118 protein-coding genes and 1 pseudogene (2 of these 119 running past the window's edge) are annotated in these 110,557 nt (G+C 57.7%); 71 read left to right on the top strand and 48 right to left on the bottom strand.

The genetic code is table 11. From position 1 onward, the window contains the following. A protein-coding gene (locus AC72UB_RS05190) for a DUF3726 domain-containing protein (RefSeq protein WP_505188824.1) crosses the window boundary here: on the top strand, positions 1-484 show its 3' portion. The gene continues 101 nt to the left of window position 1, outside the view; the window shows 484 of its 585 coding nt (coding positions 102-585); the start codon falls outside the window, past its left edge; its stop codon occupies positions 482-484. Between the two features lie 473 nt (positions 485-957). Here the strand turns inward: AC72UB_RS05190 and rbsK are convergent, their stop codons facing one another. The 3 genes from rbsK to AC72UB_RS05175 are packed head-to-tail and all read right to left on the bottom strand — an operon-like array spanning position 958 to position 3,405. Further along, complete coding sequence (gene rbsK, locus AC72UB_RS05185) at positions 958-1,887, bottom strand: ribokinase (protein WP_505188823.1); 930 nt, start codon at positions 1,885-1,887, stop codon at positions 958-960. Between the two features lie 3 nt (positions 1,888-1,890). Then, positions 1,891-2,343 carry an RbsD/FucU family protein gene (locus AC72UB_RS05180; protein ID WP_463288636.1) on the bottom strand — a complete coding sequence of 151 codons (453 nt, stop codon included), beginning with the start codon at positions 2,341-2,343 and terminating at the stop codon, positions 1,891-1,893. A gap of 12 nt (positions 2,344-2,355) precedes the next feature. Then, positions 2,356-3,405: an ABC transporter ATP-binding protein gene (locus AC72UB_RS05175; protein ID WP_505188822.1), complete on the bottom strand. Its 1,050-nt coding sequence runs from the start codon at positions 3,403-3,405 to the stop codon at positions 2,356-2,358. Between the two features lie 289 nt (positions 3,406-3,694). Here AC72UB_RS05175 and AC72UB_RS05170 point away from each other — a divergent pair, with 289 nt between their 5' ends. From AC72UB_RS05170 to AC72UB_RS05155, 4 genes are all read left to right on the top strand, one after another. Then, positions 3,695-5,326, top strand: coding sequence for an extracellular solute-binding protein (locus AC72UB_RS05170; RefSeq protein ID WP_505188821.1), 1,632 nt, complete (start codon positions 3,695-3,697; stop codon positions 5,324-5,326). A gap of 134 nt (positions 5,327-5,460) precedes the next feature. Further along, positions 5,461-6,567 (top strand): carbohydrate ABC transporter permease, encoded by a 1,107-nt coding sequence (locus tag AC72UB_RS05165; RefSeq protein WP_505188820.1) that lies wholly within the window; start codon positions 5,461-5,463, stop codon positions 6,565-6,567. Continuing rightward, positions 6,564-7,484, top strand: a complete 921-nt coding sequence (locus AC72UB_RS05160) for a carbohydrate ABC transporter permease (protein WP_505188819.1) — start codon at positions 6,564-6,566, stop codon at positions 7,482-7,484. The genes AC72UB_RS05165 and AC72UB_RS05160 overlap by 4 nt, the downstream gene beginning before the upstream one ends. Beyond that, entirely contained in the window at positions 7,484-7,939 is a 456-nt protein-coding gene (locus tag AC72UB_RS05155; protein ID WP_463288640.1) for an RbsD/FucU family protein, read from the top strand. Before AC72UB_RS05160 ends, AC72UB_RS05155 begins: the two co-directional genes overlap by 1 nt. On the opposite strand, the gene AC72UB_RS05150 is transcribed toward AC72UB_RS05155, so the two are convergent. From AC72UB_RS05150 to AC72UB_RS05135, 4 genes are read right to left on the bottom strand one after another with little or no spacing between them, the layout of a single operon-like run. Then, positions 7,888-8,685 carry a creatininase family protein gene (locus tag AC72UB_RS05150; RefSeq protein WP_463288641.1) on the bottom strand — a complete coding sequence of 266 codons (798 nt, stop codon included), beginning with the start codon at positions 8,683-8,685 and terminating at the stop codon, positions 7,888-7,890. The two genes, AC72UB_RS05155 and AC72UB_RS05150, sit on opposite strands and share 52 nt — an antisense overlap. Continuing rightward, positions 8,682-10,157 carry an FGGY-family carbohydrate kinase gene (locus AC72UB_RS05145; RefSeq protein ID WP_505188818.1) on the bottom strand — a complete coding sequence of 492 codons (1,476 nt, stop codon included), beginning with the start codon at positions 10,155-10,157 and terminating at the stop codon, positions 8,682-8,684. The genes AC72UB_RS05150 and AC72UB_RS05145 overlap by 4 nt, the downstream gene beginning before the upstream one ends. A gap of 3 nt (positions 10,158-10,160) precedes the next feature. Continuing rightward, positions 10,161-11,249: a M42 family metallopeptidase gene (locus AC72UB_RS05140; RefSeq protein WP_505188817.1), complete on the bottom strand. Its 1,089-nt coding sequence runs from the start codon at positions 11,247-11,249 to the stop codon at positions 10,161-10,163. Beyond that, positions 11,246-12,058, bottom strand: coding sequence for a BtpA/SgcQ family protein (locus tag AC72UB_RS05135; RefSeq protein ID WP_505188816.1), 813 nt, complete (start codon positions 12,056-12,058; stop codon positions 11,246-11,248). Before AC72UB_RS05135 ends, AC72UB_RS05140 begins: the two co-directional genes overlap by 4 nt. 93 nt (positions 12,059-12,151) lie before the next feature. Here AC72UB_RS05135 and AC72UB_RS05130 point away from each other — a divergent pair, with 93 nt between their 5' ends. Continuing rightward, the gene (locus AC72UB_RS05130) at positions 12,152-13,174 is read left to right on the top strand and encodes an aldo/keto reductase (protein ID WP_505188815.1); all 1,023 of its coding nucleotides are present in this window, start codon (positions 12,152-12,154) and stop codon (positions 13,172-13,174) included. On the opposite strand, the gene AC72UB_RS05125 is transcribed toward AC72UB_RS05130, so the two are convergent. Then, entirely contained in the window at positions 13,175-14,140 is a 966-nt protein-coding gene (locus tag AC72UB_RS05125) for a sugar phosphate isomerase/epimerase family protein (RefSeq protein ID WP_505188814.1), read from the bottom strand. Further along, the gene (locus tag AC72UB_RS05120) at positions 14,137-14,877 is read right to left on the bottom strand and encodes a GntR family transcriptional regulator (RefSeq protein ID WP_505188813.1); all 741 of its coding nucleotides are present in this window, start codon (positions 14,875-14,877) and stop codon (positions 14,137-14,139) included. The genes AC72UB_RS05125 and AC72UB_RS05120 overlap by 4 nt, the downstream gene beginning before the upstream one ends. 72 nt (positions 14,878-14,949) lie before the next feature. Between AC72UB_RS05120 and AC72UB_RS05115 the strand changes: the two genes are divergently transcribed. Further along, positions 14,950-16,461 carry a UxaA family hydrolase gene (locus AC72UB_RS05115; protein WP_505188812.1) on the top strand — a complete coding sequence of 504 codons (1,512 nt, stop codon included), beginning with the start codon at positions 14,950-14,952 and terminating at the stop codon, positions 16,459-16,461. Here the strand turns inward: AC72UB_RS05115 and AC72UB_RS05110 are convergent, their stop codons facing one another. Beyond that, a complete protein-coding gene (locus tag AC72UB_RS05110; protein WP_505188811.1) occupies positions 16,462-17,307 on the bottom strand; it encodes an amidohydrolase family protein in 846 nt (281 codons plus the stop codon). A 249-nt stretch (positions 17,308-17,556) separates the two neighbouring features. Here AC72UB_RS05110 and AC72UB_RS05105 point away from each other — a divergent pair, with 249 nt between their 5' ends. Further along, positions 17,557-18,423: a PfkB family carbohydrate kinase gene (locus tag AC72UB_RS05105; protein WP_505188810.1), complete on the top strand. Its 867-nt coding sequence runs from the start codon at positions 17,557-17,559 to the stop codon at positions 18,421-18,423. A gap of 49 nt (positions 18,424-18,472) precedes the next feature. On the opposite strand, the gene AC72UB_RS05100 is transcribed toward AC72UB_RS05105, so the two are convergent. Together AC72UB_RS05100 and AC72UB_RS05095 are read right to left on the bottom strand one after the other, a co-directional pair. Then, positions 18,473-19,321: a fumarylacetoacetate hydrolase family protein gene (locus AC72UB_RS05100; RefSeq protein ID WP_505188809.1), complete on the bottom strand. Its 849-nt coding sequence runs from the start codon at positions 19,319-19,321 to the stop codon at positions 18,473-18,475. A gap of 10 nt (positions 19,322-19,331) precedes the next feature. Further along, positions 19,332-20,072 (bottom strand): SDR family oxidoreductase, encoded by a 741-nt coding sequence (locus tag AC72UB_RS05095; protein WP_463288668.1) that lies wholly within the window; start codon positions 20,070-20,072, stop codon positions 19,332-19,334. 327 nt (positions 20,073-20,399) lie between these two features. Here AC72UB_RS05095 and AC72UB_RS05090 point away from each other — a divergent pair, with 327 nt between their 5' ends. After that, entirely contained in the window at positions 20,400-20,630 is a 231-nt protein-coding gene (locus AC72UB_RS05090; RefSeq protein WP_505188808.1) for a hypothetical protein, read from the top strand. A gap of 182 nt (positions 20,631-20,812) precedes the next feature. On the opposite strand, the gene AC72UB_RS05085 is transcribed toward AC72UB_RS05090, so the two are convergent. Together AC72UB_RS05085 and AC72UB_RS05080 are read right to left on the bottom strand one after the other, a co-directional pair. Next, positions 20,813-21,034, bottom strand: a complete 222-nt coding sequence (locus AC72UB_RS05085) for a hypothetical protein (RefSeq protein WP_505188807.1) — start codon at positions 21,032-21,034, stop codon at positions 20,813-20,815. A 118-nt stretch (positions 21,035-21,152) separates the two neighbouring features. Further along, on the bottom strand, positions 21,153-21,629 hold the full coding sequence (locus AC72UB_RS05080) for a hypothetical protein (protein ID WP_505188806.1): 477 nt from the start codon (positions 21,627-21,629) through the stop codon (positions 21,153-21,155). A 5-nt stretch (positions 21,630-21,634) separates the two neighbouring features. Here AC72UB_RS05080 and AC72UB_RS05075 point away from each other — a divergent pair, with 5 nt between their 5' ends. Further along, a complete protein-coding gene (locus AC72UB_RS05075) occupies positions 21,635-21,904 on the top strand; it encodes a hypothetical protein (protein ID WP_463288654.1) in 270 nt (89 codons plus the stop codon). 16 nt (positions 21,905-21,920) lie between these two features. Here AC72UB_RS05075 and AC72UB_RS05070 read toward each other — a convergent pair whose 3' ends face one another. Together AC72UB_RS05070 and AC72UB_RS05065 are read right to left on the bottom strand one after the other, a co-directional pair. Next, on the bottom strand, positions 21,921-22,409 hold the full coding sequence (locus AC72UB_RS05070) for a hypothetical protein (RefSeq protein WP_463288655.1): 489 nt from the start codon (positions 22,407-22,409) through the stop codon (positions 21,921-21,923). 50 nt (positions 22,410-22,459) lie between these two features. After that, entirely contained in the window at positions 22,460-22,831 is a 372-nt protein-coding gene (locus AC72UB_RS05065; RefSeq protein ID WP_505188805.1) for a flagellar protein FliS, read from the bottom strand. Between the two features lie 709 nt (positions 22,832-23,540). Between AC72UB_RS05065 and AC72UB_RS05060 the strand changes: the two genes are divergently transcribed. From AC72UB_RS05060 to fliG, 4 genes are read left to right on the top strand one after another with little or no spacing between them, the layout of a single operon-like run. Continuing rightward, positions 23,541-24,692 (top strand): sigma 54-interacting transcriptional regulator, encoded by a 1,152-nt coding sequence (locus AC72UB_RS05060; RefSeq protein ID WP_505188804.1) that lies wholly within the window; start codon positions 23,541-23,543, stop codon positions 24,690-24,692. Positions 24,693-24,702: 10 nt separating this feature from the next. After that, positions 24,703-25,032 carry a flagellar hook-basal body complex protein FliE gene (fliE, locus tag AC72UB_RS05055; protein WP_505188803.1) on the top strand — a complete coding sequence of 110 codons (330 nt, stop codon included), beginning with the start codon at positions 24,703-24,705 and terminating at the stop codon, positions 25,030-25,032. A gap of 24 nt (positions 25,033-25,056) precedes the next feature. Continuing rightward, positions 25,057-26,799, top strand: a complete 1,743-nt coding sequence (gene fliF / locus AC72UB_RS05050) for a flagellar basal-body MS-ring/collar protein FliF (protein ID WP_505188802.1) — start codon at positions 25,057-25,059, stop codon at positions 26,797-26,799. A gap of 36 nt (positions 26,800-26,835) precedes the next feature. Next, complete coding sequence (gene fliG / locus AC72UB_RS05045; protein WP_505188801.1) at positions 26,836-27,876, top strand: flagellar motor switch protein FliG; 1,041 nt, start codon at positions 26,836-26,838, stop codon at positions 27,874-27,876. Positions 27,877-28,014: 138 nt separating this feature from the next. Here fliG and AC72UB_RS05040 read toward each other — a convergent pair whose 3' ends face one another. Then, positions 28,015-28,461 (bottom strand): hypothetical protein, encoded by a 447-nt coding sequence (locus tag AC72UB_RS05040; protein WP_505188800.1) that lies wholly within the window; start codon positions 28,459-28,461, stop codon positions 28,015-28,017. Between AC72UB_RS05040 and AC72UB_RS05035 the strand changes: the two genes are divergently transcribed. The 17 genes from AC72UB_RS05035 to AC72UB_RS04955 all read left to right on the top strand — a co-directional run bounded on the left by AC72UB_RS05035 (position 28,453) and on the right by AC72UB_RS04955 (position 40,492). After that, positions 28,453-28,836, top strand: a complete 384-nt coding sequence (locus AC72UB_RS05035; RefSeq protein ID WP_505188799.1) for a FliH/SctL family protein — start codon at positions 28,453-28,455, stop codon at positions 28,834-28,836. The genes AC72UB_RS05040 and AC72UB_RS05035 overlap by 9 nt on opposite strands. Then, complete coding sequence (locus AC72UB_RS05030; protein ID WP_505188798.1) at positions 28,833-30,161, top strand: FliI/YscN family ATPase; 1,329 nt, start codon at positions 28,833-28,835, stop codon at positions 30,159-30,161. The genes AC72UB_RS05035 and AC72UB_RS05030 overlap by 4 nt, the downstream gene beginning before the upstream one ends. 3 nt (positions 30,162-30,164) lie before the next feature. After that, positions 30,165-30,584 carry a hypothetical protein gene (locus AC72UB_RS05025; protein ID WP_505188797.1) on the top strand — a complete coding sequence of 140 codons (420 nt, stop codon included), beginning with the start codon at positions 30,165-30,167 and terminating at the stop codon, positions 30,582-30,584. A gap of 59 nt (positions 30,585-30,643) precedes the next feature. Continuing rightward, positions 30,644-32,338, top strand: a complete 1,695-nt coding sequence (locus AC72UB_RS05020) for a flagellar hook-length control protein FliK (RefSeq protein ID WP_505188796.1) — start codon at positions 30,644-30,646, stop codon at positions 32,336-32,338. Positions 32,339-32,353: 15 nt separating this feature from the next. Continuing rightward, positions 32,354-32,944: a flagellar basal body-associated FliL family protein gene (locus AC72UB_RS05015; RefSeq protein WP_505188795.1), complete on the top strand. Its 591-nt coding sequence runs from the start codon at positions 32,354-32,356 to the stop codon at positions 32,942-32,944. A 9-nt stretch (positions 32,945-32,953) separates the two neighbouring features. Beyond that, positions 32,954-33,940, top strand: coding sequence for a flagellar motor switch protein FliM (gene fliM, locus AC72UB_RS05010; protein WP_505188794.1), 987 nt, complete (start codon positions 32,954-32,956; stop codon positions 33,938-33,940). An 18-nt stretch (positions 33,941-33,958) separates the two neighbouring features. Beyond that, complete coding sequence (fliN, locus tag AC72UB_RS05005) at positions 33,959-34,264, top strand: flagellar motor switch protein FliN (protein WP_505188852.1); 306 nt, start codon at positions 33,959-33,961, stop codon at positions 34,262-34,264. A gap of 125 nt (positions 34,265-34,389) precedes the next feature. Further along, on the top strand, positions 34,390-34,671 hold the full coding sequence (locus AC72UB_RS05000; RefSeq protein WP_505188793.1) for a flagellar biosynthetic protein FliO: 282 nt from the start codon (positions 34,390-34,392) through the stop codon (positions 34,669-34,671). Then, positions 34,656-35,405: a flagellar type III secretion system pore protein FliP gene (gene fliP, locus AC72UB_RS04995; RefSeq protein WP_505188792.1), complete on the top strand. Its 750-nt coding sequence runs from the start codon at positions 34,656-34,658 to the stop codon at positions 35,403-35,405. Before AC72UB_RS05000 ends, fliP begins: the two co-directional genes overlap by 16 nt. An 8-nt stretch (positions 35,406-35,413) precedes the next feature. Further along, positions 35,414-35,680, top strand: coding sequence for a flagellar biosynthesis protein FliQ (gene fliQ / locus AC72UB_RS04990; RefSeq protein WP_505188791.1), 267 nt, complete (start codon positions 35,414-35,416; stop codon positions 35,678-35,680). Further along, positions 35,677-36,498: a flagellar biosynthetic protein FliR gene (gene fliR, locus AC72UB_RS04985; protein WP_505188790.1), complete on the top strand. Its 822-nt coding sequence runs from the start codon at positions 35,677-35,679 to the stop codon at positions 36,496-36,498. Before fliQ ends, fliR begins: the two co-directional genes overlap by 4 nt. Then, positions 36,491-37,645: an EscU/YscU/HrcU family type III secretion system export apparatus switch protein gene (locus tag AC72UB_RS04980; RefSeq protein WP_505188789.1), complete on the top strand. Its 1,155-nt coding sequence runs from the start codon at positions 36,491-36,493 to the stop codon at positions 37,643-37,645. The genes fliR and AC72UB_RS04980 overlap by 8 nt, the downstream gene beginning before the upstream one ends. Before the next feature lies 1 nt (position 37,646). Beyond that, the gene (locus AC72UB_RS04975; protein WP_505188788.1) at positions 37,647-37,868 is read left to right on the top strand and encodes a hypothetical protein; all 222 of its coding nucleotides are present in this window, start codon (positions 37,647-37,649) and stop codon (positions 37,866-37,868) included. A gap of 203 nt (positions 37,869-38,071) precedes the next feature. Beyond that, positions 38,072-38,905, top strand: a complete 834-nt coding sequence (locus AC72UB_RS04970) for a hypothetical protein (protein WP_505188787.1) — start codon at positions 38,072-38,074, stop codon at positions 38,903-38,905. Between the two features lie 12 nt (positions 38,906-38,917). After that, a complete protein-coding gene (locus AC72UB_RS04965) occupies positions 38,918-39,724 on the top strand; it encodes a hypothetical protein (RefSeq protein WP_505188786.1) in 807 nt (268 codons plus the stop codon). Between the two features lie 91 nt (positions 39,725-39,815). Further along, complete coding sequence (locus tag AC72UB_RS04960; protein ID WP_505188785.1) at positions 39,816-40,151, top strand: hypothetical protein; 336 nt, start codon at positions 39,816-39,818, stop codon at positions 40,149-40,151. Then, complete coding sequence (locus tag AC72UB_RS04955) at positions 40,148-40,492, top strand: cyclic nucleotide-binding domain-containing protein (protein ID WP_505188784.1); 345 nt, start codon at positions 40,148-40,150, stop codon at positions 40,490-40,492. Before AC72UB_RS04960 ends, AC72UB_RS04955 begins: the two co-directional genes overlap by 4 nt. On the opposite strand, the gene rpoN is transcribed toward AC72UB_RS04955, so the two are convergent. Continuing rightward, positions 40,489-41,940 carry an RNA polymerase factor sigma-54 gene (rpoN, locus tag AC72UB_RS04950; protein ID WP_505188783.1) on the bottom strand — a complete coding sequence of 484 codons (1,452 nt, stop codon included), beginning with the start codon at positions 41,938-41,940 and terminating at the stop codon, positions 40,489-40,491. The genes AC72UB_RS04955 and rpoN overlap by 4 nt on opposite strands. 341 nt (positions 41,941-42,281) lie before the next feature. Here rpoN and AC72UB_RS04945 point away from each other — a divergent pair, with 341 nt between their 5' ends. Beyond that, positions 42,282-43,142: a flagellin N-terminal helical domain-containing protein gene (locus AC72UB_RS04945; protein ID WP_505188782.1), complete on the top strand. Its 861-nt coding sequence runs from the start codon at positions 42,282-42,284 to the stop codon at positions 43,140-43,142. A 48-nt stretch (positions 43,143-43,190) separates the two neighbouring features. Here the strand turns inward: AC72UB_RS04945 and fliB are convergent, their stop codons facing one another. The 3 genes from fliB to AC72UB_RS04930 all read right to left on the bottom strand — a co-directional run bounded on the left by fliB (position 43,191) and on the right by AC72UB_RS04930 (position 45,483). Next, a complete protein-coding gene (fliB, locus tag AC72UB_RS04940) occupies positions 43,191-44,426 on the bottom strand; it encodes a flagellin lysine-N-methylase (RefSeq protein ID WP_505188781.1) in 1,236 nt (411 codons plus the stop codon). Positions 44,427-44,678: 252 nt separating this feature from the next. Beyond that, the gene (locus AC72UB_RS04935; RefSeq protein ID WP_505188780.1) at positions 44,679-44,867 is read right to left on the bottom strand and encodes a hypothetical protein; all 189 of its coding nucleotides are present in this window, start codon (positions 44,865-44,867) and stop codon (positions 44,679-44,681) included. 49 nt (positions 44,868-44,916) lie between these two features. Next, on the bottom strand, positions 44,917-45,483 hold the full coding sequence (locus tag AC72UB_RS04930; protein ID WP_463288961.1) for a flagellar basal body-associated FliL family protein: 567 nt from the start codon (positions 45,481-45,483) through the stop codon (positions 44,917-44,919). Between the two features lie 91 nt (positions 45,484-45,574). On the opposite strand from AC72UB_RS04930, the gene AC72UB_RS04925 reads away from it, so the two are divergent. Then, positions 45,575-46,432, top strand: coding sequence for a transglycosylase SLT domain-containing protein (locus AC72UB_RS04925; RefSeq protein ID WP_505188779.1), 858 nt, complete (start codon positions 45,575-45,577; stop codon positions 46,430-46,432). A 10-nt stretch (positions 46,433-46,442) separates the two neighbouring features. Here the strand turns inward: AC72UB_RS04925 and flgL are convergent, their stop codons facing one another. The 11 genes from flgL to flgB form a co-directional block, all read right to left on the bottom strand. Next, positions 46,443-47,735 (bottom strand): flagellar hook-associated protein FlgL, encoded by a 1,293-nt coding sequence (flgL, locus tag AC72UB_RS04920; RefSeq protein ID WP_505188778.1) that lies wholly within the window; start codon positions 47,733-47,735, stop codon positions 46,443-46,445. 16 nt (positions 47,736-47,751) lie between these two features. Continuing rightward, positions 47,752-51,942 carry a flagellar hook-associated protein FlgK gene (flgK, locus tag AC72UB_RS04915; RefSeq protein ID WP_505188777.1) on the bottom strand — a complete coding sequence of 1,397 codons (4,191 nt, stop codon included), beginning with the start codon at positions 51,940-51,942 and terminating at the stop codon, positions 47,752-47,754. A gap of 4 nt (positions 51,943-51,946) precedes the next feature. Continuing rightward, on the bottom strand, positions 51,947-52,261 hold the full coding sequence (locus AC72UB_RS04910; protein ID WP_505188776.1) for a rod-binding protein: 315 nt from the start codon (positions 52,259-52,261) through the stop codon (positions 51,947-51,949). A 14-nt stretch (positions 52,262-52,275) separates the two neighbouring features. Continuing rightward, the gene (locus AC72UB_RS04905; RefSeq protein ID WP_505188775.1) at positions 52,276-53,400 is read right to left on the bottom strand and encodes a flagellar basal body P-ring protein FlgI; all 1,125 of its coding nucleotides are present in this window, start codon (positions 53,398-53,400) and stop codon (positions 52,276-52,278) included. Positions 53,401-53,411: 11 nt separating this feature from the next. Further along, on the bottom strand, positions 53,412-54,071 hold the full coding sequence (locus AC72UB_RS04900; RefSeq protein WP_505188774.1) for a flagellar basal body L-ring protein FlgH: 660 nt from the start codon (positions 54,069-54,071) through the stop codon (positions 53,412-53,414). 14 nt (positions 54,072-54,085) lie between these two features. Next, on the bottom strand, positions 54,086-54,874 hold the full coding sequence (gene flgG, locus AC72UB_RS04895) for a flagellar basal-body rod protein FlgG (RefSeq protein WP_505188773.1): 789 nt from the start codon (positions 54,872-54,874) through the stop codon (positions 54,086-54,088). Positions 54,875-54,941: 67 nt separating this feature from the next. Continuing rightward, positions 54,942-55,697 (bottom strand): flagellar basal body rod C-terminal domain-containing protein, encoded by a 756-nt coding sequence (locus tag AC72UB_RS04890; protein WP_505188772.1) that lies wholly within the window; start codon positions 55,695-55,697, stop codon positions 54,942-54,944. A 24-nt stretch (positions 55,698-55,721) separates the two neighbouring features. After that, positions 55,722-59,840 carry a flagellar hook-basal body complex protein gene (locus AC72UB_RS04885; RefSeq protein WP_505188771.1) on the bottom strand — a complete coding sequence of 1,373 codons (4,119 nt, stop codon included), beginning with the start codon at positions 59,838-59,840 and terminating at the stop codon, positions 55,722-55,724. Positions 59,841-59,864: 24 nt separating this feature from the next. Then, the gene (locus AC72UB_RS04880; RefSeq protein ID WP_505188770.1) at positions 59,865-60,569 is read right to left on the bottom strand and encodes a flagellar hook assembly protein FlgD; all 705 of its coding nucleotides are present in this window, start codon (positions 60,567-60,569) and stop codon (positions 59,865-59,867) included. Between the two features lie 20 nt (positions 60,570-60,589). After that, entirely contained in the window at positions 60,590-61,006 is a 417-nt protein-coding gene (gene flgC, locus AC72UB_RS04875) for a flagellar basal body rod protein FlgC (protein ID WP_463288972.1), read from the bottom strand. Positions 61,007-61,009: 3 nt separating this feature from the next. Beyond that, complete coding sequence (flgB, locus tag AC72UB_RS04870) at positions 61,010-61,399, bottom strand: flagellar basal body rod protein FlgB (protein WP_505188769.1); 390 nt, start codon at positions 61,397-61,399, stop codon at positions 61,010-61,012. A 45-nt stretch (positions 61,400-61,444) separates the two neighbouring features. Between flgB and AC72UB_RS04865 the strand changes: the two genes are divergently transcribed. Continuing rightward, positions 61,445-62,158 carry a hypothetical protein gene (locus tag AC72UB_RS04865; RefSeq protein ID WP_505188768.1) on the top strand — a complete coding sequence of 238 codons (714 nt, stop codon included), beginning with the start codon at positions 61,445-61,447 and terminating at the stop codon, positions 62,156-62,158. 189 nt (positions 62,159-62,347) lie between these two features. Beyond that, positions 62,348-63,169: a flagellar hook basal-body protein gene (locus tag AC72UB_RS04860; protein WP_505188767.1), complete on the top strand. Its 822-nt coding sequence runs from the start codon at positions 62,348-62,350 to the stop codon at positions 63,167-63,169. 81 nt (positions 63,170-63,250) lie between these two features. Here the strand turns inward: AC72UB_RS04860 and AC72UB_RS04855 are convergent, their stop codons facing one another. The 5 genes from AC72UB_RS04855 to flhA are packed head-to-tail and all read right to left on the bottom strand — an operon-like array spanning position 63,251 to position 68,784. Continuing rightward, on the bottom strand, positions 63,251-63,691 hold the full coding sequence (locus tag AC72UB_RS04855; RefSeq protein WP_463288976.1) for a hypothetical protein: 441 nt from the start codon (positions 63,689-63,691) through the stop codon (positions 63,251-63,253). Then, a complete protein-coding gene (locus tag AC72UB_RS04850) occupies positions 63,672-64,394 on the bottom strand; it encodes a sigma-70 family RNA polymerase sigma factor (protein WP_505188766.1) in 723 nt (240 codons plus the stop codon). Before AC72UB_RS04850 ends, AC72UB_RS04855 begins: the two co-directional genes overlap by 20 nt. Before the next feature lie 6 nt (positions 64,395-64,400). After that, positions 64,401-65,207: a MinD/ParA family protein gene (locus AC72UB_RS04845; RefSeq protein WP_505188765.1), complete on the bottom strand. Its 807-nt coding sequence runs from the start codon at positions 65,205-65,207 to the stop codon at positions 64,401-64,403. A gap of 8 nt (positions 65,208-65,215) precedes the next feature. Next, a complete protein-coding gene (locus AC72UB_RS04840; RefSeq protein WP_505188764.1) occupies positions 65,216-66,613 on the bottom strand; it encodes a hypothetical protein in 1,398 nt (465 codons plus the stop codon). A 53-nt stretch (positions 66,614-66,666) separates the two neighbouring features. Then, positions 66,667-68,784, bottom strand: a complete 2,118-nt coding sequence (flhA, locus tag AC72UB_RS04835; protein ID WP_505188763.1) for a flagellar biosynthesis protein FlhA — start codon at positions 68,782-68,784, stop codon at positions 66,667-66,669. Between the two features lie 251 nt (positions 68,785-69,035). Between flhA and AC72UB_RS04830 the strand changes: the two genes are divergently transcribed. From AC72UB_RS04830 to AC72UB_RS04810, 5 genes are read left to right on the top strand one after another with little or no spacing between them, the layout of a single operon-like run. Beyond that, positions 69,036-69,545, top strand: a complete 510-nt coding sequence (locus AC72UB_RS04830) for an LPP20 family lipoprotein (protein WP_463288981.1) — start codon at positions 69,036-69,038, stop codon at positions 69,543-69,545. 8 nt (positions 69,546-69,553) lie between these two features. Then, positions 69,554-70,681, top strand: a complete 1,128-nt coding sequence (locus tag AC72UB_RS04825; protein WP_505188762.1) for a flagellar assembly protein T N-terminal domain-containing protein — start codon at positions 69,554-69,556, stop codon at positions 70,679-70,681. Further along, positions 70,678-71,406 carry a flagellar basal body P-ring formation chaperone FlgA gene (flgA, locus tag AC72UB_RS04820; RefSeq protein WP_505188761.1) on the top strand — a complete coding sequence of 243 codons (729 nt, stop codon included), beginning with the start codon at positions 70,678-70,680 and terminating at the stop codon, positions 71,404-71,406. The genes AC72UB_RS04825 and flgA overlap by 4 nt, the downstream gene beginning before the upstream one ends. A gap of 36 nt (positions 71,407-71,442) precedes the next feature. Beyond that, positions 71,443-71,739: a flagellar biosynthesis anti-sigma factor FlgM gene (gene flgM / locus AC72UB_RS04815; protein ID WP_505188760.1), complete on the top strand. Its 297-nt coding sequence runs from the start codon at positions 71,443-71,445 to the stop codon at positions 71,737-71,739. Then, positions 71,739-72,044 (top strand): hypothetical protein, encoded by a 306-nt coding sequence (locus tag AC72UB_RS04810; RefSeq protein ID WP_505188759.1) that lies wholly within the window; start codon positions 71,739-71,741, stop codon positions 72,042-72,044. Before flgM ends, AC72UB_RS04810 begins: the two co-directional genes overlap by 1 nt. Here the strand turns inward: AC72UB_RS04810 and AC72UB_RS04805 are convergent. The 3 genes from AC72UB_RS04805 to AC72UB_RS04795 form a co-directional block, all read right to left on the bottom strand. Further along, positions 72,041-72,655 (bottom strand): SEL1-like repeat protein, encoded by a 615-nt coding sequence (locus AC72UB_RS04805; protein ID WP_505188758.1) that lies wholly within the window; start codon positions 72,653-72,655, stop codon positions 72,041-72,043. The genes AC72UB_RS04810 and AC72UB_RS04805 overlap by 4 nt on opposite strands. Positions 72,656-72,699: 44 nt before the next feature. Then, the gene (locus tag AC72UB_RS04800) at positions 72,700-73,107 is read right to left on the bottom strand and encodes a hypothetical protein (protein ID WP_505188757.1); all 408 of its coding nucleotides are present in this window, start codon (positions 73,105-73,107) and stop codon (positions 72,700-72,702) included. A gap of 97 nt (positions 73,108-73,204) precedes the next feature. After that, complete coding sequence (locus tag AC72UB_RS04795) at positions 73,205-73,684, bottom strand: Lcl C-terminal domain-containing protein (protein WP_505188756.1); 480 nt, start codon at positions 73,682-73,684, stop codon at positions 73,205-73,207. A gap of 256 nt (positions 73,685-73,940) precedes the next feature. Between AC72UB_RS04795 and AC72UB_RS04790 the strand changes: the two genes are divergently transcribed. Genes AC72UB_RS04790 through fliD form a run of 3 tightly spaced genes read left to right on the top strand, consistent with a single transcriptional unit; the run spans position 73,941 to position 77,643 of the window. Further along, on the top strand, positions 73,941-74,708 hold the full coding sequence (locus AC72UB_RS04790) for a motility protein A (RefSeq protein WP_505188755.1): 768 nt from the start codon (positions 73,941-73,943) through the stop codon (positions 74,706-74,708). Positions 74,709-74,737: 29 nt separating this feature from the next. After that, entirely contained in the window at positions 74,738-75,979 is a 1,242-nt protein-coding gene (locus AC72UB_RS04785; protein ID WP_505188754.1) for an OmpA family protein, read from the top strand. A 47-nt stretch (positions 75,980-76,026) separates the two neighbouring features. After that, on the top strand, positions 76,027-77,643 hold the full coding sequence (fliD, locus tag AC72UB_RS04780; protein WP_505188753.1) for a flagellar filament capping protein FliD: 1,617 nt from the start codon (positions 76,027-76,029) through the stop codon (positions 77,641-77,643). A gap of 24 nt (positions 77,644-77,667) precedes the next feature. Here the strand turns inward: fliD and AC72UB_RS04775 are convergent, their stop codons facing one another. Next, positions 77,668-78,765, bottom strand: coding sequence for a sigma-54 interaction domain-containing protein (locus AC72UB_RS04775; protein WP_505188752.1), 1,098 nt, complete (start codon positions 78,763-78,765; stop codon positions 77,668-77,670). Between the two features lie 396 nt (positions 78,766-79,161). Between AC72UB_RS04775 and AC72UB_RS04770 the strand changes: the two are divergent. After that, positions 79,162-79,308: pseudogene (locus tag AC72UB_RS04770) on the top strand (IS481 family transposase); the annotation flags it as partial. A 214-nt stretch (positions 79,309-79,522) separates the two neighbouring features. Here AC72UB_RS04770 and AC72UB_RS04765 read toward each other — a convergent pair. Beyond that, positions 79,523-80,161, bottom strand: coding sequence for a TetR/AcrR family transcriptional regulator (locus tag AC72UB_RS04765; protein ID WP_505188751.1), 639 nt, complete (start codon positions 80,159-80,161; stop codon positions 79,523-79,525). A 123-nt stretch (positions 80,162-80,284) separates the two neighbouring features. On the opposite strand from AC72UB_RS04765, the gene AC72UB_RS04760 reads away from it, so the two are divergent. The 14 genes from AC72UB_RS04760 (at position 80,285) to AC72UB_RS04695 (ending at position 95,025) form a co-directional block, all read left to right on the top strand. After that, entirely contained in the window at positions 80,285-81,427 is a 1,143-nt protein-coding gene (locus tag AC72UB_RS04760) for an aromatic ring-hydroxylating oxygenase subunit alpha (RefSeq protein WP_505188750.1), read from the top strand. Further along, on the top strand, positions 81,424-82,641 hold the full coding sequence (locus AC72UB_RS04755; protein WP_505188749.1) for an aromatic ring-hydroxylating oxygenase subunit alpha: 1,218 nt from the start codon (positions 81,424-81,426) through the stop codon (positions 82,639-82,641). Before AC72UB_RS04760 ends, AC72UB_RS04755 begins: the two co-directional genes overlap by 4 nt. A gap of 43 nt (positions 82,642-82,684) precedes the next feature. Continuing rightward, positions 82,685-83,788 (top strand): extracellular solute-binding protein, encoded by a 1,104-nt coding sequence (locus AC72UB_RS04750; RefSeq protein WP_505188748.1) that lies wholly within the window; start codon positions 82,685-82,687, stop codon positions 83,786-83,788. A 3-nt stretch (positions 83,789-83,791) separates the two neighbouring features. Then, positions 83,792-84,904 (top strand): ABC transporter ATP-binding protein, encoded by a 1,113-nt coding sequence (locus tag AC72UB_RS04745; RefSeq protein ID WP_505188747.1) that lies wholly within the window; start codon positions 83,792-83,794, stop codon positions 84,902-84,904. Positions 84,905-84,906: 2 nt separating this feature from the next. Continuing rightward, positions 84,907-85,821: an ABC transporter permease gene (locus AC72UB_RS04740; protein WP_505188746.1), complete on the top strand. Its 915-nt coding sequence runs from the start codon at positions 84,907-84,909 to the stop codon at positions 85,819-85,821. After that, positions 85,818-86,657, top strand: a complete 840-nt coding sequence (locus tag AC72UB_RS04735; protein ID WP_505188745.1) for an ABC transporter permease subunit — start codon at positions 85,818-85,820, stop codon at positions 86,655-86,657. The genes AC72UB_RS04740 and AC72UB_RS04735 overlap by 4 nt, the downstream gene beginning before the upstream one ends. Further along, complete coding sequence (locus AC72UB_RS04730; RefSeq protein WP_505188744.1) at positions 86,650-86,898, top strand: hypothetical protein; 249 nt, start codon at positions 86,650-86,652, stop codon at positions 86,896-86,898. The genes AC72UB_RS04735 and AC72UB_RS04730 overlap by 8 nt, the downstream gene beginning before the upstream one ends. Next, on the top strand, positions 86,895-88,499 hold the full coding sequence (locus AC72UB_RS04725) for an amidohydrolase (RefSeq protein ID WP_505188743.1): 1,605 nt from the start codon (positions 86,895-86,897) through the stop codon (positions 88,497-88,499). Before AC72UB_RS04730 ends, AC72UB_RS04725 begins: the two co-directional genes overlap by 4 nt. A 142-nt stretch (positions 88,500-88,641) precedes the next feature. Then, the gene (locus tag AC72UB_RS04720; protein ID WP_505188742.1) at positions 88,642-90,378 is read left to right on the top strand and encodes an AMP-binding protein; all 1,737 of its coding nucleotides are present in this window, start codon (positions 88,642-88,644) and stop codon (positions 90,376-90,378) included. An 11-nt stretch (positions 90,379-90,389) separates the two neighbouring features. After that, positions 90,390-91,289, top strand: a complete 900-nt coding sequence (locus tag AC72UB_RS04715; RefSeq protein WP_505188741.1) for a bile acid:sodium symporter family protein — start codon at positions 90,390-90,392, stop codon at positions 91,287-91,289. 214 nt (positions 91,290-91,503) lie between these two features. Then, the gene (locus AC72UB_RS04710; RefSeq protein ID WP_505188740.1) at positions 91,504-92,373 is read left to right on the top strand and encodes a metal ABC transporter substrate-binding protein; all 870 of its coding nucleotides are present in this window, start codon (positions 91,504-91,506) and stop codon (positions 92,371-92,373) included. A gap of 23 nt (positions 92,374-92,396) precedes the next feature. Continuing rightward, complete coding sequence (locus AC72UB_RS04705) at positions 92,397-93,305, top strand: manganese/iron ABC transporter ATP-binding protein (protein WP_505188739.1); 909 nt, start codon at positions 92,397-92,399, stop codon at positions 93,303-93,305. Further along, complete coding sequence (locus tag AC72UB_RS04700; protein WP_505188738.1) at positions 93,302-94,174, top strand: metal ABC transporter permease; 873 nt, start codon at positions 93,302-93,304, stop codon at positions 94,172-94,174. Before AC72UB_RS04705 ends, AC72UB_RS04700 begins: the two co-directional genes overlap by 4 nt. Next, the gene (locus AC72UB_RS04695; RefSeq protein ID WP_505188737.1) at positions 94,174-95,025 is read left to right on the top strand and encodes a metal ABC transporter permease; all 852 of its coding nucleotides are present in this window, start codon (positions 94,174-94,176) and stop codon (positions 95,023-95,025) included. The genes AC72UB_RS04700 and AC72UB_RS04695 overlap by 1 nt, the downstream gene beginning before the upstream one ends. Here AC72UB_RS04695 and AC72UB_RS04690 read toward each other — a convergent pair. Next, positions 95,016-95,897, bottom strand: a complete 882-nt coding sequence (locus AC72UB_RS04690; protein WP_505188736.1) for a LysR substrate-binding domain-containing protein — start codon at positions 95,895-95,897, stop codon at positions 95,016-95,018. The genes AC72UB_RS04695 and AC72UB_RS04690 overlap by 10 nt on opposite strands. Before the next feature lie 197 nt (positions 95,898-96,094). Between AC72UB_RS04690 and AC72UB_RS04685 the strand changes: the two genes are divergently transcribed. Next, positions 96,095-98,509 (top strand): GcvT family protein, encoded by a 2,415-nt coding sequence (locus tag AC72UB_RS04685; RefSeq protein WP_505188851.1) that lies wholly within the window; start codon positions 96,095-96,097, stop codon positions 98,507-98,509. 22 nt (positions 98,510-98,531) lie between these two features. On the opposite strand, the gene AC72UB_RS04680 is transcribed toward AC72UB_RS04685, so the two are convergent. Genes AC72UB_RS04680 through AC72UB_RS04670 form a run of 3 tightly spaced genes read right to left on the bottom strand, consistent with a single transcriptional unit; the run spans position 98,532 to position 100,704 of the window. Then, on the bottom strand, positions 98,532-99,128 hold the full coding sequence (locus AC72UB_RS04680) for an NAD(P)H-dependent oxidoreductase (protein WP_505188735.1): 597 nt from the start codon (positions 99,126-99,128) through the stop codon (positions 98,532-98,534). Continuing rightward, positions 99,128-100,009 (bottom strand): DMT family transporter, encoded by an 882-nt coding sequence (locus AC72UB_RS04675; RefSeq protein WP_505188734.1) that lies wholly within the window; start codon positions 100,007-100,009, stop codon positions 99,128-99,130. Before AC72UB_RS04675 ends, AC72UB_RS04680 begins: the two co-directional genes overlap by 1 nt. Next, positions 100,006-100,704, bottom strand: a complete 699-nt coding sequence (locus AC72UB_RS04670) for a type 1 glutamine amidotransferase (protein ID WP_505188733.1) — start codon at positions 100,702-100,704, stop codon at positions 100,006-100,008. The genes AC72UB_RS04675 and AC72UB_RS04670 overlap by 4 nt, the downstream gene beginning before the upstream one ends. A 198-nt stretch (positions 100,705-100,902) precedes the next feature. Here AC72UB_RS04670 and AC72UB_RS04665 point away from each other — a divergent pair, with 198 nt between their 5' ends. Beyond that, positions 100,903-101,235 (top strand): DMT family transporter, encoded by a 333-nt coding sequence (locus AC72UB_RS04665; protein WP_463289057.1) that lies wholly within the window; start codon positions 100,903-100,905, stop codon positions 101,233-101,235. Positions 101,236-101,412: 177 nt separating this feature from the next. Here the strand turns inward: AC72UB_RS04665 and mdh are convergent, their stop codons facing one another. Further along, on the bottom strand, positions 101,413-102,375 hold the full coding sequence (gene mdh, locus AC72UB_RS04660; RefSeq protein WP_505188732.1) for a malate dehydrogenase: 963 nt from the start codon (positions 102,373-102,375) through the stop codon (positions 101,413-101,415). A gap of 221 nt (positions 102,376-102,596) precedes the next feature. Between mdh and AC72UB_RS04655 the strand changes: the two genes are divergently transcribed. Further along, positions 102,597-103,343: a sulfite exporter TauE/SafE family protein gene (locus tag AC72UB_RS04655; protein WP_505188731.1), complete on the top strand. Its 747-nt coding sequence runs from the start codon at positions 102,597-102,599 to the stop codon at positions 103,341-103,343. Between the two features lie 7 nt (positions 103,344-103,350). Here AC72UB_RS04655 and AC72UB_RS04650 read toward each other — a convergent pair whose 3' ends face one another. After that, on the bottom strand, positions 103,351-103,668 hold the full coding sequence (locus tag AC72UB_RS04650) for a hypothetical protein (RefSeq protein ID WP_505188730.1): 318 nt from the start codon (positions 103,666-103,668) through the stop codon (positions 103,351-103,353). Positions 103,669-103,841: 173 nt separating this feature from the next. On the opposite strand from AC72UB_RS04650, the gene AC72UB_RS04645 reads away from it, so the two are divergent. From AC72UB_RS04645 to AC72UB_RS04600, 10 genes are all read left to right on the top strand, one after another. Further along, positions 103,842-104,705 carry an HpcH/HpaI aldolase/citrate lyase family protein gene (locus tag AC72UB_RS04645; RefSeq protein ID WP_505188729.1) on the top strand — a complete coding sequence of 288 codons (864 nt, stop codon included), beginning with the start codon at positions 103,842-103,844 and terminating at the stop codon, positions 104,703-104,705. A 39-nt stretch (positions 104,706-104,744) separates the two neighbouring features. Next, positions 104,745-105,287, top strand: coding sequence for an NnrU family protein (locus AC72UB_RS04640; protein ID WP_505188728.1), 543 nt, complete (start codon positions 104,745-104,747; stop codon positions 105,285-105,287). A gap of 4 nt (positions 105,288-105,291) precedes the next feature. Further along, a complete protein-coding gene (locus AC72UB_RS04635) occupies positions 105,292-105,495 on the top strand; it encodes a DUF1737 domain-containing protein (RefSeq protein ID WP_505188727.1) in 204 nt (67 codons plus the stop codon). Between the two features lie 41 nt (positions 105,496-105,536). Next, a complete protein-coding gene (locus AC72UB_RS04630) occupies positions 105,537-106,568 on the top strand; it encodes a MaoC family dehydratase (RefSeq protein WP_505188726.1) in 1,032 nt (343 codons plus the stop codon). Then, on the top strand, positions 106,565-107,311 hold the full coding sequence (locus AC72UB_RS04625) for a DUF4344 domain-containing metallopeptidase (protein WP_505188725.1): 747 nt from the start codon (positions 106,565-106,567) through the stop codon (positions 107,309-107,311). Before AC72UB_RS04630 ends, AC72UB_RS04625 begins: the two co-directional genes overlap by 4 nt. A 179-nt stretch (positions 107,312-107,490) precedes the next feature. Further along, positions 107,491-107,877, top strand: coding sequence for a succinate dehydrogenase, cytochrome b556 subunit (sdhC, locus tag AC72UB_RS04620; protein ID WP_505188724.1), 387 nt, complete (start codon positions 107,491-107,493; stop codon positions 107,875-107,877). Between the two features lie 7 nt (positions 107,878-107,884). Next, positions 107,885-108,256 carry a succinate dehydrogenase, hydrophobic membrane anchor protein gene (sdhD, locus tag AC72UB_RS04615; protein WP_463289019.1) on the top strand — a complete coding sequence of 124 codons (372 nt, stop codon included), beginning with the start codon at positions 107,885-107,887 and terminating at the stop codon, positions 108,254-108,256. Positions 108,257-108,266: 10 nt separating this feature from the next. Next, positions 108,267-110,072: a succinate dehydrogenase flavoprotein subunit gene (gene sdhA / locus AC72UB_RS04610; protein ID WP_505188723.1), complete on the top strand. Its 1,806-nt coding sequence runs from the start codon at positions 108,267-108,269 to the stop codon at positions 110,070-110,072. Continuing rightward, positions 110,072-110,389 carry a hypothetical protein gene (locus tag AC72UB_RS04605; protein WP_505188722.1) on the top strand — a complete coding sequence of 106 codons (318 nt, stop codon included), beginning with the start codon at positions 110,072-110,074 and terminating at the stop codon, positions 110,387-110,389. Before sdhA ends, AC72UB_RS04605 begins: the two co-directional genes overlap by 1 nt. A 5-nt stretch (positions 110,390-110,394) precedes the next feature. Beyond that, positions 110,395-110,557: the 5' portion of a hypothetical protein gene (locus AC72UB_RS04600; protein ID WP_505188721.1), read on the top strand. 140 nt of this gene lie beyond the right edge of the window; only the first 163 of its 303 coding nucleotides appear in the window; the start codon lies at positions 110,395-110,397; the stop codon falls past the right edge of the window.

Here is a 110,557-nt window from a genome sequence, read left to right as displayed (position 1 = left end):
TTGGGCGGCCGAGTGGCTGGCGCGCCGGTCCCTGCCCGCTGGGGAATGGGCCGCGATATGGCTGGCTGCTGCGGTCGAAGGTCAACCCGGACCCATCGAATTTGGGGCCGGTCTGGCTGACAGATTGGCCAACGACGCTGGTGATTTGAAGCCAGAGGCGGTGCCGGATCAAATTGCGGCTCCGGGTTACATTCTTCCGTTCTTGCACCTGATTGCGACGCGCCGTGGCACTGTGGCGATCACGGACACTCTCGGAACAGTCGTTCGTGTCGATCAAGACGGTCCAGTGGCGTTCGGCCCTTCATGGTCGGATCGCGCCTGTAACTGGCAGATTACCATGGATGCACCGCTCCGCACCACCTCGCGGGCATATCTGTCATCTTCTTTGGTAGACTGCCTTGAAGGTCTCGCCCTGCGCACGACGGTGCCGCCCTCCGACGTCTCTCGCAGGAACGCCGGGTCCGCGACCTCTGACAACGATTGATTGACTTAGACTTTAACCCAGCCGTGCTGTCTTTGTGGAAAGCACGCTTCAGGATGCGCCGACGGCGTCGAATACCGCCGATTTACGAGATGAGCGATTGCGCCGGCAAAGGGCTCATGGCCATGTATCTACAGGGCAATTGGGCCGCAATCTCCGGGGTAGGGCTTGAACCGATTTTGCCTTCACAACCGTCGTTAACTGCTAAAGTCCGCAGCAACACTACAGGTTTTTGCATGCGAGTCGGTAGTGTCCCAACACAGCATCAAGAAGACACCAAATTGCACGTATCGCTTGAGGGGGCGATATGGACTCCAATACAGTCGAGCTAAGCGGGATTTGGGTCTGCCTAATCTTTAAGTCTGCGTCGAGAACCAAAAGCGGCTTTGTATCCGGCGGACAACGTAGGAACGCGCTGTTGACGGACTTGGTCAAGAGGGGCCTTCGTGGCCCGCGCCAGTCATGCCTTTCGCGGTTCATCGCGCCAGAAGCGCGTCGATCTCGTTGCGGCTTGGCATGGCTGGGGCTGTGCCGGGGCGGGTGACCGAGATGCCGGCCGTGGCGCAGCCAAAGCGCACGGCGTCGATCACGTTGCGCCCTTCAGATAGGGCAACGGCAAAGCCGCCGTTGAAGGCATCGCCTGCACCGGTGGTTTCCACCACAGCACCGGCCGAGATAACTGGCACATGCACCGATTGGGTGGCGTCGTGGTAGAGTGCGCCGTTTTCGCCTAATGTGATGATCACCGCGCCAACCCCTTTGGCCAGCAACGCAGCGGCGGCGATCCGGGCCTCGTCGACCGAGGTCACGGGCAGGCCGGTCAGAGCCTCGGCCTCGGATTCGTTGGGCGTCAGGAAGTCGCACAGTGCCAGCATGCTATCGGGAAGCGTAGCCGCTGGGGCGGGGTTGAGGATTGTGGTCACACCCGCCGCGCGGGCAATCTGCAAGCCGCGCAGCGTGGCCGCAATGGGCTGCTCGAGCTGGGTCACAAAAATCGCGGCGGATTCGATGAGATCGGCCTTCGCCTCAACATCCTCGGTCGAGACCCGGCCAGCTGCACCAGCGGCCACGATGATGGCGTTGTTTCCAGTGGACTGTTCGATAAAGATATAGGCGGCACCGGTGTAGCTTTCAGCATCAACCTTAACCTCGGGCTTGACGCCCGCCTTGGCCCATGTGGCGCGCGCAATGTCGGCAAAGGCATCATTGCCCAGACGGGTGATGATATGCACGTCCCCGCCGGCCATGGCGGCGGCGACAGATTGGTTTGACCCTTTCCCGCCGGGCCCCAGCACAAAGGAATGACCCAAGATCGTTTCGCCCATCTTCGGTTGCCGATCCGCCCGATAGGCGGTGTCGGCGACGAAAATACCAAGAACGACAATCGGTTTTTTGGTCGGCGTCATGGCTTATTCCTCGGGCCCAATCACGCCTTTGCGCAGCATGAAGCAGCCATAGAACCGCCGCTCGCCAGTCTGGATAACCGCATAGGCTTTTCGTGCGATGTCGTAGAAGGCAAAGCGTTCAATCGAAACCATCGGGCGCGCACGGCCTTCGGCGGCATCAATCTCGGCCTGAACTTCGGCCTGAACCGGGGGGATCGATCGGGCATCCCCGACGATTTCCATGCGTCCTGCAAAGTCATCAACAAAGGTATCGAGCGGGAACACCGACAAGACCGCCTGCACCGCTTGGGCGGCTGTCAGGTTTTCCATGCGCAAAAGCTGGCCTGTCACCGTTGCCCGGGCCACGGAATCTGACGGAAAGTTGGTGTCGGCGATGATCAGCACATCGCCATGCCCCATGGCGCGCAAGCAACCCAAGACTTCAGCATTCAGCCGATTGTCTATTCCTTTCAGCATGGTCGTCTCCCCTTAGATCCGTTGGCCCGTGGCCTTGTCGAAAAGGTGCGACGCCGCAGCATCGGGCGCAAGGGTGATCGTGTCACCCGGCACGAAAGCCACGCGATTGCGGAACACCGCCGTCAGGTCCCGCCCGGCAAGCCGCAGGACAACGTGGGTTTCCGACCCGGTGGGTTCTATGACCGAGACAGTGCCGGTCAAACCTTGATCCGCTTGGTGTAGGTGTTCGGGACGGATGCCGTAGATCACCTCACGGCCCTCATCGGCGCTGATGCCCGCCGGCAGCGGCAGACGCGCGCCCGACACCTCGACCATGCCGCCAGAAACACGCCCCTCAATGAGGTTCATCGACGGGCTGCCGATAAAGGCCGCCACAAAGACATTCGCGGGCCGGTCATACAAATCCAAGGGCGCGCCGACCTGTTCGATGCGGCCGCCTTGCATGACCACGATCTTGTCGGCCATGGTCATCGCTTCGATCTGGTCATGGGTGACATAGACGGTGGTGGTTTTCAGCCGCTGGTGAAGCTCCTTGATCTCGGTCCGCATCTGCACGCGAAGCTTGGCGTCAAGGTTCGACAGCGGCTCGTCGAAGAGGAACACCTGAGGATCGCGCACAATGGCCCGGCCCATGGCCACGCGCTGGCGCTGGCCACCCGACAGGGCGCGCGGATAGCGGTCAAGATAGGGTGTCAGGCCCAGAATTCCCGCGGCATGTTCGACCTTGGCGCGGATGGCCTCTTTGTCCATGCCGCGCATCTTCAAGGCAAAGCCCATATTGGCCGCAACGGTCTTGTGCGGGTAAAGTGCATAGTTTTGAAACACCATCGCAATGTCACGCTCGGATGGAGGCAGGTTGTTCACCCGGTTGTCGCCGATCATCACATCGCCGCCCGTCACATCCTCAAGCCCCGCGATCATGCGCAGTAAGGTCGACTTGCCGCAGCCGGACGGGCCAACCAGCACCACAAAGGCACCGTCTGGAATATCGAGATCAAGCCCGTGAATGACCTGCAAACCACCATAGCTTTTGCGCAACGCGCGGATCGTCACTTCGGCCAAACGCTTGCCCCCCCTTGAAGCCTGTTAAGATTTCTAACCGCACAGGACCGGCTCTGTCCATCCGCTGACCATACTAACATGTTAGAATCTTGACAGAGCCTTATTGCCTTGCGAAGCTGACCTAGGGGAAGCTGCTGTGCCGGGGACTAGGAGACCCCGAAACGTTTTTGTCAGCCCAAGACCACGTAACATTTTGGCCGAGGGCTGGCACCGCAAGAAACACCAAAATCAGAAACCAGACCCGAGGCGGAAGTTCCGATCCGGGCATGTTCCAAAGGGAGAAGCTATCTTGAAGGTTGATCTGTACGAGGCCATGTCACGGGCCAAACTCAGCCGTCGCCGCATGCTGCAGGGGTCTGCGGCTTTGGGCGCCATGGCTGCTATGCCGACGGTCATGGGCTATGGTCCGGCCATGGCACAAGATTCGGTGCGCGCCCAGATCCTGGCGATTCCGGGCGTGGGCAATGGCAGCCCGACCGATGCCGATTGGCAAAAGGTTGGTGAGCTGTGCCTTGGCGCCACCAAAGCGAACGTCGCCGAAGGTGAGTTTGCCGGCGTTGAATTGACCTTCATGGGTCTGAACAACCAGAACCTGCACAACCTGTTGTTCCGCGGCTTCCTCAAGCCATGGGAAACCTACACGGGTGCTAAGATCAACTGGATCGACCTTGCACAGGCCGACTATAACCCGCGTCTGCAGCAGGCCATCGCCACCGGAACCGTCGACTTCGACATCATCGAAATGGGCGCCCCCTTCGAAGGGGAGACCGCAGGCAAAGGCTTGCTGGACGAGATGCCGGATTGGGTTAAGACCCAGATCGAAGCCGATGACCTCGTGGGCTACCTCCAGCCCCCCGTCGGCACCTGGGATGGTAAATCCTACCGCATCACCATCGACGGCGACTGCCACACCTTCGCTTACCGCAAGGACTACTTCGGTGAGGGTGCCATTGGCGGAGCCGAGGTTCCCAAGACCTGGCAAGAGGTTAATGCGGTGTCGAAGGCCCTTATCGGCCAGACCGATCCGCTGACCGGCCTGCCCGCGCATGGCTATCTTGACCCGCTGAAGGGCTGGGGTGGCTTTGGTTTCTACTTCCTCGCCAACCGCGCCACGGCCTATGTCAAGCACCCCGACGATCGCGCTTGGCTGTTCGATCCTGACACCATGAAGCCCCGCGTCAACAACGAGGGCTGGGTTCAGGCGATTCAGGACGTGATGGACCTGATCGCAGCAGGGGCCTATCCGGCTGACCAGATCAACGCTGACCCCGGCACCACAGGCTTCTCGCAGTTCCTTGCCGGCACCGGCTCGATGCTGATGTGGTGGGGTGATATCGGGTCTTCGGCACGCACCTCCGACACCTCGGTCGTCGGCGATGTGGTGGGCTTCGGCATCAACCCGGGCTCCAGCCGCCGCTACAACTCGGTCGCGGGCGCATGGGAAGAAACCGCGAACGAAGCGCCGCTCATGGCATACATCGGCTGGGGCATCTATGTCACCAACCGCGTGTCGGGAGACGAGCAGAAGCGCAAGGCAGCATGGTCGGCCGCAGCCCATCTGGGCGGCAAGGACCTGTCGCTGTGGACGGCAGCCTACCCGTCGGGCTTCCAGCCCTATCGCAACAGCCACTTCGACTATGACGAATGGGCCGCTGCGGGCTATGACAAGGACTTCGTTGCCGATTACCTCGGCTCGAACGCCGACAGCTACAACCACCCGAACGCCGCCATTGAACCGCGTATCCCCGGTATCTTCCAGTACTACTCGGTTGCTGAGGATGAACTGGCCAAGGGCTATTCCGGTCAGTACGCTTCGGCGCAGGAAACTGCCGATGCCATCGCAGCGGCTTGGGAGAAGATCACCGACCAGATTGGCCGCGACAGCCAGATTGCGCTGTACAAAGCCAGCTTGGGCATGTGATCGGCACAAGGGTGGTGGGGCAATCCCGCCACCCAACCTGCGATCTGTCGGTGGGGATTTGCCTTATCTCGACGCCATAAAACCAAAAGCTGCGCAGGATATGCGCAGCTTTTCTTCCCAAGCGAGGCAGTCTTGTGAGCAGTTCAGGCGATCTTTTGCACGTTGTCACCAATGACAGCATTTCGGCGGGTCGCAAGACTTTTGGCCGTGTGATGATTTGGGGATCGGGGGCGTTGATGCTGCTGGTCGCGGCGGCGCAATTGCTACAGATGACCGGCTCTGCCGAGTTTGGTTTTGAAAACTGGCGACCCACGCTTTACGCCTACATTACATGGGCAATCTGTCTGTGCTGGGGTCAGGTTTTGCAGCACGGCGAACATGGAAAGCGCACGCTCTTTGTGTTGCCGGCGGCACTGTTTGTCATCTCATTGACGGTCTTTCCGTTGCTTTTTGGCCTGATCATCGCCTTTTCCGATTGGAACTTGTCCAGCCCTGATGGCCGTTCGTTCAATGGTTTGGACAATGTGCGCCAGATGTGGGCTGATCCGTTCTACTGGAACGCCATGCTGAATATGGTTTGGTATGTGCTTGCGATCCTTGTGGAATATGCCATCGCCTTTGCCCTTGCGCTGGCTCTGAATGCCGAGATCCGGGCGCGCAAATTCTTTCGCTTGGCGTTCTTGTTGCCGCTGATGCTGTCGCCGGTGGCGGTCAGCTGGATGATCGGCAAATCCATGCTGGAGCCGCGATTTGGCCCCATCGCCAGTCTGGGACGGGCCTTGGGTTGGGACGATCCGTCGTTCTTCGGCAGCCCATGGATTGCCAAGGCGACCATCATGGTGATGGACGCGTGGACCTTTATCCCGTTCATGATGATCATGATCTTGGCCGGCTTGCAGGCCATTCCCAAAGAACTTCATGAAGCCGCAAAAGTGGATGGTGCCAATGGCTGGCGTGCCTTTTGGGAGGTGACCTTCCCGATGATGCTGCCGGTGTCGATCACGGCGATTCTGATCCGCATCATCTTCAAGCTGAAACTGGCCGATATCGTCATCGCCGTCACCTCGGGCGGACCGGGCGGGGCGACGGATACGGTGACCAGTTTCATCTTCCGCGAATATCGTGACCGCTCGAACGTGGGCTATGGCACGCTCTTGGCCATGGTCTATCTGGTGGTGATCGTCATCGCGATGACATTGCTGATGAAACTCGCGGAACGCATTTCAAGGCCAAGAACATGAGAGACACCCAGATCTTCCATGACAGCCCGGCAGACCGGGCTCATCGGGTAAAGTGGTTCTCGGGACGACTGGCCGTTTATGTCCTGTTGATCCTTTGGGCGATCATCTGTCTTTTCCCGATCTACTGGACGCTGACCACCAGCTTTAAGATGGCCCCTGACGTGATGAAGGGGAACATGGTGCCTTGGGTCGATTTCACGCCGAAATGGCTGGGCTGGAAATCGCTGGGCCTGTCGCCTGATACCTGGGGCAATGAAAGCACGGTGCGGGCCGAGTTTCTCAAGCGCTTTGCCAATTCTGCGATCATTGCGGTGACCTCCTCGGTGCTGGCGGTGGCCTTGGGGTCTTTGGCCGCCTATGGCCTAAGCCGGTTCAGCTACAAATTCGCATGGATGCGGAACAGTGATATCTCGTTCTTCTTCTTGTCGCAGCTGATCTTGCCGCCCGTGGTCTTGGCGCTGCCGATGCTGGTCTTGTACAAAGAGCTGGCGCTGTTGGACACGCGGATCGGGTTGATCTTGCTGTACACGCTGTCGGTGCTGCCCATCGTCATCTGGATTATGCGCGATCAGTTTTCTTCCATTCCGACCGAGCTGGAAGAGGCCGCACTTGTGGATGGTTTGTCAATTTGGGGCGCCTTCGTGACCATCATTCTGCCCATCGCATTGCCGGGGATGGTCGCCGCTTTCATCTTGTCTTTGGTCTTGACGTGGAATGAGTATTTCTTTGCTGCCCTTCTGACCTCGACCCATTCCAACACCTTGCCGGTGATGGTGGCCAGCCAGACCGGCAGTCAGGGGATTTCGTGGTGGTCGATGGCCGCCTTGGCGTGGGCGGCGATATTGCCGTTGATCATCATCGGGGTGGTCTTGGAGCGCTATATCATCAAGGGCATGGCGGCAGGGGCGGTTAAGTAATGCTGAAGGGAATTGACCAACGCCTCAGCGCCGAGATCGTGCATGTGCTGATGCTGATGGGGCATGGCGATGATCTGGTGATCTGCGATGTGAACCATCCGGCGGCGACGATTGCGGCCGAGACGACCTATGGCAAGCTGATCGATATGGCGGGGTGCGATATTCCGACTGGGGCTGCCGCGATCTTGTCGCTGATGCCGCTTGATACTTTTGTGCCCGCTCCGGTGGCGCGGATGCAGGTGGTGGGAAACCCTGACGGAATCGTGCCGATTTTCGCGCGTATGCAGGCGGTGGTGGACCGTGCCGAAGGTCGCGCGGTCACGATTGCGCCTTTGGAGCGGTTTGCCTTCTACGAAGCCGCTAAGAAGTCCTTTGCCATCATCCGCACAGCGGATTCAGGGCCTTATGGCTGCTTCATCCTCAAGAAAGGTGTGGTGGAGTTGCCAGAGCTTTGATTGGGGCTTGGGTCTATCCCTAACACCTGCCGCAGATGGGCAAGCGCAAGTTGCACCCCGGCCTCGCCGAGCCCTGCGGACGCTGCGGCGGCACCTTCGGTATACCAATGCCCGCCGTCATTGACGCGGACGATGTCAACCGTCTCTGGCGCAAGCGCCTGCATCAGCGATGTCTCCCCCTGTCCAGCATGGTAGAATGGTAAGGTTGCGCCCTTGGGAAAGAGGGGATGAATCTGAATCCAATTGAACGGATTGGCTTTTTGGGTTTGGTCGGCGTAATAGTCCTGCATCTTGAAGTCTCCCCACCAGCCTGCGCCGCGTGTGCCTTCAAGGAACTTCATAATCGCATTGCGACCGGCGAGCCGAAAGGCAAGGTCCGTCGGCATGCCCTGATCGAAGGATTCGGTCTGGTGATGGATCACCCCATGAATGTTGCGAAAGCCCGCGCGCAGGAGGGCTGTGAACAACTGCTCGGCCAGTGGCAGAATGGCATTGGCATCAATATGCAGCGTGCCGGTGCCATCGGGACCCGCGACGGCATGGGAGGCGGCTCCATAGGCAAAGGGCGGCAGGGTGATGATCGCATCGTCCAGACGCTCAAGCACCTCGGTCACGGCCAGAAGGTTGACCCCGGCTGGCAAGTGCTGTCCGTGGTATTCCATGACGCCGATCGGCAGGACGACAGGTGTGTTCGCAGCAATCCCGGCCTGCAGTTGATGTGGGCGCAGGCGGGCAAATTGCGTCATGGGAGAGCCTGCATGATATCGCGGGTCTGGGCATAAAGCCGCTTCCACAGGGGGTATTGCACGGCATAGGCTGGAACGGCTTCGGGCTCAACCGTCCGCTCATTGGGGTTCCAACGGGCAATCTCAGCTTGTTTCGCGGCACCGATGGCAACGGCGGCCAAAAAGGCATTGCCATAGCTGGCTCCGACCGTCTTAGCGCAGACCTGTTGCGCGACCCCGCCAAAATCAGAGGTTGCTTGCAGCCAAAGCGCGTTCTTGGTGCCGCCGCCCACCGCCATCACCTGCGCTGGGCTGGCCCCTGCCTCGGCATAGGTTTCCAGAACATGAGCCGTGCCTGCGGCAATGCCTTCGACCACGGCGCGGAACATGTCGGCGCGGGTATGGGTCAGGTTCAGCCCAAAGAAGGCGCCGCGCGCATGGGGGTCATGGATCGGCGTCCGCTCGCCCGAGAAATAGGGCAGGCAGAGCAATCCCTTGGCCCCTTTCGGGCTGTCCTGCGCCTCGGCCACCAAGGAGGGAAAGTCGGTGTCACGCGCCAGTTGGTCACGGAACCAGTGCGTCAGCGTGCCCGAGGTGGCAAGCCCGGCCATCGAAGCATGGGTACCGGGGAACAGCCAGGGCGCATACCACAGGCGGGGATCACGCACGGGATCGGCGGTGACCTGAATGATGAAGATGGTCGATCCATACATCATCATCATCTGGCCGGGGCGCTGCACGCCAACCGACACCGCCTCGGCCGCCGCATCAATGGTGCCGCAGGTCACCGGCGTGCCCATGGCAAGGCCGGTTTCAGCCGCGGCCTCAGCCGTGACATGGCCCGCAATCTCGGTGGACCACATCAGGCGCGGCAGTTTCTCTAGCGGCAGAATGTCGGACGCCAGATCATCGGTCCAATCCTGCCGGGCCACATCATAGAGCGGCGAGAAATTGGCGGCGGTATAGTGATCGATCACATATTCGCCGGTCAGTTTCCACGTCAGATAGCTGGTCGAGGACAGGACCATCGCGGTCTGGGCGTAAAGATCGGGATGGGTTTCCTTCAGCCACAGGATCTTGGGGCCCACCTGCTGGGAAGTCAGGGCATTGCCGCAACGGCGGTGGATGGTGTTCGCGCCGATCTGGGCGTTCAGGGCCGCGATCTGGTCGGTGGCGCGGGTGTCGACCCCATAAAGCACACCGTTCATCAAAGGCGCGCCTTTGGTATCGACGGGCAGCATGCACGGACCAATCGCCGAGGTGGCGACCGCCTTGATCTCGGTCGGGTCCAGCCCGGATTGCGCCAAAAGGGCGCGCGACAGAAAGACGAAATCGCCCCACCAATCCTCATCCGCGCGGTGCTCGGCCCAGCCTGCACGGGGCACGATCATTTTGTGCGGGCGGCTGGCGCTGGCGATGATCTGGCCTTGGGCGTCCACCAGAACGCCCTTGGATTCGAAGGTTCCGATGTCGATGCCAAGGGTGTGTGTCATGTCTTAGCGCGTCAGGATCATGTTGGGGGTGATGGCGGAAAGCGCGGTGTCCAAGAGGCTGACAAGCCCCTCGAGATCGGCCGGATCAACCACTTCTAGCGCCGAATGCGAATAGCGCATCGGAAAGCCGACATCGAGACATGCGACACCTTCGGGACCCATGAACTGAATGTAGCTGAGGTCCGTCAATGCGCCGGTATGGGCCGAGCGTTGCAAGGGAAGGGCGGCGGTTTCGGCTGCCGCTTCCATCAGGCTCACAAGGGCAGGGTGGGGGATGACACCATTCAGGGTACCACGGCCGTGGAAGGAGTAAAGCGAGATGCCCGGCCCGCCGCCCAGCGTGACATCGCCGCGCGCGGTCATGTCGGGGGTGTCGCAAGCGAGCAAGAGGTCAATCTGCAAAGCAATCGCCGGGTTTAGCGCCGTCGCGGCGGGCAAGACGCCGCGCAGGTTGTATTCCTCTTGCACCGACCAGACGAAATGGACAGTGGGGCCGGGTTTCCCCTGCCGCGCCTCAACCAGTTTCAAGAGCGCCGCGCAGCCTGCACGGTCATCGACCGAGGTGCCCGCGATGCGGCCATTGGCCAGCGAAAGGGCACGCGGCAGATAGGTGACCGCGGTGCCAATGCGCACGCCTGCGGCTTCGGCCTCGGCTTTGCTGGCAAAGCCTGCGTCCACGTAAAGATCAGCATAGGGCAGGACCTTGTATTTTTCATCCGGCCCGGTGGCGTGGTGGCTTTTGTTGGCGATCAACGCCGGCAGGTCGCCTTTGTCAGTGCACAAGACCACCGCTTGCGCAGGCAGCGCGCGTTCGGGCACGCCGCCAAGCCGTTCCAGCCGGATGAGGCCGTTCGCCTCGATCTTGCGAACGATGAACCCCAGCTGGTCCATATGGGTAAAGATTATCACCGAGGGCAGCGTAGGGTCGCCGGGCAGGGTGCAAGACAGGTTGCCCAACCGGTCCGAGCGATGGGGCAAACCAAGGGCATCGAGATGGGTCTTGATCGCCGTGGCCACGCGGGTTTCATAGCCCGCAAGGCCGGGGATCAGCATCAATTCAACCGTCAGATCGGCAACCGAAGGCAGGGTCATTTGCCGCCCCGTGCCGCGCGTACACGGGCCATGAAGTCTGCTGCGCGGTCAGGGTCAACGGAGGCCCATGTGTCTCCGCCGTGTTTCAAGGCTGATCCCACGATGCAGCCATCGGCCACCGCCAGCACATCGGCCACAGTGGCATGTTTCACCCCGGTGTTGGCCAGCACGGGCGTGTTGGGCAAGGCGCGTTTGACGCCTTCGAGATCGACCATCGCCGCCGCCTCGCCCGTAATGGCGCCGGACACCAGCACCGCATCGGGGATTGAGGAGAATACCGCGGAGCGGGCGCGATCCGGCAGCGGGCGGCGGTCAAGGCTGTCGGCAAATTCAGCGGACACGTTGTAAAGCCGCGCCACACCGCCCGCACCCAGCCGATTGGCATAGCGCACAGCGGCGCCTGCGTCCGGGGCCCAGATGCCCATGTCCGAGGCATAGGTGCCGGTGAAAATCTCACGCACGAACCGCGCCCCTGTGGCCGCAGCCACGGCAAAGCTGGACTGCGGGTCCCACAGCACATTCACCCCAAAAGGCACGGTGATCTCATCGCGCAGGCGGCCAATCACATAGGCCATGGTCGCCGAGGTGGCCGTGTCGACCTTCAATTCATAAGGGCGGTCGTTTTCGTTGCCAAACATCACCGCATCAAACCCGGCGGCTTGCAGGGCGTGCAGATCGGCGCGGGCGGCGGCCAGAATGCCTTCGACGCCGCGCTCGGCGTCATAGAGCGGTGCGCCGGGCGACGCGCCCAAGTGCACCATAGCAATGACCGGTTTATTGGCCCCGAAAACGTCTTGAAAGCGTGACATCTTTTCCTCCCTGATACATGCCACGCTATCGCGAAAAATATTGGACGGAAAGCAGGATCATACTAGCATGCCAGTGGATTTGGGAGAACGCAGATGCTGGCAACACGACACTGGGACCGACTGGGCAATGGCGGTCTGACGTTTACGAAATTGGGCTTTGGTGCCGCGCCCATCGCCAATCTGTATCGGGCGATTTCGGACGATGCCGCACATGCCGTGTTGACCGCCGCTTGGGACGCCGGTCTGCGCTATTTCGACACCGCGCCCTTGTATGGCTATGGGCTGTCGGAAACCCGGCTGAACCGATTTTTGCGCGACAAACCGCGCGAGGACTATGTGCTCTCCACCAAGATTGGCCGCCTGTTGCGCGTGTCAGATGCGGCGTCGCGCGATGGGGTCGGCAAGTGGTTCGACATTCCCTCTCGGGTGGGGGTCTATGACTACGGCTATGACGCGACAATGCGCTGTCTGGAGATTTCGCTAGAGCGGCTGGGTGTGGACCGGGTCGATATTCTCTATGCCCATGATCTGGATGTGTTCAATCACGGAACGGCTGCGGCGTTGCAGGCGCGTCTAGATGAATTCATGGCGGGCGGCTATCGCGCGCTGTTGGATCTGCGTGATCAGGGGGTCATTCGGGCGTTTGGCGCCGGTGTGAATGAATGGGAACCCTGCCAATGGATGCTGGAGCGGGGGGATTTCGACATTTTCCTGCTGGCTGGGCGCTATACATTGCTGGAACAAGAGGCGCTGCAAAGCTTTCTTCCCATGGCCACCTCGCGGGGTGTTGGGGTTGTGGTGGGCGGGCCCTATAACTCGGGCGTTTTGGCCACCGGGCCAAAGCCCGGCGCGTTTTACAATTATGACCCAGCCCCGGAATGGGTTTTGAAGCGCGCTGGGCAATTGCAAGAGGTCTGCGCGGCCCATGGCGTGCGGCTGGTGGATGCCGCGTTCCAATTCCCGCTGCGCCACCCGGCTGTGGTGTCGGTCATTCCCGGCGGGCAGGGAGTGTCCGAGATGGCCGCCAATGTGGCGGCCGCAACCGCCGTAATCCCTGATGCGCTCTGGCATGACTTGAAGGCGCGGGGCTTGATGCGCGCTGACGCTCCGGTCTGATCAACCGCCGTAAAGGGCGGCCGTCACGATCCGCGTGGCGGCTGCGGCGTCTTGGGTGGCCTGCGCGCGCGCCAGTGCCTCATTGGTCGCAAGGCTTGACGCCAATCGGCGCAGCCGATCTGTCACTGCGATATTGGCCCGCGCCTCGCCCACCGGGTCGGTGCCGCCATGATCGGGGAAGGTATCAAAATAGATCACCCCGTCATAGCCCGCCCGGTCCAGCGCCACGAAGAGTTCAACCGTCTGCACCGGATGGACCGACCCCGCGATCAGCCCGTCATCGCGCTTGCCATAGCCGTCGTTCAGGTGAACCCCCAAAATCCGGCTGTGGCGCGCGGCCAACATGGCGGCGCGCGCGGGCATTTCCCCGGCAAAGAGCATGTGGCAGAAATCCAGCGTGACGCCGGTATTGGCGCGGCCCACCTCGGACAGGGCCAGAAGGGTGGTGGTCATATCGGGCATGACCACATGGGCGCGCGGCTCATTCGGTTTGTATTCAATGGCGATGTCGATGCTGGGGTTATGGTCGGCCACCTCGGCAATTGCGGTAATGCTGTCATCCCACATGCGCGCGTAATCGGCCTGAAAGCTGTAGTCGAAACCGTCTTGCCCCATCCACAGCGTCATCAACCGCCCGCCCATTGCAGCCAGTGCATCCAAACCCCGCTTGGTCACATCAATCGCGGCGCGGCGCACCTTGGGGTCAGGGTTGCTGAAGGCACCCAGCCGAAAGCCGGGGTCGGTGTAATAGCGCATGGCAAGACCGTTCAGCGCCATGCCATGATCTGCCAAAAGCCGCGACAGGTCCGCCGGGGAATGGTGGTCGAAATGGTCGGGAAAGTTCAGATCCGCCGCATCCAGCCCGCCAACGCGCCCCGCGGCCGCAATCATCTGGGCCACCGTATCGCCCTTTTGCTTGAAGGCATTCAGCCGGGTGGCATAGCGCGGACGATTTGGCAGGGTCATGATTGTCCTTGAGTCAAGAAGAGGTCTGGCCGCTCACGCTCAAGCGGTTGCAGATAGGTCAGCAACTGGCGCAGATGATGCTGAACGGCCCGGCGCGCGGCTTGCGGGTTATGCGCCTCGAATGCGGTTAGGATCGCACGGTGTTCTTCTAATGTGGCCTGCAACCGACCCTCAACTGGCAAGATCAACTGGCGCGCCCGGTGCACGTTCAGCCATGCGGTTTGTGAGACATGGGGCAGTCGGGGAAAGCCGGTGTAGGACAAGATCATGTCATGCATCTGCCCATCCAGTTGCATGAACCCCTGCTGATCGCCATCTGACACCAGCGCCTCTTGCATCAGTAGGTTGCGACGAAGCTCGCGCAATTGGTCATCGGTGATCTGTGTGGCCACCAGCTCTGCCGCGGCCATTTCAATGGCCTCGCGGATGAATGAGCCTTCGCGGATGTCGGTCATCGACAATCTGGCCACGAAGGTGCCTGCTTGCGGAACGACATCAACCAAACCATCGGTGGCAAGGCGCGCGACGGCATCGGCGACCGGGCTGCGCGAGACGCCCAGAAAATCACAAATCTCCGGCTTGCGGATGATCTCGCCCGGCCGATAGGCCAGCGTCAAAATGGCATGCTGCAGGCTTTGGTAGACCCGATTGCCCAACGTCCCCTTGAACCGGTCAAGCGGCAGCAGCCGCGACGCTCCATTCAACTCTTGTGATCCGGACTTGGGTTCCTGTAGCATGCTAACATGTTAGGCCTGACGATCCGCCTGTCAAGAAACTGCGCGGGCGGCCGCAAGAATAAGGGTGACGTTATGGCAGACGCTATTATCCGATTGCACGCGATTGACAACCTTGTCATCGCACTGACCGATTTGCCCAAGGGCGCGACACCTGCCGGTTTGGGCGTGACGCTGCCCGGCGCGGTTCCGCGTGGCCACAAGATAGCGGCTTGCGCAATTGCGAAGGGCGAGACGGTTTTGCGCTATGGGCAGTCGATCGGTCAGGCGACTGAGGATATTCCGGCAGGGGGGCATATTCACAGCCATAACCTTGGTATGGGCCCGCACAGCACCGACTATGCCATCGGCCAGCAGGCCACCCCGCTACCACCTTTGGCGGAACGCACGTTCATGGGCTATCACCGCTCTGACGGGCAGGTCGGAACGCGCAATTACATCGGCATCCTGACCTCGGTGAACTGTTCGGGATCGGTGGCGCGGTTCATCGCCGAGGCCGCCGAGAAAGACCCAATCTTGTCGTCGATGCCCAATATTGATGGGTTTGTGCCCATCGTTCATAACTCGGGCTGCGGTATGTCGGGTGTGAATGAGGGCTATGACACCCTGATGCGCACCCTGAAGGGCTATGCGCGCAACGCGAATTTTGGCGGCATTTTGCTGGTCGGTCTGGGATGTGAAGTCTTGCAGGTGCCTGATCTGGTGGGGCAGGGCCGCCTGCGCCCCGATGGCAATTTTCGCTACATGACCATTCAGGGTACCGGCGGCACGCGGGCCACCATTGCCAAAGGGCTGGAGGTGCTGCGCGAGATGGCCGAGGTGGCCGCCAAGGTCGCCCGCGCGCCTGCGCCGGTGTCAAAGCTGACGATTGGCCTGCAATGCGGCGGGTCTGATGGCTATTCGGGGATCACGGCCAATCCGGCTTTGGGTGTGGCCAGTGATCTTCTGGTGCGTATGGGGGGCACGACGATTCTGTCGGAAACGCCCGAGATCTACGGTGCCGAGCACCTGTTGACCCGCCGCGCGGTCAACACAGAGGTGGGCGAAAAGCTGATTGAGCGCATCAAGTGGTGGGAACACTATACCGCCCTCAACGGCGGCGAGATGGACAACAACCCAAGCCCCGGCAACAAGCGCGGCGGGCTGACGACCATTTTGGAAAAATCGCTTGGGGCTGTGGCCAAAGGCGGGACTGCACCTTTGGTCGGGGTCTACAAATTCGCCGAGCCGATCACGACGCCGGGTTTTGTCTATATGGACAGCCCCGGCTATGACCCTTGCTCGGTCACCGGCCAGATCGCCAGCGGGGCCACCATGATCGTGTTCACCACCGGCCGCGGTTCGGTTTCAGGCTACAAGCCCAGCCCCTGCATAAAGCTCGCGACCAACAATGAGATGTATCAGCGGATGGCTGAGGATATGGACATCAACTGCGGGGACATCATCGACGGGGTGAGCATCGAGGCGAAGGGCGCGGAAATCTTGGAAAAGATCATCGCGGTTGCTTCGGGTGAGCAAACCTTGTCCGAGGAACTCGGCTTTGGCGGGGCCGAGTTTGTGCCTTGGCAGTTGGGCGCGGTGATGTAGTCAGGCGAGCCTGTAAAACTGGCGCGCGGTGTTGCGGTATATCTGGCGCTGCTCGTCGGGGCTCAGATCGGCAATCAACTGGTCGACGATTTCCACCCATGCAGGATAGGTGATGGCAAGGGTCGAAACCGGCCAGTCGCCGCCAAACATCAGCCGATTTGGGCCAAAGGCATCAAGCGCCACATCGAGATAAGGGCGCAAGGTTTCTGCCGTCCAATCGGCGGCAGCTTCGGTGGCGACACCTGACAGCTTGCACAGCACATTGTCCCGCTGTGCCATGTCAAACATCTGATCGGCCCAAGGCTGCATCAGGCCCGCCTTGATGCCGGGCTTGGCGATGTGGTCGATAACGATCATGGTCTTTGGGCAGGCATCCGCCAAAGCGATGGAGGCAGGCAACTGCCAGTGCTTGATGCACATGTCGAAAGACAGGCCGTAATCTGGCAACGCTTTAACCCCAGAAATGAAATCTGGCTGCAGGCAGAAATCGGCATCGGGTTCGTCTTGATAGATGCGCCGCGCGCCTTTGACCTTGGCCATCGCGGCGAGGCTTTCAAGATGCGGACGCACAGCGTCGCCCTGTTCCAGCGGCGCATGGCAGACCATCGCGGCAATGCGCGGGTCGGCTTTGGCTTGCTCCAGAACCCAACGCGCCTCATCCAGCGATTGATGGGGCGCGGCTGCACATTCCAGGAACACCATGGACTCAACCTGCACAGGGCCTGTTGCGGATTGAAAGTCGCGGGGCAGGAAGGCTTGATCCAGCGGACCTGACAGCCAAGGGTAGGTCAGGTGCTGGGGGTCCCAAAGGTGCAAATGACTGTCGATGATCGGGAAATTCGGCATGTGCGGTCCTGTCGTCGGCTCTTGTGCCGCCGATGCTACACATTTGGCGCAAAGCGCGATAGCCGCCTGCTCGCGGTGTGCGGTGGCGAAAGCCACCCTCAAAACCGCATCGCAGGGTTGCCTATGGCGCGGATGACCCCGATGATGCCGCCGAGTTGGCCGTCATCGCGATCTTGGCAAACCAACGCTTTACCCCCGATGTCTGGCGCGCCTGCCCTGCGCCGGACAAACCCTTAGCCGAGGCGCGATATGCCCCAAACCACTGTTCTGACCGTTGGCAGCCTGCACTATGACATCATGGTCAAGGCCGACCATTTGCCGCGCAAGGATGAGACCTCTGTCGGGTCGCGCTGGTATCCCAAATTCGGGGGCAAGGGGGGCAATCAGGCGGTCGCGGTGGCCCGCGCGGGCGTTGCCAGCCGCATGTTCGGGGCCGTGGGCGAGGATGACTTTGGCACGTTCCTGCGCCGGGCCTTGCGGGGGGCGGGGGTGGAGGATGGATTTGTCACCACCCTTTCCGGCGTTGGTTCGGGCATGAGTGTGGCGATTATGGACGCCGAGGGCGATTATGCGGCCACCATCGTGTCTGGGGCCAATCTGCAATCTGATCCTGCTGCCTTGGCCGACCCAGCCCTTTGGCATGGCATCGGCCTTTTGATCCTACAAAATGAGGTGCCCGAAGCGCTGAACATCGCCGCGGCCCACCAAGCCAAGTCGCGCGGCATCCACACGATTTTGAACGCCGCCCCAGCGCGCGACTTGTCGGATGACCTGATCGGTTTGATCGACCTTTTGGTGGTCAATGCCGTCGAGGCCGAGATGATGGGGGCGAAGCCCGTGGACAGCCTCTCCAGCGCGGCCGATGCCGCCAAACAGCTTTCCTTACGTTTCCCTGCTGTGATTGTGACGGCGGGTAGCAAAGGTCTGGCGGCAGTGGATGCAGACGGGCAAGGCTTTACCGTGCCTGCCGAGAAGGTCAAACTGGTGTCCAGCCACGGCGCAGGCGACGCGTTTATTGGCGCGCTTTGTGCCGCCTTGGTACAGCCAAAGTCTTTGTACGAGGCTGCCAAAGCCGCTTCACACGCCGCCGCCTTACATGTGAGCACGCAAGACTGAGGGGGATTTCACCCCCTAGATCTCGCCGTGCTTGGCCGGACAGTCAGGTTTACTCTGGGTCGGCGATCACGTCTTGGCGCTGCTGGCCAAGTCCTGCGATGCCAAGTTCGACGACATCCCCGGCCTTCAGGTAGTGCGGCGGCTTTTGGCCCAGCCCCACGCCGGGTGGGGTGCCAGTCGAAATCACATCGCCGGGATGCAGCGTCATGAACTGCGACAGATAGCTGACCAGATGCGCCACGCCATAAACCATCGTTTTGGTCGAGCCGTTCTGATAGGTCTTGCCATTCACTGTCAGCCACATGGGCATGTCTTGCGGATCGGCCACCTCATCGCGCGTCACCAGCCACGGGCCGATCTGGCCAAAGTTGTCGCAGGATTTGCCCTTGGTCCACTGACCAGACCGTTCGATCTGAAAGGCGCGTTCTGACACGTCATTCGTCACGGCATAGCCTGCCACGTGGTTTAGCGCCTGCGCTTCGGACACGTATTTGGCGCGGGTACCGATGATGACGGCCAACTCCACCTCCCAGTCGGTTTTCTCGGAGCCACGCGGGATGATGATGGGGTCATTCGGGCCGCAGATTGCGGATGTGGCCTTCATGAAGATGATCGGCTCGGGTGGCACTGTGGCGCCAGTTTCGGCCGCGTGGTCGGAGTAGTTCAGACCGATGCAGATGAATTTTCCCGTGCCGGCAACGCAAGGGCCAAGCCGGGTTCCGCTTGGCACCACTGGCAGGGTGCTGGCATCAATCCCGCGCAGCATTGCGATGCCTGCATCTGATAGAACATGCCCGCCGATATCGGGGACCAGTCCCGTCAGATCCCGGATTGTGCCGTCTGAGTGCAAGAGGCCGGGTTTTTCCGCGCCCGACAGGCCGTGCCGCAGTAGTTTCATCTCTGTCTCCTCAGGTGTTGGCCCAGCCGCCGTCGATGATATGGGCGACGCCGGTAGTGTAGGTGCTTTCATCGCTGGCCAAATAGACCACAAGCGCCGCAATCTCTTCTGGCAGGCCGATGCGACCAATGGGCTGTCGGGCGATGAACGCCTTGCGAGCAGCCTCATAATCGCCGGTGTCGCGCAGTCGCTGCTCGAGTGAGGGGCTTTCCACTGTGCCGGGGCAGATTGCGTTGCAGCGGATGCCCTTGGTGATGAAATCGGCGGCAATCGCCTTGGTCAGTCCGATCACCCCTGCCTTGGTCGCACCGTAGACAAAGCGGTTGGGGGCCGCGATGACCGAGGAGGCGACTGAGGCCATGTTGATGATTGAGCCGGATCCGGCTGCCAGCATCCCCGGCAGGAAGGCCCGGCACATGCGATACATCGCCGTCATGTTCAGATCGAGCGAGAAGGCCCATTGATCCTCGTCACAGTCAAGGATCGTACCGGCGGCCACGAAGCCCGCGCAGTTGAAAAGCACATCCACAGGGCCAACAGCGGCCACCGCGGCGGCGATCGACGCCGGATCGCGCACGTCCAACACGCGGGTTTGCAGGCCCTCTTTCGCCAACTCTGCCAGCGCAGCCTCGTTCACATCCGTGGCGATGACATGCGCCCCTTCGCGCGCCATGGCCAGTGCAGACGCCCGGCCAATGCCTTGACCTGCCGCCGTAACAAGCGCCGATTTTCCTTGCATACGTCCCATGATCTTTTCGCGCCCTTTGTCAGTTTGTGCTCTTTGGACCTGCAACAAGGTCGAGCCGATGGGTGTTTGGCCTTTCCAGACCGTGTTTCAATGCTGGTCACCGATCACTTCGGATCAAGGTCACCGACGATCATCGCAGCGGATCACGCGATAAGCTCTCACTCCTCCGACCGTTCCAGAATGGTTAGGCCTCCCTAGGACAGGTCAGTCTTGCCGCGCATTTCTTTGCGTCTGTGTGCTCGATTTGCGGGCCGATGACCCTCCTGATGAGAGAGCGACCATACGATACGAATTGGTAGCCACCGAAAAATAGGTTGTAAAGCGCAGACGATGGCCATCCAAGCCTTGGAGGCAGCTTCCGCCAGCCCTGCCGGTTTTCTTCGCTGGCGCGGAAACACCATTCAGGTTTCACGCGGCAACGCGTTCATTTCAGGCCTGTTCAGGGGACTTCTTGTGAGGTTGGTTTCTGCTGCGACGGCCCTCTCCAGCGGCACCATTATTCGCGAGTTGGGCATGAGGCGAGAGGAAGCGACAGAGGATGTTACTTCGCGCCAATTCTAGGCAATTGGGCAGCGTTGGGCGCTATCGAGTAAATGTGGGCTGTCGAGGCCCTTCGCACAGCTTCGCGGGGCTTGTCGCGTTCACGTGTTGCGTCTTCATGGCAGAGTGTTCGCAACCTTTGCCGCCAGTACCTTTCGGTTGGCCTTTGGACTAAGTTCTCTGGCATTCCAGAATAAGACAGATCAAGCCTGTTCTTCTTGGTTCACAACGTAGCGGGCTGCATGGGATTGAGCTTCTCGTTTCTTGTCTGCCAAATGTTGCACGACACGAACCACAAAGCCGATGGTTCCCAAAAACACGATCGCGAGCGCGAAGCTCATGGGCGTTAGGCCCGAGAGCGGGCTGAGTTCTTTGTCGACGAAGAACATGCCAAGAATCAGTGCGAATGCCATCATCAAGAACACTCTGATTCTTTGGCATTGCGCGCAACTCTCGCGGCGCTTTCGAGAACTTTTGGGCGACGTGCGTCTTAGGAACATAGCGCCAACATGTGTTCAATCTCCGTCGCATTCACTGCAGTAACTAGCACGCTCGGTTCAGCGTGTCTTCCAAATGAACGACAGCCTGATGGGCGTAAACAATCGAGGTGTCTCGCAGCGCGTCATCAATCTGGTCCAAGATCGCAAGTAAAACCACCATCAACGGTATGTTATCTGCTGCCAAGGCCAAGCGTTTCAGCGCATTGATCTGATGAAGTGCGGGTGTGACTTCGTGCGGTCCCATCGTGTCTGGAGAAATAATGTCTCCTAGCGCCAGACGAATATGCGCCAACCGCAAAGCCATAGTGGCGACTGGATCAATCGGAAACTCACGCCAAACGGCTCTCTGACCTGACACTTGTGTTTCCATCGGCATTTCCATAGAATTACAGTTACAAAAGACACGGAAAACGCGCCCAGACAATGTTTCCATCGTCCAAACCAGTTTCTCCCATGATGTCCCCGCCCCGTTCTTTGGGGGCATCGGCGCATTCAAGCGCTGTGTCTCAGTCGATTGCATCTTCTATGCCAAGTGCAATCACTTCCGCTGATTACGTGCCGCGCGCCCTGACGCCGGTGGGAAAAGTCGAGTCTTTCAACATTAACGACCCAAGAATGCAGATCTATCATCCAGATCTGGCACCGTCAGCCCAGTCGACCGAAGCAAATCTGCTTGCGCGATCCATGATGCAGCAGTCTTACGCACAAAATGCCGCGGCCACCCGGTTGGCGCAAACCTCAAACGCAATGCGCGATGCACCGCGGTTTTCCCGGACGCTTGACATCATGGCATGATTGCCGCGCGTTGGGTTTAAAGGCTGTCCAGGATTGAAACTTCGATATCCTGTATTCCGCGAAGCCAATCGCCATCCTCGATGTTGTCCCAGGTCCAACCCGCAGGTGCTGCGAGAGCTGGCTTGGCTCGGATCATGTAAACAAAGGGCTTAAACGACTTTACGGCCTGTTCTGCGCTGTATTCGCATTCTTTGCTGCCATCCAATGCGCTGGAGAACAGCCCCTTAAACTTGCGGCTCTCCCCGCTGGGCAAGATCATCAGGCGATTGTAGGCAAACGAGTGGAGGATGACGTCAGCATCCTCAGAATTTGCCTCGATGATGGCGCGCAAGAAACCCTCAGCGGCTGAAAGCAGCATTGTATCCGGGATGGCTACGTACTTTTCAGAGAGAATCTGCGCGTATTTCACGGCGAAGGGTTCGATCGGCAGGCTAGAAGAGATAAAGCGGTTCCCGATAAGCGCACTCACAGCACCAAAAAGCCACTCGGGGCAATATCTCGACATCCGATCCTCCTACACTCTTGTTTCGACGTTCGCCGAACCAGAGGTAAGCATTACTTTATGCGTTTCCAAGCATCAATGAGTTCGTCGAGAAGCTTGATGCAAAGTGCCAAGCCCTGCGGCACATCCCTTCGCTTAGAGTTCACAACTTGAAGTCGGCAATACTCATAGACCTGAAACAAATTTCGCGCGATTTCGCCGCCCTTGTCGATATCAAGGCTGGTCTGAAGAATGTAGATGGCAGTCAATGCCTTAGCCTTTGATTTTGCAAAATATTCTGCATCAATCACGTCTTGAGACAACAGATCAAGACTCTGACGCAGCGTCTGCAGCGTGACTTGAATGAGCTCGTGCGGATGCGTGAGGTTTTCGGCCTCGCGGAAAGTCGCCTCCGTGTAGGCCTTTTGAACAGCGACGAAACTCATGGATGCCTCCGACTTTTTTTCTCTCTGATTCTCTTAACGCCACAAACAGCAAGATGTTTACCCGTTGAGAATACAATTGGCCTCGACAGTCATGGCGCAGTGCTCGATTTCTGACAAGCGCTGAGCCATTGCCGTCTCCAAGCCGCCAAAGCTGTTCGGAGGCATGGGCTGGGCTGAGGCATGGGGGGGGCACCTGCGCAAGAACCTACGGCGATAGGTGTTGCGCCCGAAAGATGTGGCTGTTTTCTGAAACTGGTGCTGAGCTTTGTTGAACAAATATGTGACTTCGACAGTCATTTCAAATTTGCTACGGGCCTCACTGCACGCGTTCCGCTTGCCTCGACGGCGCTTGATTGATCTGCATAACCCTCTTGCAAATCATGTATTGGGATGTGGCCCCCATAGGTTTGACGGATGGCTTTTCTGCAGTTCTATGCGCTCGGGTCATGGGTGTGAGACAGATTTTTGACCATTCTATCGGGGAGTCATTTTATTGACGCTGAGCATCAAATGGAACGTCACTGTAGAACCGAATTCTTCGCTCTGTCTTGTGCGTGGGCGACCCAGATGCCCATGAGCTCTTGATTCCTTGGTGAAATTTGAAAGTCGATACTGATCTTTCGCGTCAGACATAAGAATATTTCAGACTTGGTCCGCTTCTTGCCTTGTTCCAGCAAGACCCTGAGGAGGTGGCCGCATGACAAAGGTTATGATCGAGACAACTGGGCTGTCGATGGCTGTCAAATTGGCGGACCTCATCACCCGGCGCATGCTTCCTGTGACCGTGGAGACCGGGCTTGCAGATAATGCGGAGCCTTCGCGTGGTGCGACACTGGTGTTCTCTCGAGCGTTTGAAACTCAGATCGGTGGGCAACAAGCACTGATTGAGCGCGCACGGAAGTTCTTGCCGCGCCTGATGCTGGTTATTGCCGAGGGTGAGGCCAGATACTCAGTAACCCCGGAATTGGGCGGAAAAATTCTTCGGGTGCAGCTGCCGGCAGGAAAAGATGATGCTCTGCAGTCTGCGCTGATGGTCGCAGATCTGATTTGTGCAGATCTCTCCAATATGATTGCTGCCGATGATACAACCGTTGCGCTTTCGGCATTGGCATCCCGCGTTGCGCGCACCGATGTCACGGTTTTCGTCAATGGCCCGACCGGCACCGGCAAAGAGGTTCTTGCCCGTTTTGTTCACAACCAATCCAGCCGCGCAGCCAAACCCTTCGTCGCCATAAACTGTGCTGCCATTCCTGAGAACTTGCTTGAGGCGGTGCTTTTTGGCCATGAAAAAGGGGCTTTTACGGGAGCGGCTATCTCTAACAAGGGCATTTTTCGAGCTGCGGATGGCGGCACGCTTTTGTTGGATGAAATCTCAGAAATGCCGCTTGGCCTTCAATCAAAACTGCTGAGAGTCTTGCAGGAACGAATTGTGACCCCGCTTGGATCGCAGACGGAGGTTGCGGTCGACGTGCGGGTGATCGCAACATCGAACCGCAACATGTTTGAGCAGGTGCAGGCGCGGACTTTTCGGGAGGACCTTTATTACCGTTTGAATGTGTTTCCGCTTGAAACACGCGCCCTCGCGGATCGGCCTGATGACATCATCCCATTGACCATCGCCCTTATACGACGCCACGCTGAGGATAAGCTTGCCCAGCCTTGGCTTGGAAACGACGCGATTGAGCGGCTGTTGGCGCATGATTGGCCGGGCAATGTCCGTGAACTTGAGAATGTCGTTCAGCGCGCCTTGGTCTTACGAATTGGCGATAAAATCTGCGCGCAGGATATTGTTATTGATCGCCCGGTCCAGAGCAGGGTCGAGACACAGATCAAACACGCTCAAGCTTGGCTGGTGGGGTGAGGTGTAAAAAATGACAGCGATTGGTGGGCTAAAATTCCAAGTTGAGCAGACACATCTGCAGTCCTTGAACCGGGCTCGACAGCAGCTGGATAAAGCAACTGTTGAACCATCGACGACAGAGACGACTTTCTCAGACCGCTTAAGCTCCGGTTTGCGTGATGTTGCTGAGGCTCAGAATGCTGCGAGAGATCTGGCGACGGCGTATGAAACCGGTGCTGAGCAAGACCTGACAAAGGTGATGGTCGCCCAGCAGGTTTCCAGCCTTGGGTTTCAACTGACGTTGAACCTGCGGAACAAGGCCCTCTCGGCCTATAAAGATATCATGAACATGCCGGTTTAACGGTAATAAATCGACGGTGGGGAAATGGCGAATACGAGCGTGGTGACTTCAGACAAGGCGGGCCTAAAAAACGGAGGGGCGTTGACTCCCTCGGCGCGGTCCATGGTTGCCAGCGTGCGGACATTGACCGTGCAACCCAGTTTTCAACGCGCATTTCCATCAATCGTGGCGCTGATGGTGGTTGTGGTCGGGCTGGTTGCTTACTTTCTCCTGCAACAACCCTCGCGAACTACGCTTTTTGCGTCGCTCTCAGAAGCTGACAAATCGCGTGTGGTCGAGACGCTTACCAACGCAGGCGTTGATGTGACGCTGGATCCTGCGACGGGTGAGGTACTTGTTCCGTCGTCCGATTATTACAGCTCGCGCATGACACTGGCCGCGCAAGGCTTGCCAGCCTCTGATCCCTCGGGGATGGATGAGTTGAACAACATGCCCATGGGCACATCGCGTTCCGTTGAGCAGGCGAAATTGAAGCACGCGCAGGAAATGGAATTGGCGCGGTCGATCAATGAGATTGCCTCAGTCGTGACGGCAAGGGTTCACTTGGCATTGCCTGACCGCACGGCCTTTGTGCGCAATCAACTGCCGCCTAAAGCGTCGGTTTTCCTGCAGCTTGGTTCGGGGCGGACATTGGATGAAAGCCAGGTTACGGCGATCATCAATCTGGTGTCGACCTCTGTTTCGGGCATGACCCGTGAAAACGTGACGATTGTTGACCAAAGCGGCCGGTTGCTGTCGCAGCCGTCTGATGATCCGGCTTTGCTGATCGGCGACACCCAGTTGCAGTATCGGATGCGGCTGGAAAACATCTATCGTTCGCGGATTGAAAGCATTGTGACCCCGATCGTTGGGGCTGGGAATGTGACGGCTCAGGTCAATCTTGAAATCGACTTTACCCGCTCTGAGACCACGGAACAAAGCGTTGATCCAGAAAGCACTGCTATTTTGAGTGAGCAGAACACGCTGGATGTTTCGAGCAGCCCGGACGCCAAAGGTATCCCCGGCGCTATTGCAAACACGGCTCCTTCAGAGGCGACTTTGACCACCGAGCAGCCGGGCGCGGCAGAAGGTGCGGCGGCCGAGAAGAACGAAGCGCGTTCTTCGTCCGAGGTGAAGAACTATGAAGTCAGCCGTAAAGTTGAAACAACAACATCGCCGTCGAACCGGATCGCGCGGGTTGATGCGGCGGTTTTGTTGCGCAGCCCAACCGTGATTGATCCGGAAACCGGCGAGCCGGTGGAGCAAGCGCTGCCCGATGAGATTTTGGCCCAGATTGAGAAGCTGGTGGCCGGCACGATCGGTCTGCAGGCCGACCGTGGAGATACGCTGACGCTGTCGTCGCAGCCGTTTATTCTCGCCGTTGAGGGTGGGGTTTCCGTAGATTGGTATCAAACCGATTGGGTCATGGAAGTCGCCAAGCAGGCGGTGACGGTGCTTTTGATGGCGGTTGTTGCATTGGGCGTGGTGCGTCCGCTGTTGCAGCGGGTTCTCGTGCCATCTGGCGGCGCGGTCGTGGCGCAGGGTGGTCTGTCGGACGAAGAGACTGAGGCCCTGGAGTCGATTGAGGTCAGGGAAGGGGAGTCCTTGGAAGAAATCAAGGCGAAGCTTAAACCCAAGAAGTCAAATATCTCGCTCGAAATGCTGGATACGGCGAATACCTATGACGACAAGGTTGCCATTATTCGCATGATTGTTTCGGACGAGGCTGGTCGTGTGTCGAACGTGTTCAAGCAGATGATGAAAAAGGATCTCGACCTGGTTGGCTAATGCCAACAGTTCGAGCGGAATGAGGACATTCTAACCATGCCTGAGCCCGTTGCACAAAACGTAGAAACCGTCCGGATTTTTGACACCCTTACGGGCACACAGAAGTCTGCGATCTTGATGATGCTGCTCGGTGAAGATGAAGCGGCTGAGATCCTAAAAAACCTGTCGCCGCGCGAAGTCCAACATTTGGGTGCGGCGATGTATTCGGTGCAGGGTGTCAATCAAGAGACGGTCAATGATGTGCTGGATGAGTTTCTGACCATCATCAAACAACAAACCTCGATTGGCCTTGGTGCTGGAAACTACATTCGCAACGTGCTGACAAAGGCTTTGGGGGGTGACAAAGCACAATCAGTGCTGTCTCGGATCACGCCAGCCGCATCAGAACGTCCAATCGAAATTCTGGACTGGATGGACGCCAGATCGATTTCTGAGCTGATCTTGGATGAGCATCCTCAGATTGTGGCGCTTATCATCTCGTATCTTGATTATGGCCTTGCCGCCGACGTTCTCACGCTTTTGCCGCAAGAGATGCAGCCTGAAATTGTTCGCCGGATTGCAACGCTTGAAACGGTTCAGCCCGAGGCCGTTCGCGAGCTGGAGCGGGTGATGCAGCGCAAGTTCAAGCAGAACACCACGCTGCGTGCCTCGCAAATTGGCGGCGTTAAGGCGGCGGCGAAGATCATGAACTTCACCAAGACGGCGATGGAAGGCCGGATTATGAAGTCCATTGCGAAAGACAACAAAACGCTGATGACCGCCATTCAGGACAATATGTTCGTGTTCGACAATCTGATCTTGTCGGACGACCGGTCGCTGCAAACTCTGCTGCGGTCCTTGCCGCAAGAGGCCATGGTCCTGGCGCTGAAGGGGGCCGACGAGGCGCTGCGCGAAAAGCTTTTCGGCTGTATGTCGACCCGTGCAGCCGCCAATTTGAAGGATGAGATGGAAGCACTGGGACCAGTGCGCCTGACCGAAGTGCAAGAAGCGCAAAAGCAAATCATCAACATCGCCCGCAAGCTCTCCGACGACGGCACCATCGTTCTGGCCGGTCGCGGTGGCGACGAAATGGTCTGAGGCTGAGGGAGAATATCTATGCCGGCAACACCTGAACAGGCCTCAAAGCCTCTGGATGCTGCAGAAATCTCGCGCATGTTCGACGCGATGCGCAGTGGCACCTTCAAGGCAGCGCCTGAAGCAACGCGGCCGGCGAGTTCAGCCTTTATGGCGAAGAGCCTGTTTGACATTGCCCGGGCCGCCAGCCGTGATGATCGCGCCCCAGTCACGCCCAAGACAAAGCCGTCGCTGAGCGATATTGAAGATGCCGAAGTCCTGAGTGACGAGCCCGTTCTGGGCGCTGATGCCACGGGGCTTGAAGATCCGGCTCTGGACAATGCCGAAATGGGCGCGGAGCACGCTGGCCTTGAAGGTTTGATTGATCAGGGCCAGCTTGAGGCGGAAGCTTCCGCCACCTTGCCACGCGACACGGGCCCAAGACCTGCTAATCTGGATGAACTCAAAGCCGAATGGGGCCGCGGGTTTGCGGCGGGCGAGGCGCGTGCCCTTGCCGATATGTCGGCCACAGTGGAAGAGCGGGTGGCTGTTTTGGATGCGGCGATTGCCGCCTTTCGCAGCGCTGACGGTGTGGCCAGTTTGCGCCATGAAATTCTTGAGGCCGTCAAGAAATTGGCATCCGTTCGCGCCGGTGCGCAGATTGACGAAATGCCGGAAGCTTATCTTACAAAGATCGAAGATCTGGTTGACCGAATTCGCAATGATCTTGCGAAGCCGCGCTTGCGGATGAACCCGGACGATATCGCGGCGATCAAGCCATATATTGCAACATCTGAGACGCTCGGCTCGATCATCATCAGCCCAGATGCCGATCTTGCGCGGGGGGATATCGAGCTGTCGACTGACAATCTGCGTTATGCAGATAGATTGATGCCCAAGACTGCGCCTTCCCCCAAACCGCGCCGGAGTGCGACTGCCCTTGGCGATGATGGCGCCGAAAATGATAGCGGCACACCGGAATGACCGCGAATATTGCCCGCATTACAGATGATTTGCGCGCATTGCCCGACAAAAGCTTTGTCAAGGCAAGCGGTCGCGTAAACCGGTTTGATGGCCAAGTTCTGGAATGCGGCGGCTTTCCTGTCTCGGTCGGGTCGATTTGCGGGGTGTCGACCGCATCGGGGCAGGTGGCGATGGCGGAAGTGATCGGCTTTCGCGACGGTCGCAACATGCTGTTTCTTTATGATCTTGATGCCCGCATTGAGCTTGGGGCGCAGGTCACGATTCTGGATTCAGGAAATGAGATTGAGGTCGGGCCCGAAATCCTTGGCCGCGTGATCGACGCATTGGGGGCCCCGCTTGATGAGCGCGGGCCATTGAAGCTCCCAGATCGTTGGCCTTTGATGGGCCGCCCTTTGAACCCCTTGGCGCGCAAGGCGGTTTCAAGACCTCTTGATGTTGGTGTGCGGGTGGTCAATGGCCTTTTGACAGTTGGCTCAGGCCAAAGGCTTGGCATCATAGCGGGATCTGGTGTTGGGAAATCTGTTCTGTTGTCGATGATGACGCGGTTTTCGCAGGCGGATGTCATCATCGTCGGGCTGATTGGAGAGCGTGGCCGCGAGGTTGGCCATTTTGTCGAGCAGGTCATGCCGGGTGATGTGCGCAAGAAGGTGTGCGTTGTCGCTGTCCCGGCCGACAGGTCCGCTCTTTTGCGGATCAAAGGGGCGAACCGTGCCACGGCAATTGCCGAATACTTCCGGGCGCAGGGCAAAGAAGTTTTGCTTATCATGGACAGCATGACCCGGGTCGCCCATGCGCGACGCGAAATCGGTTTGGCCTTGGGCGAACAGCCCACCGCAAAAGGTTATCCGCCATCGGTTGTTTCAATGATCCCGGCTTTGATTGAACGGTCGGGCGCTGGTGAGGCGGGACAAGGGGCAATTACGGCCTTCTACACCGTCTTGGCGGATGGTGATGATGTGACCAATGACCCAGTGGTCGACACTGCGCGCGCGATCTTGGATGGGCATATCGTGCTGTCGCGTCGTCAAACGCAACTTGGCATCTATCCCGCCGTCGATGTCACAGCATCGGTCAGTCGCGTCATGTCTGACATCACACCATCGCGCCACCAAAAGGCCGCGGTGCGCTTTCGTCGACTCGTTTCGCTGTATTTGGAAAATCGCGATCTTATGTTGATGGGGGGATATAGCCCCGGGCAAGATCCTGAGCTTGATTTGGCCGTCTCGCTTTGGCCAAAGATCACCGAATACATTCGACAAGGTGCAAACGAAGCTTGCCGCTTTTCCGACAGTCAACAAGACCTCATTCGGTTGATGGGGGAATAAGCGATGACGCGGAAAGAACATCTGCTAAAGCTTCTTCAAAAGAAAGAGCAGCTTAAGATGCAACGGCAGGCAAGCGCAGTCGGATCTTTGGCGCAACAGGTGGATGAGTCGCAGTCTTTGCTCGATCGTTTAACCAATCTGCAGGCTGAGAATCGTGAAATTGGCGGGCTGATCACCCCGCATAACTTGCGATCGCGATCTTGGTACGGCCGCTATATGGCCGAGCAGCAGGAGCTGGCGCAAAATCGACTGGAGTTTCTGGCCGAAGAATTGAACGGGGCGCGCAAGCAATTGGCCAAATCAAACAATCGCAATAACATTCTGGATGATCGACGCCTTGATGCTCGAATTGAAGGTCAGGAAGCGGCTGAGAAAAAGGAAGATGATCTGATGTCCCCACGGCAAGGACAGCGCCGAGTGTGATGCTGGCACCGATCTTGCAGTATTCTTTTGCGGCAGTCTGAAACGTAGGTAAGTGGCACATGGCGGCGATCGAGGCGATCACCAAGGGCAGTTTGGGGGCAGGGCAGGCGACGGGTAAACCGAACGCCGCCCCGGTCACTGGCTTTGGCCTGCTGTTCGCTGTTTCAAGTGAAACGCCTACTCCGGCTGAAGGACCCGCTTTTGCGTCGGGCCAGGCCTTGCCGACAGCAGAGCCTCCGGTCACTGAGGTGGATGCGATGCTGGGTGAGGGTGTTGACCCACTCATGCAGGCGCAACCAGATCCTGAATGGAGCTTTGCGTCGATTGCTGCAGACGCCGAAACGGTCAACGATCTGACGGTCGGCCTTGACGAGATAGCGGGTGTGACCATGCCCTCACCCCTGCCGGGCGCGGAGGGCGAAGCGGTGTGGGTCGCGCTGGGCATGATCCCGTCGTTGCCGCTTGATTCAGAGGACGCCGAGAAGGATGTGATGTTGCTTGACGAGGTGGACGATCTGGACCCCACCCTCGTTTTGGCCACACCCTTTGCCGCTCTGCTTCCAGATCCGGCGCTTTCGGACGTGAACACTGAAACCAACTCTGAGGATGCTCCGTTGCAATCCTTGGATTTTGAACCTTCGTTGTCCTTGCAAAACCGCGAGAGCGCGCCGAATGGCCTGGACCAAGTCTTGGCGCCGGCTGGGCCAAACGTGAACACGCAAGCAGATACCAAGGCTGGGGCACTTCAATCTTTTGTGCATGATGCCTCTGCACCCTTGCAGGGGGCAGATGGACCATCGTCTTCGCTTATCGAGCAGTCGGCGGCTCTGCTCGACACTGAATCTCGAGGCAAGGCCGGACCGACAGCTGCCCTTTCACGTGCGGTGTCGTCGTCAAGGCTGGATCCAATGACCGCCGATGCTCTGCCTGTGGAACCGTCGCCTGTGTCTGATGGCCCACAAGGCCATGAAGGAAGCCTGCTTTCGCCAAGCACGCCACCGGTAAAGCCAACTGTGGCCCGGATGACCATCAATCCGACCGCAGCTTCGACAGCAGCGCCATTCGCCGTTACAGAGCCTGAGGTGGCGCTTGAAGAGCCTGTTAAGGTGCGGATGTCTGCGGATACCTCGCAGATTACGGCCGAGAAGGTCGATCCGTTCGCATCTGGTTCGAAAGCTCAACCTGCACCGGGCACTTCGGCGCCTAACCTTGCGACCATTTTGCCTGAGAACGTAAGCGAGTTGCCTACTCCCAGTGCGGCCGGGCCAATGATGACACAGCTGCGTCAAACACTTGACACCCGGGATGCGGCGTGGCGCGAGCGGCTGGTGACCCAAGTCGTTGGCGATGCACGGGATGGGGCGCATAGCGTTAAAATAACGCTGCGTCCGAAATCCTTAGGTGACATACAGCTTAACATCGAAATCAGCAGATCTGAAACGACCGTGCGCATTATCACTGAAACAGCATCTGCGGCCCGACTGCTTTTGGCAAATGAAGATCTATTGTCGCATCTTATGGATCAGTCGGGCGTACGCTTAACAAGCATGACGGCGCAGGCTGCGGCACCAACAGGTTGGCTTGGGCAGGCTAACGGCCAATCAACATCACAAAACTCGGGCGGTCAGTCGGGACGCGATGGCGCTGGAGGGCGTAAAGATCGCGCCCGCGGGGCCGAGGCTGCGCGCGCTGAACCGGCAGCAACATTGAAACTGGGCGATAGTTCCCAGCTCAGCATCAATTTGATGGCCTGAGAAGCGGAGGTCAACATGCCAGATAAGTCCACAGACGAAGCACCAAAGAAAAAGGGCAAGATTGGGAAGATTCTGATCTTTGTGATTGGTGGACTTTCACTCGTAGGCGTGGGCCTTGGTGTTGGATATGTGTTGTTTGGCCTGTCAGCGCCGACGCCTTCGGAAGAGATTGACATTATCATCGAGCGTAAGCTGCAAGAGTCAGGTCAATTGCCCGCACCCGAGGATGCTACAGCTGAAGATGCCGAACCGGCGCGGCAAACCAAACCTGTTGAGGCAGAGCCCACATTCATCACCAGCTATTATGAGTTTCCGACTGAGTTCACGACCAACCTCAACGGATCTAGAAAGTTCCTTCAGATTGGCGTGGGCGTGTCCACCCAATATGACGCGACCGTGGTCACAAATGTCGAAACACATCAGCTCGCGTTGCGCTCAGAGATCTTGGGCACCATCTCGGAATTCACTGAAGAGGACATTGCTGGCAAAGACGGGCGTGATCGGCTGGCCGTCGCAATCCGCGAGGCCATCAACGCTCGGCTGACGGTTCTTGAGAATTTTGGCGGTGTTGAAGATGTCTATTTCACATCCTTTGTTCTGCAATAGGGTGTGGTGATGGCAGCAACACGAAAGTTAACGCCGGAAGAGGTCGAGGCACTGATCGAGGGCCTTGGCGCAGGATCGGGTTCAACCAGTGGGCTTTTGAATGGGTCGGACGCTGAGGTTCGTCCATTCATGTTCGGTTCGGATGACTTATCGCTTCTGGGCGATTATCATGCCTTGCGGATGATCAATGAGCGGTTCTGCCGGATGGCGCGCTCAGTGTTCTTGCCGTTTCTGCGGATCCAGCCACGCATCTCCTCCTTCCCGCCTGAGGTTAAAACCTTTGATCTTTATGTTCAGGAAAGTGACACATTCGTATCGCTCACCACTTCGCGAATGGAAGAGCTTCGCGGAAGTCAGCTCATGGTCATTCAGCCAAGCTTTATCTCGCTTCTGACCGACAGCTATTATGGTGGCACCACTGTTCAGGCGTTGAAGCGTTATCAAGGTGAGTTCACCGCAACAGAACAACGCGTCATTGAGATCGTCACCGAGGGTTTGATCCAATCGTTGCAAACTGCATGGCGTGATCTGCTGACCGTTACAATTGGTGTTCAGGGACGCGAAGAAAACATCCAGTTCGCGAGCTTTGTTGATGGTTCGGACACCGTGATTGTCTGCTCGTTTGTGGTGCAACTTCCCCGAGGCGAACCAGCCCAGTTTGACGTGATTTATCCGTTGCAGACACTAAAGCCGATTGCTTCGCAACTGCGCAGCAGGGTGCAGTCTGACTTCGTTCAAGATGACATGAGTTGGCGCCAGAAGTTGGAGCAAGCCATTCTCAATATCCCGCTTCAACTGACTGCAGAGATCGCCCAACCCACGACGTCGCTTCGCAATCTTATTCATCTGCAAGAGGGTGATGTTTACCCCATGCAATTGCATGATGGAATTCGAGTGAAGGTAGAAGATCGCGCAATCTTCGAGGCCCAGTTGGGCCAAGTTGGCGCGCAAACCGCACTCAATCTGACACGTCGTATCCGCAAAGAAGAGAGCTAAGGAAGTTCCATGGCCGAAATTGATGACACCGCCGAAAGAGATGTTCCCAAACCAGACCGTGCTGGGATTGAAAATCTCCGTGTTCTTGAAAATATCGAAGTTCAAATGACCGTGGAGGTTGGGCGAGCAAAGATCACAATCAGGGACCTTCTGAGACTCAATGAAGGCTCCGTGATCGAATTGGATCGCCTCGCCGGTGATCCTCTCGACATCCTCATTAATGGCACCATGATCGCCAAAGGCGAGGTCGTGATGGTCGGTGAACGTTTTGGAATTCGCTTCGGCGAAATCGTAGAACCGGAGAAGAGGATGCAGAGCCTTTAACGTCAGTTTTCTGACACAGTGGGCATCTCTGGATTAATTGTATTTTAAAACAGTAACTTAAGTAATACTTTATAGAGCTGGCACGCGAATTGCTTCTATGCCGTGAGGCAATAGTGGGGGCGCGTATGCAGCAGTTTGAACTTGGCCAGGTTCTAGTCGTTCTAGGGTTCCTGGGCGTGTTGCTGTGCGTCCAGCTTTACGTGCGAAAGAACCGCGAAGGTCTCCGCATGCGTCTTGCGGCAAAAAGCCGGCTGCAGGTGATAGAAAGCCTCGCCATCGGCGCTGGAGAGCGCATCCTGCTTGTTTCCGTAGACGGCAAAGATTGCCTTGTTCACTCCGCGCGGAGTGGGTCTGCTTTGGTCGTTCTCAAAGAACGCGCGGAGGAAACCCAATGCGTAGAGCGCTAATCCTCGCCATTTCTCTGATCTTTATTGCCGCACCCAGCCTTGCAAATGATCCGCTCAGCCTCTCTGCTCTGACGTCGAGCACAAATGAGACCGGCGAAACGACATATTCTCTTTCGCTGCAGATTCTTGTGTTGATGTCCGTCATCACAGTGCTGCCCTCAATCGTTTTAGGCATGACGGCCTTCACCCGCATCATCATTGTGCTGTCCATCCTGCGACAAGCACTCGGAACGCAACAGACGCCACCCAATCAGGTGCTGATTGCCATCGCGCTTTTCCTCACTGCAACCGTCATGACGCCAACGCTTACAAAGGTATATGATGAGGCGCTGACGCCCTACCTCGAAGAGAACATGACTGCAGAGGACGCAATTCTAGTGGGTGGGGCAATCATAAAGGAATTCATGGTTCTCAACACGCGAGAGGATGCTCTGGTCGTATTCTCAGACTTAAACAACAGCGGACCTTACGCAACGAATGCGGATATCCCCTACTCGGTTATTCTCCCCGCCTTCATCACTTCGGAACTCAAGACCGCATTTCAAATCGGTTTCCTGATCTTCCTCCCGTTCTTGGTCATCGACATGGTGATCTCCTCCATTCTAATGTCATTGGGCATGATGATGCTGTCGCCCATGCTCATCTCACTCCCATTCAAGCTGCTTTTGTTTGTGCTCGTTGATGGATGGTCAATGACCGCCGCATCGCTCGTCGCCACCTTCGTGTCACCGTAGGTGTGGAGATGGAGTTTGATAACAACGTTGAATATCTTCGAATGGCCTTCTGGCAGATCATTATGGCGGCTGGGCCTGTCCTTGGTGCAGCGCTGGCCGTTGGCTTGGTGATTGGCGTGATTCAAGCGGCAACATCAATTAACGAGCAGACTTTGTCCTTTGTCCCGAAACTTGTTATTGTTCTGGGCGTTTTCGCCTTGTTGTCTGGCTATGTCCTCTCAGGTTTAGCCGACTACTTCGCCTACATTTTTGAAGAAATTCGGTACATCCAATGACCTTGCTTGGTGCTATGTCAGAAGGTGGTCTTCCGGGCGTGAACATTCAGGGTCTGTATGACCTGGCTCTGCAGTTCATGATCCTGTCACTTCGGATTGGGGCATTTCTACTTTCGGCACCGTTTTTTGGCGCTCGAAGTGTGGTGGTTACAGTGCGGATTGTTGCGACTTGCGCGATCACCTTCTCGTTGATGGGTCGCGTGGCGGCACCTCAACTTAGCGAGATGAACGATCTGTCGATCGTATCGCTTATCATGCAAGAGATCTTGATTGGGCTGTGCGCCGGAATGACCATGACAGTTCTTTTTTCATCTGTCGTGCTCGCAGGCGAGCAGATATCTGCGACTTCGGGCCTCTCATTCGCCACCCAAGTCGATCCGAATTCAGGCGGCGCTACGCCCGTCATTTCTCAGATCCTTTCAATGTTTCTGACCGCCGTCTTCCTATCGGTGAATGGTCATCTGGTCGCGTTGGTCGCGATTATCCAAAGCTATGAGGCGCTGCCAATCGGCGCGGATGTGAATCTGGCTGCGTTGTTCGATGCAGGAAGTTGGGCAATGCGTGACATGCTGATATCGGCAACAAAGATCATGCTCCCAATTGTTTCGCTGATGACGCTCCTAAACATCGCTATTGGTATCATCACAAGATCGGCTCCTACGTTGAATCTATTCTCGTTTGGCTTTCCCATAACGCTCGTTTCGGTGTTCCTGATCCTGTTCCTATCAGTGCCCCATTTGGGGGCTGCATTCGTAGATCTGGCGGAGCAAATTTTGCTTGGATTAAGTGTCTTGCTGCAGGAGGCTAAGGGTGGCTGAGGACGATAGCCAAGAAAAGACAGAGGAACCGTCTCAGCGGCGCATTGAAAAGGCGCTCGAAGATGGACAAGTCCTATCTTCCAAAGAGATGTTTGTTTTCACCTCACTGATAACTGGCCTCATTTTTGTGCTCGGGCTTGGAGCCGTGATGCCAAGCCTGCTTGATATCTGGCGTGGCTACTTCATGCTTTCGTCCGCAGAAGACCTGCAGGATCAGATACTTCAGAACATAACGTCCGCGCTCTCCGACTTCCTAATCCTCTCTCTGGTTGTTGCGGTTCCAATTTTGGTGGTGACATTCGCCACGCAAACAGCCGTTGGTGGCCTTCACTTCGTTCCTAAAAATCTGGAGTTCAAGGCCAGTCGAATTGACCCCTTCGCAGGACTCAAGCGGATGTTCTCAGTTCATGGGCTGGTTGAGCTTGTCAAAGCAGTCTTGAAAGTTGGCGCATTGGGGGGCGCAAGTGCGTTCTTGATTTGGCAAGTCTTGCCCAAGACGCTGGATTTGGTTCACGCCTCACTCGACTGGACGATCCTGCAGATCACGGGTGACTTGGTCCTTTTGGTGAGCTCACTTCTTGTGGTTCTGGCATGCATCGCCGCGCTTGACTATGCCTACTCCCATTACACACACATCAATAAACTTCGCATGAGTATTCAGGATCTTAAGGATGAAAACAAAGACTCTGAAGGCTCGCCGGAGGTGAAGGCTCGAATTCGACGCATTCAGATTGAGGCCAGCAGACGAACAGCAAAGGCAGCCGCTGCACTGAATGACATTGACCAAGCGACCGCGATTATCACCAACCCAACTCACTTTGCTGTCGCGCTACGGTATGCACCAGGTGACAAGGGTGCACCAAAAATCATTGCTATGGGGCGTGGAAGGCTTGCAGAGAAGATTATCGAGAAGGGTCAGCAAGCCGGCATTACCGTCTTCCGTAGCCCGTTGCTTGCACGAGCAATTTATTTTACCGGTGATATTGGCCAAGAGATTAATGATCGGCTCTACAGCGCAGTTGCGACGGTGCTTGCTTACATTTATCGACTAGATCGCGGTGAGGCTGTTTCGGAGCCGGATGTAGATGTTCCCGTGGATTTGATGTTTACCGAAGATGGACGTCCAGCAGCTCAGGCGGAGCGATAACATGGCAAAACACTCGGCCAAACGTTCAACGGGCGATATGATCTCGTCGGTTGTGTTCTTCTGCTTCGGGCTTTGGCTTGTCTTCCAAGCGCTGGGAGATCAGAGCTCCGAATTTAGCTTTCGCACATTTGGACTCTCTGCATCTGGAGCGCTGTGCATCATTGCCGCGTTTCGGTTTGTGATTGCAGATATTCTCGCCAACCTTCTTCGAAAGAAGCTGTGACGATTGCCAACCAAAGCTGCTGAGAGTGTCGAACACAGTTCGGATGATGCCGCGCCTTGTTTAGGCAATGCTCTGTAGGAATATGGATTGGGAATGTTTGTAAGTTTTAGTTCACTCACGATTGTTGGCACGAATTGTGCTGCATATCGTCAGCATGTGCCCTTGAAAAAACAAGTTCCCTCTCGGGCACCCGGAGCCAGAACATGAGTGAGATGACCACAAATGTGGAAGACAGCATCAAGATTGCGCTTGATGCCGCTGACATGGCGACCAGCGCCGCAAGCGAGTTCGATCGGATCAGGGTCGAGAATGGTGTCGTCAGGGAAGATATGAAGCGGGTCTATCGGAAAGTCACCATTGTCTTCGCGAGCGCGTTAGCGGGTGCGGTGGTGTCCTTGTTGGGGGCATCGGTCATTTATTACAAGACACTCTCTGGCATGGAAACGGCCAACAACACTTCACTGGAAGCCTTGGTAATATTTGCTGAGAATGTTGATAAGCTGACAGCGGCTTTATCCTCTGTTGAGGATATGACCGGCAAGCTTGGCGAGATATCTGCTACTGCTGGTTCAACCGCTCAAGCGGTTACAGGGCTTGATGAGAAGGTCTCTGGCAATCAGTCTGATCTCAATGCGAAATTGGCCGCATTAGAGGAGCAGCTTGTAAATTCGGTATCGCAATTCAGTCGATCTGTTGTTGACGAGGTGAATACCGGTATCGCAACGCAGACCAAGGCTGGCGATCAGATGCTGACAGACCTGACCCAGACTTCGGCTCAGATCCTCTCTCTCATGGGCGGTACTGCGGGGTCAGGCGCTGCCGATGCTGCGGCGCCGGTTCCAGGCCTAAAGCAAGCGCAGGTTGAGGAAATCATTGCGTCACTTCAGAAGATTTTGCTAACGCAGGCTGAGATCACCGCAAAAATCAACGGCATGAAACCGCAGAAGCAACCTTCTAGCGCGGCTGCAACTAAGCCCAAGCAAAAAGCGAACTCCGCTCCCGCCAATCCCACTGATGACATGATCAAATTTCCATGATGCATGACTGCAATGGATGATGCACAGCCACAAGACGAGGACCTGCAGGCCAGAACGATGCCGCAGTTCCTAAAACTGCAAAAGACCGGCCTTGGCCGTCAGGCCCGTGCGTTTCGATTGAAGCAGGGTGATGTACTCGTCGCTGTGGACGGAAACATGTTCGCTGGTGATGCAACTCAGCTGCGGACCGTTTTTTCTGGTGAGGATCAGGTCGATGAAAGCTCGGAGGAGGACGAGTATAACGAGAGAGTCTCGTCTTTCCTCCTTACATTCTGGCGTGAAGGAACCTTTTTTAACCTGATGTTTGATCAGCCCTTGGTTGCTCGCTATGACTTTTCATCGGCGGACGAGAGCTTGAAGATAGTTGATGAATTTCAGTCACTGAACTTTGAGCCGAAGGAAACATATCTGAACTTCGAAGTTTTCAAAGATATCTACCGCAACGCTGGTTTGCATCAGCTCAAGGAAGATCCGTTAGCGAGTATCGCGCCATTGCTGTGGATGCTGAACCATCGGCTTGTTTATCCGATGATTGGTGTCATCTTGATCTACTCAATCACGTTACTGACCCACTGGCTTCTCTTTATCGCTGTTTACATTTTGGTGTGCGTGTACACGAAGCAGGCTCAGTTCAACTTGCTTCGATCGTACCAACTGTTTGAAGAGAAATACTTTTGGATGGTTCTCGCGGCAACGTCGGAGATGGACGCACGGGCGATCGCCCGCCAGTTTGATGCTGATTTGCGTTTCTCAGGAGAGAAAGTCAGGCGTCGGAAGAAGAAGCTCCAGTCTGATGCGGCAGTAACGCGGAAAACGTAGTTCTTCGGCTAAAGGTTTTCTTGCTTCCGTCGTTTTGACTGGGAGAGAGGGAGGGCCTGCGTTGTTTTTTGACCTAGTTAACAGCCTCCCATTGGACGTCTATCTGCAACAAGACTATCGCCCAGGTCAGATTGTGCTGTCTCGCGAAGTGGCGACGGATCGATTGTTAATCGTCTTGCATGGTCGTGTTTATGACCCGATCTGCCGACGCACCTATGCCCGCGGAAGCATCCTCCAACCGATAGAATTCTTCGCCGCTGATCAATATCAAGATCTGATCGTCGCGAAGTTGCCCTCTCGGGTTTTGGTGATACCTCGAGAAGACTTCCGCGATCACCTTACGAGTCAGTCTTCCTTGACATGGCTATTGGCCCGAACCATCTCGATCGAGAGACTGGCGGCGCGCGTTGCGGATGGCCGATCATGACCAAGGCTTTGCGCCACGATGCGATCATTCATCTGGATCAGTTAGCGCTTGTTCACGGCGAGGTTTTGTTCCTGCCTGGTTCGCCAATCAGTTCGATCTTCCTGATTGAGAAGGGGAACATTTTGACCTTCTCGCCATTCGGCCAGCGAAGCTCACGATCTATGGTGAGTGGGCAATTGATCGGAATGGACGACTTACTCTCACATGGCCAATGGTCCAGTCTGGGGGTCGCACATGGCCCGACGCGATTGCGCGTGTTCTGTGCCGAACAATTGCGCGCCTGCATTGATCGTTCGCCAATGGCACACCAAACCTTGCTGCGTGAACTGGCGTGCGGTTAAAGCATTCCGGACAGGGTCGCTTGGCGTTTGCGTTCAAAAGAGGACGGGATGTTCAGCTTCTCGCGGTATTTCGCGACGGTTCGACGTGCAATTCGTATCCCCGTTCCGCCGAGCATTTTAACCAGAGTGTCGTCGGATAGCGGATTTCCGATAGCCTCGCTGTCGATCAACTTCTTCAGCTTGTGCCGGATTGCGGTCGCAGCTTCTCCATCTTCATTCCCATCTGCTGTGATCGCGGCAGAGAAGAAGTCCTTGAGACGGAAGGTGCCCTGAGGAGTTGCCATCATGAGATTGGCTGTAACCCGGCTAATTGTAGATTCGTGCATAGCAATTGCGTCAGCGACATCTCTCAGAACCAGTGGTTTCAGGAATGCCACGCCACGTTCAAAGAAGTCTTGTTGCTGCTGCACGATTGCGGCGCCGACGCGGAGCGTTGTGTCATTGCGTTGTGCAATGGCACGGTCCAGCCAGCGCGCACTTGCAATTCGCTCTGTGATGAAATTTGCAGACGGCAGATCGCGTCTGCCGGTTTGCATCATCTGTTTTGCATAGCCCTTGTGCACGCGGATCGCCGGTAGTGTTGAGTGATTGAGTTCAACCTTCCAACCGTCGGGTGCGCGTGTCACAATCAAGTCAGGGGGTTGGATCGGATCTGAGCGCCCGGCAAATCGTGTTCCGGGTTTTGGGTCAAGCGCGCGCAGTTGCCGCAGCATTTCTGACATACGCTCAGGCGTGACATTGGCAAGCTTGCGAAGGCGTTTAAGATCGCCATCGGCCAAAAGCGATAGATTGTCGAGCAGCACAATGAAGTCGGGTTTTAACATGCCGCGATCTCGTGCCTGCAGGCGCAGACAATCACGCAGGTCGCGCGCGAACAGGCCCGCCGGCTCAATCTCTTGCAACTGCGCGAGAACTCGCTCGACGTGGTCCACTGCAACCATAAGAATTGCCGCGATGTCCGCAACTTTCTGGCCAAGCCAGCCTGACAGCTCGACAGCTTCGATCAAGCGTTGCGCGATTAGCCTGTCTTCTGCGGAAAAACCGATTTTCAACATCTCGGCGGTCAGGTGGGCGTACAGCGAGGGGTCTTCGGTGGCTTGCAGACTAAGCGGATCAAAACCGTCATCATCCCGTGGGCCGAGTTTGGTTCCGCGGCCAACCTCAATCACACCGGTTTCAAACTGATTGTCATAGTCGCTATCGCGGATAGGGCCATCGGCTGCGGTTTCGCCTTTTGTCATATCGACCGCTTCGACAGCCGCTGGCAGTTCGGCGGTTGTCTCAACTGCGGGGTCGCAATCCAGAAACGGGTTCTCTTCTGCTTGGCTCTCGAGATAGGCGCTCAGTTCAATATTTGTCATCGTCAGCAGGCTGATCGCTTGCTGCAGCTGAGCTGTAATCACGACAGATTGCTTCTGCCGAAGTTGATGTGCCCCCGCTAATTTCATGCAAACCCCCGTGTGCTGCAGGCAGTTTGGCAGCGAAAGCGCCCTTTTCCTAATTTTCTGTTTGACAGGTGTGCGTCAGGTAATTGACGGTTTAAGGCCTTGTTAAATATTTGGAATCGTCAGAAATCAGAGATCCAAACCGTTCTGTCAGAAACCCGTCATGCAGCCTGGTTGCAGGTGGCAAGATTCTCGCTGGCAGTCTCGTTTTCGCCTTTCTCAAGATTATCACCCCATAGGATTAAACTTTTCCAGAATGCGCCGTTTACCTTGATGAGCGTCTGGTGGGGCGCGATGAGAGAAACCGGAACGGGTGAACCCCAGATCTGTGAAAGGGCTGAAAAATGGCACTGCAAATCAACACCAACATTGGCGCGCTGATGGCGTCTGCTGCTGCGTCTGGCGTGAACAAGTCGATGGAAACGTCGATGGAGCGACTGTCGACTGGCAAGCGCATCAACACTGCTGCGGACGATGCGGCTGGCGTGGCGATCGCGTCGCGTATGACGTCGGAAATTCGTGGCACCAACCAAGCGATCCGCAATGCTGCGGACGCCCAGGCGATGATCGACACCGCCGAAGGCGCGCATGACGAAGTTGTGAACATCTTGCAGCGCATGCGGGAGCTGTCTGTTCAAGCAGCGAACGATACCAACCTGGCTGCTGATAGGACCGCCATCCAGGATGAACTTACTGCGCTAACAGCTGAAATTGACCGCATTGGCGCTGTCACAACTTGGGCAAACACGCAGTTGCTTGATGAGACAGGTGGCACCACAGGCAAGTTCAAGTTCCACATTGGTGCTGGCGACACGGCGGCATCTGACCAGATTGAAGTCACGATCAAGAAAATCAGCAGCACCGCTCTTGGCGCTGATGCGGTGAAGGTTGATGCCGCTACTATCAAGGTTGGTACTGCGGCACAAAGCCTCGCATCTATCACAGCACTTGATACTGCGATTGCATCTGTCAACAAACAACGTAGTCAGCTTGGTGCAGTGTCAAATCGCCTCGACCACACAATCAACAATCTGACAAATATCTCGGTCAACCTTGAGGCAGGTCGCTCTCGTATCGAAGATGCAGATTTCGCGGCTGAAAGTACAAACATGGCCAAGTCGCAAATCCTACAACAGGCATCAACAGCGATGCTAGCTCAAGCGAATGCGTCGAAGCAGGGTGTGCTGTCTCTACTCCAACGGTAATCCGGCATACAGCGCTGTGTCAAAGGTCCCGAGAAATCGGGGCCTTTTTCATTCTAACTGCGGTACAATTAGGCCAAGAACGGCGACGGACTTATCTTCAATCTGGTCCAAGTAGTTTGTGATCTCAGACATCAGCAAGGAATTGTGCTCGAACACGCGCGCCGTACTCGAAACAATCAATGGCAGTCGTTCTTGAATATCGCAATCTTCGACAGATAGCTTTGCGCCAACCAACTGAATGACAAAAATTGACAACCTTACTATGACTGCCTGTAGGCCCTGCAGTGCAGCGCTTGGCGACCTTGTGTAGAGAGCAGAGTTGTTCACTAAATCGTTCAAGATGTAGTTTCTTAACGCTGAATGGAGAAGTTTGCGTTCTGATGAAGAGAGATCCTTTATGGTTTTTCTATACCGGTCGACTGCCCCATCAATATCGTTGGGATCCGGCAAAATTCCATTCAACGCATCAAGGAAGCTCTTCTGAAACCTCAGGTTTCTTAGCCCATTTCGTGAGTGCCGAACAAGAATTGGCAATACTTTTGCCAGTTGGAACTGTGTGGCGGCTCGGGTTCTTGCGGCACTCTCATGCGTATTGCCGAGACTTGTGCGAATGAGCTTGATGATTTCCTGCATTTCATCGAACCGGCGCTCCTCACTAAACGCCGTCTCGGGCCTCTTTCGTAGAATGTTCAATGTCGATCCGTAGACGAGCACGAACTCCATGAACGAGACACGTTCATCCTCAAGCATCTCCAATGCTGTCTGGTGTAAGTATGAAAGTGAGCTGAAGTGTTCTGGGATTTCAGATAGAGATAGCATGTTGATCGAGGAAAGTTTGCCCTTGCCGATCTTCATGGCCTCTGTATCGAGCAGGCAAAGTCGTGCTGCTTCAGGACAGGATAAAGTTGCAACTTCAACTGTGCGCCCGGAAACGCTGCCTGCATGACGCGGGTAAGTGGTACAAGTCTTAGAAAGTGACTTTTCTCCCATTTTCCCTTGGACCATGCACAACTTATCGGTCTGTAGAAATGGACATGCGCCGGTTTGCGGGTTCATCTGAATGAATGAATGGTTTTGAGATGACCGATCTGTTTTGATCTTCTTGATCGACTTTATTGCGATTTCGCGGATCTCTGGATCTTTTGCATTCAGGTATGTTTGCGTCGTCCGCTTATCAAAAACGACACGCCACCCCGCGCAGCAACTGTCTTCGCATGCACCGCCAATGCAGCGAAACTTGTCCATATAGTTAGGTCGGGTAATCGCGGTCGCGGAGCTATCCATGCTATTCCTCCAAGGGTTCTTGGAGTAGAGCAATTTCTGTGCCGAGCTGCTGTGAAGCCCTAATAACAACGATTCTGGCTCAGCAGGGATTGCCGTCGATGCAGCTGCTGCAGGGCTAAGACTGACCGTCAGAAAACCGAAAAGGCCGCCCGAGTGGCGGCCTTTTTGTTGACAGTTGCTAGGCCAAGTAGCCTGTTCGCGGATCGAAGGGCAGGGCCGTGGATCGCGGCCAAAGCGGCAAGTTTTGCCGTGTTATTTCAGCCAGCGGCCCAAAGACACGCTGTATTCCAGGGGTGAGCTTTGGTCGGCAAAGAGCGCCAGAGGCAAGGTCACATGCGCTTCGGGGCGGTCGGCCGTGTCGAAGAACTGAATCTCGACCGCGTAATCCGCCAATGCGGTGTTGGTGAAGCCTGCCATGCCGTCACAATTGTCTTGGGCCATCTCGCACTCCTTTTGGCGGTTGGGATTGGGATGCAAGAGCAATGCCAATTTAGGTGAGAGCCAGATCGGTAATGACAATGTCCTCCACGACAGCGCCAAGTTCCAGCTTGATGAGTTCTTCATTGACCACGATTAGAAGTCGGCCCAACAATTCCTTACGGTTTTCGCTGCTGCTGAGCATCTCATCTGTCAGCCCGATCAATTCAGTCACAATCACAGGCCGAATTTGCGGCTCCAGCTCCTGCAACTTTGTAATGATGCCATCAGACTCCATGCGCGATTGATGAATGGAAAATGCCACCTGCATTTTGTAAAGCCTTTCCGAGTCAGCGAAATTTCCGGTGAATGGCATGACCATTTCAAAATATCGGTATGTTGGCAGCAGGAGGGCCGGATCAATGGGTTGGCCGTTGGCATCCAGTTTGACTTCTGCTTCTTCCGTTTCTTCGGGCACAGGGGCGTCCGCAGGATCAGGAATTTTCCCGGTTTCAATCAGATGCCCCACCAAACGATCACGTTCGGCGGGATAAAGAAGGTGGCCTGCTGAAAAACCGCCGATAACCAAGATGGCCGGTATCAGGTAGAGGGCTGCGAAGGTAAGCGCCTTTTTGATCATGACATGCGTCCTTTGGTTCGGCCAATTCGGGGTGTAAGCGACTGGAACCGTGCAAAGTCACATGATGGCCCGGCTTTTGCAAAATAAGAGCATGAGACATGCCAAGTACATCATCCTGGTGATTTTTTGTGGCCTTGGCCCGTTTTGGGCCACGCCGCTGCGCGCAATGGGAACCCCTGACTGCGAGGCAATGGCCGCGCAATTGGGCGCTCAGGCGGGTTTGCCCGAGGGCCTGCTGCCTGCCATCGCGCGCATTGAGTCTGGCTTGGCCCTAGAAGGTGGGACAAGAGCTTGGCCTTGGACGCTGAATACAGCGGGGCAGGGGCATTATTTTAAGACCAGTGCTGATGCGATGACCTATTTGCAGGCGGTGTTGGAAAATGGGCAACGCAATGTCGATATTGGCTGCATGCAGATCAACTATCGCTGGCATGGCGAGAACTTCCCGTCGCTCGCGGCGATGATGGATCCGGTTCAAAACATCACCTATGCCATCGAGTTTTTGAAATCATTGCACGCGGAATCTGGCAGTTGGAGTGCCGCTGTTCAACGCTATCATTCAAATGATCCGAACCGAGGCAACGCCTATCACACACGTTTTCTGGCAGCGTTGGACCGGGTTCAAAACGGCGAGGCCGGCCAAACCCAGTTCGCGGCGGATGTGGCCAGCTCTGCGGTGATGTCGTCGGATGTTGAGGGCTTGTATGCAACCTATTTGGGGGGGGCAGACGGCCCGCTTGTGCCCGGCATCAACTCGCTTGGCAGTGCTGGCAAGGAAGACGCCTACGAACGCTTGCTCGCGGTCCTTGCCGCTGCGGATGCAGAGGCGTTGCCGCCGGTGACAGCGCCTGTTGTCTTGGTCAAGCGGACTGAGCGCGGCGAGATTGGCCGCCGTTGGGAAGATGTAGAAGGCTTTCGCAGCTTCTTTCGTGCTCAGCCTGCTGGCTGAAACTGCGAGCTTAGCGCAGGAAGTCAAACAGAGATTGCTGGCTGATCTTGGCAAAAGCCTGTTGCGTGGCGTCCCGGTTCAGCAACAAAGTTTGCAGTTTTGTAATGAGTTCAGCCATGTCCGCATCGGCGATTTCCGACTTGGTCTTTTGAACAAACAGCGACTGCTCTTCCAAGTTTGACTTTTGCACCTGCGCGGCGTTTGCGTAGGCGCCAACCTTGGCGCGCTGGATCGAAACGTGACCGCTCGCGGTCGACAGAAGACCGATCGAGCTTGCGATCGATTGATCGGCATCCGCCAGCGTTTGCGAAGGCCCCGCGTCACGGCCAGTGGCGTCCAAAGGGGTCAAGGTCAACGCACCGCGCAGCTGAGCCTCGGCTGTTTTCTGACCCGTAACCTCATAATCTTTGATGGAAATGGTGCCATTTTTCTCATCGGTCAAGACGAGGCTACCGTTGGCTGCGTTCACGGTGGCGGTGATCCCTGTCTTTGCAGTTAGTTTGTTTATGGCATCCTTCAGGGCAACGGGGGAACCATCGATGATCTGCGCTGAAATCCGGGCGCTGCCCCCACTTCCAGAAAGTGTGAAGGCTTGCGGCATCGGGGTGCGTCCCGCCTGGGCAGACAGTCTTACCCCGCCCGGGGCCTCGAATGCGGCCGATGTTTTCAGACTGCTGGCGCTCTCCAGCGCTTGGGACAGGCCGCGCAAAACCTCAAAAACAGAAATCGGTCCTTCGTCGCTCTCGATCCGCATAAAGGCAGTCAACCCATCGACACCTGTCGAAAGCTGGGTGCTGTCTGAGACTTCAACTTTGTGCTGGCCCAGATCGCCTTGATAGGTCACGCGCCCGTCCAAGCCTTCGCTGAAGGCCGGACCTTGTGTGTGAAATCCGCCAAACAAAGGTTGGCCTGCCGCATCCTTGGTATTGGCCAACGAGAGAAGGTTTTCGGAAATCTGATCCACTTCGATGCGCATCGCCATGCGGTCGGTTGACGAGTAGGTATCGTTGGCACCTTGGATGGCCAGTTCGTTGGCGCGCGTAATGAGTGTCTGGACTTGCGCCAGCACATTATCCGCAAGGTTCAGCCGGCTTTCGGCGCTGTTCACATTCAGCTTATAGCGCTGGATCCGCGCGTCGATTTCCTCAGCGGCTGAGAGCCGGGCAGTTTCCACCGGCGCGACTGAAGGAGAGATTTCCTTTTTGCCCGTCGCGATCTGCTTTTGATAGCCGACAGCCATTTCATTCATCTGACCCAAAAGCCGCACCGTTTGCTGATTGAAGTGTTTGGTGCTGATTGCCATGTGAGGCCCCCATGAATTACGAAATTGCGTCGAGCAGCGATTGCAGCAACTCGGTTGATGTGCGCAGAACGCGTGCCAAAGCTTGGTAGGCTTGTTGCTGTTCCAGAAGTTTTGCCGCTTCAGTATCCAAGTTCACACCCGAAAACTCTGCGTCCTGCTGCACAGCTGCATCCTGGCGTGCTTGCGCTTCGCTGGCGCTTGTCTTCGTTGCGCGGGTCTTGGCGCCCACCTCGGTCACAATCGCGCCAAAGCGCTCACGAAAGCCGCCTTCGCCTGTCTGTGCGTTTCTGGCTTGAAGCCCCATCAGCGCGGTGATGTTGGTCGCGTCACCGGTGCCCTTAAGGTTTGCAGCAACGTTGAACTGGTCGCCCGTGATAAGTGCGCCGTTCAGTCGGAACGTGTGACCCGCAACGGAAAAAGTGCCGTCTTCGCCCAGGTAGCGTGTGGCCATGGCGCTGCCGGTCGATTGATCGAAAATCTCAACACGACCACTCGTGGCGTCCATCACCCGAAAGGACAGGTTGGGTGCAGCTTGCTCTTGTTGGGTGTTTGCCGGGCTTAACGCGCTGGCGATCATGCGGGCGCCAGTGCCGGTTACAAGGACAATCAAGTCTTCATTCGGCACACCGGACAAGCGCAAACGACTGCCGTTCTGAGCGCTGCTTGCGCCTAACAAGGCGATCGGGTTGCCGTCAACAGAGTCAAATCGCAAGCCATCATCCGTCAAGGTGACTTGGGCGCCTGCGGTGACCAAACGTAAGTTTGCCGCACCTGCACTTGCCAGAAACCCTAATGTGGTTTGGTCATTGCCCGCAGCCACAAGCTGGACCCGCGCTGCGCTGGTCCCCTCTGCCAAGGCTCTAAAGGTTACCCCTGTTGGCAGTCCAGTCGCCGTAAAGCTGTCGGCGGTTCGATTGTAAAGGACTGTCACATTCGTGACGGATTCCCCATAGGCGAGTTTCAGCGCGAAGCTGGTATCGCCCAAGGGTTTGCTAAACACTTGTCCGGTGATCTGACGCGAGGCCTCTGACGTTAGGCCAAAAGCGGCTGCCATATTCGTGGGCGTGTCCGCAGACAGCGCGAGCGCCTGACCCGAAAGGCTGCCACCTGTCGCGGATATCTGCAGTCGATTTGCGCTGTCGAAATAGGCTGTGATGCGATTGGCCTCTGGCCCGAGGACACGTACCTCGTTATCCACCATTTCAAGCTGATAGGTTTCGCGTCCAAGTGTGACCCCGATGACGCTGCCATTTGCTGGCAAACCAGAAAGCGGCAGCGGCGCCCCTGTCATCGAGGGAACGCTGCCCAAGCCGCGCAGAGCATTTGCCATGGCTTGGGCCACGGTGGCAGACTTCAAATCTGGCAGCGTGCTGGCCTTCACGCTGACCGACAGGCCCCCAAGGTTCAGCGAGAGCGTGGTCGCCCCAACCGCAGCCGAAAGGCCATCCGCACTGGACTCATTGCCATCCAGGCCTTCGGTCAGGTTGAAACCTACCTCTTGCCAACCGCCAGCAGAGTCACGCGTGCGGCTCATCAGGCCCTGCGTGAACGCATCTGTTTGGCTTTGCACCGCGGCTGCGCCATTGAAGCTTACCGAAAAGTCCGATGCCGAGGTAAGTGTGACTGTGCCGCCGACTCGAACGGCCGAGTTGCCGCTCACCCCGCCAAGGGTCAGCGCAGTGGCATATAGCTCACCATCTTCATCGACCGCACCAATGGTGAACTCGCCACCGCTTGCTGTGACCTGTGCCAAAGCAAGATCATCACCAAGGTCGCTGGAAAGAACCAACCGCGTGCCATCTGCACCGAGAAGGGCGGAGAAGCCAGTAAAGGCGCGTTGTGCATTGATCGCGGTCGCTAGTTCGCTGAGCGAGCCGTTTGCTACACCCGAATTGATGGTGATCGGGGTCGTGTTCGCGCCGGTGATCTGGAATGAGATCGTGCCATCCTTGATGTCGCTCAGGGCAACCCGTGTGCTTGCACGAGCCGCAAGGCCGGTGTCGGCAGATTGCCCTTGCACGAGGGACGCAATGTAGCCTGCCATGGTCCCTTGCGGCAGGGCGATGGTGCTTGCTTCTCCTTCAAGCCTCAGCGTCAAGCTGCCCGCTTCGCTGGATCGAAGCGGTAAACTGCTGCCAGCTTTCTGGAACGGCGCAAAGCCCGCGCCTGAAATCGTCAATGTCGCGCCGCCCGTAGGACTGACGCGGTCCACCGTCATGCCACGATAAGAGGTGTTCAAGTAGTCTGCGCGATATTCCGCGTCGGGCAAGAAACCATTGGCCGCAGTCAAGTAGCGGATGACATCGGCCTGACTGAGCGCGGTTCCGGCAATCTGCACGCCTTCGCGCGTAAAGATCTGAATGTCACTGGCCGCGGAAATGCGAGGGGTTACAAGGCCACTGGCTCCACCAAGGCTTCCGCCGGAGAAACTGGCGGTTTCTGCGGCAAGGGTCAAATTCGTACCGGACCCGGCAGCGTGCAAACCCAGATCCGCCAGACTAAAAGCGCCTGCCTTCAAGGCCCCTGTGTTCAAAGCCTGTGCAATGCGTTCGATTGTCTTGGCATCGCCTGCCAATGCGGAATTGTCAGGCCAAGCGAAAGTATGGGTGCCTGCAAAGGCACCTCCAGCTAAGGTCACCGTCAAGCTCGCCGCTGCAGTTGTTTGAGCACTGCTAAGCGTAAAGCTGATTTGCTCTTGCCGGGTCAGTGAGGCGAGATCAGCCCGAACCGTGCCAGCCGGAATGATCCCCAACACGCCGTTTTCGCGCAGCCTTGCCCCTGCAAGAGAGGACAGGTCATTGCCCGTCACGTCCGAAAGCAGCGGAAGATCCGTCGGGGTGATCGGATTGCCGCCGACCACGCCAAGCGACGCACTGCCTAGATTGGACGCGTTTGCGCTCGCCATTATCATCGAGGCCGCCGCCAGTTCTTCGGGACGTGTCAGCAAGAAGCGCAGGTTTGCAGCCTTGCCGATCGATGGTGCCAAGGTGAAGCTGTCTCCATTCGCCGGCTGCCCGGAGATATTGACGCTCACCCCGTCTAAGGTGATCTTGGACTTCGGCGTCTGAAGGACGCTGCCATCGGGCTTTGTGCCTACCCAACCAGATTTGGCGGCATCATAGGTGAAGGTCACAGGCTGGGCGTCGGCGGGTGTGATCTGTGCGGCAGTTATACTGGTCGAAAAATCCCCCAGATTGGTTGGCGCGCGCGCAATCGCCCAGCTGTCAGCGCTGAACATCAGCCCGCCGGGCTTGCCATCCAGCGATAAGCCCTGTGCATGTACAGCGTTAAAATCCTGAGCCAGTTGCTTGGCAAGGGCGTCCAGCTTGTTCAAGGTCAGTGAAACCGTGTCATAAGCGGCAATCAGCCCGGCAAGCCGGCCGGATGTGACCTCTTGCGTTTCGGCTATGTTTCCATTTTGCCCTGCCAACACAAACAATCGATCATCTGTGCGTTGCAGCGCCACGGAACCTGCTTCGGTGGCTGTCCCGAGGATCGGCCCATTTCCAGATGCGCCCAGCCGCACGCGTGCAGCGCCGTTTGACAGGGTGTCAACCGTCAAGCCCACATATTGCGACAGATCTGCCAGTGCCTGGTCGCGCGAATCCAGAATGGAATTGGCACCTGAACCGGCGGCACTGGCGACCACCTGTCGCTGTGTATTTCGAAGCCCTGTCAGCAAGGAGTTCATCTCGCCCACAGTGATTTCGGCTTGGGCGAAGATTTGATCTTTGAGGTCAGACAGTGCTGAGGAAGTTCGGGAAAATGCGCCTGCCAAAGCAGTGCCTTGGCTGATCGCGACCACGCGACCTGACAGGTCTGCGGGGGATTGAGTGATTGAGTTCAGGCCGTCAAAGAACTCTTTTAGGAAAAAGTTAATGTCATAGTCATCCGGCAAGATCGTCGATTCAAGTGCCTCATGGCTGACCCGGCTTGCGTCTGCCTCTGCAAAGTCCGACGTTGCGCTGCGGCTTCTGGCCGCCAGAAAGACGTCAAACGCGCGGCCGATATCGCTGACTTGAACGCCTAAGCCAGTCTGATCGGAAATCGTCGTAATGTCATTCTGGCCCGCAGAGACTTCGCGCATATTGACTTCGCGCCGCCGGTAACCCTCGGTGTCAATATTGGCAATGTTTTGCCCGGTGACCGAGAGCGCCTTGCGATAGGCTTGGATCCCACTGGAAGCAATGTCGAGCAGGCTGGCCACGCGATCACTCCTTCACTTTCGGCAAAGCCCCAGAAAACTGCGCGTAAAGCGCGCTGGCAATGCCAAGATCGGCCTGACCGGCAACGGACTCTGCGTATTCGGCATCCAACATCGATTGGAAGGAGTCGTCTTTTTTGCTGTCAAATAGGCCGTCGGCCAATTGGGTCTGATGGCCTTGCGCCAAGATCATCCGAACGAACATCGATTCAAACGCTTCGGCGGCCTGACGCAACTCCTCTGGGCCAGCGTTCTTGGCCGAGATCGCAGGTCGACCAAAGGCGCTGTCGGTGCCAAGAGAAGCCTGGGGAAGGGGGGGCATCTTGTCCATTGGGCTCAGATCACGATGAGTTCAGCGTGCAAGGCACCTGCTTCGTGCAGAGCGTCCAAGATTGCCACAAGATCAGACGCCGAGGCTCCAACCGCGTTGATCGCATCCACCAAAGAGGACAGAGAAACGCCCGCATCAAACACAAAGGCACGCGCTGTCTCTTCGTCGACGGCAATCTCGCTGTCTGGTGTCACCGTGGGGGCAGCCGGGGTAATGACGGTTTGATTGTCGTTCATCGCCACGTTGGAATTGGGTGTCACACTGGGGTCTTCGTTGACCTTCACGGTCAATGACCCATGCGTGACCGCTGCGGGCGTCACACGCACATTGCCGCCAATGACAATGGTTCCGGTGCGCGAGTTTACGATGACAGTCGCGGGAGGTTCCGCCTCTTTGACGTCGATGTTCTCAAGCAAGGACACAAACGAAACACGCTGTGCCGCATCTTGCGGTGCGCGCACCCTGACCGAGCTTGAATCCAACGGCACTGCGACGCCTGCGCCAAAGAGCTCGTTGATGGCCTCTGCCATGTTGTGCGACGCGGTGAAATCGCCGCGGTTCAGGTTCAGGATCAAATGGTCTGCTTCCAAAAAGCCCGTCTCGACCATCTTTTCAACCGTCGCCCCGCCCAAGACCCGGCCCGTCGTCGGAATGTTCACCACCAAGGACGATTGATCTGCGCCCTCGACTCCTAGGCCTCCAACCACCAGATTGCCCTGCGCAATCGCATAGGTTTCGCCATCTGCACCAAGAAGCGGCGTCATCAGCAAAGTGCCACCCCGCAGCGACTTTGCCCCGCCGACCGTGGACACCGTGACATCCATTTTTTGGCCGGGCTTGATGAACGGCGGCAGTTCCGATGTCACCATCACGGCAGCTGCGTTCTTCGCATTCAAACCTGCCGTGTCTGTCACAATCCCAAACCGCGACACCATCGCTTGCATGGACTGCAAGGTAAGCCCGTTGCCACCATCACCGGTTCCTGCCAAGCCCACGACAATCCCGTAACCAACCAACTGGTTTCCGCGCACACCGGCGATCGACGCCACGTCCTTTATCCGCTCTGCCACAGCAGCGCTTGGAACCAGCAGAACCAAGGTAGCGAACGCAAGACGCAGAAAACGTTTCATGATTGCGTCCTTTAGAACGGATTGACGGCAGTTAAGGTTCGGCCCAGCCAACCTTGTTTGCCGGTGTCCGCCAGTTCACCCGCGCCGATATACTTGATGTCGGCGTTCGCAATACGGTCTGATTGAACGACGTTGTCGGACGAAATATCCTCCGGTCGCACGATACCTTGGACGCGAATGTACTCATCGCCGTTGTTCAACGTGAGGCGCTTTTGGCCAAGGATTTCAAGGTTCCCGCCCGGCAAAACACGTATCACGTGGACAGAAACTTGGCCCGTCAAGGAGTTGGACTGTGCCGCCGACCCAGATCCCGTGAAATTCTGACCGCCGCCTGTCGCAAGCTCACCGCTTGCGGATGTGGCCAACAACGGCAGTGTCAAGTTTGTGCTGCTGGTCTTGGTGGACGCCGCATTTTGTGACTTCGTTGCCGAGAAGCTTTCGGTAAAAGCAATGGTCAAGATGTCCCCGACACGCGCGGCGCGTCTGTCCGTAGCAAAGAGACCGACCTGCGCGCTTGAGTAAATCGCGCCACTCGGCATTGCCGAGGGATCAATCTCCTCTGGCATGTTATAGATCGGCTGGTAGTCTTCGCTTGCCCGCTCCTCAACGACCTCGGAGCAGGCTGTGAGTGCCAAGAAGATCAGCCCAAGCTTGAAACTAGATGTCGTCATCACGCGACCTCCGATCAAAGATTGTTCGAGACGTAGCGCATCATCTCATCAACTGCGGTGATCGATTTCGAGCTCACTTCATAGGCGCGTTGGGTTTCGATCATGTCGACGAGTTGCTGAACGACATTGACGTTCGACCCCTCAAGGAAGCCCTGGGTAATCTTCCCAAAGCCACCTTCAAACGGGTTGCCTTCAATTGGGCCACCCGAAGCAGGCGTCTCCACTGCAAAGCTCTCGCCAATCGGCTGCAGACCGCGTGGGTTGATGAAATCCACAAGCGTCAGTTGCCCCACTTCTTGAGGTTCTGCCTGCCCGCCGACCAATACGGACACGACGCCGTTTGCACCCACGTTGATCTCCGTCGCGCCCTCGGGAATCTGAATTTCGGGTTGAACAACATACCCTGACGCCGTGGTCAAAGTGCCTTCCGCATCCCGGGAGAATGCACCATTCCGCGTGTAACCCATGCGCCCATCAGGCAATAGAACTTGAAAGAAACCCTGGCCATCAACGGCCAAATCCATCGAGTTCTCTGTGCTGATCAAATTGCCCTGAGTGTAGAGCTTGTCGGTTGAAACCAACCGTACCCCAGTGCCGATGGTCGCGGACGATGTCAGCATTGTTCCGTCGGAAGTTTGCGCCCCACCTGATCGCATGACCTGATAAAGCAGGCTTTCAAAGTTGGCGCGATCTCGCTTAAAGCCGTTTGTATTTACGTTTGCCAGATTGTTGGCAATGACCTGCATCTTGATCTGCTGAGCGTTGAGACCCGTGGTCGCAACATGCATAGCGCTTGAAGACATGGCTCAAGTCCTTTTGAAACTGCTATGTCTTCTGTTGCAAACACCGTGCCATAGTCTCAGAAATTTGTTATTCGTTGGGCAGCCGCAAAAGTTGCGCGCCGCCTTCATCCAAATCTTTTGCAGCCGAAATGAGCTTCATATTGATTTCAAACTGCCGTTGCATCTCCATCGAGAAAACAAGTTCTTCAACGGGATTGACGTTCGACGCTTCAAGCGCATTCTGCATGATCTTGCCAGATTGATCCGGTGTGATCGCTGTTCCGTCTGAATATCGAATGTGCCCGTCAAGATCTTTAGCCATCTTGGAGACTGGAGCAGTGGTCGAAATGAACCCTACAGAGACGAACTGTCCAACCTCTGCTTGAAGGGGGTTCACCAAGACCTCGCCGATCTGGGTGATCTGAATCTCTCGAAATGCCGGAATCTCAATTGGCTGCATTGCGCTCGACATCATGACACTGCCAGCGCCGTCAATCAACTGACCCTCAGAGTTGGTTTTGAGATCTCCGCGACGGGAAAGCGCAAAGTTTCCCGCGCCAGGATCTACAATGAAGTATGAGTCATTGACCAATGCGATGTCCGTCGCGAGATCGGACGGCGCGATCGCGCCTTGTTCCTCGGAGAACTGATTGGCTCCCATTTCCAATGCGAATGCACGCGGGCTAAGCTGGCCGTCTTCCAGCATAAAACCGCTACCCCCCTCGTTCTGCATTTCACGACGGAATCCCGGAACCGCCATATTGGCTAAGTTCTGGGATGTCGTGAACCGAATGTCATAGAGGTTTCGTATTGAGTTCAGTGCAGTATGGATCATGCGGTCCATTTCAACGACCCCTCTCTAGTGATATTACATTCGGATGTTGATGATGGTCTGCGTCAAGGTCGTCGTCGTTTCGATCGCCTTCGCTGCAGCTTGGAAGTTGCGCTGCGCAGTAATCAGGTTCACCAATTCTTCTGTGATATCCACGTTCGAACGCTCCAGCGAACCCGACTGAACACTACCAAAGCCCTCGGAGCCAGCCTCGCCCACTTGCGGTGAACCAGATACCGCTGTCTCCACATAAGTGGCGTTACCGACCTGTTTTAGACCGTTCTGGTTGTTGAACGAGGCGACTACAATCTTTCCCAACGGGTTGTTTTGCCCATTGGTGTAGTTGGCCCGGATCGTCCCCGCGCTATCAATTTCCAAGCCATCAAGACGACCAGACGTAAAACCGTCTTGCTCGACCGAGAGAACCGAGAAGGGTTGTGCATATTGGGTAGATGCAGAGAAATCCACCGCCAGAGAAATCGAGAAACCATCGCCTTGTTGCTCGAAACTCACCATATTCTTTGGGCTGACCAGTTTACCCGTCTTGTCAAAGGTCAACTCGCCTTCATCAATATAGAGGGGGTAGTATCCTGACACCATGTTCTCTGGCGGAGTGGTGACCACATTGCCGTCTGGATCCACATAGAGTGCAACGCCATCGGCGTTTTTGGCTTGCACAAGATTATAGATCTTCGGGATCGCACCGACGCCCAAAGGCACATCGTCAAGCCCAAGCCGGGAAGTGCCTTTGACTTTGATTGTTGAGGCATCACCGGTCGTGCCAGTTATAAAGGTGAAGCTGTTCGTTGCCGCCGAATAGCGCACCGTCACGCCGCCCACACCTTCGCCAGTCACGGGGTCGGAAATCTGGTTGATTCTCTCCTCAAGCGCGGTGGCGAGGGTTGTACCCACATAGTTCCCCGCTGGAATTTCAATCACGCCAGAAATCCCGTTCACCGAAATGTTGAAGATGTTCTCGCCACCGTTTCCGGTCAGTCGGAATACATTGGTCAGATCACCTTGCGCTGCCCTGCCCGTTGCGATTGCAGACTGTGCTGCCAAGCCTCGCCCGGCGTTGAAGAGATAGTCAGACTTTGTAACGCCAAATCCAAGAACAGAATTCTCACCACCACCGATGATCCGATTCTCAAGATTTATGACTTCGCTCGCATCAACCGTTCCATCACTGTTTAGCGTCCTGCGACCGATTTGAATATTTGAAGCTTTTTGGGAATTGGAAACACCAATGGCGCCATTCTCGGCGATATTCTCGCCGGTGGTACCAGAGTTGATTACAAAGGACTTTGTGTCAGACTTATATCCGACCGTGACTCCGTAGCGTTTGTCGTTCAACTGGATTTCTTCGCCGTCTGCGACAAAGCTCTCAGCCGACAAGATCTCCCCACCACGGATTAGCACCTGGGTCGCATTTCCGCTGTCAGGGATGCCGAGGTTGTTTGTATCTTGAGCGTCTGACGATCCGTAAACTGTGAACGAATTGAAGTTGGACCCAGTTCCGGTCCCAAGAATCGTACGATCGACGGAGAACTGGAGCCTTTGGTTAACGCCATCATAAGACACTTTGATGGCGGGGTTGGTCTCGTCCACCCAGTTTAGTTTATTAACCAAGTTGATTCTTGTTTCTGAGTTCGCAATGGTCGTTGTGCTGGTGCCATCATAAACAAAATTTGTTAGACCTAGCGAACTGACGGCGGACTGTTTCGTTCCAGAAGACGGATTGAACAGCAGACTGATGGCGGCGTCGTTGTTGCCAAATACAAAGGCGGTTGCAGGCAAATTCAGGCCCGAAGCGTCGATCTTGATCTGCGTATAATCTACTGCAGGGGTAACGGACGAGTCGGTCACAGTCACACCGTTAGAGTTGATCAGCTGTAATGTGCGCCCATTGAGCGAGGTCCCGAATTGCCCGTTGGTGGGACCCCGCAACTGAACGGTTGCAGATTCAGGATTATAGCTGGCCTTCGGGACCAGAAGGGTAATCTCCTTTTTAAGCGGATCGTAGGAAAGCTTGTTCGCGTTGACCGGTGCCGCCAATGCGACGCGCTGATCGAAGTTCGAAATCACGAAGGCATGCTCATAGGACGTATCGGATGTTTTTCTGTTGGCATCAGTGCCGATCTCACGCAGCACAATCTTGGAACTGTTAAAGGTTGTGACGACCCCCTCAGTCCCATTCTTGGCACCTTCAAAAAACGCTTCAACGTCTGATGATGGGTTAAAGAGCAGATTGATTGCTCCGTCGCTTGAACCATATGAAAATCCAGTCTCTGACAGTGCCAATCCGGAAGCATCAATCTGAATCTTTGTGTAGATGCCCTCGGTAACGCCTGCTGAGTCAATCAGGCGCAACGTTCGGCCATTCAACAGCGCCCCAAACTGGCCAGTGGTCGGACCTTGCAGCTGAATTGTGGCTGACTTTGGATCATAGTCTGCCGACTTTACGTACAACGTGATTTTGTTTTGCGTCGGGTCATATGTAAGCGTGTTAGTACCATTGGCAGTCGTCAGGGGTATGCTGCCATCAAAGACCGACAAAGAAGGCTTATTGCCAAAGTTGGAGTATGCGAGAAATTTGGTTTCACTTGCGGCGGTGATACCTGCCGTCCCAACATTGTGATCAAGCTGAATGATTGCAGGCGCGCTCGGGGGTGTCGAGATTTTTTCTCCCACTGCGCGTGTGAACAGTCGTCCATCCAGACCCAGGGTCGCTGCACCATTGTTCCCAGTTGGATCGATATAATCATTCAGGGTTGCATTGATGCGTTGTTGGACATGCACCAGAAATTCATCTTTTGTGAAGTCAGGGGAGGCGCCGTCGATGGCAATGCCCGCGAGTTCCGAAACAGACGTCTCCTTCAGAAGATCAACGGTAATTCTGTTCTCACCAAGGGAGACCGGACTTCCGTCGGTTCCAAGTTTAAAAAGATCGATTGTCAACTCGTCGTCCACGTTCTGAACAATCTGAAACTTCTTATCATCGCCATAGGCTTCATTAATCGCGCGCTCAACTTCTGCCGCAAGCTGGGTTGCGTTGTACTTTCCCGGTCTTAAATTAATAGACACTGGGGCGTCACTGTCATCAACGTTGACCAGCAAGAAGTCCTTGCCCCAGAAAACGCCGGAATTCGTGTTGCCACCCTCTTCCGTGGCGGGGAACATGAGTGGATCCGTCACAATCTCAATGAGCTTGTCGCCTTCTTCGCCAAAGTCAAAGCCAGCTTGTTCACCCTGAATGGACGCTGGCTGTGAGTTCACCTTTGTGCGAAGATCGTCGAGCTTATAAAGAGGTGCGCCCTTTCCTTCCAGGAAGTAGTTGTCATCAGGAACCTGCGTGGTCTGATTTCCGAAACGGTCTACGAAAATCTGCTTACCGTTATCATTCACAGCGGCGACCAGATTTGGATCGATCACTGTGTCATCAATAACAAGCCGAGTGTCGTATTTGTTCGTCGGATCCGACGCAGAAGCATTTTGCGTCTTGATGAAATAGATTGTCGCAATGGTCGGGTTTCCAAGGTCGTCAAAGATGGTGATCGACGTGGAGTTGGTATAGCTTTCGGCGTCACTCGGATCAAAAACATAGCCGTTTGCGAATTTTGGAAGATTCGTGACAACCGGTGCATCAGCGGGCACGTTGACGCCAAGGCGAATATTTGAGGTTGCGTTCGGGTCGCCGGACGTCACTGGGAGTTTTAGCGGCACGGCGCTGTCGAGGTCTTTGGCCGTGACAGATCCGTCGGTGTTCACCGGGTAAGTCAGCAAATACTGTCCCGAGCTATCGACAACATATCGGTCATTGTCCACGTTAAACGACCCATTGCGGGTGTAAACGGTCTGGGACGAAGTGAGCGAGGGCTTTAGCGCAAAGAAGCCCTGACCAGAGATCGCGAGGTCCAGTGCGTTCAGTGATGAAGCAATGTTGCCTTGGGTGAATTGCTGCTTAATGCCCTTTAGGATAGCACCCGAGCCAATTGACGAAGATGAGTTCTGCAATGGAGACGTCGCGAAGATGTCGCCAAATTCGGCACGGCTTCTTTTGAAACCGGTCGTTCCGACGTTGGCGATGTTGTTGGACGTGGCCGAGATATCTGATTGCGCGCCGTTAAGTCCGGTCAGTGCTGTGTAGAATGACATGAGTTTTGCCTTTCGGTGCGAGGATCAGCGGAACTTGGTGATGTTGCTTGTGGCGATCTCGCCGTAATCTTGAACGTCGAGCATGATGTCATTGGTTCTGTCTGCGACAGCTGAAGTCGCCAGAACCTTCGCAAAAACAGAGGGTTGCAAGACTTGCTGTCCACCGCCTGTGTTGGCCGTTACTTCCAGTTGAATGGGGTTGCCTTTAGCAAGTACTTCGGGCGGAATTGTCGCCCAACTGAACCCAACAAGGCCGGATGGCTGGCTCCCAAGATCGACTTCGTGCAGCAACTCGCCAGTCACTTTGTCAGAGAAAGATATGCGTGTTGTGCTCGAGGCAGCGGGTAGATCGATCACACCATGGATCTCACCTTTGTCATCCGGACGTGCCGTTGTGCCGGGCACCAGTACTGAATGACCAAGAAGATTAGACGCTGTCGCAACCCGCATCTTCTTCATTTCATCTGCGAGCGCGGTAATTCCGGTAGATATCTCGCGGATCCCGGTCACGCTTGAGAACTGTGCCATTTGAGCGATAAAATCGCCGTTCTCCATAGGCGCAAATGGATCTTGGTTCTGGAGCTGCGTGGTCATCAATTTCAGAAACTCGTCCTGACCGAGATTTCGGTTTCCAAGCTTTGCGTTCGGTTTGCTGCCCGATGTCGTGGAAATCCCCAGTTTTTCGAACAGTGCCTGTTGCGCTGCGTTGTTGGAGTCAATTGTCGCCATAGTAGTGGATCCTTTTCGGATTAGCGGCCCATGCTGATCGTGCGCATCATCAGCGTACGTAGCGTCGACAGGACTTCGAGATTGTTTTGATAATGGCGGGATGCTTCGAGCATCTCGACCATCTCTTCATCGGTATCTACCGCGGCGCGATAGATGTAACCTTGTTCATCGGCTTTTGGATGGTCAGGCGCGTATGTTTTGCCGGGCTCGCGATCGAGCGCGACAATGCCTTCAATTCCAACGGTCGCAAGGCCTGACTTGTTGACCTTTTCCGAGAACTGCGCCGCAAATACGGGGCGAAGGGCTTTGTAGGCCTCAGCGGACGATGAGGCGACGGTGTTAGCATTCGCTAGGTTCGAAGCGATGGTATTTAGGCGCGTCATCTGCGCCGACATTGCCCGGGATGCTACGTCAAAGACCGAATTGACCTTATCCAATTTTTACTCTCCCTTGATAGCGGATTCTAGGCCGCTGATCCTACGGTTCAGAAAACCGAGAGATGTTTGGTACCGAATAACGTTCTCCGAGAACTGCACCTGCTCGACAGCCAGTTCGACAGTATTGCCATCCAGCGAAGGCTCGGTCGGAACACGAAATTTAAGATCAGTTGCCCCAGCCCCGCCGACCTGGGGAATGTGGCGCGCATCAGTTGTGCGAAGTGGATCACCACTAGCCATTCGCTTGTCCAGCTCTTGCGCGAAGTTGAAGTCACGAGCTTTAAAATGCGGCGTTGCCGCGTTTGCGATGTTCGACGCCAGAATCTCATTTCGCTTATTGCGAAGCCCGAGGGCTTGCGCATGAACGTTCAAAGAGGCGGAGATGCTGTCCATGTTTGTCTTCTATCGGGTTGCGCTTGATGATGTTCTGCGGTCGAGTTGGATCGGAATTTGCAAGCGCAGTGCCAACTTGATGACAAGGAGCGAAAAAAGATGTTACCCACTTCCAAGGGCCGCGAAACCGCGCGCCGCGCAACCGGATCGCCCGCTGATCCAAAGCTTAGCCCTAAGTTGGAACGCGCGCGCGAAAAGACATTATCTGCGTTGGGGCGACTGTCCCTTTCAGATGCGCTTGTGCAATTGAAGACAGTTTTTGAAACCCAGAAAACGGAAGAGGGACGGCTTGCAAATTTGTCCGCTCAAACATGGATTCTGCGTCGGCGCCTTGAAGCCTTGCGCAAGGGGCAGCCAGGCCCTGACGTGCAGAGTTTTATGCAGACGAACCCGGAAGGGTCCCAGAAGCTCAAGCTGCTGGCCTTGAGGTCAGTGCAGCCCGTCGCGGATCCAAGCGCGCCAGCTAAAGATGACTCTGTCGCTGTGGAGTCGCTCGATGTGGAGCAAAAATCTTGGCAAAGAGTGCGAATTGTGGTCGAGGCAGAAGTCAATGGGATGGTGTTTTTTGAAGGCTCGATGATTGCTGTGAAAGTGGAAGACGCGGGGCGGCTGGTGGCTGCGGGCAAGGCAGAGATTGTTGAGGAGCCAAGCACACATGAGCTACCCCCACCTATTTCTGCAGTTGGCGCCAAGAAACCGCGCAGCGAACAAAAACCTGGCGGCACTGCGAATGAAAAGAAGGCGCGCCCTCAGAAGTAACCTTGCACCGACCGATCGTGCCAAGAGTATCGGTGAAGCGCTGTCCAGATAATCTCTTGGTTATGGCTCGGTTCAAATGGTGTTCTGATTTGAAATAGAACCTCTTTTCTTCCCGCATTGCCGTGCTCGTGAACGTTGGCACGCTTCTTGCGGATAGCCATCAAATCCATTGGTCCAAGGAGCCAACACATGTACGGAACCATTCGATCAGGCATGGCGACCGCAATGCACGAACTGGCGGTAATATCGAACAACATTGCGAACGCTGGATCCACGGCCTTCCAGCGCAGCAACGTCAGTTTTTCGGATCTCTATGGATCGGCGTCAGCAGAGTCAGTTCAGCGCCTTTCAACGGGGCTTGGTAGTGCCGTGGAATCCACCCGACGTAGCATGTCCCAAGGCAACCTTGTGAACCGTGATGGGGTCCTGAATCTCGCTTTGTCAGGCAGCGGTCTTTTCGTCACTGCGCCGCCGACCACGGACGGAGCCATAAGTGATCGCCGGACGTTCACGCGGAATGGCGAGTTCTCCCTGGACGCGGATGGCGATCTTCGCTCGACAGATGGATCCTATGTGATGGGGTTCCCTGCTGATTTGGGCGAAGGAGCAGCCCTAACACCTGCAGCTCTGACCAAGCTTAATGTGAAGTTTGAAGATGAAGGGTCGAAACTGTCAGCCCTTGAGATCAACAAAGATGGTTCCATTTACGGGACCTATGGCCAAACTGTGAAGCGGCTTGGGCAAATTGGTCTTGCAAACTTTGCCAATCCATTAGCCATGAGACCGATGGGCCTCGCACGGTTTGAGCCCACTGTTAACTCGGGCGATCCGGCCTATGGAATTGGCGGGGCTGATGGCTACGGTCAGGTGCAAAGCGGGGCACTTGAAACATCTAACGTTGATATGACGGTTGAGATGACAGGAATGATCCGTGCCCAACAGCAATTCTCCGGCGCAGCCCGTATTCTTCAGACCAACTCCGATATGATTGAAAAGCTCACACAGCGTTGATCTTAGACGGTGGTCTATAAGGGAGCTGACGGCGGTTTCGCAGAAGGGTCACAATCTTAGGATTGTGGCCCTTTCGCTTGTTCAGGCCAATGGGAGAATTATGGATAAATCGATCACAGTCAGTTGTGTCGTCGTTTCCAGCCAAAGATCACCAAGAGTGGTTACGGCGATTTCTTCTTTCAATGCCAAAACGATGCTGGCCGGCCGACTGGCTGTGTGACGCAACTCTGAATGCATCAGATCAAAGACATGCTGAGTAATCAGGAGATCCCCATTCATCACGGGTCGATTAATGGGAACCTGAATGTGCCCCAGAACATGCTTTGGTGCGATGTCAACGGCGCGAAGCGACAGGTTACACGTCCCGCGCGCAATGTTTGACAGTTGACATGAGACTTCCAAAGAGACCCGCGGTGATACGCCCACAATACGAAGTTCAGCGCTCTGCACGAACATCTGCAGGTGCGAGATCTTCTCGAGTGCGGGTCTATCTTTCTTGCCGTCAGTCACGATGGTCGTCACCGGTCAGATTTGCCAGACGGTCTCTCAACCGCATTATGGCGCCCTTCTTGATCTGCGACACTCGGCCCGTTGTAACATTCAGAATTTCAGCAATCTCATAGACGTTCAATTCTTCGACATAATAGAGCTGGACGACCAGGGCTTCCTTCTGGCTCAGGTCATTCAAAGCTAGTCTGAGTGCCGCCTTTATCTCAACCTTTGCCAGGTGGGCTTCGGGATTGTCATCAGAGGAATGAAACCAGATCGAGAAGTCGTCCATCACTTCATCGATCGAGTTGTGTGTGTTTGCCTGAAAGGCAACGCGCCACTCTTCGTATTCGCCCACACTTATGCCAGCTTCGTCCGCGATCTCCATAGAACTGGGTGCTCGCTGAAGCTTCTGTTCCAGTTTATCCGCGACCCGCTTCACTTTCTGTCGCATCGCAATCGTCGTGCGGCATAGATTTGACGCCCGCCTCAAATGGTCAACGATGGCGCCCCGAATGCGAATGCCCGCATATGCCGCGAAAGTGACGCCGTCTTTCTGAACGTATCGTTGGGCCGCATCAATGAGACCAAGATTGCCCACTTGAATGAGATCGTCGACTTCGATGACGCCACTGACGCGCCCGTGGTAGAAGTGGGCAATGCGGCGAACTTGACCAAGCTCAGCCTCAATCAGGCTGCGTGGAGAAGGTCTGACTTCGCTATAATGCGTGTTCATAGTGTTTCATTCCTTTCTCTCAGTGCTTGGAGCACCTCCAAAGAATCGAATTCCCCCGCTTTTGTTCATTGGAGCAGCCAGAAGTCTCTGCGATATGTCGTGAAACGCCATGAATTCTGATGACTGTCGATTGGTCGTCGAGAGAAGAACAGGTTTGCGTTCAGAAACAGCGCGACGCATCCTTTGGGAATTTGGAACATGACCTAGGAACGTCAGTTCTACGTCCAAGAAGCGCATTGCAATGTCTCGAAACTTCTCGAAATGTTTCTGCGCTTCCATTGCGATGGTCTCCATGTTCACCACGATTGAGAAGCGATGCAACTCTCGTTCCAAATGAGCTGCTTTGATAAGCGCGTAAGCATCCAGGAAAGATGTTGGTTCCGCGACGATGACGACGACAACGCGATCCGAAGCCGCGATGAAATCAAGTGTGTTGTCGCCCGCGCCAGCGGGGGCATCTATCACAAGAAAATCAGTACTCGCTGCCAGCGCATCTGTTTTGCGGATCAATTCCAGACGGTCGTTTTGTGAAATGTTGAGGAGGTCGATCGTGCCACTGCCACCTGCCAACAGCCGCAATCCATTCGGGCCATCTTCAAGTGTCTCTTCTATGGATTTCCCATGGTTGATGACATCACTCAGAGACTTGGTCGCGTTGACGCCCAGCATAATATGGGCGTTTGCGAGGCCAAAATCGACATCCATCAGCGTTGTTCGATTTCCAAGACTTTGCAGCATCAGGGCTAAATTTACTGCAATTGAGGTTTTGCCGACCCCACCTTTTCCGCTCGCTATCGTTATGGTTTGTGGCATTGGTTGTCCTATTCTGCTGCCATCGGCACTGTCACCTCAGTCACCTCAGTCACTTCCGGTTCCCCAAGCATTTCGATGATGTAGTCTCGAAACACTTCGACACTTGCCTCTTTCAGTGTGCCCTCAATGTCTTGTGTGCCAGAGAGCCAACCAACCGGTAAAGGGGAGGCCGCATAGGCACAAAGCTCTGCAGCATCGCATTCGTATTCATCAAGTTTGGTCAAGACAATTTGTGACGCGATTGTCTGGTAATGCGCAAGTGTTTGTCGAATTCTTCCGGCGCTTTGGCCCGCGGGCATGGCGACGATCATCGGCAGTGGCTCATGATTGTGGTGTTCAAATTTCAACTGGCTAAGGGTCTCGCGTGGGAGATTGATGTCGAACACCAGACGGACATCGGGGCCGAACTTGGACAGATCTGAGAGATCCTCAACCTCCAAATAGGAGTGTTCAATGCCAATTTGCCGGGCGAGGCTGGATAGGGTTATGTTCTCGAACTGATAAGGCACTGAAACCAGTTTGACGCGTTGATCTGGAAACTTCGCTTGCATAAGGGCTGCAAACTTCGCGGCCAAATGACTTTTTCCGGAGCCACTGGGACCCACGACCACCAAACCACTGCCTTGCACGATATCAGACAGTTGGGACTGAGCCGCAACAATTTCGCGCGCGAGGCCAGATGCAAAATCAAGATGCCGATTGCCAGACTCGGCAGCCGTCAATCGTCCGACAAGATCGGCGCTAAATCCGATTGCCAAAAGCGCATCTTCTTCTGAGGCCCGGCGGTTTTCTTGCTGCGCTGCAACCAGCGCCGCTTTCATCTCTTGCAGGTCTGCCTTTTGTTTGTCGCGGACAGCCTCCAAAGCCCTTGCTTCGGCTTCTGCAAAATCCGCTGCGGCACGGGCCGCGTCCACGCCCGAGACCGCGCGTTCCAGCCGACGGCGCAAATCACTGTTTCGCGCTTCGCGCACTGAATCAAATTCCCGAATTCTGTCAAAGAGGCTTTCCAAGAATTCCAAGCTGGAAACATCTGCATGTGTCTCAGAGATTGCTGGTGCGTCTGGATCCGGCTTCCGCGCGTCGTCTTCGCCCGCAGGAAAGCTTGCGGCATGCGTGTCAGAAAGGTCATTGTGCGCACCCGCTTGGGCGTTCGGCACTGCGACGAGTGGTTTTCTTGTTGCAACAGGCTGCGATGAGTTCTCACGCGCACGGTTCAGGACGAAGTGTTCCTCAGGATTCCCAACTTTGGAAAACAACTCACCAAAGGTTGGTTTTTCGGCCTTCTCAGCTTTTTCGGCTTTTGCCGGAATGGGGTCATTCGTGGCGCGAATGATGATCTGTCCATCTTGGCTTCTGGTTGAAAGGATGAAGGCCCCGTCACCAAGGCGGCGCATGATTTCATCCATCGCAAGAGCGCTATCTGGTGCAGTGACAGTAATCGTTGGCATTTGTGTTTACCTCACACTTTCTGCGGCGTTGGTGAGACGAGACCTTCGGTTGACCCGATCGATGCAACCACTTCGACATGCCTGTTTTCTGGCAATTCGGTGAAACCCAAGATGATCAGCTGTGGTACATGGGGTTTCACAAAGTTGGAAAATGCCCTTCGAATTTGGGGCGCTACAACGCAGATCGCTGGACGTCCTTGGGCTGCAAGCTGTTCGGAAGTCTCGTTGATCGTGCGGATCAATGTTTCAGCAAGTTTGTTGTCCAGCATCAGCCCGTCGTCACCAGCTTGCCGCAAGGTCCGCAGCATAAGCTGCTCCAACTCTGGGGCCAGTGTGATGACGGGCATCGTTTGGCCAAGTGCTGTAACCTTTTGAATCAGCAGCGGTGCAAGGGCAGGGCGCAACGCTTCTGCCATGTCGGCAGGCGACTTCCCGCGGCCGGCCGAGCCACCCAATCCCTCCAAGATCCGACGCATGTCAGAAATGGGAACCCCATCTGACAATAGGGTGCGCAAAATCTCGGTCATCACGGGCAAGGAGATGATCTTTGGCAGCACTGATTGAACCAGTTGCGGGAAAGATTTGGCCAGATTGTCCAAGATGAATTGAACGTCATCTTGACCAACAAGGTCTGCCGCGTGTTTCAGCAGTATCTGGCTGAGATGCGTCGCAATTACGCTGGTGGGTTCAATGACCACATAATGCAGCGCCTCGGCCTGTGCTTGTTGGTTCGGGCGGATCCAGACAGCGTCAACACCAAAGGACGGATCCTTTGCCTCGATGCCGTCAATCTTTACGACGGATTTGCTGTCTGGAATGGCCAGTTTGCGATCCGGATACACCTCGTCGTCCCCAACGATGGTTTGGCCAATGCGAATGCGATACTGATTGGGTCGCAGCGCAAGATCATCGCGGATCCGCACGCCGGGCACCACAAAGCCCATGGAGCGTGAGATATCGCGGCGAATTGAGGTGATGCGCTTTGTCAGCTGGCCACCCCGGTCTTCGTCGACCAAGGGAATAAGCCCATAGCCCAATTGCACAGAGATTGGGGAATAGTCCGTGACGTCCTCAAGTGTGATAACGTCGGGATTGTTGCGGGCTTCTGGTTCCGGTTCTTGCTCAGAGTCTTCGGTCGCCTCTTGTTCCTTACGATACAAGAAATAGGCGATGGCAGCGGCGCCTCCGGCGAACAGCACGAACAGCCCGTTCGGCATGCCGGGGACAAGGCCGATGATCAGCACAACAGCTGCTGTCGGGATCCAAGCCCGCGACAAGCCGACTTGGTCACCAATGTGCCCAGCCATGTCTTTGGCCGAGGAAACACGCGTCACGATGATGGCGGTTGCGATCGACAGCAAGAGCGAGGGGATTTGTGCAACAAGACCGTCGCCGATCGCCAGGAGGATGTAGATCTCTGCAGCGTCAGCAATAGACAGGTCGTGTTGGAGCGTGCCAATAATCAGGCCACCAATCACGTTGATAACAAGGATCAGAATGCCGGCGATCGCGTCGCCCTTGACGAACTTCGAGGCCCCGTCCATCGATCCATAGAATTCGGCCTCTTCGCCGATCTCTCTGCGCCGGGCGGTCGCTTCTTCTGGTGTCAAGATTCCGGCGTTCAAGTCGGCATCAATTGCCATCTGCTTGCCGGGCATCGCATCGAGCGTGAAGCGCGCCGACACTTCGGACACACGTCCTGAACCTTTGGTAATCACGACAAGATTGATAATCACCAAGATGATAAAGACAAAAACACCCACGACATAATTGCCCGACACGACAAAATCGCCAAAAGCCTTGATGATATGCCCTGCGGCGTCTGGACCGTTGTGGCCCTCGGCCAAGATGATCCGGGTCGATGCCACGTTAAGCGCCAGTCGAAGGATCGTGGCGAGGAGAAGAAGGTTGGGAAAGGACGAGAAATCAAGCGGCCGCTTCGCATTCATCGCCACCATCAAGATCAACAGTGACAGTAGGATATTGAACACAAAAAAAGTGTCGATCAAAAGCGACGGCAGCGGCATGACCATCATGGCGATCAACGCCAGGATGCCAATAGGCAATGCAAAGCTCTGCAATGAGCCTCGCAGATCACCAATCCGATTCAGAAGCCCCGTCAATTCCATGACACCCCCAGGCTGTCAATTTTCAAACTCTTGAAGCTTTCACGACGTCAGTTTAGCGTTCCGTTCCATCGTTGGCTTGAAACGCAGGCTTTTTTGACGCCGTTGAAATGCGACTGCGGTATATGAAGCAAGAAACATGCCAAGCGTGATTCAGCGCGCGGATCGGCGATCTGGCACAAATCCTGCAATGACAGAGCGAGGAATTTGGGTGGCATCTGTCCCACAGCCCCCAGAATACAGGAGTTGATCCTTTGACCAAAAAGCGTCTGATTGCTGTGGCTGTTGGCCTGATGCTCATGTCTGGGTGCGTGGCACCTTCCGCCTCGACCTCAGGGTCGGCGTCTCCTACCGCGGCCCAGCAATTGGCTGCGACCAAGACGGCGCTGGATAAGATGAACCCGCCGTCTTCGGCCGCCGCGTCCAAGGCGCCGCCTCTGCAGGGCATCGGTTATGCGGTGGTTTCGGTGCAACCAGGCCGCAATACTGCGCACAAGAGCCTCATGGCAATCCGCGCCGCCCGCATGGATGCAATGCGCGCTTTGGCGGAACAGATCCATGGTTTGCAGGTCGACAGCCGGACGACCATGGCAGAGGCCGTCGTTCAGTCTGACACCTTGCGGGCCACAGTTTCAGGCGTCATCCGGGGGGCCCGTACGATCCGCATCGAGCCACAATCCTCTGACGTCTACGAGGTTGTCCTAGAGGTCGACCACGCGATGATCGCCCATATGCTGCGCATCGCGCGGCGGTCGGGGATCTGACCTGTGTCATGAGGGTATGGTCTCTGTTTCTTGTCTGGTCGGTCGTCTTTGCCGCTGCCTTGCCAGCGCAATCAGACGTGCGCCGCGTGCAGGCCACTGGGCAGGCAGTCGAGACAGGTCTAGGGGCCGACGTCACGCGACGCCGTGCCCTACAAGAAGCGTTGATCGAGGCCGCGCTGACGGCCGGCGTAGACGTGAATGGCTTCGCCGCCAGCGCAAGCTCGATCCTGACCGCTGACCAGCTGGTCGTGCGCCCGTCATCTCGGATCCTGGGCTATTCGATCCTGTCGGAAGGCAAGAGCGGGGATTACTATAGGGTCAAGGTTGAGGCCTTCGTAGGAGAGCCGGTTGCGACCGATCTTTGCGCCAAGCGGTCCGCGATCATGGCCACGTTGTATCGCCCAGTTGTTTCGGTCGACATTGGCGCACCTGTCTGGCTACAAGATTTCGGCGCGGATTTGGCAGATGGCGTGCAGGATGCGCTTGCGCGGTCCCGCAATGCCAAACTGACCCAATCCAAGGACACAGGTCCTGCGGTCGGCGCGCTGTCGACGGTGGCGCTGGATATGAATTACGCAGCCTTGACGCAGCGTCGGACGAGGGTCGCCGCCCCAAACATAGCCGTTGGTCTGTCGATCACCTCAGAGCTTTCCCTTACCATGGTTGGTGGGGATCATGCGGGCAAAAGTGTGGTGATGGCACTTTCTGTGCGCTTGATGGATGCGGCCTCGCTGCAGGTAAAGGCCCAAACGCGCATCGAAAGGCGCGTGCCAATCGGCACCGCCCTGCCGATCAGGGCACTCAATCAGATGCTCCGAAAAGACCGCCATAAGTTGGCCGCGGCGCTTTTGGAAGGCGTGGCGGCTGAGCTTGACGGTTTGCTCGGCGCCTATCGGTGTGAGCCGCTGGCAGCGACATTGGACTATGCCGTTGGCAAGCTGAGCATTCCGATTGGCTCGCAAGACGGGCTCACCAAAAACATGTTGGCCTATACCGATCGTGGCGATCAGGCCTATCTGCTGTTCAGCATCACAGAACTGCAGGGCAATCGCGCCATCTTGGCCACAATTGACCCTCTGGCCAATCCGCGCCATCTGCAAGGCGTGCCGGTGCGCTTCATGGAGGGCGTGCCATGAGGCAGGGCTTGGGCAAAGCGATCAGTCTGCTGCTCTGTGTGTCGTCGCCAAGCTTGGTCGGGGCGACTGGTCCGGCTTTGACGGGCGCGGATGTGGCCAAGCAAGTTGAGAAGGCCTTAAATGAGGCAGGCGTTGCCGCATCACTGCTCATCACCGAGGAGCGGCGATATTATCCATGCGACACGGAGTTGCGCGTTAGCCCGCGCATTGCCGATCGCTGGGATACGCTTGAGGTAAGCTGCTCGGCCCCAACCCCGTGGTCTATCATCCTGCGCACCCAAGGACAGGTGTGGACGGATACCGCTGGATCGGGAGAAGACTCCTCCCCCGGTGACATGACGCAGGCCGTCGTCTTGCGCCAGTCAGCCCGCAAAGGTCAGCTGATCACAGCAGATATGCTGGAACTTGCCCAATTCGACCGAGCGCCAGCTCATGGCTATTTTTCGGATCCCGCCGCGCTTGTTGGGCGCAGGTTGACATCAAATGTTGGCAACGGGGTTCCGGTGCGCGACCGCCATTTGCAACCTGATTGGGCTATCGAGGAAGGTCAGCGGATCGCAATCGAAACCGATCTTGGAAGCATTACGGTCGCATCTTCTGGAATTGCGCTTGAAAATGGTGCGATCGGTGATATCATCTCGGTCAGAAATGCGAGTTCGAACAAGCTATTACAGGGTCTTGTCTCGGGCGAAAATAAAATCTCCGTCATAGCTAACATGAACTGATACTGCGTCGTTAGGTGTAGTAAGAAGGAGGTTGCCATGGTTGATGTTATCAAGACCTCAGTGCAGCAAAGCCTAAGCCAAACGTCTTTGGACGCGCGTGCTCAAGCCAAGCGGAAGACCATTGATGCTCCCGTCACACAACAGGTGTCGGGGTCGTCAGACGTAAGTATCTTGTCCTCGAAGGCGCAAGTGAAGGATATGGCCGAGAAGCCCCCGCTCGATATCGAGGCGGTGGGGCGTATCAAAGAAGCCATCGCCAACGGCACCTATCCGATCGACTTGGATCAGATCTCGGATAAGTTATTCGAGAATTACCTCGAGATGCGTAAGTAATGACATCGGGCGAGACAGAGAACTCCCTGCCGTTGGTAGAGGTTCTCTCAAAGCTTTCTGCCGCTATTTCGCGTCTCGATGGTAACCTTTCTGACGTCACAACGCTGATGAGCGTTGAGGACGATATTCGCCTTTTGTTATCGTCAGTTGCACAGGCGCCTTCATCGCAAGCCATTGATCCAGAAATTGCTAAAGCAGTCACCCAGTTGATCTCTCAACATGATAAGGCGATTGCGGATCTTGATCTGCGTCTGACTACGATGGTCGAATTTGGTGCCTATCTGAAGGCCAAACTAGAGGCCTAGGGCTTCGCAAAAGCCGAAGTTGCAAAAACTTCTGCTGCCTTGGCCTGAACCTTCACAATTGTCTCGGGCGGCATGTCTTCCATGGCGCGGGCCATGCCGTCTTCACAGTCGGGCTTTCCAAGCGCATGACAAATGGAAAACCAGATAAAGGAACTTTCCATATCTGGCTTGACTGCGAAGTCTGCATAGAGACGCGCCAGTTTCTCGGGCGCGCTGTCATCGCCCTTCTCAATCTGCTGGGTCAGGCGCTCCTGCAAATTCTTTACAACAACCTCACGCTCCTTATCGGGCAGGAGTCCTTGTAAATCATCCACCAGATCGACAGCCCGTTCTTCACCGCCAAGCGCCGACAGCGAAGCCCAAAAATAAGCATCACCATAGTTTTGTGGGCGACCAAGACCAAGATGAAGAAGGTAGGCCAGATTGAACTGCGCATCGCTTGCACCGCTTTCGGCGAGTGGCAGGAAAAGATCCACCGCATGCCGAAATTGTTTGTCACGAACCGCCTGTACAGCCACTTTAAAGGCAGCGTCATCGCCATCTTCTGAAAGCTCGGCTTCCGACGCCATCAAGGGTTCCGCAGGCACCGAGACTTCGTCCTGCGCTGCCAAGTCTGACGCAACGAAGACCCCACAGATCGCGAGCCAGCCAAGCCTCATTTGCCCGCCATCATTACAAGTTGCAGATAGAACACCCGCAGTTTGAACTTTGATCCTGGCTGCTGCTCAAACACTATGATTTTCGGCCGATCTTGTGCACCTTTCGAAAACTCGATTGACACATTGTCAGGCAAGAACACACCGGCCGCCTCAAGGCAGTCTTTTGGGTTTCTCGAAAAATGCTCGGAAAAGGGTGTGTCGATCCACACCCGGGCAAGGGCCCGCCCCAAAATGTCGGGCAGAAAATTACGAACTTCTTCCCGGTCGTGCAGCCGAAGGGTTTCAGGGACCAGTTTCAAAGGGTCCCCGTGCCCGGTCGCACGCTTGACCAGCCCAAGATCCCCAGATTTTACCGGCACCAACTCCCCCTTGGGAACGGGAACCAGATCACGGGACCCGGTCATGGCATTTCCTCAATCATTGGCCAAGCCCTGCATCGCCGCATGATGATCTATCGCGCTCCATGGTCAAGCATCACATTCAAAAGGTCTGCGACAGAGATCAATCTTTAATCGCTTCAGCAGCGGTTCTGTCACGCACCAGCCGCACCATTTGCTGTTGGTACGGAAAGAATCGACCATACCTAAAGCCAGTTCTGAAGTTTACACTCCAATAGTTCTTTCGGGAGTTGAAGTTCTTTTCGCCCGTCCAGTAAGGCATTGCTTCGGTTTGTGGGAAGAGTTCGGGATCTATCTTGGGTGGCCCGCATTCGTCGCAAAGCAAAGACTCGAGTTCCTCAGTATTTGGCAAACGCCATCCCGGGCCAAGTTGCTCGTTCGCTTGAGGAATGACTTGCGCAATCTCGTCGTGGTTCAATTGCAACGCCTTACCAGTGCAAGTCTCGCTCTCCAAAGACCAGCGTTGCCCAACCGAACAACGCATCCACTCCAGACCGCGCGAAAGGTCCTGTACAAAGTTATCTCGCGCGTAGAAAGTAGACTGTGACATCGCCGGTTGCGAAGCTGAAGCAAGTGTTGCCACAACGGCTAAGATAGCTCGGGGTGATGTCATTTCGCCTCTTCTCTAAGGTTCATCTTTGCAGCAGCGGTTGATGACGTCAATAAATCCTGATCTGCCGTACATACAGCCGCCATGCTTAAAGCGATGGCGAGAAATCTCCAACATTGTCTAAATGCAAGACTTTTGCCAGCTTGCTACATTTCTTTTCTATTGAAGATGGGTAAGATGGCCCGGAAATTGAAAGCTAACCGTACACAAAGCCAAAGGGTGACGCAGAATGGATCTGGCCTCGATTCTCGGATTATTGGGCGCGATTACGATGATTATCTGGTCCCTGTTCGCGGGCGGCGGCTCTCTAGGGCCATTTATCGACATGCCCTCCGTTTACATCGTCATCGGCGGCACGTTCTTCGCGGTGATGTACACCGCACCACTGCCAACCTTCTTGGGTAGTTTTAGCGCGATGGGAAAGGCGTTCTTTCCCCCCGTCAAGAAGATGGACGTTCTCATCGAGCGTATGGTCGAACTCGCGGCCGTTGCCCGTAAAGATGGGATGATGGCGCTTGAAGGTCAGGCCGTGCCCGACAAGTTCTTTGAAAAGGGTTTGCAGATGTTGGTGGACGGTGCTGATGAGGGCAAACTTGTGCGCCAATTGACCATGGAGATTAAGGCGATGAAGTCCCGTCACGAGGCCAAACAAGGCTGCGTGAAAGCTTGGATTGATATCGCTCCTGCTATGGGGATGATCGGTACGCTGATCGGGTTGGTCCTGATGCTTGGTAATATGGGTGACCCCAAGTCTATCGGCCCGGCGATGGCTGTGGCACTGTTGACCACCCTTTACGGCGCCTTTTTGGCGAACGTGCTGTTCATGCCGATGCTCGTTAAGTTGGAAAACTACACGGCCTATGAAGTGACATATCGAGAAATGGTTATCGAAGGGCTGCGCGGGATTGCTCGCACCGAAAGTCCTCGGAACATTCAAGATCAGATGGCCGCAAACTTGCCGCCCAAGCTGCAAGCTAAACTGAACGCTGCGGCCTAATCAGCGCATCTAAAGACAGGAGCGCTATCATGGCTGCCACGGTTGAAGTCGAAGAAGAAGACGACGACGAAGATTGTCCGAAGTGTCCACCGGTTGGTGCGCCGGCGTGGATGGCGACGTTTGCCGATATGGCAACGCTGTTGATGGCATTCTTCGTGCTTATTCTCTCCTTTGCAGAGTTCAACACTCCAAAGTTCAAACAGATCTCGGGATCTTTGAATAACGCCTTTGGCGTCCAAAGAATTGTTCCGGTTGTCGAACAACCAAAGGGCACCACAGTGATTTCGATGGAGTTCAGCCCATCACCCAGCCCGTCCGTGTCAAACGAACTGACGCAACAGACGACAGAGCAGGAATTGCCGGAGGTTGAGGTCAAGACCAAGGACCAAGACGCCACTGCAGGCGATGAGAAATCAACTGATGGCCAGTCTGAGGGGCAGGGCGGCGAAAAGGCCGAGTCTGGTGACCAAGCGACGGCTGGTCAGGCGATGTCTGGCGATGAATTGGCCAGTGCTTTGCAGGACGCTATCCAATCAGGCGAAGTGCAGGTCGAAATGGCGGGGGAAAATGTTGTCATTAACTTCCCGTCGGAAGACACCACTCAAACCGATCTGCCAAGCCTTATAGACGAAACTCTGACCGCTCTTGCGGAGGCGCGTCAGGCCTCAGGCCAAGCGGACCAAGAAGTGCTCTTTGGTGGGTTAGAGCAAGAGCTTGCGAAGTTGGCGACCGCGGCCAAAGAGGCTGCTGAAAACCAAGGCCAAGCGGACACCGCCGCTGCAGCCGAGCAAGCCAACGCGCAGGCAGCTGCAGAAGCGGCGGGCGTGGCTGAAAATCAGCTGCAAGCCGCGTTGCAAAGCGAATTGCAGCAAGGTCTGGTCGAAGTGGAGCGACGCGACGGCAAAGTGGTGGTGACGGTCGGCGCCGGTGGGGCGTTTTCTTCCGGCAAGGCCGAGATTACCGATCAAGCGCGCGAGATTATGAACAGGATTTCGGTTGTTTCAATGGGGGCGGAGTCGACAATTACCGTCTCTGGTCACACCGACGATGTTCCGATTTCAAACACCGCTTATCGCGACAATTGGGACCTTGCGGCTGCCAGAGCGTCCTCGGTGGTTCAAGCGATGCAAGATACGGGCATGGTCAGCGCTGGGCGGATGAAGGCGGTGAGCTACGGTGAAACGCAACCTGTGGCCTCCAACGCAACGCCCGAAGGGCGTGAAGAGAATCGACGGATCGTCATTGAGATCGACTTCGCTGAAGGCAACTAACACTCGGCCAAGCTCGGACGTTAAGATAAGCACGCAAGGATGAAATCATGGCTGTCGACTATCTAAGTGCGATCAACAGCAAGGGTTCGGGTATGAACATTACCCAGCTTGTGGACGCATTGGTCACGGCCGAAATTGCCCCAAAGCGCAATTTGATTTCAGATAAGCAGGAAGCCACTGAGCTGTCGATCTCAGAGCTTGCAAAGCTGCGCTCGTCCTTCGACGAGTTTCAGACAACGCTGAAGACCCCCAATGCAGGTGTGGCGTCTGACGTGTTTTCCAGCTCAACGGCCGTGTCAGTGAAGGTCGACAACTACGCCAAGCTGCAAGTCGCCAGTGACTCCATTTCGGTAAGTCAATTGGCGCGAGGGCAGGTTCTGGAGTTCACTGGCTTCACCTCTGCCAATGCGAGTGTCGCGGGCGGTAATCTTAGCCTTCAATTTGGGACCTGGTCGGGATCGACTTTTTCGGAAGCCGACAGTAGCAACGCACAGAGCATTTCTTTGCCTGACTCAGGAGCAACACTGGGTAGCTTGGCGGCAAAGCTGAATGAAGTGTCGGGAGTATCTGCTCGTGTTGTTCAGAAGGGTACTGACGACTACTCGCTTGTGATCATGTCAGACCTTGGTTCAGACAACGCCATTAGGATCACGGCTGATGTTGCCGAACTCAGCACATTCGATAACAGTACCAATAACAGTCAGCAGATCCTCTCCGCCCAGAACGCCATTATGTCTTATAATGGCATCAGCCTTGAACGGTCCTCAAATACGATTTCTGATCTGATACCCGGTGTAACGCTCGACTTGAATGCGACCACGACGTCTTCGGTCACGGTTGGCGTTGTCGAGGACGCAGGCTTTGCAGAGGCTGAACTCACCACCTACTTGGAAAAACTAAACGGCCTCATCGACACGATGAAGGCGGCGACAAAGCGTGGCATGAACGGCGAGGGTGCCGGGCCACTGTCCGGCGATGTCACGATTGGCGCAATTTTGCGTCAACTGAGCAGTCTCACAACAACGCCCATGCTTGGGTTTGGACCTACGCCGCTCTATTTGACGTCCTTTGGCGTTCAAACTGAGCGGGATGGGACGTTCTCAATCGACAGCGAGAAGTTTTCGGCGGCCTTTGCAGCCAATCCCGCTGGCTACCGGGCCATCTTTGCGAACTTGGCTCAAAGCAGCGATGTCGGGATGACCGTCTCTGCATCGGCCTCTGCAAATCCCCCAACGGGCGAGCATACTTTCCAGTATACGAATTCGACAACTGCCACCCTAGGCGGCACATCCCTCATTCCTCGCACTGTGGATGGGCGGCAAACCTTTTATGCAATCACCGGCACATTCGCGGGTGTTTCTATTGATGTTGAAGATGCAGCGCTTGGCAACTCCTCAATCTATTTTGGACAGTCTGCTCTTGATCGCATGAGCGATTACATCTCGGTGATTATGTCGAAGGTTGGCGACTTTAGCCGAGTTGAGAATGGCTATAATGACAGGGCGAGCGAACAGTCGGATGCGTTGATTTCGCTTTCCGAGAAGGAAGATCTCCTTGCGCAACTCTATCGAACCAAGTTCACGGTGATGGAGCAGCAGATTACACGTCTCAAATCAACGGGGACCTATCTGACCAATATGGTTGAGTCTTGGAAAGTTAAGTAAGTTGCAATGGTTGGTAAGCCGACCCTACTTTACCTCGTAACGCTCAATCCCAAACTTCTTCATTTTCTCGATCAATGTTGTGCGCCGCAGACCAAGCGCGTCTGAAGCTCGGCTGACCAGCATATCATTGGCCTCGAGTGCCGATTCAATGAAGACCACCTCTATATCCCTCAGATAGCGGCGCAGATCGACCGACTCAAAATGCTTGAACCACACACGAAACGTATCCGGATCCGGAGGCAGCCCGTACTCGGCTGACTCTTGCTCGAGGCTGCTGTTTTTTAGGTCGGCCGTTTCATTCCACAAGACATCTCGATCATCGATCAGTAGACTGTCAGGTATGCGCAGTCGAAGCAGATTATCCTTTACATGCTCTGCCATTACTTCCTGCCCCGCGAACATGACGAAGGCACGTTCAATAACATTACGAAGCTCACGAATGTTACCGGGCCACTCGTGCTTTTTCAGAATGGCGAGCGCCGTATCGCTGAATACAGGGGCGGCCATTTTTGGATTGCGTGCACCATATTCTTCGGCAAAGGTTTTCAAGAGAATGGGAACATCATCTAACCGTTCTGATAAAGACGGCACGCTGATCGGGAAGACGGCCAATCTATAGAACAGGTCTGCTCTAAATTCACCGCTCTCCACCATTTTCGACAGATCTTTGTGAGTCGCGCATACAATGCGCAAGTCCAAGAAGATGTCTTTGTTGCCGCCCAGACGTCTGACTGTTTGCTCTTCAATTGCGCGTAGCAACTTAGCCTGCAGTGCCAGTGGCATGTCGCCAATTTCATCGAGGAAAAGCGTCCCACCTGATGACTGCTCAAATCGACCAACGCGCATTTTGTCCGCACCTGTGAACGCACCCCGTTCGAAGCCGAACAGTTCACTTTCGAGCAACTCACTGGGGATGGCAGCGCAGTTCAATGCAATCATTTCGCCTTTTCGAGCGCTCAGGCGGTGTATCTCTTGTGCGACGAGTTCCTTGCCTGCACCAGTTTGGCCCATAATGAGGACGGATGAGTTTGACTGGGCGACCAACTCGATGGTCATTCTAAGGCGTTTTGCAGCTAATGACTCACCGATTATCGGAGAATGAAGACTTTGCACTCGTTGCATATTCGACCCTATAGCTCCTGAAAACATACGATTCTCTTACGCGATCGCGCCGTGGACCTTCTATGAGCCCGCCAAAAGAAAAGCCGTACCTACTTATTGCATGTGCAGCATTGTACCCGGTGCTGTAGGCCAGTTCGCATATCAATATGGAGTCTTGGATGTATCTTAATGATGCCGGCTTCTCGTCGAACGATTTTCGTCCGAGCCAGACAGTTACGGGAGCAGCGTTCTAGGCTGGTCTTGAGTGTGACTCATTTGGTTGAGCGATGACTGCTCTGAAATTCCTTCAGGTTGCAGAATGTCTTTGTGGTATTCATCGCACAATTCGACGCAGCCCGTTTAAGTTTGAGATTTGAGTTGGCGTCCTGCAATGGTGACCCATTCGAAGGAATCTAAGTGTTTGATCCGACGAAGGGACCGACCAAGCCCCGGTCCACCGTGTTTTCTGAGGCCAGGGAGGCGGTTGTTGTGGCGTTCCGGTGCCAAAAACTTCTGCCGCTCTACGACTGCCTCTATGCCTCACAGCCCTTGATTCCGCATCTGAAATGACCAGCCTTCCATCAGCGTTTGCATCCGCCGGATCGCCGCAACGCCCCCCGTCCTTTTGCGCCGCAAGCTCGATCAGCCGGAACAGGTGAAGGCGAATTGACACCAGCATTTCAGTTTCTCGACAGCGCGCTGCCTGATGCTGCCACCTTGGGGTGATTAAGGCTCCCCGTTCATCGCTCTGGCGCCCGCCTGACTGAGGTGCCTGCGGTCAGATATGCCGTGGATACAGCGCGCGCGCGCCCAGCATAACGGTCTCAATGGCCTCTTCCACGGAGTAGGATCCCTCCAGCGACATCAGGTCCAGCCAGACCCCTTCCGTCATGATGCGCAGCAATCGAGCCGCACGGTCGGGGTTATGGTCATACCCATATAAGGCGTTCATCTGGCTGCAAATTCCAACCAAAGTCGCATCATGAAGCGCGTCGTTGGCCCCGCAGCGCGATTGGTAAAGCGGGCGGCTTTGGCTTTCACCCCAATAGGCGCACCAAGCCGCAAGACGGGCAGGGGTGCAGATCGCGGGCGCGAAATCGGCCTTGAGCATGGCGATGATCTGCGCTTCGGGCGCATCACTGGCGGTCGCCAAGGTCTCTTGCCAGTTCGATTGATACTCGTCGGCCAGAAAATCAAGGACCTCTGCCAGAAGGTTGTCCTTCGACTGGAAATGAAACAGCACCAGCCCGTGGCTGATGCCCGCACGACGGGCAACGTCGGTGACGGTGGTCCGGGAAAACCCGCGTTCGGCCAGACATTCGATTGTCGCTTCGATCACCTGACTGCGCCGGGTGCTGCGATCGAGCGTGCGGGGCGCAAGCGGTTCGGTATCGGGATCTTTGACTGACAATGGCATCTTCACCTCATGATCAGCCATATAATGCTGCACATAAGTGAAAACCACTGGCAAGATCTGATTGACAGTCCAGTCAGTGGCGTGACAGCGTGACGCGAAACCGCAACCATGACCGAGTGTCTGATGTCGCATGCTGATCGTCACCCCGCCTCGCCGCGGCTGAGCCAGTGTCCCGAGGGGCTGCCCAAGGCCGCTTACTTCGAAGCAGGCTGGTACGGGCGCGAGATGGCGACGATCTTCGCCCGCCAATGGGTGATGGTGGGCCGGGCGGCTGACTTTTCTGCGGGCCGGATGCGGCGTGTCAGCGTCGGGTCAGCCTCGCTCATCGTGGTGCGCGATGCGGAGGGCGCGTTGGCCGCCTATCACAACTCTTGCCCGCATCGGGGGTCTGAGCTTTGCGTGGCCGACGAGGAAGAGGTCGGCAAGCTGATCCGCTGCCCCTATCATGCCTTTGCCTATGCGGCGCGCGACGGGCGGCTTGTGTCCACCGCCCATGCCGTGCCCACCCCGGATTTCGACCCTGCCGCCCATGGGCTGCGGCCGGTCTCGCTGCGGGTCTGGAATGGCTTTTTGTTCTTGAGCCTTTCGGCAGAGCACCGTGACATTTGGGCCGATGTCGGTCTTGTCACCTTGGACAACTGGCCGATGGACGGTCTTGTGACCGCCCATCACTGGGAAAGCGAGATCGCCTGCAATTGGAAAGCGTTTTGGGAGAATTACTCGGAATGTCTGCATTGCCCGGGCATTCACCCTGAACTGTGCGACATGGTTCCGATCTACAGCAAAGGGGTGATGGGCGCCTCCGAGGCCTTGGGCTGGAGGCCCGATGACCCGGTGCGCCCCAATTTGCGACCCGGCGCTGAAAGCTGGACGCTGGATGGTGCGCCCTGCGGGCCTGTATTCCCCGGCCTGACGCCCGCCGAAAGGGCGGCAGGCTATAGCTTTGTCACCCTCTGGCCCTCAGCCTATGTCGTGGCGCATGTCGATTATGTCCGTTCGGTGCGGATCGTGCCGCTGGGGCCTGAACGCACGCGTCTGGTGGCCGAATGGCACTTTGCCCCGGAAACCCTTGCCCAGCCCGGGTTTGACGCGGCCAAGGTCGCGGATTTTGCCAAAATCGTCATGCAACAAGATGGCGCTGCGTCCGAGATGAACCATCGCGGCATGGCGTCGCCCTCCTTCACCACGGCGCGCTTGATGCCCGAGGAATATGAGATCCACCGCCTTCACCAATGGGTCTTGTCCGAAATGGAGCCTGCCCGATGACCAAACTTCCCTATCCTGCCCTGCCCATTCCAAACGATTGGGACCGGAAAGGTTTGCCGGCTTGGACCTATCATTCTCCAGCCCTCTTTGCGCTAGAGCGTGAAAAGGTCTTTCTGACCCATTGGCAGGTGGTGGGGCATGAATGTGACCTGCCCGCGCCGGGTGATTGGCTGGCCTTTGACCTTTTGGGCGAACGCGCTGTGGTCATGCGCGGTCAAGACGGGGTTGTGCGGGCCTTTCACAATCTGTGCCGCCATCGCGGCGCGCGGGTGGTGGATGGGGCGACGGGCCATTGCAAAGGGTCCATCGTCTGCCCGTTCCACGGCTGGGTCTACAATCTGGACGGCAGCCTGCGCGGGGCGGCGCAGCCAACCAGCTTTGGCACCCTTGCGCGCGAAGACTTCGGGCTGAAGCCGATCGAGATGGAAATCTTCCACGGCTTCATCTTCCTGCGCTTTGCGCCGGGTCCGCAGGCGTCGGTGGCGCAGTTGCTTCAACCGTTTGAAGCCGATTTTGCCGCCTACGGTACGCGCGATATCTTGCCCGTGACCGTGCCAGATTGGAGCATGGATCTGCCGGTGAACTGGAAATCGGTCCGAGATGTCGACAATGAGGGCTATCACGTCCCCTTGGCCCATCCCGGTCTGCAAGATCTGTACGGCAGAACCTACCGCGACATGCATCTGGACAACGGCTTGTCGATGTCGATCGGCTGGTTCGGCGATGTGCCGGGCAAGCTGTGGTCGGTGCGCCATTACGCCCGCATCTCGCCACCGCGCCCGGAATTGCCGCAGCACCTGCAAGGGGCATGGACCTACTATGGGCTGTTTCCCAATCAGGTCATTGCCATGACGCCAGATGGTCTGCAGTTCTACCACGAACTGCCGCTCAACGAAGGCCAGACGCGCCTGACCGGGCGGCTTTATCGCTGGCCGAATGAAACCCGCGAACGCCGCTTGGCGCGCTATCTGGCTATGCGGATTGACCGCGACACCTCGACCGAGGATCAGCAGCTTTCGATCTGGTCGAACGAGTCGATGCGCTCAACGGCCTTTGAGGGGTTTCATTTGTCTGATCTGGAATACGGGCTGCGCCGCCACCATGACGGGCTGCGTCAGCTAATGCCGGTGATGCGGCTGCAGACCGCCCCGGCCGAAGATCAAATCGCGACGCTCAACACGGAAATGTCTTGCCAGACCTTGGGGCAGGAATAAGCTGACTGACAAAACAACCAACAAATTGTTCGGGGAGACTGCCATGAGATTGAACCGCCGTCAGGCGCTGATCGGTGCATCTGCAAGTTTGGCGTTGCCTTGGGCGCGCCCGTCCTATGCCTCGCCGGGCAGCGTCAATGTCTACAACTGGGCTGACTATATCGGCGAGACCACGATTGAAGATTTCGCCAGTGAGACCGGGATCGACATCGTCTATGACCTGTACGCCAGTGCCGAGGAAATGGAGGCCAAGGTGTTGGCCGGGTCCTCGGGCTATGATGTCGTCTTGCAATCGGGCCTTGGCCTGCACCGTCTGGTGGCGGCCAATCTCTATCAAAAGATCGACCGGGCGCGCCTGCAGGGTTGGGACACCTTGAACCCCGAAATCTTGAAAATTCTGCAAGGGTTTGACCCGGAAAACTCCCATGGGGTGCCCTACACCTGGGGCACAGTTGGCTTTACCTTTAACGTGCCACTGGTGCGCGAACGGCTGCCTGACGTTGATCTTACCACGTTGGATGCGGTCTTCCTGCCCGAGAATGCCGCCAAGCTGGCCGACTGTGGCATCTCGCTCTTGGACAGTCCGACGGACATTGGCTTTATGGTCATGCGCTGGTTGGGCCTCGACGCCGACGCGGGGACGCCCGAAACCTACGCCCAAATGGCCGAGGCTTTCGCCCGGATCCGCGAGCATGTCACAACCTTTGACAACACCAATTTCCTGACCAGCCTGCCCAATCAGGAAATCTGTGTCGCCAACACATGGTCGGGTGATTACGCTGTGGCAAAAGCCCGGGCGGCCGAAGCGGGGATTGAGGTGGATCTGGTCTACCACGTGCCTAAGACCGGCGCTCCGGCTTGGTTCGATCTTTGGGCCATTCCGGCCGATGCGGCGAATGTCGATAACGCCTACACCTTCCTCAACTATATGCTTCGCCCAGAGGTTCTGGCCGCCTGCACCAATTACACAGGCTATGCCAACTCCAGCACCGCCGCGAGCGCGCTGGTGGATCCCACAATTGCCAGCGATCCGGCAATCTATCCTGATGCCGAAACCCTGTCCCGGCTTTACACGCCCAAACCGCAAACGGCCGAACAGGACGCCGCCATCACGCGGATCTGGACGGATATCAAGGCAGGCGGCTGACCCATGGCCGAGGGCGCGGCGCAGGACGCGTTTCTGCGTATCGAGGGGGTTTCGAAGAGCTTTGGCAGCTTTCAGGCCGTCCGCGATGTCAGCTTGACCGTCGGCAAGGGCGAGATCTTCTCGCTCTTGGGCGGGTCTGGCTGCGGCAAGACCACGCTCTTGCGGATGCTGGCAGGATTTGAGGAACCCAGCGCCGGGCGCATCTTTCTGGACGGGCGCGACATGGCGGGCGTGCCGCCTTGGGAGCGGCCCGTCCACATGATGTTCCAATCCTATGCCATCTTCCCCCATATGACGGTCGAAGAAAATGTCGGCTACGGGCTGAAGCATGACAAGGGCCTGTCCAAGGCCCACCGGGCCAACCGGGTGGCCGAAATGCTGGAGCTGGTGCAACTGACGCCCTTTGCCAAGCGCAAACCGCATCAGATTTCGGGTGGCCAGCGCCAGCGTGTGGCGCTCGCCCGCGCCTTGGCCCGCCAGCCGAAGCTTTTGCTCTTGGATGAACCCTTGGCCGCGCTGGACAAAAAGCTGCGTGAACATACCCAGTTCGAGCTGATGTCCATTCAGGCCCGCACTGGGGTGACCTTCATCGTCGTGACCCATGATCAGGAAGAGGCGATGACCCTGTCCGACCGCATCGCGGTGATGGACAAGGGAGAAGTGCGGCAAGTGGGCAGCCCGACCGAGGTTTATGAATTTCCCAACAGCCGGTTTGTGGCGGGCTTTATCGGCTCGATCAACACCTTCGAGGCGACCGTGATCGCCCGCGAAAGCCCGTATCTGCGCCTGTCGGTGCCCGCACTTGGCGCCGAGGTTCTGGCCCGCGATGTGGCGGCGGTCGCCGTCGGGCAGGCGGTGACGCTGGCCATCCGTCCCGAAAAGTTGCGTATCTCGCGTGAGCGGCCCGAAGGGGCCAATGCGCTGGCCGGAACCGTGCGCGATCTGGCCTATTTCGGCAAAGACAGCCTCTACCGGATCGACCTTGCCGGGGGCGGCATGGTGCAGGCCCATGCGGTCAATGCCCGGCGTGGCGATGAAGGTGCGCGCGTGGCGGACTGGGATGATGCGGTCTTTGTCGGGTTTGATCCCGCCGCGGCGCTTGTGCTGGTGGCGTGAGGATGACACGGGCCACCCTTCAGCGCTGGTTCGATGACAAGGGCTGGCCCGCCCTTCTGATCGGGCTGCCTTACCTGTGGCTCATCGTCTTCTTCCTGTTGCCATTCCTCGTCGTGGTCGTGATGAGTGTGGCCACCAAGACCCCGACCGCGCCGCCCTTTTCGCTGGGTGGCGAGCATCCTTGGATCAGTCTGGACACCTACGCCCGCATCCTGACCGATGGGCTTTACCTGCGCGCCTTTCTGACCTCGCTGGTCAATGCCGCAATCGCGACCTTCTTCTGCCTGCTGATTGGCTATCCCATGGCGCTCGGGCTGACGCGCGTCTCGCACTCGTGGCGCAACATCTTGTTGATGCTGGTGATCTTGCCGTTCTGGACCTCGTTCCTGCTGCGGGTCTATGCATGGATGGGGCTGATGGGCAAAAGCTCTTGGTTCAACGTCATGCTGACGGATGCATGGAATTTTCTGGTGCCGATCGATTGGGCCGTCAGATCCATCCCGATGATGCATTCCAATTTCGCTGTCATTTTGGTGATGGTCTACACTTACCTGCCCTTCATGATCTTGCCGCTTTACGCCAGCCTTGAACGGCTGGATCCAACGCTGGACGAGGCGGCAATGGATCTGGGCAGCCGTCCAGCCCGGGTGTTTTTGGATGTCACACTGCCCCAATCCATTCCCGGCATCATCGCAGGTGGCATGCTGGTGTTCATCCCCGCCGCCGGAGAACTGGTGATCCCCACGCTGGTGGGCGACGCCGGATCGCCCATGATCGGGCGGCTGATCTCGGATGAGTTCAGCCAGGCAAGAGACTGGCCCATGGCGGCGGCCATCGCGGTTGCGCTCTTGGTGCTTATGGTGGTGCCGACGATGATCTACAGCCGCTATCAGGCCAAGGCGGAGGGCAGCACATGAAGCGCCGACCGACCTTCCTGATCTCTGTCATGATCTTTGGTTTTGCCTTTTTCTACATCCCGATCCTGTCGATGATCGTCTACAGCTTCAACGCCTCGCGGCTGGCGACGGTCTGGGGCGGGTTTTCGACCAAGTGGTATGTGGCGCTCTTTACAAACGACAAGGTCATTGATGCGCTGATCCTGTCGCTGAAAATCGCGCTGGTCTCGGCCACGATCGCCACGATCCTTGGCACCATGAGCGGCATTGTGCTGGCGCGTTACACCAAGTTCCGGGGCCGCACGCTGTTTTCGGGTCTTGTCACAGCCCCGCTCATCATGCCCGAGGTGATCACCGGCATCTCGCTGTTGATCTTCTTCATTCTTCTGGGCGACTGGATCGGCTGGCCCGCCTCGCGCGGGTTCACCACCATCACCCTGGCGCACATCACCTTTTCGGCGGTCTTTGTGACCACCATCGTCCATGCCCGGATGCTGCAGGCCGACCGCGCGATTGAAGAGGCGGCAATGGATCTCGGCTCGCGGCCTTGGCAGGTGATGTTTGACATCACCCTGCCGGTGATCTCGCCCGCCATCCTGTCGGGCTGGCTTTTGGCCTTTACGATCAGCCTTGACGATGTGGTGATCACCGCCTTCACCACCGGGCCTGGCTCCACCACGCTGCCCTTGCTCATCTGGTCCAAGGTCAAGCTGGGGGTGACACCTGACATCAACGCCTTGGCCACGCTTATGGTGGTGACGGTGGGCCTTGGGGTTGTCGTCGCCGGGATCATCATGAACCGCGCCGAAAAGCGTCGGCAGGCCGAGGAAAGGCTGGCGTTTCAACGCAATGACTGATCCGGTGCGCTTTCTCGATGCCCCTTTGGGCCAGCCCGGATCGGGCCGGGTGCGCTATGGCGCGGCGATGGAACTCTATGCCCAAGGTCAGATTAGCGCCGAGGTGCTTGAGGTTTACCGCATCGCCTCGGCCCATGATGGGCGGGACCCGGCCGTGATGCTGCGCGAGATGGGGCTGCCTGTGCCGAAATTCAGCGCCATCCCGCAGCCTTTGGCCGCGCCTGAACAGGATAAACCATGACCGAAACCCTTGTGCACAACGCCCGCATCCGCACGATGGACCCCACCGCGCCTTATGCCGAATGGCTGTTGATCCGCGATGGCCGGATTGCCGCGCTGGGCCAGGGTGCGGCGCCGGACGCTCCGCACCAGATCGACGCGGGGGGCAGGCTGGTGCTGCCCGGCTTTCAGGATGCGCATATCCACCTTCTGTCCGGTGGGGTTGATCTGGCCACCGCCGCATCGCTTTATGAAGCCGCAAGTGAAAGCGAACTGATCACCACCCTGCGCGCCCATGCAGCAGCCAAACCCGGCCTGCCCATTGTGCTGGGCTCGGGCTGGCAGGCGGGGGTCTTTGGCGATCACAATCTGACGGCGGCGGTGCTGGACCGGGCGATCAGCGACCGACCCGTGCTGGTCTACGACAGCTCGTTCCACAATGCCTGCCTGAACAGCCGCGCGCTGCAGATGGCGGGGGTGCAAGACATGCCCGATCCGCCGAATGGCCATATTGTCCGCGACGGCCAAGGCCGGGTGACCGGGATGTTACATGAAGAGGCGATCCCGCTGGTCGCCGCCCGCCTTCCCGGTCTGACCGAGGCGGACTGGCTGCAAGGTCTGCGCGAAGGCCAGGCCCATGCCAATCGTCACGGGCTGACTGGTGTTCTGGACGCCCGCATCACCGAACAGGAACGCCGCATCTACGCCCGGGGGGAGGCCGAGGGCCTTTTGACCCTGCGCGTGGCCGGAACCGCCCTTGTGACAGAAGCTGACACGCCTGAAACCGCCGTGGCGCGGCTGTCGGCTTGGCGCGCAGCCCATTGTGGCCCCGATTTCCACATCCATTCCGCCAAGTTCTTCATGGACGGGGTCTATGAAAACCGCACGGCGGCCAATCTGGCCCCCTATGCCGATACGCCCGGCGGCAACGCGCCTTGCATGTTCAGCGCCGAGCAGACCCGCGCGATGATGACCGCGCTGGATGCGGCGCGCTTTGCCATCCATGTCCATGTCATCGGCGACGCCGCCGTGCGCCGCGCCATCGAAGGGCTGGAGGCCGCCCGCGCCGCCAATGGCTTTTGGCCCGCGCAGCACCAGCTGGCCCATCTGCAACTGATGGACCCGGCCGATTATGCCCGCCTGCAAGGTCTTGCCACCGCCAATATCCAACCCCTCTGGGCGCGGCTGGAGCCGCCCTATTCCGATCCCTCGCTGGGGATGATCGGCCCCGACCGCTGGGCCGATGTCTATGCCTTCCGCAAGATGCTGGATGCCGGGTCGGATTGGTGCCTGTCGTCGGATTGGTCGGTGTCGACGCTCAACCCGTTTGAGATCATCGAGACGGCGATCACCCGGCAAAAGCGGCGTGATAATGATCCGCTGGAACCGTTCTTCGCCGATCAAGCGCTGACCATTGAGGAATGCGTTCAAGGCTATACCGTCAATGCCGCCCGCGCGTGCTGGCGCGACCATTTCACCGGTATGCTGCGGGTGGGCTATTCGGCGGACCTGATCGTTCTTGACCGCGACATCTTTGCGATCCCGCCACAAGACATCTCGCAAACCCGCGTCCTTTGCACCCTGTTCAAGGGCCGCGAGGTCTGGAGCGATACGGCTTGGTAGGGCAGGGCCTCCAAAATCCCCTCACCTTGTGACGTTACGACAGCGGCACAGACGCCCTTGTCAAAGCTGTTTGCAAAGCGCGGGTGTTTCGCTAGCGTCAGTATAAGGGAAAAAGCGCCGGAACAGGCGCAGGGGAGGATACATGACCGACGGGTATACCCCGCCACGCCCGTGGCTGGCGTCTTATGGCAGAACCATCCCGCAGGATTTGCCGCCGCCAAGCTATGCAAGTCTTGCCGATCTGGTCGACCGCGCCTGTGCGACCTATGCCAAACGGCGGGCCTTCACCTGCGTGGTGCCCAACGGCATGAATGGCACCCTGTCCTACGCCCAGGTCGGCGCGATGTCCGATGCCTTTGCCGCCTATCTGCGGCAGGATTGTGGGCTCCAGCCCGGCGACCGGGTGGCGGTGCAGTTGCCCAACGGGCTGCACTATCCGGTGGTGGCCTTTGGTGTGTTCAAGGCGGGCTGCGTCTTGGTCAACACCAACCCGATGTATACCCCTTCGGAGATGATCCACCAAATCAACGATTCCGGGGCCAAGGTTCTGGTCATCGTCGACATGTTCGCCGACAAGCTGGCCGAGGTGGTTCCCCAGACGGATCTTCAAGCGGTCGTGCTGGCCGGAGTGCCCGAGTTCTTCCCCAAGCTGCCCGAAACCATCGTGCGCGGCGTGCAAAAAGTCTGGAGCCGCACCTTGCCGCCGGTGCCAAAGCTGGCTGTTCCTGTTCTGCGCCTGCGCGCCGCCCTTGCCAAAGGGCGCGCCCATGGCGCGGATGTGCGGGCCTATTGGACAGGGACCAAGTCCGAGGATCTGGCGTTTTTGCAATACACCGGCGGCACCACCGGGGTGGCCAAAGGGGCCATGCTGACCCACGGCAACATGCTGGCCAATCTGGCGCAGGTGCAGTCGGTCTCGGGCGGGCTGATGGCCACCGATGACTGCGTGCTGACGGCATTGCCGCTTTATCATATCTTTGCCTTCACCGCGAATTTGCTAACCTTTTTCGAAATCGGGGCCCGCAATATCCTCATCCCGTCGCCTCGCCCGGTGCAGAACCTGCAACGCGCGATCGAGAATTACCCGATCACTTGGATCACCGGGGTTAACACGCTGTTCAACGGGCTGATGAACGAGGAATGGTTCGCAGCCTATCCGCCCAAGAAACTGCGTGCCGCCATTGCGGGCGGCACCGCGCTGCACGAGGCGGTGGCGACGCGCTGGCGTGCGATGACCGGCACGCCCTTGGCCGAAGGCTATGGGCTGACCGAAACCGCGCCCTTGGTCAGCTTTAACCCGCTCGATGACCGCGCCAAGCCCGGCAGCATCGGCATCCCGGTGCCGGGCTGCGATGTGGTCTTGGTGGATGACGACGGCAAACCAGTGCCCACAGGCACCCCCGGCGAGGTGATGGTGCGCGGCCCACAGGTGATGTCAGGCTATTGGCATCGGCCTGAGGAAACCGCAAAGACCCTGCAAAAGGGTTGGCTCTTCACCGGCGACGTGGCGGTGATGGACGCGGACGGCTTCTTGCGCATTGTCGACCGCAAGAAAGACCTTGTGCTGGTGTCGGGCTTCAACGTCTACCCCAACGAGGTCGAGGACGCGCTGGCCAAGATGGAGGCCGTTCTCGAGGCTGCCGTCGTGCCGATCCCCGACGCCAAGACCGGCGAAGCGGTGCGGGCCTATATCGTCAAGAACCCCGATTACGAGGGCGACCTCGCAACCGAGGATATCTTGCGCCACTGCAAGGCGCTGTTGACCGATTACAAAGTGCCCAAATCCATCATCATTCGCGACGAATTGCCCAAATCGCCCATCGGAAAGATCCTGCGCAAGGATCTTAAGGCCGAAGTGCGTGCGGAATTCGGGCTGTAAAGGGGGCGACCATGCTGACCGAACTGGAAACCACGCTTCTGGGCGTCATGATGATGGTAATCATGCTGGGCATGGGATCCTCCATGACCTACCGCGATTTCCTGATCGCCTTTCGCAGGCCCAAGGGCATTCTTGTGGGCCTCTTGTCGCAATATCTGATCATGCCGTTTCTTGGCTATGCGCTGGCGCTGCTCCTTGGGCTGCCGCCTGCCATGGCCGCGGGTCTGATCCTGATCGCCTGTATGCCCGGCGGCACAACCAGCAATGTGTTCACCTATTTCTCAAAAGGTGTCTTGGCGCTTTCGATCATGATGACCACGGTCTCGACGCTGGTTGCGGTGGTCACGGTGCCACTCCTGCTCAGTTTCTATGGCGGCCTTGCGGGGTTGAGTGGCGACTATGTCATTCCGGCAGGCAACGTGGCGCAGGTGCTGGTGGTCTTGTTGGTGCCCACCGTCATCGGCATGGGCCTGCGCAAGCTGAACGCCAATATCGGCGCGACGGTTGAGCTGATAGGCTCGATGCTGGGCGTGGCGGTGATCTTGTTCCTGATCGGGTCATGGGTGCCGCGCAATTACCAGATGCTGCTGGACACCGGCTTTCCGGTCTACGTGGCGACCATCGGGATTGGCCTGATGGGCATGCTTTTGGGCTATTGGCTGGCGCGGGGCCTCGGTCAAGACAGCAACCGCTCTCGCACGATCAGTCTGGAAACCGGCATCCAGAACGGGCCTCTGGCGGTTTTGATCATCACGCTGACCTTCAGCGGCACGATGCAGCAAGAGGTTCTGTTCATTCCGATCCTTTACAGCCTGTTCATCGTGATCACCTCGTCGCTGATCACCATCTGGTATCGTGGCCATGCGACAGCCGAGGCGCAGGCCCGCGACGCGGCCAAGATTCGCCGCTAAGCACCGCATCGGTTACCGCATCGCAGGGCCCTGCCGCGGCAGGGCCCTTTGCATGTGCATGCCTGACGAAAACGTGATCCTTAATGATAATCATTCGCAACTAGATTGACACTGCGACCCGCTTCGCCCAACAGTTTGGCTTAGAGACAGGAGTGACCCTGAAATGCCCAAAGTGGCTTGCCTTCCGTCCAAAATCACTGGTGCGGCCTGCCTGATGGCGCTGACCCTTGCCTATGCCTCAGCCGCCTTTGCTCAAGACCGCATGAAGGTGGTAACCACCTTCACCGTTCTGGCCGACATGGCCGCCAATGTGGCGGGCGACGCGGCCGATGTGGTGTCGATCACCAAACCGGGGGCTGAGATTCACGGCTATGAACCGACGCCCGGCGATATCGTAGCCGCGTCAGATGCCGATTTGGTCTTGTGGAACGGCTTGAACCTTGAGCTTTGGTTTGAACAGTTCGTCGCCAATCTTGGCGACATCCCCTCGGTCACGGTCAGCGAGGGGATCACCCCGATTCCAATCTCGTCGGGGTCCTATGAGGGCAAACCGAACCCCCACGCTTGGATGGGTCTGGAAAACGCGCTCATCTACATCGACAACATCGAAGCCGCCTTTGCCGCACAGGACCCAGCCAATGCCGAGACCTACCGCGCCAATGGCGAGGCCTACAAAACCCGCCTGCGCGCCACGCTCGAACCATTGCGTGCCAAGATCGCCGAGGTGCCGCAAGATCAACGCTGGCTTGTGACCTGCGAAGGGGCCTTTAGCTATCTCGCCCGTGATCTGGGGCTGCAAGAACTGTATCTTTGGCCTATGAATGCCGACCAGATGGGCACCCCCCAACAGGTGCGCGCCGTGATCGACGGGGTGCGCGACAATGACATCCCGGTGGTGTTCTGCGAAAGCACCGTCAACACCGCCCCCGCCGAACAGGTGGCGCGCGAAACCGGGGCGGCTTATGGCGGCGTCCTTTATGTCGACAGCCTGTCACTTTCCGACGGGCCAGTGCCGACCTATCTTGATCTCTTGCGGGTCACCTCGACCACCGTGGCCGAGGGGCTTACCGCCGTGCGCGACTGACCCGCGCCCCAAAAGGACTGCCGATGCCCGATACGCTTGCGTCTAAACCCTTGGCCAACCCACCGTCGCCCCATGCGGCGGATGGCGAAGGCATATCGGCCCGCGATGTGACGGTCACCTATCGCAACGGTCACACCGCGCTGTGGAACGCCAGTTTCACCATTCCACGTGGCACGGTGACGGCGCTTGTCGGGGTCAATGGTGCTGGGAAATCCACGCTTTTCAAGGCGATCATGGGCTTTGTGCAGGCGGCCAAAGGCGACATCCGAATTCTGGGCCGCCCCGTGGCCGAAGCGCTGCGTCAGAACCTTCTGGCCTATGTGCCCCAAGCCGAAGAGGTCGATTGGACCTTCCCGGTGCTGGTCGAAGATGTGGTGATGATGGGGCGCTATGGCCACATGGGCTTTTTGCGCCGCCCCTCGGCTGCGGACCGCGCGGCTGTTGATCAGGCGCTGGCGCGCGTCAATATGCAAGACTACCGCCACCGCCAGATTGGCGAGCTCTCGGGTGGCCAGCGCAAGCGGGTGTTTCTGGCCCGCGCCTTGGCCCAAGATGGGCAGGTGATCTTGCTGGATGAACCCTTTACCGGCGTTGATGTGCAGACCGAAGACCAGATCACCGCGCTTCTGCGCGACCTTCGCGCTGAGGGGCGGGTGATGCTGGTGTCCACCCACAACCTTGGCTCGGTGCCCGAGTTTTGCGATCGGGTGATCTTGGTCAAGGGCACCGTTCTGGCCCATGGCCCTACCGAGACCACCTTTACCCATGCCAACCTGGAACGCACCTTTGGCGGCGTCCTGCGCCGCTTTACCTTGGGCGGCGACACGCTGCACGACGATGCCGACGCCCGCGCTGTCACCATCCTGACCGATGACGAACGCCCCTTCGTGCATTACGGCGACAAGCTGCAAAAAGCCGAGCGTCTGGAATGACCGCGCTTTTGTTGGAACCCTTCAGCTATGGCTACATGACCAACGCGATGTGGGTCTCCGCACTTGTCGGCGGGGTCTGCGCTTTTCTGTCCTGCTTTTTGATGCTGAAAGGCTGGTCCCTGATTGGGGACGCGCTGTCGCATTCCGTGGTGCCGGGTGTGGCGGGGGCCTATATGCTGGGCCTGCCCTTCGCGCTGGGCGCGTTCTTGTCGGGGGGGCTCGCGGCGGCGGCGATGCTGTTGCTGACCGAACGCTCGGGGCTGAAACCCGATGTCATTATCGGGCTGATCTTCACCTCGTTCTTTGGCTTGGGCCTGTTCATGGTTTCGGTCAGCCCGGTGCCTGTCGATATCATGACGATCACCATGGGCAATATTCTGGCCATCACGCCGGAAGACACGCTGCAACTGGCGCTCATCGGCTTTGTGTCGCTGGCTGTGCTTTTGGTGATCTGGAAAGACCTTGTAGTGGTGTTTTTTGACGAAACCCATGCCCGCACGGTGGGCCTGCATCCGCGACTGTTGAAAGGCGTGTTCTTCATGCTGTTGTCCGCCTCGGTCGTGGCGGCAATGCAGACGGTGGGGGCGTTTTTGGTAATTGCCATGGTGGTGACGCCGGGGGCGACGGCCTATCTTCTGTGCGACCGCTTTGAGCGGCTGATCGTCACCTCGGTCAGTATCGGCACGCTCACCAGCTTTGTCGGCGCCTATGCCAGCTATTTCCTAGATGGGGCCACAGGCGGGGTTATCGTCTGCCTGCAAACGGTGATCTTCCTGATCGTCTTTGTGCTGGCCCCCAAGCACGGCCTTCTGGCGGCCCGACGCAAGGCAGCGGCAGCGCTGCGCCGCGGCCCGGCGGAGGCCGCGTGATGGAGTTTGATCTGGCCACCGCGCTGATGCCTTTCCGCTTTGGCTTCATGCAGAATGCCTTTGCCATCTCAATCATCGTCTCGGTTCCCACAGCCCTGTTGTCCTGCTTTCTGGTGCTGAAAGGCTGGGCCTTAATGGGCGATGCGATCAGCCACGCCATCCTGCCCGGTATTGTGTTGGCCCATCTGATCGGCGCGCCCTTGATCCTTGGGGCCTTTGCCGCCGGCATGTTCACCGCCGTGGCCACCGGGTTCTTGGCGGGCAACAGCCGGATCAAGCAAGACACGGTCATGGGCGTGGTGTTTTCCGGCATGTTCGGCTTGGGCATCGTGCTCTTTGTCGCGGTCGACAGTGGGGTGCATCTTGACCACATCCTTTTTGGCAACATGCTGGGGGTCAGCGCCACCGAGTTGTGGCAATCAGGGCTGATCGCAGGCGGGGTTGTGCTGATCCTTGTGCTGAAATGGAAAGACTGGCTTTTGCACAGCTTTGACCCGGCGCAGGCAAAGGCGGTCGGCCTCTGGGTCAACACCCTGCACTACGGTCTTTTGGCGCTGATCTCGCTGACCATTGTGGCAACGCTTTCTGCGGCCGGGCTGATCTTGGCGATTGCCCTTTTGATCGCGCCGGGGGCGATTGCTTTTCTCTTAGTGCGCCGGTTTTCCACCATGCTGTGGGTGTCGGTGCTGCTGTGCATGGGGTCGATGGTGGTTGGCACTTATGCCAGCTTTTTCCTCGACAGCGCGCCCGCGCCCACCATCGTTCTGGTGCAAACCGGGCTTTTCATCGTTGCCCTTTTGCGCCGCCAGATCCTGAATCGCCGCGCCAGTCTGCGCGCGGTTCAGTCCTGAACGGGCGCCTCTGCCAGCAAGAAGGCACGTAGCTTTTCGCTGGCCCGTGTCGGGCTTACCTCACCCGAATGCAGATCATAGCCCCAGCCCGAAGGGATTTTGTCTGGGAAGGGGGCCACCAAAAGCCCACGCCTCAGATGCACCTCGGCCAAGGAGGCCAGCGTGATCGCGCAGCCCAAGCCTACGACGGCCATCTCCAGCGCCACGTTGGAACTGTCGGTCTTCAGCCCCTCGGACAAGGGTAGGTCGGTCAGCCCATGGTGGCGGGCAAAGGCCTGCCAATGCTCCTGGCGGCCCAACACATGGATCAGGCCGCGATGGCGAATGTCGCGGGGTTCCTGCAGGGCGTTCGGCCCGGTCAGAAACCCGGGCGCGCAGACCATCACCAAGGCTTCATCGCCGAGGGATTGGCCCTGCATCGGCTGGCTGGCGTGGCGCGGTGTGATGCGCAGATCGGCGATCAGGTCGCTGGTCTCTGACCAGATCGTGGCCAACACGGTCACTTCCACCTCGGGATGGACTTGGCCAAAGGCGTGCAGGCGCGGCGGCAGCCAATTGGTCGCAAGACTGGCGGGGCAGGCCAGCGTGACCTCTTGGCGGTGCGGCACGGTCAGGATCTGCCCTGTCGCCACATCAATCTGCGCCAAGGCCTGCCGCAGCGTCGGCAGATACGAGGCCGCCACTTCGGTCAGACCAAGACTGCGTGGCGCGCGGTGAAACAGGGGTCGGCCAATATACTGCTCCAACGCCCGCACGTGCCCTGAAACGGCGGCTTGGGTCATGCCCAATTCTTCCGCCGCGCGGGTAAAGCTCAGGTGCCGGGCCGAGGCCTCGAAAGACCGGATATAGTTCAGCGGCGGCAGGTTTTTCATCGGTGCACTCCTTGGCGGCAAAGCTAGCGCAAACGGGCGGCCAAGGCCAAGGGTACCATGCCCTAGAATTCTTGCGGGTCAGGCCCCCGTTTCCCTTGCGTGAACGGGCAGTGTGTTGTCCCTAAGGTGAACACGACGCCACTTGAACAAAGAGATCGACCATGCCCCCTGCCGACCCCCAGACCGACGCCCCCCGGCTGAAATCCCATGCGCAAGCGGTGGTCATCGGGGGTGGGCTGGTCGGCTGTTCGATCCTTTATCACCTGACCAAGCTGGGCTGGACCGATGTGGTTCTGTTGGAGCGGTCGGAACTGACCAGCGGCTCCACATGGCACGCGGCGGCCAATATCCACGGGCTGCATGACAGCACCAACATCAGCCGTTTGCAGCACTATACCATGGGGCTTTACAAGGAGTTAGAGGCTGAAACCGGCCAAGGCTGCGGCATCTTCCAGCCCGGTTCGCTCTATCTTGCGCAAACGCAGGCGCGCGAGCATCAGCTGCGCCTGCAGGCGGCCAAGGCGAAATATTACGGGATGGACTTCTACGAGGTCAGCCGGGATGAAGCCGAACGGCTGCATCCTTTGGTGAACTTCGACGGCATCCGCTGCATCATGTACGAACCCCAAGGCGGCAATGTCGACCCTTCGGGCGTGACCATGGCCTATGCTGCCGGCGCACGGGCGCGCGGCGCGCAAATCCACCGCAATTGCCCGGTGACCGCGACGCGGGCGCAAGCTGATGGGTCTTGGATCGTGGAAACCCCGATGGGGGAAGTCCGCGCCGGCTGGGTCGTAAACGCCGCCGGGCTCTGGGGCCGCGAGGTTGCGGCGCTGGCGGGGATTGAACTGCCCCTGATGCCCACTGAGCACCAGTATTTTGTCACCGAAACGATTGCCGAAATCGCCGCGATGGACCGCCGCCTGCCTTCGGTCGCGGATCGCGACGGTGAGTATTACCTGCGCCAAGAGGGCAAGGGTCTTTTGGTGGGTGCCTATGAGCGGGACATGAAATTCTGGGCCGAAAACGGCACGCCGCAGGGCTTTGGCCATGAGCTCTTCGCCGATGATCTGGACCGGATCGAGCCGAATATGCTGCGCGCCATCGACCGGGTTCCGGTGGTGGGATCGGCGGGCATCAAGCGGGTCATCAACGGCCCGATGATCTGGTCGCCAGACTCCAGCGCCCTGTTCGGCCCGGTGCCGGAACTGCGCAACTATTTCTGCTGCAACGGCATCATCCCCGGCTTTTCGCAATCCGGCGGGCTGGGGCTGTTGTCGGCACAGTGGATCATCGAGGGCGAGCCAAAGCTCGACATGTTTGGCTGGGACCTCGCGCGCTTTGGCGCTTGGGCGGGCAAGGATTTCACCAAGGCCCGTGTGCGCGATCAATACGCCAACCGCTTCAAGATCCACTTCCCGAATGAGGAACGCACCGCAGGCCGCCCTCTTCGCACCCGCCCGATCTATCAGGTGCAAAAGGCGATGGGCGCGGTCTTTGGTCTGAACTATGGCTGGGAACACCCGCTTTGGTTCTCTGCCGAGGGCGAACCAACCGAAGAAACCATCGGCTTTGACCGCCAGAACTGGTGGGCCCCGGTGGGCCGTGAGGCGCGGATGTTGCGCGACCGGGCGGGGATCATCGACATCTCGAACTTTGCCCGCTACCGGATCACGGGGCCCGGCGCGCGCGACTGGCTCGATGCGCTTTTGGCCAACCGGATGCCCACGACGCCGGGCCGGTCCTGCCTTGCCCCCTTGATTGGCAAACGTGGCGGGATCGCGGGCGATTTCACCGTTACCTGTCTGGGGCAGGGCGATTACTTCATGGTCGGCTCGGGCATGGCGGAACGCTATCACAAGCGGTTCGTTGATGCCGTGCCTTTGCCCACGGGCACAAGCTGGCACAGCGTCACCGACACAATGGCAGGCTTCAACGTGGCCGGTCCCTTGGCGCGCGATCTTTTGGCACGGTTGACCAATGCTGACCTGTCGAATGCAGCCTTTCCCTTCACGCGGTCTGCCCAGATTGACGTCGCCGGCGTCCCCTGCATCGCTCTGCGCGTCAGTTTTACAGGCGATCTGGGCTGGGAGCTTCATTGCGCGGAGTCTGACCAAGCGAGGCTTTATACAGCGCTCTTAGATGCGGGCAAAGCGCTGGAGGTCGGTCCCGTCGGCAGCCGTGCCCTGATGAGTCTGCGGGTGGAAAAGGGCTATGGCAGCTGGGGCCGGGACTATTCTCCCGAATATTGGCCGCAAGAAACTGGCCTTGCCGGCCTCATCAAGATGGACAAGGATTTCCTGAACAAAGCTGCCTATGCCGCCCTCGCCGATACCCCCCCACGCGAAGTTCTGCGCACGCTGGTGATTGAGGTGACCACGGCCGATGCCACCGGCAACGAGCCGATCTTTGATCTTGCCGGAAAGCCTGCGGGCAAGGTGTCGTCCGGGGCTTACGGCTATCACGTCGGGCAGTCGCTGGCCTTGGCCTATCTGCGCCCCGACATCGCGGCAGGGTCAGAGCTTTCAGTCATGGTGCTTGGCCAACCCCACCGGGCGCGGGTGCTGGAAGGGGCCGCCTTTGACCCCGAGGGCAAGCGGCTTCGCCAGTAACGCGTGCCAAGCCCGCACGCGCCTAGACCGCAATCCGCCTGATCCGCGCCGCAACCCGCGCGACAAAGGCATTGCGGCGCGGGGCATTGCAGGTGTCCATCTCATGCAGGCCCAGCCAAAAGGTTTTCGTCCGCTTGGCGGTGCAAAGGCGCAAACCCCGCAAGATCATCCGCCGCCCCGGCGCGCCCATCACAAAGGTCCAAAGCCACCACGGCGCGCCAAAGGTGGTGATGACACCGATCAGTCGGACATTGGTCAACGCCGGGCGCATCGGTGCGCCGGGGCTTGGCACGGTAAAGGTGACACCGGGCCGCCAGACCCGGTCCATCCAGCCTTTCAGCATCGCAGGCTGTGCATACCACCATGTCGGATAAACAAAGATCAGCCCCTCGGCCCATTGCAGGGCCGCGATATGCGGGGCGATATCGGGCGGGGGCGGGCCGTCGTCATGGTAGGCGCGGCGTTCCTCGGCGGACATCACTGGGTTGAAGCCCTCGGCGTAAAGGTCGATCAGCCGCACCTCATGGCCCTGCGCCCGGGCGGTATCGACCGCCACTTTGCACAGGGCAGCGTTAAAGCTTTCGGGCACCGGATGGGCGTGGATCACCAAAAGGCGCATCAACTGGCCCCTTGTGGCTGCGAGATCCGCCGCAGCGTGTGCAGCGCGACCGTGACCACGATCACCGCACCGCCGATCAGCGACATCTGGCCCGGGTTCTCGCCAATCACCGCCCAGACCAGCAATGGCCCAAGGATCACCTCCAAAAGCGTGATCATCGACACCTCGGGCGCTGGCAAATAGCGCGGGCCCAGCATCAACAGCCCCGCCGCACCCGGCAGGATGACAGCACCAGACAGAAAGATCAAAAACGCTGTGCCGCCATCGACTGGGACAAACTCGGCAAAGGGAAGGGCCAAAAGCCCGCCCAAAATCGCCCCCAGCGCCAGATGCGGCAGCATGTTGCGCCGCCCCGTGGTGCGCAGCGTGACGTAATAGGCGGCAATTGCGGTGGCATTGACGAGCGCAAAGGCGTCTCCCAAAAGCCGCCCATGCCCCATACTGCCCGAGCCGATGATCAGCACACCGGCAAACACCAGCCCAATCGCCAGCGCCGTGGCGCGGTCAATGGTCTCGCGCAAGGTCAGCCACGACAAAAGTGCGGCAATAAAGGGCGCAGTTGCCAGCACCAAGAGCGCATTGGCGGCCGAGGTGTATTGCATCGCCGAACACCAAGTGATGCCCCCAACTGCATTAAGCCCGATCACCAAAAGCCCTTTGCGGTCAAACCATTCGCCCTTGCCCGGCATGGTCTGTCGGGCAAAGATCACGTTGGCGGCTAGAAAAATCCCACCCGCCAAAATCCCCCGCCAAAAGGCCAAAGCCAGCATATCCCCGCCGATCAACCGCATCACCAAGGCATCGGGCACAAAGATCATCACCCCGGCCAAGGTGACCAGAACGCCGTAGGCTTGCGGATTGCGCTGGGATAGGTCGGTCATTCCGCGCGACCGAAAAGCTTGTCCAGAAATCCGTAGAACCACGCAGCCTGTTTGGCATCCGCCTCCATCATCACCGCGTCCTGTTCGGCCCGCGTTTGCACGCCGGGCTTGCCATAGGCCGCCCAAGGGGCGGATTGCCAGCGGCGAAAGCCCTCGATCGTGCATTCGGGGTGGAACTGAAAGCCATAAACCTTATGGCCAATCCGGAAGGCCTGATTGGGATACATCGGGCTTGTGGCCAGATGCACCGCACCTTCGGGGATGGCAAAGGTGTGGAAATGCGCCTGCGTCATCGGAATGGTCTCAGGCAGGAAGTCGCGCCCCTCGGCCGTGGGTGAGATTGGGTAATAGCCAAACTCATGCAGACCACTGGGCGGCGGGCCAACCTCGGCCCCCATCACCCGCGCGATCTGCTGGGCGCCCTGACAGATGCCCAAAAGCGGGATGTCTTGCGCCATGCAGGCCCGGATCCAAGCCGCTTCGTCATGCAAGAACGAATGCTTATCCTCGTCAAACACATTGAACGGGCCACCATAGACCACCGATCCGGCCACATCCGCGCCCGGCACTGGCAGGAGGTCTCCCGCAAAGGGACGCAAGATTACCGGATCAAACCCCGCCTGCACGGCAAAGCTCACCACCCGGTCATCGGGCGGGTCGTCACCGTGGCGGATCAAAACCAGTTTGCGGGCCATGTCGGTCTCCTGTCGCGCTTTGGCGGCAGGATAGGCCAAAGCATGGGGGGAATGGCAAAAGGAAAACGGGGGTGTGACGGATAAATTTCTTGCGCTGCGCCAAGTTGGGGCAAAAGCGGGACAGCCTTGCCAATCGTCGGGCTGGCTTGTGTCATTCGGCCTGCCATGACACGAAGGGGGAGTGGAGGGCCCGTGATGCTGAAAACCTATCTCTTTCTCTTGGCGGCCATCGTGCTTGAAGTGGTGGCAACCACCGCCTTGGCCCGCTCGGCCAGCTTTACGCGCCTCGTTCCCAGTCTGATTGCGATCTTCGGCTATGCCGGGGCATTTTGGCTTTTGTCGGTTCCCTTGCGGGTCATGCCGACCGGGGTGGTCTATGCCCTTTGGTCTGGGCTTGGGATCGTGCTGATCACAGCGGTGGCTTGGGTCTGGCAAAAGCAGGTGCTAGACGGAGCGGCGCTGTTGGGGTTGGGGCTGATCATGGCTGGGGTCTTGGTCATTCACCTCTTCTCCAGCGCGGTCAATCACTAAGGGCGGCCGTTGGCCGATCCTGCCCCAATCCTGAAGTGGTTGGAGCGTTCTGGCGCAATTGTATTCGCCAGCACCTGTGCGCGCGCTGGACAGGCAGGGCGGGGCCAAGGCAAAACGCGCGGCCCGTTGGGACCGCGCGCTTGTAAGAACACAATCAGGACGAACCCTGCGGCCAGATCAGGCCAGCGACGGATCAATCGCCTTGCAAGCGGCGACAAGGCCCTTCACCGCGTCGATGGATTTGTCCATCATCGCTTGCTCATCCGCGTTGAGTTTGATGTCCACCACACGCTCCACGCCTCCGGCGCCAAGGATCGTCGGCACGCCGACATACATGCCCTTCAGGCCGTATGCGCCGTCCACATAGGCCGCGCAGGGCAGCAGGCGCTTTTGGTCCTTCAGATAGGCTTCGGCCATTTCAATCGCCGAAGCGGCAGGCGCGTAGAAGGCCGAGCCGGTCTTCAAAAGGCCCACGATTTCCGCGCCACCGTCACGGGTGCGCTGCACGATGCCGTCGAGCTTTTCCTGCGTGGTCCAGCCCATTTTCACCAGATCGGGCAGCGGAATGCCGGCGACAGTGGAATACCGAACCAACGGCACCATGGTGTCGCCATGGCCGCCCAGAACAAAGGCTGTGACATCCTTCATCGAGACGTTGAATTCCACCGACAGGAAGTGACGGAAACGGCCCGCGTCCAGAACGCCTGCCATACCGACCACCTTGTTGTGCGGCAGGCCCGAAAACTCGCGCAGCGCCCAGACCATCGCGTCCAAGGGGTTGGTGATGCAGATCACAAAGGCATTGGGCGCATGGGCCTTGATGCCTTCGCCGACCGATTTCATCACCTTGAGGTTAATGCCCAAAAGGTCATCGCGGCTCATCCCCGGCTTGCGCGGCACGCCGGCGGTGACGATGCAGACATCTGCACCCGCGATATCCTCGTAGGAATTCGCGCCCTTCAGCGACGCGTCAAAGCCCTCAACCGGGCCAGATTGCGCGATGTCCAGCGCCTTGCCCTGCGGCGTGCCCTCGGCGATGTCAAAAAGGACGATGTCCCCCAGTTCCTTGAGGGCGGCGAGGTGGGCAAGGGTGCCGCCGATCTGGCCTGCGCCGATAAGGGCGATTTTGGGTCGTGCCATGGGTTCGGTCTCCGAGTGCTTGGCTGCAAGATTGTATACTGTGGTATGCTAAATCAGGGCGATCCAGAATGCAAGTCTGCCGCGCTGCAGCAAGGTCATGGGCTGGCCCCGGCCGCGGGATTGCGGTAACGGGACTTTCATGGACCTTGGTGCAGGTGACGGCCGCACCGGTTCGGCATTGCGCGGCATCATGGGGGATTCGCGCGGCAGGGGGAAGAGGCATGGAGGGGTTTGCCTTTTGGGCGCTGGCGGTGCTGGCAGCAGTGCTGGTTGGCATGGGTAAAGGTGGCTTGCCCGTTGTCGCTATGCTCAGCGTGCCGGTGCTGTCGCTGGCCGTCTCGCCCGTCACGGCGGCAGGGCTTTTGCTGCCCGTCTATGTGCTGTCCGATATGTTCGGGCTTTATGCCTATCGCCATGCCTTTGACCGCCGGGTGCTAGCAATTTTGACGGCTGGGGTCACCATAGGGGTGGGCCTTGGATGGGCCACTGCGAAGATCACGCCGGAATGGGCCGTAACCGCGCTGGTCGGGGTCATTGGGGCGGTCTTTGCGCTTCGACTCTTGTTCCAGCGCGGGACCATGCAGCCGCGCAAGGCCAAGGTCGCACCCGGCGTATTTTGGGGCACGCTGACCGGCTTCACCAGTTTCGTCAATCATTCTGGCGGGCCGCCGTTTCAGATCTATGTCCTGCCCCTTGGCCAGCCAAAGCTGGTATATGCTGCGACCAGCACTATTCTTTTTGCCTATCTCAACATGATAAAGTTGGTGCCTTATTGGGCCTTGGGTCAGTTCCACCCTAGTAATCTGAAAGTGGCCGCCCTGTTGATGCCAGTGGCGGCCATCGCGGTCTTTGTCGGCGTGAAGCTGGTCAAAATCATCCCCGAGCGGCTGTTCTTCCAGATCGTCACTTGGGCGCTTTTGGCGATTTCGCTCAAGCTGATATGGGACGGGCTGTCCGCCGCCGCCTAAAGGGCGCTTACGCCGGTTCCCCCTTGGCAGCCAGTTCCTCGGCGATGTCCTCCCAAGCCTGACCCGAGGCGACAAGGCAGGTCTGGCCATCGGGCCGGGTGACGACAATCGTCCAGCTGCCTGAGGCTGAGGTGAAAATCTCAACCACTTGGGCGCGCGCATCCGGTCCGGCGGTCAGGCCTGCGCCCCGGCGCACCTCATCAAATCCGGTGGCCAACCCGGCCACCACCTGCTCGCGCGGCGCGCATTGCGCGGCGATGGCCGCCTGTGTGGCGAAGATCAGCCCGGCAAAGCCCAGCGAAAGCGCAAACAGCATCTTGTCCATGAAAACCCCCAAAGTGATTGGCCGTGCACTCAGGCTGCGCCCCATGGGTAAGCGGCGGGTTAATGCCCCGTTCCGGCGGACGATCTGGTTTTTCTGCGATGCAGCAAAATCGGGCTTGCTGAAAATGCCCAATCGGTGTCTTTTTCCGCAAGATTGTTTCGGTGGAGAGAATCATGTCGGCACGGCCCTATCGCTCGGTCCTGTACATCCCCGGCTCGAAAGAGCGGGCGGTGGAAAAGGCTATGGGGCTGGCGGCGGATGCGATCATCTTCGATCTGGAAGATGCGGTCTCGCCCGACGAAAAATCCGCCGCGCGAGATCTTGTGGCGCGGGTGCTGACAGATTGGGATTTCGGCAACCGGGCGCGGATCGTGCGGATCAATGGCTTTGACAGTGCTTGGGGCCGCGATGACGCCAATGCGATGGACGCGGCGATTGCGCGCGGCGCCAAGATTGACGCCATCCTGATCCCGAAAGTGAACCGTGCGGCTGACCTCGACGCGGTGGCCGAGGCTGTGCCCGGCGCTGACCTTTGGGCCATGATGGAGACGGCGCTGGGCATGCTGAACGCCGCCGAGATTGCCGCCCATCCGCGCCTGAAGGGCATGGTGATGGGCACCAATGATCTGGCCAAAGAGTTGAACAGCCGCTTTCGCCCTGACCGTCTGGCGATGCAAGCGGGACTTGGCTTGTGCCTTCTGGCCGCCCGCGCCCATGGCAAGGTGATCGTGGACGGGGTGTTCAACGCCTTCAAGGATGAGGCGGGACTGCGCGCCGAATGTGAGCAGGGCCGCGATATGGGATTTGACGGCAAGACCGTGATCCACCCGGCGCAGTTGGAGATTGCCAACGCGGCCTTCGCACCCAGCGCCGACGAGTTGGACCTTGCCCGCCGCCAGATTGCCGCTTTCTCGGCCGCGAAAGCGGCGGGGCAGGGGGTCGCCGTGGTCGATGGCAAGATCGTAGAGAACCTGCACGTCGTGACGGCGACCGCAACGCTGGCCAAGGCCGAGGCGATTGCAGCCATGGCCGAATGATGCAACTGTGATGTCCCTATTCATCACCGGAGCGTGCAGATGACCCTTCTTATTCTTGGCCTTGCCCTGTGGATTGTGCCGCATTGGATGAAACGCCTTGCGCCCGAGATGCGCGCGGGTTGGGGAGACAAGGCCAAGGGGCCGTTGTCACTGGCCATGGTGCTGGGGATCGTGCTGATGGTCGTGGGCTATCGCGCCGCGGAGGGCGCGTTTTTCTGGGGCCGCTCGCCCGCGATGGTGGGGATCAACAACCTTCTGATGCTGGGCTCGGTGTATCTGTTTGCCGCCTCTGGCATGAAAACCGCCATTGCCCGCAAGATCCGCCACCCGATGCTGTGGGCGACCGTGCTTTGGGCGCTGTCGCATGTGCTGGTCAATGGCGATACGCCGTCCTTTGTTCTCTTCGGGGGCCTTGGCCTCTGGGCGCTGATCTCGATGGTGCTGATCAACCGTGCCGGTCCTTGGGTGCCGCCTGCCGCAAAACCCGCCAAGTTTGAAGCGATGGCCATTGCTGGAAGCCTGATCTTCTACGGCGTTCTGGTGGGTGTGCATTACGCACTTGGCTATCCAACCTTCGGCTAAGATCATGAAACTCTACCGTTTTCTCAGCGACGACGACACATCGGCCTTTTGTCACAAAGTGACGGCGGCCCTGAACAAAGGGTGGGAGCTGCAGGGCAGCCCCACCTATGCCTTTGACGCAAGCCGGGGCGTCATGCGCTGCGGGCAGGCGGTGGTGAAAGAGGTGCCGGGCACCTATTCGCCCGAGATCAAACTCGGCGAGCAATGAAGCGGGTGGGGGCGACCCCACTACCCAAAGGACCAAGACGGATGAAGACCAACCCGGGCCGTTTCTTTGAAGATTACCGCATTGGTGAGGTGATCATCCATGCCGTGCCGCGCACGGTGTCGGGGGGCGAGCGGGCGATGTATCATGCGCTTTATCCTGCACGCGGGGCGCTTTACTCCTCGGATGAGTTTGCCCGCGCCAGCGGCCTGCCAGCGGCGCCGATGGATGATCTGGTGTCCTTCCATGTGGTCTTTGGCAAGACGGTTCCCGACATCAGCCTGAACGCGGTGGCCAATCTGGGTTATGCCGAGGGGCGCTGGCTCGCCCCGGTCTGGCCCGGTGACACCTTGCGCTCGGAATCCACCGTGATCGGGTTGAAGGAAAACTCGAACGGCAAGTCGGGCAATGTCTATGTCCGCACCAAGGGGATCAACCAGCACGGGCAGGTGGTGCTGGAATATGTGCGCTGGGTGATGGTGCGCAAAAACCGCATGGACGCCCCCGCGCCCGAGCCGGTTGTGCCCGATCTGCAAAAGGTGGTGCCCGCGGCGGATCTGGTGATCCCCAAAGGGTTGGATTTCTCGAACTACGATTTCAGCTTGGCCGGTGAGCCGCACCGCTGGGGTGACTATGCGGTGGGCGAGAAGATTGACCATGTCGATGGTGTGACGGTCGAAGAGGCCGAACATATGATCGCCACGCGTCTTTGGCAGAACACCGCCAAGGTCCATTTCGACGCCACCTTCCGCGAGGATGGCAAGCGGTTGATCTATGGCGGCCATGTGATTTCCATGGCGCGTGCCTTGTCGTTCAATGGGCTGGCCAATGCACAAATGATCGGGGCTTTGAATGCGGGGGCCCACGCAAACCCCTGCCACTCTGGCGACACGATCAAGGCTTGGTCCGAGGTCTTGGACCGTGCCGATACCACCGCGCCCGGGGTGGGCGCGATCCGCCTGCGGCTGGTGGCGGTCAAACAAGGGGCAGAGCCCTTTGCGCTGAAGGGCGCGGATGGCAAATATCTGCCCGAAGTGCTGTTGGATCTCGATTACTGGGCGTTGATGCCAAAATGAAAACACTTCACGCACTTGGCCTGAGCCTAACCCTTGCGACCACGCCAGCCTTTGGCTTTGACATGCCCGAGGATGAATCGACCGCGCAATTTGTTACCTCGAATATCATCGCGACGTTTTACCATGAACTGGGTCACGCGCTGATCGATGTGCTGGCCCTGCCGGTTCTGGGGAAAGAAGAAGACGCGGCGGATGGGCTTGCGTCTGTGCTCACCCACTACATCTGGGACGAAGAAACGGCGACGCAGATCACCTATGACACGGCAAACGGCTTTGCCCTCTGGGCGGCGGAGCCCGAGGGCTGGGATTCAGCCTATGCCGATACCCATTCATTGGACCAGCAGCGCTATTACGCGACGGTCTGCCTGTTTTACGGTGCCAATCCCGAAGCGCGCGAGGCGGTTGCGGTCGATCTGGAACTGCCTGAAGAACGGGCGGCTCTGTGCCCCGATGAGTTTGCCCAAGTCGATGCCAGCTGGTCTGCGATGCTAGAGGGGTTGGAGCCGGGGTGGGATACCTTTGGCTTGGTCCTTGTGAGCACCGATGAAGATGATCCGATCAGCCAGATCCTGGCCGAAGAGATTGCCGATCTGAACGGAAGATACGGATTGCCACAAGAGGTTCTGGTCAGCGTTGAGCCCTGCGGCGAAGCGAACGCCTTCTACTTCCCAGGTGAATACCTCATCATCATGTGCACCGAATATGCCGAAGCCATGGCCCAGTTGTGGGAGCAGGCGGAGTGATCGTGATCACACGGAAAAATTGTGTGATCACAAATAACAGAATCTTGGACTGATAGCGGCACCAGTCCGCTTTTCCTGTAGGCTTGTAGGTGACAGCGCAAAAATTCGCGCTAGTAAGGACACAAAGACAGCTTTGGGGCGGGCCTTCACCCGCACCCTGCCAGCGACAAGGACATGCCATGGCGAACGTCAAACGGGTTGAACGCCCCCTTTCTCCCCATCTGCAGATTTATCGCCCGCAATTGACGTCGATCGTCTCGATCCTGACGCGGATCACCGGTAATGCGCTGATCGTGGGCGTCATCTTGGCGGTGTGGTGGCTGTTGGCGGCGGCGACCTCGCCCGAATACTTCGCCACCGCCAACGCGGTTGCGACCAGCTGGTTCGGCGATCTGGTGTTCACCGGGTCGGCTTGGGCGGTGTGGTATCATTATCTGGCCGGGCTGCGGCATCTATACTTCGACGCGGGCAAGGGCTTGGACATTCCCACCGCCGAGAAGCTGGGCTGGGGCATCATCATCGGGTCGGTCGTTCTGACCGCCCTCACCGTCATTTTGGTTCAGTGAGGGCATCATGCGTTATCTGACCGCCCGTAAGCGCGCCGAGGGCAAAGGCGCATCGCACACCGGAACTGAACACCACTGGAGCATGACACTGTCGTCGGTCGCCTTGGCCTTCATGGTGCCGACCTGGCTTTACATCTTCGGCTCGGCCCTCGGGGCCGCGCAAGACGAGGTGGTCGCCACCTTCGCCCGGCCTTTCCCAGCCATTCTGACCGCGCTCGTCCTTGTAGTCGGCATGCGTCATTTTGCCATGGGGGCCACGATGATGATTGAGGATTATGCCCGTGGCACGGCGCGTAAACTGTTCATCATCTTCGCCTATTCCCTGTCTGCTGTGATCGTTGCAAGTGGGCTGTTCGCCCTGATCAAGATCGCGCTCTGAGGTTCAAGACATGACCAAAGCCTATCCGTATGAAGTGCATGACTATGACGTGGTTGTCGTGGGGGCTGGCGGTGCCGGTCTGCGCGCCACGCTGGGCATGGCCGAGCAGGGTCTGCGCACCGCCTGTGTGACCAAGGTTTTCCCAACGCGTTCGCACACCGTGGCGGCCCAAGGCGGCATCGCCGCGTCCTTGGGCAATATGGGCCCCGATAGCTGGCAGTGGCACATGTATGACACCGTCAAAGGCTCGGACTGGCTCGGTGACACCGACGCGATGGAATACCTCGCACGTGAGGCGCCGAAGGCGGTTTATGAGCTGGACCATTACGGCGTGCCGTTCAGCCGCACCGAAGAGGGCAAGATCTATCAGCGCCCCTTTGGTGGCCACACCACCGAATACGGCGAAGGCCCGCCGGTGCAGCGCACCTGCGCCGCGGCTGACCGCACGGGCCACGCCATCTTGCACACCCTTTATGGTCAAGGCCTGAAGAACAACGCGGAATTCTTCATCGAATACTTCGCGCTGGATCTGATCATCACCGATGGGGCCTGCACGGGCGTTGTCTGCTGGAAGCTGGACGATGGCACGATCCATGTGTTCAACGCCAAGATGACAGTGCTGGCGACGGGCGGTTATGGCCGCGCCTATTTCAGCGCGACAAGCGCCCATACCTGCACCGGTGACGGCGGCGGCATGGTCGCCCGCGCGGGCCTGCCCTTGCAGGATATGGAGTTCGTGCAATTCCACCCGACCGGCATCTACGGCTCGGGCTGCCTCATCACCGAAGGCGCGCGCGGCGAGGGTGGTTATCTGACCAACTCGAACGGCGAGCGGTTCATGGAGCGTTATGCGCCTCATTACAAAGACTTGGCCCCGCGCGACTATGTCTCGCGCTGCATGACCTTGGAAATCCGCGAAGGCCGCGGTGTGGGCGAACATGGCGACCATATCCACCTGCACCTGAACCACCTGCCCAAGGAAACGCTGGACCTGCGCCTGCCGGGCATCTCGGAATCGGCGCGCATCTTTGCGGGCGTTGATCTGACCAAAGAACCGATCCCGGTTCTGCCGACGGTTCACTACAATATGGGCGGCATCCCGACGAACTATTGGGGCGAGGTTCTGAACCCCACCGCCAAAGACCCCGACGCCATCTTCCCCGGCCTGATGGCTGTGGGCGAGGCGGGCTGCGCCTCGGTGCATGGCGCGAACCGTCTGGGCTCAAACAGCCTGATCGACCTTGTGGTCTTTGGCCGCGCTGCCGCCATTCGCGCGGGCGAGATCGTGAACCCCAAGTCGCGCAATGCCCCGGTGAACGTGGCCGAGATCGACAAGGCTTTGTCGCGCTTTGACGGCTTGCGCCATGCCAATGGCGCGGTGCCAACGGCCGATTTGCGGCTGGAAATGCAGCGCACCATGCAATCGGATGCGGCTGTGTTCCGGGCTGAGGAAACGCTGTCGGCTGGTGAGCGCAAGATGACGGCGATTGCCGCCAAGATGGTTGATCTGAAGGTCACCGACCGCTCTTTGGTTTGGAACAGCGACCTGATGGAAACGCTGGAGCTTGGCAACCTGATGCCGAACGCGCTGGCCACCATCTATGGCGCGCATGCCCGCACCGAAAGCCGAGGCGCGCATGCCCACGAAGATCACCCGGTCCGCGATGACGCCAAATGGCGCAAGCATTCGCTGGCTTGGGTCGATGGCGCATCGGTCCGGCTGGACTATCGTCCGGTCAAGACCGAGCCTCTGACATCTGAAGCGCAAGGCGGGATCTCGCTGAAGAAGATCGCCCCGGCGGAGCGCAAATTCTGATGCGCGCGCTGGCCCCCCTGCTTGCCGTTCTGGCGCTGGCCGCCTGCGATCCGGCGCAAGTGGCCGACAAGGTTGGCCGCCGCGCCGCTGATACGGTGGTGCGCCCGATCGTGGCCGATTATGTCGCGCCGGGGCAGGCCGAGGCCGCGACGCGCTGCATCGTCGACAATGCAAGCTCTGAGGACGTGAAAGCCTTGGTGCAGGATGTTGGCGTCGGCGCGGGCAGCCGCACGGTGGCCAATGTCATGCGGATCGCCGCGCAGCCAGGGGCTGCGGCCTGTCTGGCCGCGGGCAGCATCACCGGGTTGGGGGCCTGAAGCCGATGCTCCGCGCCGCCCTCCTGCTCCTTGTCGCCCTGCCGCCCTTGGCGGGATGCGGCCCCGTGCCGCTGGATCAGGCTGAACGGATGTGCGTCGAAGAGGCCAATCAGGCCCGCCGTCCGCGCGGCGAGATTGCGATGGGCGTCGGGTCGGTTGGCAAGGCTG

It is taken from the genome of Allotabrizicola aquatica (SeqCode), from assembly GCF_965194375.1.
GTDB classification, from domain to species: domain Bacteria; phylum Pseudomonadota; class Alphaproteobacteria; order Rhodobacterales; family Rhodobacteraceae; genus Tabrizicola_A; species Tabrizicola_A aquatica.
This window is presented reverse-complemented; position numbering and strand designations above follow the sequence as displayed.

What these genes read in the sequence shown, in the direction of transcription:
- rbsK (WP_505188823.1), bottom strand. Translation starts at nt 1,887, where the DNA reads ATGACGCCGACCAAAAAACCGATTGTCGTTCTTGGTATTTTCGTCGCC.
- AC72UB_RS05180 (WP_463288636.1), bottom strand. Translation starts at nt 2,343, where the DNA reads ATGCTGAAAGGAATAGACAATCGGCTGAATGCTGAAGTCTTGGGTTGC.
- AC72UB_RS05160 (WP_505188819.1), top strand. Translation starts at nt 6,564, where the DNA reads ATGAGAGACACCCAGATCTTCCATGACAGCCCGGCAGACCGGGCTCAT.
- AC72UB_RS05155 (WP_463288640.1), top strand. Translation starts at nt 7,484, where the DNA reads ATGCTGAAGGGAATTGACCAACGCCTCAGCGCCGAGATCGTGCATGTG.
- AC72UB_RS05150 (WP_463288641.1), bottom strand. Translation starts at nt 8,685, where the DNA reads ATGACGCAATTTGCCCGCCTGCGCCCACATCAACTGCAGGCCGGGATT.
- AC72UB_RS05145 (WP_505188818.1), bottom strand. Translation starts at nt 10,157, where the DNA reads ATGACACACACCCTTGGCATCGACATCGGAACCTTCGAATCCAAGGGC.
- AC72UB_RS05140 (WP_505188817.1), bottom strand. Translation starts at nt 11,249, where the DNA reads ATGACCCTGCCTTCGGTTGCCGATCTGACGGTTGAATTGATGCTGATC.
- AC72UB_RS05135 (WP_505188816.1), bottom strand. Translation starts at nt 12,058, where the DNA reads ATGTCACGCTTTCAAGACGTTTTCGGGGCCAATAAACCGGTCATTGCT.
- AC72UB_RS05130 (WP_505188815.1), top strand. Translation starts at nt 12,152, where the DNA reads ATGCTGGCAACACGACACTGGGACCGACTGGGCAATGGCGGTCTGACG.
- AC72UB_RS05125 (WP_505188814.1), bottom strand. Translation starts at nt 14,140, where the DNA reads ATGACCCTGCCAAATCGTCCGCGCTATGCCACCCGGCTGAATGCCTTC.
- AC72UB_RS05120 (WP_505188813.1), bottom strand. Translation starts at nt 14,877, where the DNA reads ATGCTACAGGAACCCAAGTCCGGATCACAAGAGTTGAATGGAGCGTCG.
- AC72UB_RS05115 (WP_505188812.1), top strand. Translation starts at nt 14,950, where the DNA reads ATGGCAGACGCTATTATCCGATTGCACGCGATTGACAACCTTGTCATC.
- AC72UB_RS05110 (WP_505188811.1), bottom strand. Translation starts at nt 17,307, where the DNA reads ATGCCGAATTTCCCGATCATCGACAGTCATTTGCACCTTTGGGACCCC.
- AC72UB_RS05105 (WP_505188810.1), top strand. Translation starts at nt 17,557, where the DNA reads ATGCCCCAAACCACTGTTCTGACCGTTGGCAGCCTGCACTATGACATC.
- AC72UB_RS05100 (WP_505188809.1), bottom strand. Translation starts at nt 19,321, where the DNA reads ATGAAACTACTGCGGCACGGCCTGTCGGGCGCGGAAAAACCCGGCCTC.
- AC72UB_RS05090 (WP_505188808.1), top strand. Translation starts at nt 20,400, where the DNA reads ATGGCCATCCAAGCCTTGGAGGCAGCTTCCGCCAGCCCTGCCGGTTTT.
- AC72UB_RS05080 (WP_505188806.1), bottom strand. Translation starts at nt 21,629, where the DNA reads ATGCAATCGACTGAGACACAGCGCTTGAATGCGCCGATGCCCCCAAAG.
- AC72UB_RS05075 (WP_463288654.1), top strand. Translation starts at nt 21,635, where the DNA reads ATGCCAAGTGCAATCACTTCCGCTGATTACGTGCCGCGCGCCCTGACG.
- AC72UB_RS05070 (WP_463288655.1), bottom strand. Translation starts at nt 22,409, where the DNA reads ATGTCGAGATATTGCCCCGAGTGGCTTTTTGGTGCTGTGAGTGCGCTT.
- AC72UB_RS05065 (WP_505188805.1), bottom strand. Translation starts at nt 22,831, where the DNA reads ATGAGTTTCGTCGCTGTTCAAAAGGCCTACACGGAGGCGACTTTCCGC.
- AC72UB_RS05060 (WP_505188804.1), top strand. Translation starts at nt 23,541, where the DNA reads ATGATCGAGACAACTGGGCTGTCGATGGCTGTCAAATTGGCGGACCTC.
- fliE (WP_505188803.1), top strand. Translation starts at nt 24,703, where the DNA reads ATGACAGCGATTGGTGGGCTAAAATTCCAAGTTGAGCAGACACATCTG.
- fliF (WP_505188802.1), top strand. Translation starts at nt 25,057, where the DNA reads ATGGCGAATACGAGCGTGGTGACTTCAGACAAGGCGGGCCTAAAAAAC.
- fliG (WP_505188801.1), top strand. Translation starts at nt 26,836, where the DNA reads ATGCCTGAGCCCGTTGCACAAAACGTAGAAACCGTCCGGATTTTTGAC.
- AC72UB_RS05040 (WP_505188800.1), bottom strand. Translation starts at nt 28,461, where the DNA reads ATGGCGCAAACTGGCCACACCGTCAGCGCTGCGAAAGGCGGCAATCGC.
- AC72UB_RS05030 (WP_505188798.1), top strand. Translation starts at nt 28,833, where the DNA reads ATGACCGCGAATATTGCCCGCATTACAGATGATTTGCGCGCATTGCCC.
- AC72UB_RS05025 (WP_505188797.1), top strand. Translation starts at nt 30,165, where the DNA reads ATGACGCGGAAAGAACATCTGCTAAAGCTTCTTCAAAAGAAAGAGCAG.
- AC72UB_RS05020 (WP_505188796.1), top strand. Translation starts at nt 30,644, where the DNA reads ATGGCGGCGATCGAGGCGATCACCAAGGGCAGTTTGGGGGCAGGGCAG.
- AC72UB_RS05015 (WP_505188795.1), top strand. Translation starts at nt 32,354, where the DNA reads ATGCCAGATAAGTCCACAGACGAAGCACCAAAGAAAAAGGGCAAGATT.
- fliM (WP_505188794.1), top strand. Translation starts at nt 32,954, where the DNA reads ATGGCAGCAACACGAAAGTTAACGCCGGAAGAGGTCGAGGCACTGATC.
- AC72UB_RS05000 (WP_505188793.1), top strand. Translation starts at nt 34,390, where the DNA reads ATGCAGCAGTTTGAACTTGGCCAGGTTCTAGTCGTTCTAGGGTTCCTG.
- fliP (WP_505188792.1), top strand. Translation starts at nt 34,656, where the DNA reads ATGCGTAGAGCGCTAATCCTCGCCATTTCTCTGATCTTTATTGCCGCA.
- fliQ (WP_505188791.1), top strand. Translation starts at nt 35,414, where the DNA reads ATGGAGTTTGATAACAACGTTGAATATCTTCGAATGGCCTTCTGGCAG.
- fliR (WP_505188790.1), top strand. Translation starts at nt 35,677, where the DNA reads ATGACCTTGCTTGGTGCTATGTCAGAAGGTGGTCTTCCGGGCGTGAAC.
- AC72UB_RS04975 (WP_505188788.1), top strand. Translation starts at nt 37,647, where the DNA reads ATGGCAAAACACTCGGCCAAACGTTCAACGGGCGATATGATCTCGTCG.
- AC72UB_RS04970 (WP_505188787.1), top strand. Translation starts at nt 38,072, where the DNA reads ATGAGTGAGATGACCACAAATGTGGAAGACAGCATCAAGATTGCGCTT.
- AC72UB_RS04965 (WP_505188786.1), top strand. Translation starts at nt 38,918, where the DNA reads ATGGATGATGCACAGCCACAAGACGAGGACCTGCAGGCCAGAACGATG.
- AC72UB_RS04955 (WP_505188784.1), top strand. Translation starts at nt 40,148, where the DNA reads ATGACCAAGGCTTTGCGCCACGATGCGATCATTCATCTGGATCAGTTA.
- rpoN (WP_505188783.1), bottom strand. Translation starts at nt 41,940, where the DNA reads ATGAAATTAGCGGGGGCACATCAACTTCGGCAGAAGCAATCTGTCGTG.
- AC72UB_RS04945 (WP_505188782.1), top strand. Translation starts at nt 42,282, where the DNA reads ATGGCACTGCAAATCAACACCAACATTGGCGCGCTGATGGCGTCTGCT.
- fliB (WP_505188781.1), bottom strand. Translation starts at nt 44,426, where the DNA reads ATGGATAGCTCCGCGACCGCGATTACCCGACCTAACTATATGGACAAG.
- AC72UB_RS04935 (WP_505188780.1), bottom strand. Translation starts at nt 44,867, where the DNA reads ATGGCCCAAGACAATTGTGACGGCATGGCAGGCTTCACCAACACCGCA.
- AC72UB_RS04930 (WP_463288961.1), bottom strand. Translation starts at nt 45,483, where the DNA reads ATGATCAAAAAGGCGCTTACCTTCGCAGCCCTCTACCTGATACCGGCC.
- AC72UB_RS04925 (WP_505188779.1), top strand. Translation starts at nt 45,575, where the DNA reads ATGAGACATGCCAAGTACATCATCCTGGTGATTTTTTGTGGCCTTGGC.
- flgL (WP_505188778.1), bottom strand. Translation starts at nt 47,735, where the DNA reads ATGGCAATCAGCACCAAACACTTCAATCAGCAAACGGTGCGGCTTTTG.
- AC72UB_RS04910 (WP_505188776.1), bottom strand. Translation starts at nt 52,261, where the DNA reads ATGCCCCCCCTTCCCCAGGCTTCTCTTGGCACCGACAGCGCCTTTGGT.
- AC72UB_RS04905 (WP_505188775.1), bottom strand. Translation starts at nt 53,400, where the DNA reads ATGAAACGTTTTCTGCGTCTTGCGTTCGCTACCTTGGTTCTGCTGGTT.
- AC72UB_RS04900 (WP_505188774.1), bottom strand. Translation starts at nt 54,071, where the DNA reads ATGACGACATCTAGTTTCAAGCTTGGGCTGATCTTCTTGGCACTCACA.
- flgG (WP_505188773.1), bottom strand. Translation starts at nt 54,874, where the DNA reads ATGTCTTCAAGCGCTATGCATGTTGCGACCACGGGTCTCAACGCTCAG.
- AC72UB_RS04890 (WP_505188772.1), bottom strand. Translation starts at nt 55,697, where the DNA reads ATGGACCGCATGATCCATACTGCACTGAACTCAATACGAAACCTCTAT.
- AC72UB_RS04885 (WP_505188771.1), bottom strand. Translation starts at nt 59,840, where the DNA reads ATGTCATTCTACACAGCACTGACCGGACTTAACGGCGCGCAATCAGAT.
- AC72UB_RS04880 (WP_505188770.1), bottom strand. Translation starts at nt 60,569, where the DNA reads ATGGCGACAATTGACTCCAACAACGCAGCGCAACAGGCACTGTTCGAA.
- flgB (WP_505188769.1), bottom strand. Translation starts at nt 61,399, where the DNA reads ATGGACAGCATCTCCGCCTCTTTGAACGTTCATGCGCAAGCCCTCGGG.
- AC72UB_RS04860 (WP_505188767.1), top strand. Translation starts at nt 62,348, where the DNA reads ATGTACGGAACCATTCGATCAGGCATGGCGACCGCAATGCACGAACTG.
- AC72UB_RS04850 (WP_505188766.1), bottom strand. Translation starts at nt 64,394, where the DNA reads ATGAACACGCATTATAGCGAAGTCAGACCTTCTCCACGCAGCCTGATT.
- AC72UB_RS04845 (WP_505188765.1), bottom strand. Translation starts at nt 65,207, where the DNA reads ATGCCACAAACCATAACGATAGCGAGCGGAAAAGGTGGGGTCGGCAAA.
- AC72UB_RS04840 (WP_505188764.1), bottom strand. Translation starts at nt 66,613, where the DNA reads ATGGATGAAATCATGCGCCGCCTTGGTGACGGGGCCTTCATCCTTTCA.
- flhA (WP_505188763.1), bottom strand. Translation starts at nt 68,784, where the DNA reads ATGGAATTGACGGGGCTTCTGAATCGGATTGGTGATCTGCGAGGCTCA.
- AC72UB_RS04825 (WP_505188762.1), top strand. Translation starts at nt 69,554, where the DNA reads ATGAGGGTATGGTCTCTGTTTCTTGTCTGGTCGGTCGTCTTTGCCGCT.
- flgA (WP_505188761.1), top strand. Translation starts at nt 70,678, where the DNA reads ATGAGGCAGGGCTTGGGCAAAGCGATCAGTCTGCTGCTCTGTGTGTCG.
- flgM (WP_505188760.1), top strand. Translation starts at nt 71,443, where the DNA reads ATGGTTGATGTTATCAAGACCTCAGTGCAGCAAAGCCTAAGCCAAACG.
- AC72UB_RS04810 (WP_505188759.1), top strand. Translation starts at nt 71,739, where the DNA reads ATGACATCGGGCGAGACAGAGAACTCCCTGCCGTTGGTAGAGGTTCTC.
- AC72UB_RS04800 (WP_505188757.1), bottom strand. Translation starts at nt 73,107, where the DNA reads ATGACCGGGTCCCGTGATCTGGTTCCCGTTCCCAAGGGGGAGTTGGTG.
- AC72UB_RS04790 (WP_505188755.1), top strand. Translation starts at nt 73,941, where the DNA reads ATGGATCTGGCCTCGATTCTCGGATTATTGGGCGCGATTACGATGATT.
- AC72UB_RS04785 (WP_505188754.1), top strand. Translation starts at nt 74,738, where the DNA reads ATGGCTGCCACGGTTGAAGTCGAAGAAGAAGACGACGACGAAGATTGT.
- fliD (WP_505188753.1), top strand. Translation starts at nt 76,027, where the DNA reads ATGGCTGTCGACTATCTAAGTGCGATCAACAGCAAGGGTTCGGGTATG.
- AC72UB_RS04775 (WP_505188752.1), bottom strand. Translation starts at nt 78,765, where the DNA reads ATGCAACGAGTGCAAAGTCTTCATTCTCCGATAATCGGTGAGTCATTA.
- AC72UB_RS04765 (WP_505188751.1), bottom strand. Translation starts at nt 80,161, where the DNA reads ATGCCATTGTCAGTCAAAGATCCCGATACCGAACCGCTTGCGCCCCGC.
- AC72UB_RS04760 (WP_505188750.1), top strand. Translation starts at nt 80,285, where the DNA reads ATGTCGCATGCTGATCGTCACCCCGCCTCGCCGCGGCTGAGCCAGTGT.
- AC72UB_RS04755 (WP_505188749.1), top strand. Translation starts at nt 81,424, where the DNA reads ATGACCAAACTTCCCTATCCTGCCCTGCCCATTCCAAACGATTGGGAC.
- AC72UB_RS04750 (WP_505188748.1), top strand. Translation starts at nt 82,685, where the DNA reads ATGAGATTGAACCGCCGTCAGGCGCTGATCGGTGCATCTGCAAGTTTG.
- AC72UB_RS04745 (WP_505188747.1), top strand. Translation starts at nt 83,792, where the DNA reads ATGGCCGAGGGCGCGGCGCAGGACGCGTTTCTGCGTATCGAGGGGGTT.
- AC72UB_RS04740 (WP_505188746.1), top strand. Translation starts at nt 84,907, where the DNA reads ATGACACGGGCCACCCTTCAGCGCTGGTTCGATGACAAGGGCTGGCCC.
- AC72UB_RS04735 (WP_505188745.1), top strand. Translation starts at nt 85,818, where the DNA reads ATGAAGCGCCGACCGACCTTCCTGATCTCTGTCATGATCTTTGGTTTT.
- AC72UB_RS04730 (WP_505188744.1), top strand. Translation starts at nt 86,650, where the DNA reads ATGACTGATCCGGTGCGCTTTCTCGATGCCCCTTTGGGCCAGCCCGGA.
- AC72UB_RS04725 (WP_505188743.1), top strand. Translation starts at nt 86,895, where the DNA reads ATGACCGAAACCCTTGTGCACAACGCCCGCATCCGCACGATGGACCCC.
- AC72UB_RS04720 (WP_505188742.1), top strand. Translation starts at nt 88,642, where the DNA reads ATGACCGACGGGTATACCCCGCCACGCCCGTGGCTGGCGTCTTATGGC.
- AC72UB_RS04715 (WP_505188741.1), top strand. Translation starts at nt 90,390, where the DNA reads ATGCTGACCGAACTGGAAACCACGCTTCTGGGCGTCATGATGATGGTA.
- AC72UB_RS04710 (WP_505188740.1), top strand. Translation starts at nt 91,504, where the DNA reads ATGGCGCTGACCCTTGCCTATGCCTCAGCCGCCTTTGCTCAAGACCGC.
- AC72UB_RS04705 (WP_505188739.1), top strand. Translation starts at nt 92,397, where the DNA reads ATGCCCGATACGCTTGCGTCTAAACCCTTGGCCAACCCACCGTCGCCC.
- AC72UB_RS04700 (WP_505188738.1), top strand. Translation starts at nt 93,302, where the DNA reads ATGACCGCGCTTTTGTTGGAACCCTTCAGCTATGGCTACATGACCAAC.
- AC72UB_RS04695 (WP_505188737.1), top strand. Translation starts at nt 94,174, where the DNA reads ATGGAGTTTGATCTGGCCACCGCGCTGATGCCTTTCCGCTTTGGCTTC.
- AC72UB_RS04690 (WP_505188736.1), bottom strand. Translation starts at nt 95,897, where the DNA reads ATGAAAAACCTGCCGCCGCTGAACTATATCCGGTCTTTCGAGGCCTCG.
- AC72UB_RS04680 (WP_505188735.1), bottom strand. Translation starts at nt 99,128, where the DNA reads ATGCGCCTTTTGGTGATCCACGCCCATCCGGTGCCCGAAAGCTTTAAC.
- AC72UB_RS04675 (WP_505188734.1), bottom strand. Translation starts at nt 100,009, where the DNA reads ATGACCGACCTATCCCAGCGCAATCCGCAAGCCTACGGCGTTCTGGTC.
- AC72UB_RS04670 (WP_505188733.1), bottom strand. Translation starts at nt 100,704, where the DNA reads ATGGCCCGCAAACTGGTTTTGATCCGCCACGGTGACGACCCGCCCGAT.
- mdh (WP_505188732.1), bottom strand. Translation starts at nt 102,375, where the DNA reads ATGGCACGACCCAAAATCGCCCTTATCGGCGCAGGCCAGATCGGCGGC.
- AC72UB_RS04655 (WP_505188731.1), top strand. Translation starts at nt 102,597, where the DNA reads ATGGAGGGGTTTGCCTTTTGGGCGCTGGCGGTGCTGGCAGCAGTGCTG.
- AC72UB_RS04650 (WP_505188730.1), bottom strand. Translation starts at nt 103,668, where the DNA reads ATGGACAAGATGCTGTTTGCGCTTTCGCTGGGCTTTGCCGGGCTGATC.
- AC72UB_RS04645 (WP_505188729.1), top strand. Translation starts at nt 103,842, where the DNA reads ATGTCGGCACGGCCCTATCGCTCGGTCCTGTACATCCCCGGCTCGAAA.
- AC72UB_RS04640 (WP_505188728.1), top strand. Translation starts at nt 104,745, where the DNA reads ATGACCCTTCTTATTCTTGGCCTTGCCCTGTGGATTGTGCCGCATTGG.
- AC72UB_RS04635 (WP_505188727.1), top strand. Translation starts at nt 105,292, where the DNA reads ATGAAACTCTACCGTTTTCTCAGCGACGACGACACATCGGCCTTTTGT.
- AC72UB_RS04630 (WP_505188726.1), top strand. Translation starts at nt 105,537, where the DNA reads ATGAAGACCAACCCGGGCCGTTTCTTTGAAGATTACCGCATTGGTGAG.
- AC72UB_RS04625 (WP_505188725.1), top strand. Translation starts at nt 106,565, where the DNA reads ATGAAAACACTTCACGCACTTGGCCTGAGCCTAACCCTTGCGACCACG.
- sdhC (WP_505188724.1), top strand. Translation starts at nt 107,491, where the DNA reads ATGGCGAACGTCAAACGGGTTGAACGCCCCCTTTCTCCCCATCTGCAG.
- sdhD (WP_463289019.1), top strand. Translation starts at nt 107,885, where the DNA reads ATGCGTTATCTGACCGCCCGTAAGCGCGCCGAGGGCAAAGGCGCATCG.
- sdhA (WP_505188723.1), top strand. Translation starts at nt 108,267, where the DNA reads ATGACCAAAGCCTATCCGTATGAAGTGCATGACTATGACGTGGTTGTC.
- AC72UB_RS04605 (WP_505188722.1), top strand. Translation starts at nt 110,072, where the DNA reads ATGCGCGCGCTGGCCCCCCTGCTTGCCGTTCTGGCGCTGGCCGCCTGC.